Annotated in this window: 100 protein-coding genes and 1 pseudogene (1 of these 101 cut by a window edge); 42 read left to right on the top strand and 59 right to left on the bottom strand. The window is 65.2% G+C overall.

The window, feature by feature from the left end; all coding sequences use genetic code 11:
* The 6 genes in view from AB0T83_RS09330 to AB0T83_RS09305 are tightly spaced (at most 15 nt apart) and all read right to left on the bottom strand, a layout consistent with a single transcriptional unit that may run on beyond the window.
* A protein-coding gene (locus tag AB0T83_RS09330) for an acyl-CoA dehydrogenase family protein (RefSeq protein WP_366192766.1) crosses the window boundary here: on the bottom strand, positions 1–237 show its start. 936 nt of this gene lie to the left of the window's left edge; the window shows 237 of its 1,173 coding nt (coding positions 1–237); it begins with the start codon at positions 235–237; its stop codon lies off the left edge, out of view.
* Between the two features lies 1 nt (position 238).
* Complete coding sequence (locus AB0T83_RS09325) at positions 239–4,006, bottom strand: non-ribosomal peptide synthetase (protein WP_366192765.1); 3,768 nt, start codon at positions 4,004–4,006, stop codon at positions 239–241.
* Positions 4,003–8,169: a non-ribosomal peptide synthetase gene (locus tag AB0T83_RS09320; protein ID WP_366192764.1), complete on the bottom strand. Its 4,167-nt coding sequence runs from the start codon at positions 8,167–8,169 to the stop codon at positions 4,003–4,005. Before AB0T83_RS09320 ends, AB0T83_RS09325 begins: the two co-directional genes overlap by 4 nt.
* Positions 8,166–8,420, bottom strand: a complete 255-nt coding sequence (locus AB0T83_RS09315; RefSeq protein ID WP_366192763.1) for a phosphopantetheine-binding protein — start codon at positions 8,418–8,420, stop codon at positions 8,166–8,168. Before AB0T83_RS09315 ends, AB0T83_RS09320 begins: the two co-directional genes overlap by 4 nt.
* Before the next feature lie 15 nt (positions 8,421–8,435).
* Positions 8,436–9,968: an amino acid adenylation domain-containing protein gene (locus AB0T83_RS09310; RefSeq protein WP_366192762.1), complete on the bottom strand. Its 1,533-nt coding sequence runs from the start codon at positions 9,966–9,968 to the stop codon at positions 8,436–8,438.
* 9 nt (positions 9,969–9,977) lie between these two features.
* Positions 9,978–11,165, bottom strand: a complete 1,188-nt coding sequence (locus tag AB0T83_RS09305; RefSeq protein ID WP_366192761.1) for a HupE/UreJ family protein — start codon at positions 11,163–11,165, stop codon at positions 9,978–9,980.
* A gap of 161 nt (positions 11,166–11,326) precedes the next feature.
* Between AB0T83_RS09305 and AB0T83_RS09300 the strand changes: the two genes are divergently transcribed.
* Together AB0T83_RS09300 and katG are read left to right on the top strand one after the other, a co-directional pair.
* Positions 11,327–12,388, top strand: a complete 1,062-nt coding sequence (locus AB0T83_RS09300) for a class I SAM-dependent methyltransferase (protein ID WP_366192760.1) — start codon at positions 11,327–11,329, stop codon at positions 12,386–12,388.
* Positions 12,389–12,566: 178 nt separating this feature from the next.
* Complete coding sequence (gene katG / locus AB0T83_RS09295; protein WP_366192759.1) at positions 12,567–14,762, top strand: catalase/peroxidase HPI; 2,196 nt, start codon at positions 12,567–12,569, stop codon at positions 14,760–14,762.
* 56 nt (positions 14,763–14,818) lie between these two features.
* Here katG and AB0T83_RS09290 read toward each other — a convergent pair whose 3' ends face one another.
* Positions 14,819–15,991 (bottom strand): glycosyltransferase family 4 protein, encoded by a 1,173-nt coding sequence (locus AB0T83_RS09290; protein ID WP_366192758.1) that lies wholly within the window; start codon positions 15,989–15,991, stop codon positions 14,819–14,821.
* Positions 15,992–16,227: 236 nt separating this feature from the next.
* On the opposite strand from AB0T83_RS09290, the gene AB0T83_RS09285 reads away from it, so the two are divergent.
* Positions 16,228–17,358: a glycosyltransferase family 4 protein gene (locus tag AB0T83_RS09285; protein ID WP_366192757.1), complete on the top strand. Its 1,131-nt coding sequence runs from the start codon at positions 16,228–16,230 to the stop codon at positions 17,356–17,358.
* A gap of 9 nt (positions 17,359–17,367) precedes the next feature.
* On the opposite strand, the gene AB0T83_RS09280 is transcribed toward AB0T83_RS09285, so the two are convergent.
* The 4 genes from AB0T83_RS09280 to AB0T83_RS09265 form a co-directional block, all read right to left on the bottom strand.
* On the bottom strand, positions 17,368–18,423 hold the full coding sequence (locus tag AB0T83_RS09280) for a formylglycine-generating enzyme family protein (protein WP_366192756.1): 1,056 nt from the start codon (positions 18,421–18,423) through the stop codon (positions 17,368–17,370).
* Positions 18,414–20,042: a GMC oxidoreductase gene (locus AB0T83_RS09275; RefSeq protein WP_366192755.1), complete on the bottom strand. Its 1,629-nt coding sequence runs from the start codon at positions 20,040–20,042 to the stop codon at positions 18,414–18,416. The genes AB0T83_RS09280 and AB0T83_RS09275 overlap by 10 nt, the downstream gene beginning before the upstream one ends.
* The gene (locus AB0T83_RS09270; protein WP_366192754.1) at positions 20,039–20,959 is read right to left on the bottom strand and encodes a glycosyltransferase; all 921 of its coding nucleotides are present in this window, start codon (positions 20,957–20,959) and stop codon (positions 20,039–20,041) included. The genes AB0T83_RS09275 and AB0T83_RS09270 overlap by 4 nt, the downstream gene beginning before the upstream one ends.
* A 99-nt stretch (positions 20,960–21,058) precedes the next feature.
* Complete coding sequence (locus AB0T83_RS09265; RefSeq protein ID WP_366192753.1) at positions 21,059–22,111, bottom strand: Gfo/Idh/MocA family protein; 1,053 nt, start codon at positions 22,109–22,111, stop codon at positions 21,059–21,061.
* Positions 22,112–22,294: 183 nt separating this feature from the next.
* Here AB0T83_RS09265 and AB0T83_RS09260 point away from each other — a divergent pair, with 183 nt between their 5' ends.
* The 5 genes from AB0T83_RS09260 to comE all read left to right on the top strand — a co-directional run bounded on the left by AB0T83_RS09260 (position 22,295) and on the right by comE (position 27,964).
* Positions 22,295–23,356: an NAD-dependent epimerase/dehydratase family protein gene (locus tag AB0T83_RS09260; RefSeq protein WP_366192752.1), complete on the top strand. Its 1,062-nt coding sequence runs from the start codon at positions 22,295–22,297 to the stop codon at positions 23,354–23,356.
* Positions 23,357–23,420: 64 nt separating this feature from the next.
* Positions 23,421–25,352 (top strand): acyl CoA:acetate/3-ketoacid CoA transferase, encoded by a 1,932-nt coding sequence (locus AB0T83_RS09255; RefSeq protein WP_366192751.1) that lies wholly within the window; start codon positions 23,421–23,423, stop codon positions 25,350–25,352.
* A gap of 200 nt (positions 25,353–25,552) precedes the next feature.
* Complete coding sequence (hisD, locus tag AB0T83_RS09250) at positions 25,553–26,860, top strand: histidinol dehydrogenase (protein ID WP_366192750.1); 1,308 nt, start codon at positions 25,553–25,555, stop codon at positions 26,858–26,860.
* Positions 26,861–26,906: 46 nt separating this feature from the next.
* On the top strand, positions 26,907–27,413 hold the full coding sequence (locus tag AB0T83_RS09245; protein ID WP_366192795.1) for a sulfopyruvate decarboxylase subunit alpha: 507 nt from the start codon (positions 26,907–26,909) through the stop codon (positions 27,411–27,413).
* On the top strand, positions 27,410–27,964 hold the full coding sequence (gene comE / locus AB0T83_RS09240; protein ID WP_366192749.1) for a sulfopyruvate decarboxylase subunit beta: 555 nt from the start codon (positions 27,410–27,412) through the stop codon (positions 27,962–27,964). The genes AB0T83_RS09245 and comE overlap by 4 nt, the downstream gene beginning before the upstream one ends.
* Before the next feature lie 9 nt (positions 27,965–27,973).
* Here the strand turns inward: comE and AB0T83_RS09235 are convergent, their stop codons facing one another.
* Complete coding sequence (locus AB0T83_RS09235; RefSeq protein ID WP_366192748.1) at positions 27,974–28,747, bottom strand: IclR family transcriptional regulator; 774 nt, start codon at positions 28,745–28,747, stop codon at positions 27,974–27,976.
* A 599-nt stretch (positions 28,748–29,346) separates the two neighbouring features.
* Entirely contained in the window at positions 29,347–29,808 is a 462-nt protein-coding gene (locus tag AB0T83_RS09230; RefSeq protein ID WP_366192747.1) for an Lrp/AsnC family transcriptional regulator, read from the bottom strand.
* Positions 29,809–29,982: 174 nt separating this feature from the next.
* Between AB0T83_RS09230 and AB0T83_RS09225 the strand changes: the two genes are divergently transcribed.
* From AB0T83_RS09225 to lpdA, 4 genes are read left to right on the top strand one after another with little or no spacing between them, the layout of a single operon-like run.
* Complete coding sequence (locus AB0T83_RS09225; RefSeq protein ID WP_366192746.1) at positions 29,983–31,218, top strand: thiamine pyrophosphate-dependent dehydrogenase E1 component subunit alpha; 1,236 nt, start codon at positions 29,983–29,985, stop codon at positions 31,216–31,218.
* A 1-nt stretch (position 31,219) separates the two neighbouring features.
* A complete protein-coding gene (locus tag AB0T83_RS09220; RefSeq protein WP_366192745.1) occupies positions 31,220–32,233 on the top strand; it encodes an alpha-ketoacid dehydrogenase subunit beta in 1,014 nt (337 codons plus the stop codon).
* A complete protein-coding gene (locus AB0T83_RS09215) occupies positions 32,234–33,550 on the top strand; it encodes a dihydrolipoamide acetyltransferase family protein (RefSeq protein WP_366192744.1) in 1,317 nt (438 codons plus the stop codon).
* 3 nt (positions 33,551–33,553) lie between these two features.
* Positions 33,554–34,933: a dihydrolipoyl dehydrogenase gene (gene lpdA, locus AB0T83_RS09210; protein ID WP_366192743.1), complete on the top strand. Its 1,380-nt coding sequence runs from the start codon at positions 33,554–33,556 to the stop codon at positions 34,931–34,933.
* An 8-nt stretch (positions 34,934–34,941) separates the two neighbouring features.
* Here lpdA and AB0T83_RS09205 read toward each other — a convergent pair whose 3' ends face one another.
* The 15 genes from AB0T83_RS09205 to urtA all read right to left on the bottom strand — a co-directional run bounded on the left by AB0T83_RS09205 (position 34,942) and on the right by urtA (position 54,861).
* Positions 34,942–35,961: an NAD(P)-dependent oxidoreductase gene (locus tag AB0T83_RS09205; RefSeq protein ID WP_366192742.1), complete on the bottom strand. Its 1,020-nt coding sequence runs from the start codon at positions 35,959–35,961 to the stop codon at positions 34,942–34,944.
* Positions 35,962–35,999: 38 nt separating this feature from the next.
* On the bottom strand, positions 36,000–38,648 hold the full coding sequence (locus AB0T83_RS09200) for a molybdopterin-dependent oxidoreductase (protein WP_366192741.1): 2,649 nt from the start codon (positions 38,646–38,648) through the stop codon (positions 36,000–36,002).
* Positions 38,648–38,983, bottom strand: a complete 336-nt coding sequence (gene nirD / locus AB0T83_RS09195) for a nitrite reductase small subunit NirD (RefSeq protein WP_366192740.1) — start codon at positions 38,981–38,983, stop codon at positions 38,648–38,650. The genes AB0T83_RS09200 and nirD overlap by 1 nt, the downstream gene beginning before the upstream one ends.
* Positions 38,984–39,068: 85 nt before the next feature.
* Positions 39,069–41,510, bottom strand: coding sequence for a nitrite reductase large subunit NirB (nirB, locus tag AB0T83_RS09190; protein WP_366192739.1), 2,442 nt, complete (start codon positions 41,508–41,510; stop codon positions 39,069–39,071).
* A gap of 13 nt (positions 41,511–41,523) precedes the next feature.
* Entirely contained in the window at positions 41,524–42,456 is a 933-nt protein-coding gene (locus tag AB0T83_RS09185; protein ID WP_366192738.1) for a GAF domain-containing protein, read from the bottom strand.
* On the bottom strand, positions 42,456–44,153 hold the full coding sequence (locus AB0T83_RS09180; RefSeq protein ID WP_366192737.1) for an ABC transporter ATP-binding protein: 1,698 nt from the start codon (positions 44,151–44,153) through the stop codon (positions 42,456–42,458). Before AB0T83_RS09180 ends, AB0T83_RS09185 begins: the two co-directional genes overlap by 1 nt.
* Before the next feature lie 5 nt (positions 44,154–44,158).
* Positions 44,159–45,244 carry an ABC transporter permease gene (locus AB0T83_RS09175; protein ID WP_366192736.1) on the bottom strand — a complete coding sequence of 362 codons (1,086 nt, stop codon included), beginning with the start codon at positions 45,242–45,244 and terminating at the stop codon, positions 44,159–44,161.
* A 131-nt stretch (positions 45,245–45,375) separates the two neighbouring features.
* Entirely contained in the window at positions 45,376–46,740 is a 1,365-nt protein-coding gene (locus tag AB0T83_RS09170) for a CmpA/NrtA family ABC transporter substrate-binding protein (protein ID WP_366192735.1), read from the bottom strand.
* A gap of 280 nt (positions 46,741–47,020) precedes the next feature.
* Positions 47,021–48,196 carry an ABC transporter substrate-binding protein gene (locus tag AB0T83_RS09165; RefSeq protein WP_366192734.1) on the bottom strand — a complete coding sequence of 392 codons (1,176 nt, stop codon included), beginning with the start codon at positions 48,194–48,196 and terminating at the stop codon, positions 47,021–47,023.
* On the bottom strand, positions 48,193–48,777 hold the full coding sequence (locus AB0T83_RS09160) for an ANTAR domain-containing response regulator (protein ID WP_366192733.1): 585 nt from the start codon (positions 48,775–48,777) through the stop codon (positions 48,193–48,195). The genes AB0T83_RS09165 and AB0T83_RS09160 overlap by 4 nt, the downstream gene beginning before the upstream one ends.
* Positions 48,778–48,889: 112 nt before the next feature.
* Entirely contained in the window at positions 48,890–49,585 is a 696-nt protein-coding gene (gene urtE / locus AB0T83_RS09155) for an urea ABC transporter ATP-binding subunit UrtE (protein WP_366192732.1), read from the bottom strand.
* 3 nt (positions 49,586–49,588) lie between these two features.
* Positions 49,589–50,335, bottom strand: a complete 747-nt coding sequence (gene urtD / locus AB0T83_RS09150; RefSeq protein ID WP_366192731.1) for an urea ABC transporter ATP-binding protein UrtD — start codon at positions 50,333–50,335, stop codon at positions 49,589–49,591.
* Complete coding sequence (urtC, locus tag AB0T83_RS09145; RefSeq protein ID WP_366192730.1) at positions 50,332–51,564, bottom strand: urea ABC transporter permease subunit UrtC; 1,233 nt, start codon at positions 51,562–51,564, stop codon at positions 50,332–50,334. The genes urtD and urtC overlap by 4 nt, the downstream gene beginning before the upstream one ends.
* Positions 51,565–51,567: 3 nt before the next feature.
* On the bottom strand, positions 51,568–53,523 hold the full coding sequence (gene urtB / locus AB0T83_RS09140) for an urea ABC transporter permease subunit UrtB (RefSeq protein ID WP_366192729.1): 1,956 nt from the start codon (positions 53,521–53,523) through the stop codon (positions 51,568–51,570).
* Between the two features lie 57 nt (positions 53,524–53,580).
* Positions 53,581–54,861, bottom strand: a complete 1,281-nt coding sequence (urtA, locus tag AB0T83_RS09135; RefSeq protein WP_366192728.1) for an urea ABC transporter substrate-binding protein — start codon at positions 54,859–54,861, stop codon at positions 53,581–53,583.
* A 448-nt stretch (positions 54,862–55,309) separates the two neighbouring features.
* On the opposite strand from urtA, the gene AB0T83_RS09130 reads away from it, so the two are divergent.
* From AB0T83_RS09130 to crcB, 9 genes are read left to right on the top strand one after another with little or no spacing between them, the layout of a single operon-like run.
* Positions 55,310–56,077, top strand: a complete 768-nt coding sequence (locus tag AB0T83_RS09130) for an urease accessory protein UreD (protein ID WP_366192727.1) — start codon at positions 55,310–55,312, stop codon at positions 56,075–56,077.
* Position 56,078: 1 nt separating this feature from the next.
* Positions 56,079–56,381, top strand: coding sequence for an urease subunit gamma (locus AB0T83_RS09125; RefSeq protein ID WP_366192726.1), 303 nt, complete (start codon positions 56,079–56,081; stop codon positions 56,379–56,381).
* A 10-nt stretch (positions 56,382–56,391) separates the two neighbouring features.
* Positions 56,392–56,697, top strand: coding sequence for an urease subunit beta (locus tag AB0T83_RS09120; RefSeq protein ID WP_366192725.1), 306 nt, complete (start codon positions 56,392–56,394; stop codon positions 56,695–56,697).
* On the top strand, positions 56,697–58,406 hold the full coding sequence (ureC, locus tag AB0T83_RS09115) for an urease subunit alpha (protein ID WP_366192724.1): 1,710 nt from the start codon (positions 56,697–56,699) through the stop codon (positions 58,404–58,406). The genes AB0T83_RS09120 and ureC overlap by 1 nt, the downstream gene beginning before the upstream one ends.
* A gap of 8 nt (positions 58,407–58,414) precedes the next feature.
* Positions 58,415–58,858, top strand: a complete 444-nt coding sequence (locus AB0T83_RS09110) for an urease accessory protein UreE (protein ID WP_366192723.1) — start codon at positions 58,415–58,417, stop codon at positions 58,856–58,858.
* Complete coding sequence (locus AB0T83_RS09105) at positions 58,848–59,495, top strand: urease accessory protein UreF (protein ID WP_366192722.1); 648 nt, start codon at positions 58,848–58,850, stop codon at positions 59,493–59,495. The genes AB0T83_RS09110 and AB0T83_RS09105 overlap by 11 nt, the downstream gene beginning before the upstream one ends.
* A complete protein-coding gene (gene ureG, locus AB0T83_RS09100) occupies positions 59,492–60,103 on the top strand; it encodes an urease accessory protein UreG (RefSeq protein ID WP_366192721.1) in 612 nt (203 codons plus the stop codon). Before AB0T83_RS09105 ends, ureG begins: the two co-directional genes overlap by 4 nt.
* 25 nt (positions 60,104–60,128) lie before the next feature.
* Complete coding sequence (locus tag AB0T83_RS09095) at positions 60,129–60,509, top strand: fluoride efflux transporter FluC (protein ID WP_366192720.1); 381 nt, start codon at positions 60,129–60,131, stop codon at positions 60,507–60,509.
* Entirely contained in the window at positions 60,506–60,865 is a 360-nt protein-coding gene (gene crcB / locus AB0T83_RS09090) for a fluoride efflux transporter CrcB (protein ID WP_366192719.1), read from the top strand. The genes AB0T83_RS09095 and crcB overlap by 4 nt, the downstream gene beginning before the upstream one ends.
* On the opposite strand, the gene AB0T83_RS09085 is transcribed toward crcB, so the two are convergent.
* Positions 60,862–62,115: an Hsp70 family protein gene (locus tag AB0T83_RS09085; protein ID WP_366192718.1), complete on the bottom strand. Its 1,254-nt coding sequence runs from the start codon at positions 62,113–62,115 to the stop codon at positions 60,862–60,864. The two genes, crcB and AB0T83_RS09085, sit on opposite strands and share 4 nt — an antisense overlap.
* A gap of 132 nt (positions 62,116–62,247) precedes the next feature.
* Here AB0T83_RS09085 and AB0T83_RS09080 point away from each other — a divergent pair, with 132 nt between their 5' ends.
* The gene (locus tag AB0T83_RS09080) at positions 62,248–62,628 is read left to right on the top strand and encodes a nuclear transport factor 2 family protein (protein WP_366192717.1); all 381 of its coding nucleotides are present in this window, start codon (positions 62,248–62,250) and stop codon (positions 62,626–62,628) included.
* Between the two features lie 21 nt (positions 62,629–62,649).
* Here AB0T83_RS09080 and AB0T83_RS09075 read toward each other — a convergent pair whose 3' ends face one another.
* From AB0T83_RS09075 to AB0T83_RS09005, 15 genes are all read right to left on the bottom strand, one after another.
* The gene (locus AB0T83_RS09075; RefSeq protein ID WP_366192716.1) at positions 62,650–63,924 is read right to left on the bottom strand and encodes a glycosyltransferase; all 1,275 of its coding nucleotides are present in this window, start codon (positions 63,922–63,924) and stop codon (positions 62,650–62,652) included.
* A 33-nt stretch (positions 63,925–63,957) separates the two neighbouring features.
* Complete coding sequence (locus AB0T83_RS09070; RefSeq protein WP_366192715.1) at positions 63,958–64,698, bottom strand: HAD-IIB family hydrolase; 741 nt, start codon at positions 64,696–64,698, stop codon at positions 63,958–63,960.
* Positions 64,695–66,203, bottom strand: a complete 1,509-nt coding sequence (locus AB0T83_RS09065) for a glycoside hydrolase family protein (RefSeq protein WP_366192714.1) — start codon at positions 66,201–66,203, stop codon at positions 64,695–64,697. The genes AB0T83_RS09070 and AB0T83_RS09065 overlap by 4 nt, the downstream gene beginning before the upstream one ends.
* A gap of 191 nt (positions 66,204–66,394) precedes the next feature.
* Positions 66,395–67,108, bottom strand: a complete 714-nt coding sequence (locus tag AB0T83_RS09060; RefSeq protein WP_366192713.1) for a Crp/Fnr family transcriptional regulator — start codon at positions 67,106–67,108, stop codon at positions 66,395–66,397.
* Positions 67,098–67,667, bottom strand: coding sequence for a c-type cytochrome (locus tag AB0T83_RS09055; RefSeq protein WP_366192712.1), 570 nt, complete (start codon positions 67,665–67,667; stop codon positions 67,098–67,100). Before AB0T83_RS09055 ends, AB0T83_RS09060 begins: the two co-directional genes overlap by 11 nt.
* Entirely contained in the window at positions 67,654–68,082 is a 429-nt protein-coding gene (locus AB0T83_RS09050) for a copper chaperone PCu(A)C (RefSeq protein ID WP_366192711.1), read from the bottom strand. The genes AB0T83_RS09055 and AB0T83_RS09050 overlap by 14 nt, the downstream gene beginning before the upstream one ends.
* A complete protein-coding gene (locus AB0T83_RS09045; RefSeq protein WP_366192710.1) occupies positions 68,079–68,672 on the bottom strand; it encodes an SCO family protein in 594 nt (197 codons plus the stop codon). Before AB0T83_RS09045 ends, AB0T83_RS09050 begins: the two co-directional genes overlap by 4 nt.
* On the bottom strand, positions 68,669–69,508 hold the full coding sequence (locus AB0T83_RS09040) for an ABC transporter ATP-binding protein (RefSeq protein ID WP_366192709.1): 840 nt from the start codon (positions 69,506–69,508) through the stop codon (positions 68,669–68,671). Before AB0T83_RS09040 ends, AB0T83_RS09045 begins: the two co-directional genes overlap by 4 nt.
* Positions 69,501–70,157, bottom strand: a complete 657-nt coding sequence (locus AB0T83_RS09035) for a hypothetical protein (RefSeq protein ID WP_366192708.1) — start codon at positions 70,155–70,157, stop codon at positions 69,501–69,503. Before AB0T83_RS09035 ends, AB0T83_RS09040 begins: the two co-directional genes overlap by 8 nt.
* 4 nt (positions 70,158–70,161) lie before the next feature.
* Positions 70,162–71,061, bottom strand: coding sequence for an ABC transporter permease (locus tag AB0T83_RS09030; RefSeq protein WP_366192707.1), 900 nt, complete (start codon positions 71,059–71,061; stop codon positions 70,162–70,164).
* 71 nt (positions 71,062–71,132) lie between these two features.
* Positions 71,133–72,512, bottom strand: coding sequence for an ABC transporter substrate-binding protein (locus AB0T83_RS09025; RefSeq protein WP_366192706.1), 1,380 nt, complete (start codon positions 72,510–72,512; stop codon positions 71,133–71,135).
* A 301-nt stretch (positions 72,513–72,813) separates the two neighbouring features.
* Positions 72,814–73,770, bottom strand: a complete 957-nt coding sequence (locus tag AB0T83_RS09020; RefSeq protein WP_366192705.1) for a HEAT repeat domain-containing protein — start codon at positions 73,768–73,770, stop codon at positions 72,814–72,816.
* A 7-nt stretch (positions 73,771–73,777) separates the two neighbouring features.
* On the bottom strand, positions 73,778–74,020 hold the full coding sequence (locus AB0T83_RS09015) for a 4Fe-4S dicluster domain-containing protein (RefSeq protein WP_366192704.1): 243 nt from the start codon (positions 74,018–74,020) through the stop codon (positions 73,778–73,780).
* Positions 74,021–74,035: 15 nt separating this feature from the next.
* Positions 74,036–75,778, bottom strand: a complete 1,743-nt coding sequence (locus tag AB0T83_RS09010) for a fumarate reductase/succinate dehydrogenase flavoprotein subunit (protein WP_366192703.1) — start codon at positions 75,776–75,778, stop codon at positions 74,036–74,038.
* 60 nt (positions 75,779–75,838) lie between these two features.
* On the bottom strand, positions 75,839–76,129 hold the full coding sequence (locus tag AB0T83_RS09005; RefSeq protein WP_366192702.1) for a DUF971 domain-containing protein: 291 nt from the start codon (positions 76,127–76,129) through the stop codon (positions 75,839–75,841).
* Positions 76,130–76,253: 124 nt separating this feature from the next.
* Between AB0T83_RS09005 and fdxA the strand changes: the two genes are divergently transcribed.
* Together fdxA and AB0T83_RS08995 are read left to right on the top strand one after the other, a co-directional pair.
* On the top strand, positions 76,254–76,595 hold the full coding sequence (gene fdxA / locus AB0T83_RS09000) for a ferredoxin FdxA (protein ID WP_366192701.1): 342 nt from the start codon (positions 76,254–76,256) through the stop codon (positions 76,593–76,595).
* Between the two features lie 10 nt (positions 76,596–76,605).
* Complete coding sequence (locus AB0T83_RS08995; RefSeq protein WP_366192700.1) at positions 76,606–77,394, top strand: ferredoxin--NADP reductase; 789 nt, start codon at positions 76,606–76,608, stop codon at positions 77,392–77,394.
* A gap of 53 nt (positions 77,395–77,447) precedes the next feature.
* On the opposite strand, the gene AB0T83_RS08990 is transcribed toward AB0T83_RS08995, so the two are convergent.
* Genes AB0T83_RS08990 through AB0T83_RS08970 form a run of 5 tightly spaced genes read right to left on the bottom strand, consistent with a single transcriptional unit; the run spans position 77,448 to position 81,186 of the window.
* A complete protein-coding gene (locus AB0T83_RS08990) occupies positions 77,448–78,281 on the bottom strand; it encodes an amidohydrolase family protein (RefSeq protein ID WP_366192699.1) in 834 nt (277 codons plus the stop codon).
* A complete protein-coding gene (locus AB0T83_RS08985; RefSeq protein WP_366192698.1) occupies positions 78,278–78,706 on the bottom strand; it encodes an RbsD/FucU family protein in 429 nt (142 codons plus the stop codon). The genes AB0T83_RS08990 and AB0T83_RS08985 overlap by 4 nt, the downstream gene beginning before the upstream one ends.
* Positions 78,696–79,742: an aldo/keto reductase gene (locus AB0T83_RS08980; protein ID WP_366192697.1), complete on the bottom strand. Its 1,047-nt coding sequence runs from the start codon at positions 79,740–79,742 to the stop codon at positions 78,696–78,698. The genes AB0T83_RS08985 and AB0T83_RS08980 overlap by 11 nt, the downstream gene beginning before the upstream one ends.
* Before the next feature lie 8 nt (positions 79,743–79,750).
* Entirely contained in the window at positions 79,751–80,461 is a 711-nt protein-coding gene (locus tag AB0T83_RS08975) for a GntR family transcriptional regulator (RefSeq protein ID WP_366192696.1), read from the bottom strand.
* Positions 80,462–80,463: 2 nt separating this feature from the next.
* On the bottom strand, positions 80,464–81,186 hold the full coding sequence (locus AB0T83_RS08970; RefSeq protein WP_366192695.1) for a GntR family transcriptional regulator: 723 nt from the start codon (positions 81,184–81,186) through the stop codon (positions 80,464–80,466).
* A gap of 131 nt (positions 81,187–81,317) precedes the next feature.
* On the opposite strand from AB0T83_RS08970, the gene AB0T83_RS08965 reads away from it, so the two are divergent.
* The 8 genes from AB0T83_RS08965 (at position 81,318) to adh (ending at position 91,539) form a co-directional block, all read left to right on the top strand.
* Complete coding sequence (locus AB0T83_RS08965) at positions 81,318–82,841, top strand: UxaA family hydrolase (protein WP_366192694.1); 1,524 nt, start codon at positions 81,318–81,320, stop codon at positions 82,839–82,841.
* A gap of 25 nt (positions 82,842–82,866) precedes the next feature.
* The gene (locus AB0T83_RS08960) at positions 82,867–83,613 is read left to right on the top strand and encodes an SDR family oxidoreductase (protein WP_366192693.1); all 747 of its coding nucleotides are present in this window, start codon (positions 82,867–82,869) and stop codon (positions 83,611–83,613) included.
* A gap of 31 nt (positions 83,614–83,644) precedes the next feature.
* Positions 83,645–85,165 carry a sugar ABC transporter ATP-binding protein gene (locus AB0T83_RS08955; protein ID WP_366192692.1) on the top strand — a complete coding sequence of 507 codons (1,521 nt, stop codon included), beginning with the start codon at positions 83,645–83,647 and terminating at the stop codon, positions 85,163–85,165.
* A gap of 1 nt (position 85,166) precedes the next feature.
* On the top strand, positions 85,167–86,177 hold the full coding sequence (locus AB0T83_RS08950) for an ABC transporter permease (protein ID WP_366192691.1): 1,011 nt from the start codon (positions 85,167–85,169) through the stop codon (positions 86,175–86,177).
* Between the two features lie 62 nt (positions 86,178–86,239).
* Positions 86,240–87,178, top strand: a complete 939-nt coding sequence (locus tag AB0T83_RS08945) for an ABC transporter substrate-binding protein (protein ID WP_366192690.1) — start codon at positions 86,240–86,242, stop codon at positions 87,176–87,178.
* 179 nt (positions 87,179–87,357) lie between these two features.
* Positions 87,358–88,542: a M24 family metallopeptidase gene (locus AB0T83_RS08940; protein WP_366192689.1), complete on the top strand. Its 1,185-nt coding sequence runs from the start codon at positions 87,358–87,360 to the stop codon at positions 88,540–88,542.
* Positions 88,543–88,546: 4 nt separating this feature from the next.
* Positions 88,547–89,707 carry an acetylornithine deacetylase gene (argE, locus tag AB0T83_RS08935; protein ID WP_366192688.1) on the top strand — a complete coding sequence of 387 codons (1,161 nt, stop codon included), beginning with the start codon at positions 88,547–88,549 and terminating at the stop codon, positions 89,705–89,707.
* A gap of 308 nt (positions 89,708–90,015) precedes the next feature.
* Entirely contained in the window at positions 90,016–91,539 is a 1,524-nt protein-coding gene (gene adh / locus AB0T83_RS08930) for an aldehyde dehydrogenase (RefSeq protein ID WP_366192687.1), read from the top strand.
* Positions 91,540–91,644: 105 nt separating this feature from the next.
* On the opposite strand, the gene AB0T83_RS08925 is transcribed toward adh, so the two are convergent.
* From AB0T83_RS08925 to AB0T83_RS08910, 4 genes are read right to left on the bottom strand one after another with little or no spacing between them, the layout of a single operon-like run.
* Positions 91,645–93,084 (bottom strand): mannitol dehydrogenase family protein, encoded by a 1,440-nt coding sequence (locus tag AB0T83_RS08925; protein WP_366192686.1) that lies wholly within the window; start codon positions 93,082–93,084, stop codon positions 91,645–91,647.
* A complete protein-coding gene (kduD, locus tag AB0T83_RS08920; RefSeq protein WP_366192685.1) occupies positions 93,074–93,802 on the bottom strand; it encodes a 2-dehydro-3-deoxy-D-gluconate 5-dehydrogenase KduD in 729 nt (242 codons plus the stop codon). The genes AB0T83_RS08925 and kduD overlap by 11 nt, the downstream gene beginning before the upstream one ends.
* Positions 93,799–94,623, bottom strand: a complete 825-nt coding sequence (kduI, locus tag AB0T83_RS08915) for a 5-dehydro-4-deoxy-D-glucuronate isomerase (protein WP_366192684.1) — start codon at positions 94,621–94,623, stop codon at positions 93,799–93,801. Before kduI ends, kduD begins: the two co-directional genes overlap by 4 nt.
* Before the next feature lie 8 nt (positions 94,624–94,631).
* The gene (locus AB0T83_RS08910; protein WP_366192683.1) at positions 94,632–94,943 is read right to left on the bottom strand and encodes a cupin domain-containing protein; all 312 of its coding nucleotides are present in this window, start codon (positions 94,941–94,943) and stop codon (positions 94,632–94,634) included.
* Positions 94,944–95,190: 247 nt separating this feature from the next.
* Between AB0T83_RS08910 and AB0T83_RS08905 the strand changes: the two genes are divergently transcribed.
* Positions 95,191–95,895 (top strand): GntR family transcriptional regulator, encoded by a 705-nt coding sequence (locus tag AB0T83_RS08905; protein ID WP_366192682.1) that lies wholly within the window; start codon positions 95,191–95,193, stop codon positions 95,893–95,895.
* Positions 95,892–96,800: a sugar kinase gene (locus AB0T83_RS08900; protein ID WP_366192681.1), complete on the top strand. Its 909-nt coding sequence runs from the start codon at positions 95,892–95,894 to the stop codon at positions 96,798–96,800. Before AB0T83_RS08905 ends, AB0T83_RS08900 begins: the two co-directional genes overlap by 4 nt.
* Positions 96,801–96,863: 63 nt before the next feature.
* Here AB0T83_RS08900 and AB0T83_RS08895 read toward each other — a convergent pair whose 3' ends face one another.
* From AB0T83_RS08895 to AB0T83_RS08880, 4 genes are all read right to left on the bottom strand, one after another.
* On the bottom strand, positions 96,864–98,210 hold the full coding sequence (locus AB0T83_RS08895; RefSeq protein WP_366192680.1) for an acetamidase/formamidase family protein: 1,347 nt from the start codon (positions 98,208–98,210) through the stop codon (positions 96,864–96,866).
* Between the two features lie 306 nt (positions 98,211–98,516).
* Positions 98,517–100,592, bottom strand: coding sequence for a Vgb family protein (locus AB0T83_RS08890; RefSeq protein WP_366192679.1), 2,076 nt, complete (start codon positions 100,590–100,592; stop codon positions 98,517–98,519).
* A gap of 67 nt (positions 100,593–100,659) precedes the next feature.
* Positions 100,660–101,460: a transporter gene (locus AB0T83_RS08885; RefSeq protein ID WP_366192678.1), complete on the bottom strand. Its 801-nt coding sequence runs from the start codon at positions 101,458–101,460 to the stop codon at positions 100,660–100,662.
* A gap of 111 nt (positions 101,461–101,571) precedes the next feature.
* The gene (locus AB0T83_RS08880; RefSeq protein ID WP_366192677.1) at positions 101,572–103,173 is read right to left on the bottom strand and encodes a DUF1254 domain-containing protein; all 1,602 of its coding nucleotides are present in this window, start codon (positions 103,171–103,173) and stop codon (positions 101,572–101,574) included.
* Between the two features lie 381 nt (positions 103,174–103,554).
* On the opposite strand from AB0T83_RS08880, the gene AB0T83_RS08875 reads away from it, so the two are divergent.
* On the top strand, positions 103,555–104,601 hold the full coding sequence (locus AB0T83_RS08875; RefSeq protein ID WP_366192676.1) for a helix-turn-helix domain-containing protein: 1,047 nt from the start codon (positions 103,555–103,557) through the stop codon (positions 104,599–104,601).
* Positions 104,602–104,634: 33 nt separating this feature from the next.
* On the opposite strand, the gene AB0T83_RS08870 is transcribed toward AB0T83_RS08875, so the two are convergent.
* Positions 104,635–105,330, bottom strand: coding sequence for a class I SAM-dependent methyltransferase (locus tag AB0T83_RS08870; protein WP_366192675.1), 696 nt, complete (start codon positions 105,328–105,330; stop codon positions 104,635–104,637).
* A 241-nt stretch (positions 105,331–105,571) separates the two neighbouring features.
* Between AB0T83_RS08870 and AB0T83_RS08865 the strand changes: the two are divergent.
* Positions 105,572–106,701, top strand: a pseudogene (locus AB0T83_RS08865) (IS3 family transposase); the annotation flags it as partial.
* Positions 106,702–107,399: 698 nt separating this feature from the next.
* Here the strand turns inward: AB0T83_RS08865 and AB0T83_RS08860 are convergent.
* Positions 107,400–108,056, bottom strand: a complete 657-nt coding sequence (locus tag AB0T83_RS08860) for a GntR family transcriptional regulator (protein WP_366192674.1) — start codon at positions 108,054–108,056, stop codon at positions 107,400–107,402.
* A 152-nt stretch (positions 108,057–108,208) separates the two neighbouring features.
* Between AB0T83_RS08860 and AB0T83_RS08855 the strand changes: the two genes are divergently transcribed.
* The 6 genes from AB0T83_RS08855 (at position 108,209) to AB0T83_RS08830 (ending at position 114,245) form a co-directional block, all read left to right on the top strand.
* Positions 108,209–109,438 (top strand): ABC transporter substrate-binding protein, encoded by a 1,230-nt coding sequence (locus AB0T83_RS08855; RefSeq protein WP_366192673.1) that lies wholly within the window; start codon positions 108,209–108,211, stop codon positions 109,436–109,438.
* Positions 109,439–109,505: 67 nt separating this feature from the next.
* Positions 109,506–110,372 carry a carbohydrate ABC transporter permease gene (locus AB0T83_RS08850; RefSeq protein ID WP_366192672.1) on the top strand — a complete coding sequence of 289 codons (867 nt, stop codon included), beginning with the start codon at positions 109,506–109,508 and terminating at the stop codon, positions 110,370–110,372.
* Positions 110,372–111,196: a carbohydrate ABC transporter permease gene (locus tag AB0T83_RS08845; RefSeq protein WP_366192671.1), complete on the top strand. Its 825-nt coding sequence runs from the start codon at positions 110,372–110,374 to the stop codon at positions 111,194–111,196. Before AB0T83_RS08850 ends, AB0T83_RS08845 begins: the two co-directional genes overlap by 1 nt.
* Positions 111,193–111,942: an SDR family NAD(P)-dependent oxidoreductase gene (locus AB0T83_RS08840; RefSeq protein WP_366192670.1), complete on the top strand. Its 750-nt coding sequence runs from the start codon at positions 111,193–111,195 to the stop codon at positions 111,940–111,942. The genes AB0T83_RS08845 and AB0T83_RS08840 overlap by 4 nt, the downstream gene beginning before the upstream one ends.
* Before the next feature lie 32 nt (positions 111,943–111,974).
* Positions 111,975–113,036, top strand: coding sequence for an ABC transporter ATP-binding protein (locus AB0T83_RS08835; protein ID WP_366192669.1), 1,062 nt, complete (start codon positions 111,975–111,977; stop codon positions 113,034–113,036).
* Positions 113,037–113,048: 12 nt separating this feature from the next.
* The gene (locus AB0T83_RS08830; RefSeq protein ID WP_366192668.1) at positions 113,049–114,245 is read left to right on the top strand and encodes a mandelate racemase/muconate lactonizing enzyme family protein; all 1,197 of its coding nucleotides are present in this window, start codon (positions 113,049–113,051) and stop codon (positions 114,243–114,245) included.
* Positions 114,246–114,541 lie beyond the last annotated feature (296 nt).

Genomic DNA, 114,541 nt, shown 5'->3' with positions numbered 1-114,541 from the left:
CTCGTGCACCACATGGGTTGCCGTCATCAGGTCGGTGCCATCGCCGCCATGGGCTGTGTCGAGGCCCAGCCGCAGCAAGCCGTATTCGGCGGCGGCGCCCCAAAGCGTTCGCCATTCCGCGGCATCCAGCGTGCCGCGCCGGTCGCGTGCGGCCAATCCGGTGTTCAGATGGTCCTCGGCAAAGCGCCTTGCCGCAGCCCCGCGCCGTTCCATGTCATCGGTGATCGTCAAATCCATCTCAGGGCTCCGCCTCGTCCTGCAGCATTCGGGTCAACAGTGTGGTCCATGCAAACAGCGCGTCGGTGTCGTGCTGTAGGTCGAAATGGTTGACCTCCAGCCGGGTGTCGCGCCGGTTCGGGCAGGTCCCGGCCAGCCAGCCACCGGGGTCCAGCAGCGCGGTGCCGTCCCGCGACATCACCAGGTGTACAGGGCCGTCATAGCGCGCAGGATGGTAAGCCAGCAGCGCCGCGCGATAGTAGTGGCCCACCGCCGACAGCCGCAGCCGCTCGGCATCGCCAACGCCCAGCCGCGCGCCAAGATCCAACGCGCGGGACAACAGCGCCGATTTGGCCCGGTGGGCCACCCTCCGGGCGGCGGGGGCGTGGCTGCCGCCGCATTCCCAGGATGGATCCAGCAGGAAAACGAACGGCACCTTGCAGCCCTCGTCGCGCAACTGGCGGGCCAGTTCGATAGCCAGCACCGCGCCCAGCGAATAGCCGCCAAGCCGCACCGGACGTCCGTCGAACAGACGGAGGGCGAGGGGCTTCAGCGCGGCCACCATCGCCGCGATATCCTGTCCGCGCGGAACCGGCCCGCGCAGATAGCTTGAGAATTGGAACCACAGCGGCGTGTCCGGCCCCAGCGCATGACCCAGATGCGCACACATCTCGGGGCTGCCGTGGATCATCAGGAACGGATCCGAGCGCCCCTCCGGGTGCAGTCGCGCCAGAAGCCCGTCATCGGTGGTGATCTTTTGTCCGGCGGGCCGGGCCTCGACAACGGCGGCAAGCTGCGACAGCACCGGGTACGCGAAGATCTCATGGGCGGCAAGGGGCAGGCCCGCGGCTTCGGCGGCAAAGACCGCGCGCATGGCCAGCAGGGAGTCGCCGCCAAGATCGAAGAAATTGTCGTCCGGACCTATAAGGTCGGTGTTCAGAAGCCCTTCCCATATCTCGGCCAGCTGCCGGGCCACATAGCCTTCTGGTGCGGACGTCTCAGGTAATTCTGCCGGGCGGCGGTCCAACAGGCCCCGGCGGTCGATCTTGCCATTGGGCAGGCGTGGAAGATCAGGGATCACTCGGACCTCGGCGGGCACCATATGTGCGGGCAGACGGGCGGCCAGTGTCGCGCGGATCGTCGCCGGATCACCGGTTTGCACCACCGCCACCAGCCGGGTGCCGGCAGGGGCATCCTCGGCCAGCACCACGCGGTCGCCCAGATCGGGCAAGGCGCCGAGGGCCGCCTCGACCTCGGCCAGTTCCACGCGGTGGCCCCGGATCTTGACCTGCGTATCGCAGCGCCCGCGATAGAGCACGATCCCATCTGGGCGCCGCATTCCCAGATCACCGGTGCGATAGCTGCGGGCGTCCCATTGGCCGGAAAACGCCCCGCCGTCGATGTCCGGCGTGCCAAGATAGCCTGCGGCAACGCCGGGGCCGCTGACGATGATCTCTCCCAGCGTGCCATCGGGCAGCGGCGCGCCATCGGGATCGGCGATAGCGATACGGCTGCCGGGAATGGCCCGGCCGATGGGCACGTCATCGCCCCCGTCATGCTGGGCGGTGTCGAACGCGGTACACCAGACCGTCGCTTCGGTGGGGCCGTATTCGTTGAACAGCCGCGCGCCCAGCCGGTCGCGGTGCGCCGCGATCAGGGAGGGCGGCAGCGGTTCTCCGGCAACGATCACGGTGTGAAGCGCGGCCAGATCCTCCGGGGTCGCGGTGTCCAGAAGGTGTCGGTACAGCCCCGGCAGGCACAGCATGTGCGAGGGCCGGGTGCTGCGGATCAGCCGCGCAAGGGCGGTCAGGTCGCGGGTGGCCTCGGGCGGTGACAGCACCGCCTCGCCGCCACTGGCCAGCGCCCAGTACAGCCCGGCGACGGAACTGTCGAACCCCAGCGGCGACAGGATCAGGAAGGCGGACGGATCGCTGCCGTAGACTTGCCTGCGCACCCCGGTCGAATAGGCCAGGTTGGCATGGCTGACCCGCACCCCCTTGGGACGCCCCTGCGAGCCCGAGGTGAACAGCACATAGGCAATCTCCTCCCCGGTCAGGGGCACCGCCGGACCCCGGCCCGGTCCGGGATGCAGGCGCGGCAGGTCGGTCCAGGCGATGAGGTCTTCGTCTTCCGGCCGGGTCAGCACCGCCTTGGCCGCGACCGTGTCGAGGATGCCTTGCAGATGCGCGCGCGGATAGCTCAGGTCCAGAACCACATAGGCCGCGCCGCGCAGCATCACCCCCAGCATTGCGGCGACACATGTGGTCGAACGCGCCATGGCCACCGGCACGATATCGCCCGGCCCAATGCCTGCCCCGGCCAGGGTGGCGGCCACCCCTTCGGCAGCCGCCATCAGCGCGCCATAGGTCATCCGTTCATCGCCGCAGCGCAGGGCGGGGGCGCCGGGAGCGCGCGCGGCATGGGCGGCAATGGCCTGAGGCAGCGGCGGGAAGTCCACCGTCGCGGCAGGTTCGGGGGTTGGGGCCGTGGCAATGCGACGGGCAAGGGCCGCGACCGGCGTTTCGGGGTGCTTTACCGCCTCCGCTACCAGGTCCAGATAGTCGCGGGCGAAGGCTTCGGCGGCGTCCGGGTCATGCACCTGCCGGTTCACATGCAGGTCCAGCGCCGGGGCCGCGCCGGGATGATAAAGCAGCGCCATGGCATCGGGGCTGGTCACATCGGTGGAAAGGTCGCTCAGGCGCGGCTCGGCGCCTTGGGGCGGCACAGGCGGCAGACCCTGGTAGACAAACAGCGTGTGATACAACGGCACCCCCGCGCCCAGCCCGGACCAGCGCATCACGTCGCGCAGGGCAGCGGTTTCGAACGGGCGGCGGGCCTGCGCATGGGCCCCGGCCTGCCGGATCAGCTCGGCCACGGGCGCCCGAGGGTCGATGCGCAGGCGGGTCGGCAGGGTGCTGACAAACGGGCCAACCATGGTGTCCGCCCCAGCCAGATCCTGCGGCCGCCCCGAGGCCGTCTGGCCGAACACCACGTCGTCGCCCGCGCCGAAGCGGCGCAATTGCACCGCCAGAAGCGCCGAAAACACCGCCGGGGGCGTGACCCGCAAGTGCCGGGCCAGCGTGCCCACGGCGCGGTCCAGCGCCGGGTCCACCGGCAGACGCCGCACGTCGATCCTTGCGCGGGGGCCAGAGGGCACGCCTGCCGGGATCGCCACCGGCACGGGCGGAGCCAGCCCGGCAAGATAGTCGCGAAAGAACGCCTCTTCGCCGCTGTCATCGCGGCTTGCCTGCCATGCCAGAAGGTCGCGAAACGGCGGGGCGGCGAGCACCGGCTGACCGGCGAGGCGGGCCATAACCTCCTGCAACAGAATCCGGGCCGACCAGCCGTCGCAGATCAGGTGATGCAGCACCAAAAGGCAGACATGGCGGTCCGGCGCCAGCCGCAGCAGCACCGCGCGTGACAGGGGCGCGTGGCGCAGATCGCAGCCGCGGGCGCGCTCCTGTTCTGCCCTTTGGGCGATCTCGGCCTCCTGCCGCCCGGTCCAATCCTCGATGGTCACCGGAAGGTCGGCCTGCGGGTGCAGCAGTTGCACCGGCTGCTTCAAGCCTTCCCATTCGAAGGACAGGCGAAACACATCCCGCGCCGCCGCCGTCGCGCGCAGGGCGTCAGCAAAGGCCTGCGGGTCGAGCGGCCCGTCCAGCGTGAAGCGCACCACGCCCAGATAGGCGCCCTCGGGGGCATCGCCTCGGGTCAGTTCCAGCAGCATCCCGGCCTGCGCCGGGGCCAGTGGCAGGATTTCCTCAACCTCGGGGATTTCGCCTGCGATCACGGGGTGTCCGCGCGCGCCTTGCGCGTCCGTACCCGGCCCAGGGCGGCCAGATCCTCGGCCCCCAGGTCGATGAGCGGCGCGCGGTCCGGGGTCTTTTTGGGCGCCGTTGGCACCGGCGCGGCGCCGTCTACGGCCTGGGCCAGCGCCCGGATGGTCTGATGTTCGAAGACGGCGGTCGAGCCAACCGCAAGCCCCGCCTCCGCCGCGGCCAGCGCGATCTGGATGGCGGCGATGCTTTCGCCGCCGATGTCATAGAAATTGTCGGTGACGCCGAAATCCTCACGCCCGAGCATTCGCTGGTAGATCTCCAGAAGCGCCCGTTCGGTCGCGGTTTCCGCTGGTTCGCGGGCGCTGTCGGGGGTGCTGAGCACCGGGTCCGGGCGCGGCAGGGCCGCGCGGTCCACCTTGCCGTTCGTGGTCAAGGGCAGGGCCGGAAGGATCACCAGGTGCCGGGGCATCATCTCGCGCGGGAGGCGGGCCGCCAGATGCGCCCGCAATTCCGCCGGGGACACGTCGCCCGCCACATAGGCCACCAGACCGCCGCGCCGGGGAGGCAGCGCGCCCTCCTCCAGCCCGATCTGCGCCAGCATTGCTTCGGCTTTGGCCGGATCGATGTCGTCGTCCAATTCGCGCAGGGCCTCGTCGCGGGTTTTATGCCCCAGGCGCACGTCCCAGGCATAGGGCAGGGCGTAGTTGTGGTACCCCTCGCGCCGGCTATGCACGTGAATGCCCAGGTCGTTGATCAGGCAGTTGGTCGACCGGCCGGTATCGCCGGGCCGCACCCAGGGCGCATGGGCGTCGAGAAAGCGATAGATCTCGGAGACCGGCACGTCGATGTAGCGATAGAGGTCGACGAAGCGGATATCCTCTAGCACCTCTTCATCCAGAAACTCATGGGTGCCCAGCAGCCGGGCGACGCTGTCATCCATGCCGTGATAGGCCTTGCGGGCGCGCAGCACCACGGCCTCGATCTCGGCGCGGCTGGGAGTGCGGCCCCGGAACAGGTCGGGCGTCAGGCGGGTTTCGAAGAACTGCCCGCGGCTGAGCCCGGTGACGATGGCCGGAATGCCCTCGTCCCGCGCCACCTTCAGGGCCAGCGCATAGATGGTCTTGAAACAGCCCTGGCAGACGTTGGAAAACCTCTGCAACGAATCCCGGAAGATCTCGTTCATCGCCGGGGTGGTCAGGAACCGATGCTCCAGCCCCAGATCGGCGGTCATGCGGCGGATGTTGTCCTTGGCGCCCTCGGACAGAAAGCCGTTGTCCAGTGTCAGCACCAGCACGTCGCGGGTCAGATCGGCCAGACGATACAGGGCATAGGCGCTGTCCTTGCCGCCCGACAGCAGCATGATGGCATCGTATTTGCCGGTCTTGCGGGCGCGGGCGCGCATCAGTTCGGCCTGCAAACCCTCGGGCGTGTCGAAATAGGCCTGCGCCGCATCGCGGATGCCTTCGAACGCGCGGCAGATGTCACAGATGCCCTCTGGATCCAGCGTGACATTGGGAACGGTGTCGCTCAACCCGCAGCGGGTACAGCGGGCGGCCTTGCCGGTGCCGGGGGTCCAGGCCATCACATGGGCGGCGGAAACGGCGTCGTGGCTCAGCAGGGCGGCCTCGACCTCGGCGGGTTCGATGCGCACGCCGGAGAGTTTCAGCTGCTGGTCGGCCCGGCCCAGATAGTCAACGGTCCCATCGCTGCGCAGCCGCGCCAGATCGCCCGAAGCGTAGAGCATTGGCCCGGTGTCGAACGGGTCGGGCCGGAACACGGCGGCGGTCTGGTCCGGATCCCGGTAATAGCCGCGCGCCAGGCGATTGCCGCCGATGTGGATCTCGCCCACGACCCCGGCGGGTACCGGGTTGCCGCCCTTGTCGAGGATAGCGATGGTCATGCCGTCCGCAGGCTGGCCGATGGGCACATTGGCGCCGGTGTCCGTGGCCGGGTCGAACCGGTGCAGCATGCAGCCCACCACCGCCTCGGTCGGGCCGTATTCATTGGCCAGCGTCAGATGCGCCCCCAGCCGTGCCCGGGCCTTGCGGCACAGGGCGGTCGTCAGGTTCTCGCCGCCAATGATCAGCGTCGAGATGCGCGCCACCGGCGTGCCCTGCGCCACCGCCAGCGCCAGATGCGCCGGGGTCAGCTTGACCACATCCACAGCGTCCTGCGCAAACACCTCCAGAATGGCCAGATCGGTGCCGCCGGGGGTTTCCGGATAGACATGGATCGCCCCGCCGGTGACCAGCGGCACGAAGAGCGAGGTCAGCGTCAGGTCGAACCCCAGCGCCGAGCACAGCGGCATGTCGGTTGGCCCCTGCGGTCCATGGCTGCGCGCGGCCCAGTCGATGTAGCGGGCAAAGGCGTCATGCGCGACCTCGACCCCTTTGGGCGTGCCGGTGGAGCCAGAGGTGAAGATCACATAGGCCAGCGATCCCGGCCCCGGCCCGCTGGTGCCCTCGGACAGCTCTGCCTCAAGTGCCAGCAGGGGGGCGGTATCCGGCGGAAGAAGATCCCGCCCCGCCGCATCGGCGATGATGGCCGCGGGCTTCAGCCGGCCCAGGATCGCGGCAACGCGGTCGGGGGGGGTGTCCGCTGCAAGGGGCACGAAACAACCCCCGGCCTTCAGCACCCCCAGCACCGCCGCCGGAAGGCGCAGGCTGCGCCGCGCGCAAACGGCCACCGGGCGATCCGGCGACACGCCAAGGGCGGCCAGGGCGGAGGCATAGCGATCTGACAGCTTGGCCAGTTCTGCGTGGCTGAGGCTGGTGTCCCCACAGATCACCGCCGGGGCCGCGCTGCTTTCATGGGCTGCAATGGCGTCGAGCACCGATGCGGGCGAAGCGGGGCCGTCCCCACCGGTCAGGATGCTGTCGCGGCGGTCGGTCAGGGCGATCTGTTCCAACGGTCGCGCCGGATCGGCCAACGCCGCGTCGATCAGGGACAGGAATTGCGCGGCGGCGGCCTTGCGGGCAAGGGCGTCCAGCAGCGCCGTGTTGACATCCATTTCCACCGTGTAGGTGCCGGTAGCGTTGAAGTCATAGACATGCAGCCGCAGGTCATGGGCGCCGTCATGGGCGCCTGCGTGCAGCCATTGCACGTCCGTTGCCAGTCCGGGAAGCGGCGGGATCTGCACCGGCATGAAGTTCAGCACCGCGTTGAACAGCACCACGGTTTCCGGGGTGCCCGTGCCGGGCCGGGCATGGCGCAGGTAGTCGATGGCAGCGCTCAGGCAGCGGTCATACAGGGTTTCCAGCGTGTCGCCGGCCTGCACCTCGACCGACAGGGGCAGCATTTCGATGAACAGGCCGACGGTGTCCTGCTGCGCGGGCGTCAGGCGGTTGTGGAACGGTGCGCCGATGCGGATCACCGTGTCGCCGGTGATCCGGTGTAGCCATCCGGCATAAAGCGCGGCCCAGAGGGCGAAAGCGCCAAGGTCACGGCTGATCGCCGCGAAACGCGGGTTGGCAAGGCAGGCGCGCAGGCGCGCGGAGCGGTCTGCGCCGAAGTCCAGCCGCAGCCGTTGCGAGGCCGGCTGCCCGGGCTGCCGGGTGGCACCATAGGGTGACGTCATCGGGCGGCGGTGGCCCTCGGCCTGTGCGTCCCAGAAGGCGCGGATCGCAGGGTCCAGCGGCGCGGCCTCGGCCAGCGCGCGGGCGTGGTCGGCGAATTGCGGCGGGTTGGGCAGATCGGCCTGGGTATAGGCTACCCCCAACCGGCGCAGCAACACCGCCCCGGCCGCCCCGTCGGTGGCGATGTGATGCTGGTTCAGGTACCAGATCCAGTCGGTATCCCCCAGTTTCAGCAACCGGCTGCGCCAGGTCGATTGAGTCAGGTCCACCGGGGTCGCGGCATCACTGGCGATCCAGTTGTCTGCCGCCTGCCGCGGGTCTGCGTCACCGCTCAAGTCGAGAAAGGAAAGCGCGGACACTGACTGGGTGACGGTCTGTACCGGCTGGCCCTGCCGATCTTCGAACCGCGCACGCAGCATATCGGCACCAGCCACTACCTGCGCCCAGGCGGCGGCGAAACGGTCCGGGTCCAGCGCCCCGCGCAGGCCGATTCGCCAGACCATGTTGTAAAGCGGTGATTCCGGCGCCAGCGATTGGCCGGTCCAGATCAGGGCCTGGCTCTGCGTCAGGGGAATTGCAGTGGCCTCCGGTTCGGTCATGCGCTGTCCTGCCTGTCCAGATAGGCGCCAATGGCGTCCAGCGTGGCGAAGTTCTCGATCAGCACATCGGTGGGCGGCACCGGGCGGCCGGAGACACGCTCGACCTCGGCCACAAGCGCCATGACCGCCAGCGAATCCAGCAGCCCCGAGAGCAGCAGTTCCTCTCCGCCGCCTATGGCACGGCCCCTCAGAAGTGTCGTCTCGATGAAGCCTTGCACCTGAGACAGCCGCGCGGCCCTTGGGTCAGTCATCGCTTGGATCTCCGGTCATTGTGCGGTGTCCTCGGTCAACAGCCGGCGGCGGTCGATCTTGCCGGTGGCGGTACGCGGGAATTGTGGCAGGATCCGGATGCTGGCAGGCACCGCGTGCGCAGGCAACCGCCGGGCCGCGATCTCGTGCAAGTCCGCCTCCTGTGCGGCCTGACCGGGAGCCAGTCGCACGAAGGCCAGAATGCGCAGCTTGTCAGGGGACAGAAGGGCTGCGGCCTCGGATACGGCGGGATGGGCATCCAGCGCCAGTTCCACCTCGTCCAGCTCGACCCGATAACCGCGCAGCTTCACCTGACGGTCGGCGCGGCCCAGCAGCAACAGCGCGCCATCCGGGCGCCGGCTGACCAGATCGCCGGTGCGATAGTATCGGCGCATTGTCCCGTCGGTGCCGGTGCGGGTCACGAAGCAGGCGGCGTCCAGATCGGGACGACGCCAATATCCACGCATCATCGCAGGTGTGGCGACCAGAAGCTCGCCACTGTCCGGTGTTTCGCCATCGATCAGCAGATCGGCATGGGCGCAGGCATGGCCGATGGGCACCGGGGCAGACGGATCGGTGCCTTCAGGCGGATGGTCCCAATGGGTGACGCCATTGACCTCGGCCGGGCCATAGAAATTGGAAAACCGGGCGTGGGGCAGCACCGCGCGCAATTGGGCAATGGGGCGCGGCGGCATCGGCTCTCCGGCGTGGATCACCAGCCGCAGGGCGCTCAGATCGCGGGCCTCCAGCGCCCCGGCCTCGACAAGGCGGATCAGCTGGAAGGGTACGGTATAGAGCGTCGTGATGCGCTGCTCGTCCAGCAAGTGCGCCAGGCTGGCGGGCATCATGGCGTGCGCCTCGGGCACCATGACGATGCAGGCGCCGCTCAGCAGCCCCGCGAACATCTCCATGCAGGACATGTCGAAATGCAGGGCCGATGTCGCCGCCATGCGGTCGTTCGGACCCAAGTCGTACAGGGCGGTGGCCATGTCGACGAAGGCCAGCGCGCTGGCATGGGTGTGCGTCAGCCCCTTCGGCACCCCGGTCGAGCCCGAGGTGAAGATGATATAGGCAAGGTCGTCGGGGCCAAGGGGTTCGCGATGCGGCACGCCTTGCAGTGCGGCGTCGAAGGGCAGGGTGGTCAGCCCGTCCAGCGGGGCCGCGACCCCGATCACGCTGTGCAGGCCGGTGCCGGGGGCGGCGTCGGCAACCTGGGCGATGCGGGCCTCCTGCGTGATCAGGACGCCGATGCCGCAATCGCGCAGGATGTGCTGCATCCGGGGCGGCGGGGCGGCCGGGTCGATGGGCACATAGCCCGCGCCCGCAAGCATCACGCTGTAGACGGCCACCGGCATGTCCAGCCCGCGCTGCAGGCTGATGCCGACACGGTCACCGCGCCGGACCCCCAGCGCTTTCAGGGTGCCGGCCAGCCGCGCGGCACGGTCTTCCAGACCCGCGAAGGTCAGGCTTCCGCCACCGAACACCACCGCTTCGGCCTCGGCCCGGGCCTGCGCCACCAGGGCCAGCCGATCTGTCAGCGTACGCCCCATGCGAGACCCCTAGGTCCAGGCGGCCAGAAGCTGCTGATGCAGGCGCCAGAAGATGCCCGAGCTGCGCTCGACGAACCAGACCGCCGCCAGAAGGATGAACACCACCGAGGCCAGCTGCGTCGCCACCAGCGGATAGACCGCCAGCCGCCGCAGCGCGAAGAGGATCGGGAACAGCACGATGACGATGGCCACCTGGCCCAGTTCCACCCCGATGTTGAAGGCGGCCAGCCCGATGACCTTGGCCGAGGGCTGTACCCCCAGCGGCGCCAGCACATTGGCAAAGCCGAATCCGTGGAAAAGGCCGAATACCAGCACCACGGCAAGGGTGTAACGATGCATGGTCGGGAAGAAATTCATCACCGCCACCACGATGATCGACAGGGCGATGACCGCCTCGACCAGAGACACCGGCAGCGTCACAATCCCCAGCCCCGCCAGCGTCAGTGTGACCGAATGGCTGAGTGTAAACGCGGTGACAATCTTCAGGACATTGAAGAACGCGTCCCGGAAATCCTCGACCGGCAGCCACCGACGGTTGTCGGCACGCAAGACCGCCGGCAACAGCAGCGCCACAAGGAACACCACATGGTCGAAACCCAGCCAGATGTGCCAGATGCCATGGACCACAAATTCGACAAAGACGGTCCACGGCGGATCACCGACCAGCGACAACCATTGCGCCGGGGCGTCTGCCTTGAAGATCACCGCGATGTGGCCCTCGTTGTTCTCGATCCCGGTGCGGGTGTTGTTCTCGATCAGACCATAGCCCAGATGGCCGGGATCAGTGTCCTGGAACGGCGAGCGATACAGAACGGTCACCCCTTCCGGCGGTTGCGCCATGGTCGGCACGTCGAAATTCATCTGCACGAAAATGCCCTGCGGCGTCGGCAGGAAGGTGTGATCGGTGAAGACAACCGGATGATCCGTGCCTTCGTCCTGCAACGTCAGGCGATCCGCAAAGCGGGACAAAACTGCGGCGGCCTGCGCCTCGAATTCCTCTGGCGTGGCCTGTCCGTCGCCATCGGCATCCAGCCCGACCAGTCCGTCGAGATCTTCCAGCCGTGCCTCGATCCGGCCTGACAGGGAACTGTCGGTGACCGTGAAATAGACATAGGTTTCATTCAGTCGATGCGCGGAGGCCGGCAGCGATGCCGCCAGCAGTACAGCGCAAAGCGCGATCAGACCTCGAAACCCCATATCTCTTCCCCCTCAACCAAAGCCTTTCGCAATGGAACCACCAAACACGTATCTAACCAGAATATTAGACCAAATATTTCAGAAGTCCGCGATAGTTTGACAAAAAATTCCACGTGGTCAACGGTTCGGCAACCCTGCCTGTGTCCTGCCGAGGTTGCCGCGTGACCAAGACCGATCCTTCCGCCGCGCTAGTGGCCGCCATTCACGATCAAAGGGCGGCGCAGGTGGCATCCGAGCTGATGACCCTCGCGCCGTCGGACGCCACCGCGATGGCCCGCGATGTGGTCGCGGCCTGTGCTGCGATTTCCCGGCGGATGCTGTCGGTGCGCAAGGAGGTCTTGCAGGCCTGCCAGATAGCAGGGGTGGCCGTGACACCGGTGCCCGGCCCGGAAGATCGCGACGCCCTGCAGCATCACCAGACCGCCCTGCGCATCGCGGCATCTGATCTGGGATCGGCGCTGACAGCACTCGCGCCGCTGGGCTTTCACCTGCCGTTTCAACCGACGGCGGGGCAGGCGGCCGCGCTGGGGCGCTATGTGCCCAGCGTGACGCTGGTGCGCGGCGACGCGGTGACCGCGCGCGTTGTGCTGCATCTTGAGGGGGCGGGCAGCGGGTTTCCGGACAAGATGCGGCCCCGGATGGCCGATATCGCGGCGCAGCGCCTGCCGGCGGCGGCTGGCTGGGCCTATCCGGCGGTGCGTCTGGCACGGGTGGCGCGCAACCGCCTGTCGCGACACAAGGCGCCCCTGTCGGACATTGATTTCCTCGGCACGCCCGACAGCCTGATCGCCCCGCTTCTGAACGTCGTGGCCCCCGGACCACAGGACAATCTGCTGGATCTGGGGTGTGGCGACGGACGAATCGTTCTTGCCGCCGCGCGCGACTTCGGATGCCGCGCCGAAGGGGTCGAGGCCAACCCGGCGCTGGTCGCCGCCGCCGGGGCTGCCCGCGCCGCGCTGGACCCGGCCGTGCAGCAGCGCGTCGAGATCCGGGCAGGCTTTGCCGAAGAGGCCGACCTGAGCCACGCCACGATCATCTTCCTGTTTCTGCCGACCTATGTGCTGAGCACGGTACTGCCGCGCGTGCTGCGCCGCGCCCGCCCCGGCACCCGCATCCTGGTGCATGAGCAGACGCGCCTGGGCGACCTGCCCGCGCCGTCACGCACGCAGGCCGTGGTCTCGGACGAGGCGATCAGCGTGGCCCATGTCTGGGTGGTTCCTTGAAATACCGGTGGACCCTGCGGGAGATGGCCACCGACCTTCATAGGGCAAGGCTATCGAATCCATAACAACTTGCTAATTTTCGTTATCGGCAGGACTTGATACCCTCACTGCAGAACATTCGCCGACGCGACTCTGCGCGGCGCAGATTTCAAATGATCCGACGATGGGAGAGACGACAATGGACGGAAACGATAGCGGCAAATGCCCGGTCATGCATGGCACGCCGGTGATGGCGGGCAACCGGGGCACCACCAACAAGGAATGGTGGCCGAACCAGTTGAACCTGAAGATCCTGCACCAGCATTCGGCCAAGCCCGACCCGCTGCGCGGCACCTTCAACTATGCCGAGGAATTCCAGAAGCTGAACCTGGACGCGGTAAAGGCCGATCTGACCGCGCTGATGACCGACAGCAAGGACTGGTGGCCGGCGGACTACGGTCACTACGGCCCGTTCTTCATCCGCATGGCGTGGCACAGCGCCGGCACCTATCGGACTGCCGACGGGCGCGGCGGCGGCTCGACGGGCAGCCAACGCTTTGCACCGCTCAATTCATGGCCCGACAACGTGCTTCTCGACCGGGCGCGGCGCCTGCTGTGGCCGATCAAGCAGAAATACGGCAACAGCCTGTCCTGGGCAGATCTGTTCATCCTGACCGGCAACGTGGCGCTGGAATCCATGGGGCTGAAAACCTTCGGTTTCGCCGGGGGCCGCGAGGATATCTGGGAGCCCGAAGAGGACATCTACTGGGGCAAGGAAACCGAATGGCTGGCGGACAAGCGCTATTCGGGCGAGCGCGAGTTGGAGAACCCGCTGGCGGCGGTGCAGATGGGGCTGATCTATGTGAACCCGGAAGGTCCGGACGGAAACCCCGACCCGCTGGCCTCAGCCGCCGACATTCGCGACACCTTTGCACGCATGGCGATGGATGACTGGGAAACCGTGGCGCTGACCGCAGGCGGGCACACCTTCGGCAAGGCCCATGGCGCGGGGGATGTCGCGCTGGTCGGTCCCGAGCCCGAGGCCGCCGAGATCGAACAGATGGGGCTGGGCTGGGCCAGCAGCCACAAGTCCGGCAAGGGTGTGGATGCCATCGGCAGCGGCATCGAAGGCCCGTGGACATCGAACCCCACCCAATGGGACATGGGTTATCTCGATGCGCTTCTGGGCTATGATTGGGAACTGACCAAAAGCCCCGCCGGCGCGCATATCTGGCAAGCGGTCGGCCTGTCGACAGACGATCACGCGCCGCAGGTCGATGGATCGGACCAGCCGGTAAAGCTGATGATGACCACCGCCGACATGGCCATGAAGATGGACCCGGAATATGGCAAGATCTCGCGTCACTATCAGGCCAACCCCGAGGAATTCGCCGATGCTTTCGCGCGGGCGTGGTTCAAGCTGACCCACCGCGACATGGGGCCGAAATCCCGCTATCTGGGCAAGGAGGTTCCGGCCGAAGACCTGATCTGGCAGGATCCGATCCCGCCGGTGGATCACGACCTGATCGATGCCGCCGATATTGCCGACCTGAAGGCAAAGGTTCTGGCCAGCGACCTGTCCAACGCGGCGCTGGTGTCGGCGGCCTGGGCCTCGGCCTCGACCTATCGCGATTCCGACAAGCGCGGCGGCGCGAACGGGGCCCGCATCCGTCTGGCGCCGCAAAAGGACTGGGCGGTCAACCAGCCCGACCAGCTTGCGCAGGTGCTGGCGGTTCTGGAAGGCATCCAGGCCGACTTCAATGGCGCGCAATCGGGCAACAAAAAGGTCTCTTTGGCTGATCTGATCGTGCTGGCGGGCGATGCGGCGGTCGAACGGGCGGCCAAGAACGCCGGCCATGATCTGTCCTTGCCCTTCACACCGGGGCGCACCGACGCCAGCGCCGAGGAGACTGACGTGGAGGCTTTCGAGGTGCTGGAACCGCAGGCCGATGGCTTCCGGAACTACGCCAAGGCCGAGTTCACCGTCTCGCTTGAAGAACTGCTGGTGGACCGGGCGCAACTGCTGGGCCTGACCGCACCGGAAATGACCGTGCTTGTGGGCGGGCTGCGGATGCTGGGGGCCAACCATGGCGGCAGCAGACACGGGGTGCTGACCGACAAGTCCGACGCGCTGACCAACGACTTCTTCGTCAACCTTGTGGACATGGACACCGAATGGGCCCCGGCCGAGGACGGCATCTATGAAGGCCGCGTCCGTGCCAGCGGCGATCTGAAATGGACCGGCACCCGTGTCGATCTGGTGTTCGGCTCGAACTCGCAACTGCGCGCTCTGGCCGAATTCTATGCCCAGGACGACTCCAAGGCGCGGTTCGTGGCGGACTTCGCCGCCGCCTGGACCAAGGTCATGGAGGCGGACCGCTTCGACGTGAAGTGATCGCGAACCGCAGGACAAAGGGCGTGCCGGGACACCGGCGCGCCCTTTTTCATGACTCAGGCGCGGCGGGCCGCCTTGCGAAAGCTTGCCTCGGCCAGATCCGCCGCCTTGTCCCAACCGAATGTGCCCGCCTGCGCCAGCGCCTTGTTGCGCAGATCCCCGGCCAGCGCAGTGTCGCACAGCAGCCGGATCGCGGCCTTGGCCAAAGCCTCGGGATGCTCCGGGTCGAAATAGAGCCCGCCGTCGCCCACCACTTCCGGCAGGCTGCCCCGGTCCGATGACAGGACCGGCGTGCCGCAGGACATGGCCTCCAGCGCGGGCAGGCCGAAGCCTTCCCAGAGCGACGGGAATACCAGCGCCTCGGCCCCAGACAGCAGGGTCGCCAATTCGTCGTCGTCGATCTCTCCGGTGAAGGTGATGGCGTCCGAGGCGCGCGCATCGGCGCTGGCCCCGGCCTTCAGCTCGTCGACATTGTCCCAGAACCGCGCGCCGGTGGTGCGTCCGACGATGGCCAGATGCGCCTCGGGCACGGCGGCGAGAATGTCGGGCATCGCCTCGATCAGGCGCAGCACGTTCTTGTGGCGGTTGAAGCCGCCCACATAGACCAGCAAGCGAGCGGTGTCAGCGATGCCGTGGCGCGCGCGCACCTGCGACAGCACCGCAGCATCGGTGACCGGACTGAAGACCTCGGACGCGCCTTCGGTGATGACATCGATGCGGTCGGCCCGGATGTTCAGGATGGATGACAGATCCTGCGCCGAGGCCTGTGAGATCGTCATCACCCGCGTGGCCTGTTTCTTGGCCAGCCAGCATTTCGCCTGCCACAGCCGGAAGTTCTTCTTCGACGGAAAGATCAGGTCCGGGAAGCGTTCGGGAATGGTGTCGTGGAAACAGATCACGCTGGGGGTGCGCGCCAGCAACGGGAAGTAGGAATAGACCGCCGGGTAGAAGAACACATCCGCCGTCAGCCCGCGCGCCGCCCGCGCCATGGTGGCCAGCGTGGCGGAATGGCGGGCCGAGGTGCCGGTTGCGGCTTCGGACATGGTTTGCCCGGCCCCGGCGATCACCACCACGACATTCTCGGGCACCGGGCGGGTTGGCGGCTGGTCGAACAGCAGGGTATAGCGCATCCCGCTGTCGCGCGCCGCCAGCGCGGCGATCAGATCCCGCGTGAAACGCCCGAAACCGCGTTCGTTTTCCCAGGGGCTGGCATCGACGGCAATCTGCATGGGCGGTCCCTTTGTCTGCGCTTTTTCAAGTCCTAGGCGGTTTCGGGCGGGCCTCAAAGTCCTGTTCGCAAACAAGGTCTATCGGGCGCAGGTCGCCGCGTGATTGCGCGGGCCGCAGGCAAGGGCGGGTTTACCCTGTGGCGCATTTGGTCGCTGTTCCCGCTGCGGAAGCTACCGCTGCGGCGCGCTTGCGGCTAAACAGGGCGCAACAGCGGTTTAACGGTATGAGGGTGCGCATGAGCGGGGACAAGCTGCGGGTCTTGCAGATGGGCACCCAGTTCGGGGTCGGGGGGATCACCCGCCACATTCTGGCACTGCGCGACTGGATGCGCGGGCAGGGGCACGAGGTGTTTCTGGCCGGCACGCCCGATGTCTGGGCCAGCCCCGAAACCGAACCGGCCTTTCTGGACCTGCCCACCCGCTATGTCGCGGGCGAGGGCGCAAACATGCCACATCGGTTGAGCAACCTTGGCCGCGCGTCGTGGCGGTTGCGGCAATGGCTGCGGCAGAACCCGGTGGACCTGATCCACGCCCATGAAAGCGCGCCGGCGCTGGTGGCCGATCTGGCGCGCATGGGCATGAACATTCCGCTGGCGGTGACCTATCACGGCTCCGAGCCCGAGCGCATCGCCGCCTTCGGGCGGATCGCGCGGCGCTGCGATCTGGTGATCACGCCCAGCCACCGCTCGGCCGAGGATCTGGCGACCATCGGCGGGGTGCCGCAAGACCGGCTGAAGGTCATCGGTCTGGGGGTTGCCCCCGCGCCCGACGATCCCGAGGCCGAGGTTGCGGCCCTGCGCGCCGAGCTGCTGGGGGACGGCACGCATCTGTTGGTGACCATCGCCCGGCTGATGTACCAGAAGGGCGTCGATATCCTGATCGACTGCGCGGTCGAGTTGAAAAAGACCAATCCCGGCTATCGCTTCGTGGTTGCGGGCGACGGGCCGGACGAGGCCGCCCTGCACGCCTTGGCTGCCGAAAAGGGCGTGACGGACGTTCTGACCTTCGTCGGGCGCACCAGCCGCCCGCATCTGTACCTGCGCGCTGCCGATATCTTCCTGCTGACCTCACGGTGGGAGGCGCTGCCCTTTACCATCGTGGAGTCCTTCCAGTGCGGCACCCCGGCCGTGGCCTCGGCCTGTTCGGGGGTGGTCGAACTGATCGACGACAGCACCGGCAAGGTGGTGCCCATCGCCGATGTCCCCGCCATCTGCGAAGGCGTGCGCGAGGTGCTGGAGGATCCCGCGCGGCTGGCCGCCATGGGCGCCACCGCGCTGGAACGGTCGCGCGAGGACCGCTTCCGCCCCGACTGGGTGCATGAGCAGTTCGAAAAGACCTATCGGGCGCTGTCCGGAAAAGGGGCCTGAGCCGGGCCCCTACATCTCGCGCACAAGGCGGATGACCGAGCCCGGCGCGTCATTGTCCGGATGCGGACCGACGCGCATGGCCGACCGGTTCTGCCACGGCGGATCTTCGAAACTGCCGCCCCGGAAGGTGACAAACTCGCACTCCTCGAACAGATGCGCGCTGCCGTCGGTTTTCACCGGGTCGTGCCAAGGGGCGAAGCAATCCTCGACCCATTCCCAGCCATTGCCGATCATGTCGTAAAGGCCAAAGCCATTGGGCGGAAACCGGCCCACCGGGCCGATGCTCAACCCGTCCGACGCGGGGCCGCAACCGGCGCAGGCCGCCATGTCGCTGCCGATGTCCATCCCCCAGGGGCGGGCAGTGACGGTGCCGGCGCGGGCGGCGTATTCCCATTCCGCATCCGTGGCCAACCGGTAGGTCTGCCCGGTCTTGGCCGACAGCCAGCGGGCGTAGGCCTGCGCATCGTACCACATGAAGCCGGTCGCGGGCAGGGTCTCGCGGTTCTCGGCCTGAAAGGTGAGGGCACGGGGCGGCTGGCCGCTGGCGGCTTCCCAGTCCGGGTCGGCCTGTGCCGCGTCCCATTCGGCAAAGGTGATCTCATGGCTGGAAAACGCCAGCGGTGCGGGGATCCGCACCAGACGGCGCGGCCCTTCGCGGTTGATGAAGGGCAGTTGCTTGCGCCACGGACGGCGCGAGACCACATGCACATAGCGGTCGCCTTCGATCAGGGGAGAGCCCATCAGGTAGTAGCCTGCCGGGATGGCGACCATTTCGGGGCAGAGATCGGGGCAATCGCGAAACACCGCGCCCGCCTCAACCGTGGCTCCGCCAGGCTGGTGCAAGGGCAGCAGTTGCGAGGTCACGAACAGGCCCAGGCGTTGCAGCCGGGACAGATCGACCGGGGGCGCCGCGCCTTCGGCAGCGGCCAGGGCAGCGGCGGCGTCCAGCTTGCGCAGGGCCGATTTCGCCGGGAAGTACAGCGCCACAAGCACCACGACACTCAGCAGCACCAGATAGAACACCCATCGAAAGACGGTCGCCACGAAGCGGAAGATCAGGCGCATGGGGGTCTCCTGTCAGGGTCGGCAAGGTCGTCGGCGATGCGCGCCCCGGCACGGGCGGACAGGGCCATGATGGTCAGGCCGGGGTTCTGGAACGGGTTGGTGGGGAAGGCCGCGCTGTCGGTGACAAAGACGTTGGGCGCGTCGTGCAACCGGTTGTCGGCATCGGTCACATGGCGCGCCGGGTCGGTGCCCATGCAGGCGCCGCCGGTTTCGTGGATCGACGATCCCGGCACCAGCGCGCCCTCGGGCGTGTAGACCAGCGGCCCGGCGAACTTGTAGGCGATCTTCGAGATCAGGCTTTCCTTGCCCAGCAGATCATCGGGCAAACCATAGGTGGCGCAGATGTCCTTCAGGGTCTTGTCCATGTCGCGCGCCATGGCGCGTTCGTTGTCGGAATGGGTCAGCGTGACCTTCGCGGCGGGAATGCCCCAGGCGTCGCGCTTTGACGGGTCGATTTCGACCCGGTTGTCGGCGCGCGGCAGCACCTCGCCGATGGCCATGAAGAACCAGCCCGGTTCCAGCCGCCCGACCGAGCCCAGCAGCGCATAGCCGCGCAGGAAGCCCGGATCGTCGCCGGGGTCGCGGTTGCGGAACGAGGGGATATAGATCCCCGATTGCTGGCCAAAGTCGTAGGGGTCATGGCCGCTGCCCATGCCTTCGATCTCGGGCAGAGTACCGGCGCGGAACATCATCAGGTGGTCCGAAAGGTAACGGCCAAGATTGCCCGAGGAATTGCCCAACCCCGCCGAATGCCGCCCGCCTTTCGAGTTCAGCAGCAACCGCACGCTTTCGATGGTCGAGGCCGCGACGGCGACAGTGCGGGCGGTCACCGTGGTCTCTTCGCGGGTGTCCGCATCGATATAGGTCACGCCGGTGGCCAAGCCGGTTTCGGGATCGGTCTCGATCCGTGACACCACCGCGCCGGAGCGCAATTCGAACCGCCCGGTCGCTTGCGCTGCGGCCAGCGGAGGCGGTGTGCGGTCGGGCATGTGATGAATGATGCGGCAGGTGGTGGCGGGGCGGTCGGGCCATTTTTCGGCCATCTCGGCCATCAGGTCGCGTTCCGCGCGGGTCAGCGGGTGCGGGCCGGAATAGTGGCCGTCTGGCAGGTTCGCGATCCCCGCTGCTTCGCCAGTGACGCCCAGAAACGCCTCGACGCGGGCATACCAGGGGTCCATCTCGGCGTGGGTCACGGGCCAGGTGTCGCCGAACCCGTCGCGGTCGGCGGCCTTGAATTCCTGATCCGACAGGCGCAGCGCATTGCGGCCCCACAGGTGCAGCCGTCCGCCCACCTGCCGCGAGCGATACCAGTTGAACCGCGCCTTCGCGCCGGTGGTATAGGGGTTTTCGCGATCGTTGACGAACAGATGCGCCGTGGTCGGGGTGAAGGACATGCAGCGCGCCTGCACATGCTGGCCGCGCAGGATCGAGCTTACGCGCGAGACGATGGACACGCGCGAGCCGCCTTCGTGATCGGGCTGGGGGAAATCGGCGGGCGACAGCTTGCGCCCGGCCTCCAGCATCAGCGTCTTCAGCCCGCGCTCGGCCGCTTCCTTGGCAACCCAGCCGCCGGCCGCGCCCGAGCCGATGACGACGATATCCCAATCCGGCGTGGTCATGGCCGCTTGGTGATCGTGCCCCAGGCCTCGCCCAGGGTCCAGAAGATGGTCAGGATCATGACGTAGGGCAGGGCGGTGAGATAGCGCAGCCCCTTGCCCTTGGACGCCTGCGTCAGCCCGTGGCGCACCCACAGCAACGGCGGGATCAGCGGGCTGGTCAGGATATAGCCCAGCCGCTTCCACGCCGGCAGATGCACGGCCCGGATGTGGCCGAACAGGCGGCCCCAATGGAACCGCTCTGGCAGCAGGTCGCCCAGCGTGGCGGGGGGGCGGACATGCTCGACGACCAGTTCGTTGGACAATAGCAGCTGATCGCCGCGATCTATCAGGAACCAGTGGACAACGGGTTCGCGAAACCGCTCTTGCCACAGGTGGCGGGTGTCTTCCAGAACCTTGCGGGAATAGGTGACATTCACATCCGACACCCATTCCGCCGGGCCGCTGTCGAAGGGCAGGCCATAGCGCCCGAAATCGGTGACATAGAAGGCCCAGTTCAGCAGGCTCACCGGTTCCTTGCAGTCGATGGCGCCGCCGATGACGCCATAGTCGGTCTTGGCATGCAGGCGGACCACGGTGCGCGCCCAGTCGGGTCGCGGATGGCCACGATCTTCCAAAATGGCGATGATGTCGCCGGTGGCGGCGGCCAGACCGGCGGCACGCCGGCGGTCGAACAATTCGTGCTGGCCCGCTTCGGTGGTGATCGGCCGGGCCGGGGTGATCTGGCCGAGGTCCAGGAACCGCACCTGCGGGAAGGCGTCCTGGTATTGCAGCACATCGGCGACCGAGGCGTCATAGGGCACGATCAGTTCCAGCGGCGGGGTATCCTCCATCCGCTCGCAGGCGGCCAGGAAATCGCGCAGGTAGGTGCCGCCGTCAACGATGGTTACCACGATGGAAAGCTTGGGATCGGTACTCATGAAACTGGGTCTCGCTTTGAAAAATGGACCGACGGGCGGGTGATTCCCTCAGGCCAGCCTAGCCCCTTGCGGGCCGCCGTGGAAAAGAGAACGCCCGCGTTACGGGAACATCGGCCCGAGGTTCTCCAGATGCACCTCTTGGCCGGTGCGGGAGCTTTCGGGCACCGCCGCCGCGATCTCGACCGCGCGCAGGGCAGCATGACCGTCGGCAATGGCCAGCCCGGTCTCGCCCCGTGTCAGGCGAATGAACTCGTCCATCTCCTGCTGGAACGAGGCCAGCGCCGTGGTTTTCCAGCTTTTCAGCTTTTCGCGCACCATGATCTCGGGAAAGCGGTTGCGGGTGCGGGTCACCGGCCCGCCGGGCTTGGCCATGGTCAGCAACAGGGTTTCCATCGGCGCATAGGCGCCGCGCACCATCCCGTGCGAGCCGTAGACCTCGACCAGCGACTTGTAGCCCTTCCAGTCGGTCCATGTGGCCTGGTAGATCGCATTCACCCCGGAGGGTGCCTTGAAGATCGCCATGGCATTGTCTTCCGAGCCGGGTTCCTTCCACACATTTTCCGTGGCGACGCCGTAGACCGAGGTAATCTCGCCCATCACGAAGCGCGCCATGTCGGTCATGTGGATGCCCACGTCCCACAGTGCGCCGCCGCCGGACACTTCGGCCTTGTATTCCCAGTCATAGGCAAATTTCGGCAGCCCCTCGTGGCCGCCATAGATGCGGATGTGATCGACCTCGCCGATCTTGCCGCTGTCGATGATGTCCTTCACATACGAAAAGGCCGGGTAAAAGCGCATGTTGAACCCCGCCCCCAGATGGCAACGCGCCGCTTTGGCCGCCGCCACGATGCGCCGGGCGGCCTCGACCGTATGGGCCAGCGGCTTTTCCGACAGCACGTTCAGGCCAAGGTCGAAGGCGCGCAGGCACAGCGGTTCGCGCACATGGGCCGGGGTCGAGATCACCACCGCATCCATCGGGGTCTCGAAAAAGCGGTCCAGATCGGTGAAGGCCGGGGCGCCATTGGCGAAGGCCTGCGCCTTTTCCTCGGTCATGTCCATGACCGCCACCAGTTCGGCATCCGGATGCGCCACGATGGTCTCCACCCGCATCTGGCCAATTTTGCCCGCAGATCCGATAACGCCGAATTTCATGAGGTTACACTCGCTCTGGCCAAAAACCGCTCCGGGGTCGCTTGACCCGGTACTCATCAGAAAAAACCTACAAAATCGGTAACACGTGGGGTTACAGTCGGGCTATCTGTCAGGCTGACGCATGGTTATGGCGCGCCTGAGGTGATCTAGTCGAGGAAGATCAACAGGTCAGGGACGCTAGGCATGGGCGAGCAAAACGGGTTGGCCGGAACGAAGGTGTTCATCAGCGGCGGCAACGGGTTCATTGGACGGCGGCTGGTAGCGGCCCTGGCGGCGGCAGGGGCCGAGGTGACGGCCCTGTCGCGCGGTGGCTCCGTGGCCGGGGCCGCCCAGACGATCACCGGCGGGCTGACCGATCGCGCCGCCCTGACGAAGGGGCTGGCCGGTCAGGCGGTGCTGTTCCACCTGGCCTATGACGTGCGCGCTTCAGCGGCTGACAACCTGGCCGGGTTCGAAACCCTGCTGGCGGCGGCGACCGAAGCGGGCGTCGGCCGCATCGTGCACACCAGCTCCATCGTCGTCTACGACGGCTGGCCCGACAGTGACCTGACCGAGGACAGCCCGATGGAGCGTCCCGGCGGCAGCCCCTACCGGCAGGCCAAGATCGGCATGGAACGCCAGTTGCTGGCGGGCAACCTGCCCGCCGCGATCCTGCAACCGACCATCGTCTGGGGGCCGGGATCGGCGCTGTGGACCGATGCGCTGGCTGAGGCATTGACCGGTGGCGACGTGGTGTTGCCCGAGCCGGAAGGCGTGCTGAACGGCGTTTTCGTGGACGATCTGGTTCAAGCCCTGCTGAAGGCCGCGCAGGTGCCCGATCTGACGCAGGAACGGTTCATTATTTCCGGCCTCGAGGGGCAGACATGGCGCGGGCTGATCGAGGGCTATGCCGCCGCGATTGGGCAGGGAAAGGTGCGGCTGGAACCCCATCACGCGCTGGCCGCGCAGTTGGGTCCGAAACCGCCCGAAGGCGAAGATGCCGGCCCCTCGGCGGCGGCGCGGGTCAGTGCCATTGCCCGCCGCCTGCTGGGGCGGGACCGGTTCGAGGCTTTGGTACGGCAGGCCAAGCGCCGCCTGTCCAAGGGTGGCGACTTTACCCCCGACCACCATCTGCTGGAAGTGTTCTCGGGCACCGGGCGCTGCGCCATCGACCGGGCGCAGGCGCGGCTGGATTATGCCCCGCAATACGGTCTGGCCGAGGGGCTGGCCGCCACCGCCCCCTATCTGAAGGATCGCCTGACCTGAGCGGGCAAAGGCGCGCCCGTAAGGGCGCACCCTCAGGATAACGCAAGTCTGACGGGAGGGAGACATGCGCAACAAGGTTGTCACCGCCGCCGATGCGGCCGCCTTGATCAAGGATGGCGATACCATCACCACCTCGGGCTTCGTCGGGATCGGCGTGCCGGACGAACTGCTCTGCGCGGTCGAGGACCGTTTTCTGGCCAGCGGATCGCCCCGCGACCTGACGCTGATCTTCGCGGCGGGCCAGGGCGACGGCAAGGACCGCGGGCTGAACCGTCTGGGCCACGAAGGGCTGCTGAAGCGCGTGGTTGGTGGCCACTGGGGGCTGATCCCCAAGGTGGCCGCGCTGGCGGTCGAGGGCAAGATCGAGGGCTGGAACCTGCCGCAGGGCTGCCTCAGCCAGTTGTTCCGCGACATCGCTGCTGGCAAGCCGGGGATGCTGTCGCGCGTCGGGCTGGAAACCTTCGTCGATCCGCGCCACGGCGGCGGCGCGATCAACGACATCAGTACCGAACCGCAGGTGGAACTGATGCAGATCGGCGGCGAGGACATGCTGTTCTACCCCGCGCAGAAGCTGACCGTCGCCCTGCTGCGCGGCACCACGGCCGACCAGATGGGCAACATCACCATGGAGCGCGAGGCGCTGGTGCTGGACAATCTCGCGCAGGCCATGGCGGTCAAGGCCGCGGGCGGCGTGGTGATCGTGCAGGTCGAACGCATTGCCCGCAACAAGTCGCTGCCCCCGCGCGAGGTGCAGATCCCCGGCATCCTTGTGGACGCCGTGGTTGTGGCCCGTCCCGAACACCACGTTCAAACCTATGGCACCGCCTTCAGCCAGGCCTTCACCAACCGCATCCGCCCGCCCGATGGCGAAATCCCGGCAATGGCTCTGGACGCCCGCAAGATCATCGCCCGGCGCTGTGCCTTCGAGCTGCCGATCAACGGGGTGGTGAACCTTGGGATCGGGATGCCCGAGGGCGTGGCCGCCGTGGCCGCCGAAGAGGGGCTTCTGGATCACCTGACCCTGACCGCCGAACCCGGCGTGATCGGCGGCCAGCCTGCCTCGGGGCTGGATTTCGGCGCGGCGGTGAACACCGATGCGGTGATCCCGCAGAACAGCCAGTTCGATTTCTACGATGGCGGCGGGCTGGACATGGCCTGTCTGGGGCTGGCGCAGGCCGACGGTCAGGGCAACGTCAACGTCTCGCGCTTTGGCCCGCGTCTGGCCGGGGCCGGGGGGTTCATCAACATCTCGCAAAACGCCCGCGCCCTGGTCTTTGCCGGTACCTTTACTGCCGCAGGGCTGGACGTGGCGATCGAGGATGGGGCGCTGCGCATTGCCCGGGAAGGCCGGTTTCCCAAATTCCTGCGCGCGGTGGAACAGGTCACATTTTCCGGCGCCCGCGCCGCGCGGCTGGGCCAGCCGGTGCTCTATGTGACCGAACGCTGCGTCTTCGAACTGACCACCGAAGGGCTGAAACTGGTCGAGATCGCGCCGGGTGTCGATCTGGAGGCCGATATTCTGGCCCATATGGAAACCGCGCCGCTGATCGACGAGATCCGGTCTATGGACCCGCGCATCTTCCGACCGGCGGCGATGGATCTGCGGGTCGATCTGCTGCATCTGGACCTGCCCATGCGTGTGGCGCTGGATGCAGAGACCGACCGGCTGTTCCTGAACTTCGAGAAAATGCGCATCCGCAGCGCCGATGATGTAGCCATGGTGCGCGCTGCCGTCGAACGCGTCTGCGCACCGCATCCGCGCAAGGTGGATGTGATCGTGAACTACGACGATTGCCGCATCGACGACGATCTGGTCAATCTCTGGGCCCGGATGGTCGATGACCTGCACCAGCAGTATTACACCAGCGTGTCGCGCTATGCCGGGTCCGCCTTCATGCGGATGAAGCTGAGCGAGGCCTTCCCCAAGGCGCGCCCGCACATCTATGAAACCCGCGAACAGGCCAGCCGCTATCTGGAGGACAAATCCCCAGGCTGAAGCCAGCCACCGGGCAGCACACCAGAATTTGCGGAAAATCCGAAGCCTGTTTTTCGCTTTTCAAAACCTTTCAAGTCCTTGTTATTAAATAAATAATACGACCTCATTCCTCTTGCGTGCAGGGGCCTGTGCGGCGTAGATTTTCCCGGTTCCCACCGGCGGGGGTGCCGCCCCCGTCCCACACCTGCCGGAGAGCCGCCATGGCGCGCCACTACCTCAAGAAGGCCACGCGAACCGCCGCCTCCGACGAAAGCGATGTCCGCGACACCGTCGCCCGCATTCTGGACGAGATCGAGGCCGGAGGCGACGCTGCGGCACTGGCCTATGCGCAAAAATTCGACGGCCCGACCGGCAGCATCCTGCTGACCGAGGCCGAGATCGCCGCAGCCACCGCCCAAGTACCAGCACAGTTGCAGGCCGATATCCGCTTTGCCCATGACAACGTGCGCCGATTTGCCGAACAGCAAAGGGCCACGCTGCGGGATGTGACCTATGAGGTGGTGCCGGGGGTGTTTGCGGGGCAGAAGACGATCCCGGTGAATGCCGCCGGCTGCTATATTCCCGGCGGGCGGTACTGCCATATCGCCAGCGCCATCATGACCGTGACCACCGCCAAGGTGGCGGGCTGTGCCCATATCACCGCCTGTTCGCCGCCGCGCGGCGGGCAGGGCGTGGCCCCGGCGGTGATCTTTGCCGCCAACCTTTGCGGCGCCGACCGGATATTGGCGATGGGCGGGGTGCAGGGGATCGCGGCCATGGCCTTTGGCCTGTTCGGCCTGCCGCGCGCCGACATTCTGGTGGGACCGGGCAATCAGTATGTGGCCGAGGCCAAGCGCAAGCTGTTCGGCCGGGTCGGCATCGACATGATCGCCGGGCCCACCGACAGCCTGGTGCTGGCCGATGCCAGCGCCGATCCGCATATCGTCGCCACCGATCTGGTGAGCCAGGCCGAGCATGGCTACAACTCTCCAGTCTGGCTGGTTACCGACAGCCGCGAACTGGCCGAACAGGTGATGGCCCGCGTGCCCGCCCTGATCGCCGATCTGCCCGAGCTGAACCGTACCAACGCCGAAGCCGCGTGGCGCGACTATGCCGAGGTGATCCTGTGTTCGGACCGCGAGGAAATGGCCGCCACCTCGGACAGCTATGCGCCCGAACATCTGACCGTGCAGGCGCAGGATCTGGATTGGTGGCTGGAGCGGCTGACCTGCTATGGCGCACTGTTTCTGGGCGAAGAGACCACCGTTTCCTTTGGCGACAAGGCCACCGGCACCAACCATGTGCTGCCAACCTCCGGAGCGGCCAATTACACCGGCGGCTTGTCGGTGCACAAATACATGAAGATCGTCACCTGGCAGCGCGCCACCCGCGAAGGCGCCCGCCCGGTGGCCGAGGCCACGGCGCGGATCTCCCGGCTGGAAGGCATGGAAGGCCATGCCCGTGCCGCCGATGTGCGGCTGGCCAAGTATTTCCCCGACGAAAGCTTCGACTTGCGGGCCCACCAGTGACCCCGTCTCATTCTTGCCAGCCACAGGAACCGCCATGCCGCCTGACCTGACCATCGACCAGAAGATTGCCGAGGATCTGATCGCCAACGACATTTCCTTCGTGACCACGGTGCCCTGCAAGCAACTGGCCGGGGTGATTGCCGAGATCGACCGCCGCCCCGAGATCCGCCATGTGCCCGCCAACAAGGAAGACGAGGGCATGGGCCTGTGCGCCGGGGCCTGGATGGGCGGCCAGCGTTCCGCGATCATCATGCAGAACACCGCCCTTGGCGTGACATTGAACACGCTGGCCACGCTGATCCAGTTCTACCGGATGCCGCTGCCCATGCTGATTTCCTATCGTGGCGAGTTGCGCGAACCGGTGGCCTGCCAGGTCGAGATGGCGCTGCACACCAAGGCGCTGCTGGCGCAGTTGCACATCCCGACCTATCACTTCCACACGCAGGCCGATGCGGCCGAGCTGGATACGATTCTGAAATACAGCTTCATGTGCAACAAGCCCGTGGCGGTGCTGACCGACGCGTCCTTCTGGGGAGGCTATGGCGACCAATGATCCGTTCCGAAATCCTGCGTGAGATCGCCCCCATCCTTCGCGATCACCTTGTCATCTGCAACATCGGCATTCCCAGTCAGGAACTGCACGCCATCGACGACCAACCCAGCAATTTCTACATGCTGGGCACCATGGGGCTGGCCTCTTCCATCGGTCTGGGGCTGGCGCTGGCGCAATCCAAGCCGGTGATCGTGATCGACGGCGACGGCTCGGTCCTGACCAACCTCGGCACCCTGCCGACCATCGCCAACAATCCCGCCGACAATTACATCCTGATGATCATCGACAACGGCTCTTACGGCTCCACCGGCGACCAGCCGACCTATACCAGCGGCAAGACTTCGCTGGCGGGCATGGCGCGGGCGGCGGGGTGTGAGCGCGTGGTGGAATGCAGCGGGGAGGAGACCGGCCCGGCGCTGCAAGAGGCGCTGGACAGCGGCCAGATGACGGTGATCGTGGTGCGCTGTGACAGCGGCAACGCCAGGATGCCGGTGATCACCATGGATCCGGTGGTGATCCGCGACCGTTTCATGGCAGTCGTGCGGGCCTAGGGCGGCGCCTCAAGCCTCGTCGATCAGCGCACCCAGCCGCGCGGCGGTGGCGTGCAGTTGAGGCACCAGATGCACCGCGTCCTTTAGCGCCAGCCGCTGTTCGGGGGCGTGGAAGGACAGCGTAGACAGCAACCGGCCCGACCCGTCAAGCACCGGCACCGCAAGCGACACCATCCCGTTCAGAAATTCGCCGTTGTCGATCCCGAAACCGCGATCCCGCGTGCGCCGCACCGCCTCGGCAAGCCTGTCGGGATCGGTAATGGTTCGCGGCGTCCGGTCGGCCAGTGCGGTGGTCGTGATATAGGTTTCCAGCGGCGTGTCGTCGAATGTGCTGAGAAACATCTTGCCGCTGGCCGTGCAATACAGTGGCATCCGCGCGCGCAGCGGCAGCTGGATGCGCAGGGCGTGGCGGGTTTCGGCCTGCTCCAGCCCGATCATCGCGTCGCGATCCGGCACCGCGAGCACGCAGGTTTCGTGGATCTCGGCGGCCAGCCGTTTCAGGATCGCCACCCGCGCGGTGCGCATCCTCAGCGACGACAGAACTCCGGCGGAAAGCTGCCGCAGCCTTGGGGCCGGGGCATAGCCGCGCCCGTTGAATTCACGCTGGATGAAGCCTTCGTCCTCAAGCGTGTTGAACAGCCGGTGAATGGTCGGCTTGGGCAGGCCCAACTGGCGATTGACTTCGGTCGGGGTGACCGGCACGCCGGCCTCGGCCATGGCTTCCAGCACCAGCAGCAGCCGCAGGTTGGTGGGGATCGTCCCGTCCTTGTCCGTCTCGTCCATCTGGGATGCCCCGCTTTCCCGCACCCCCGTGATCTAGCCCGAAGGCCACGCAGGCGTCGAGAGGGCAGGGCCGCGCGGCCCTTGTCATGTTTCGTTTTCCAGGGCCCGGCGCGCCCTGTAACCACCCCCAATGATGGCAGCGAGGTCGCGCGCCTGCACAGGCAGTTCTCGGTGGAGGCCCGCCGCGCCGCAATCGCCCGATCTTGGTGCAGCTGATCGCCTTTCTGGTGCAGTTCGAGCCGGCGAGGCTTCCCACGATCTCAGACGGCTGGCGCGACGGTCACCATACGGCCCGGTTCGGCGAGCTCGGCCAGCACGGCGCGGGACACGGTTCAGCCGGTCTTGAACCGGCAGCGGTTCGAAGCGGTCTGTGGCATGCTTGTGGCCGATGAATCCGCTCTCTACGAAGCCCTGCAAGCGGGCTCTCTGGCGGCATCCTAAGACACGGCAACGGGGTGATATCGCCGCAATGGAAGCCGGCGCCGCAATCGGCTTTATACATAAGTCAGATTACGGCGTGACTCCTTGACGACCACCGTCTGCAAAACTGGACGGCAGATTCGATTTGAAGCTGTCGCTATCCCGGCCTGCCCCGAAGGTCACAGCGGCAACGCTGTGGTGTTCTTCACCACCTCCAGAATGACCGAGCTTTGCATTTCCCGCACGCCGGGCAAGCTTACGAGGCGATCCTGCATCAGCGTCTGGTAGTGATCGATGTCCCGCACCACCAGCCGCATGTGGAAGTCGAATTCGCCCAGCAGCAGCACCGCAGACTGGATTTCGGGGATGGCGCGGATCTCGCGCTTGAAGGCCTCCAGCGCCTTGCGGTCGTGGCGTTTCAGTTTCACCCGCGTCACCACCACCGCGTTGAAGCCCAGCTTGCGGCGATCCAGTTCCACATGGCGGCGCAGGATCACCCCGGCCTCCTGCATCTGGTTGATGCGGCGGGAGCAAGGCGATTGCGAGATCCCGGCGATCTCGGCGATCTGGGTGACGGTCAGACTGCCGTCGCGCTGCATCGCCCGCAGGATTCTCAGATCGGTTTCGTCGAGATTGAGCATGATTCCCCCAATATTCCGTATTTTTTGGCTGAAGTATGCGCGCACCCTAGGGATCCCGGCCCAATCCAGCAAGAACACGTCGAAAAATCGGCTATCATGGAACCTGGGCGGCGATTCTCGTGGGAGGAGACATGGGATCCCGCACCCCGGCCGTCGTTCAGGGAGGACGCAACCATGACCGAAACCCCCAAGCTGACCTTCCCGCACCCCCCGGCACGCCCGGATCAAAGCCCCGATTTCTCGGCCATCGAGGTCCCGGAGGCCGGGATCCTGGACGTGCCGCCGCTGGATCTGACCGCCATCGACGCCCGGCCCTATGCCAACGGCATGGTGCGGGTGCTGAACGATGCGGGCAAGGCTGTGGGCCCCTGGGCTGATTACATCGCCGACATCGACGCCGAAGCGCTGTTGCAGGGTTTGCGCGACATGATGACCATGCGGGTGATCGACCAGCGGCTTCTGAACGCGCAGCGGCAGGGCAAAACCTCTTTCTACCTGCAATGCACCGGGGAAGAGGCCATCGGCTGCGGCTTCCAGCGCCAGCTTTCCAAGGGCGACATGAATTTCCCCACCTACCGCCAGCAAAGCCTGCTGATCGCGGCGGGCTACCCGCTGGAAGAGCTGATGGGGCAGGTCTATTCCAACCAGCTTGACCCGCTGGAGGGGCGGCAATTGCCGGTGCTGCATTCGTCGCGCGATTATGGCTATTTCAGCATCTCGGGCAACCTGGGCACCCAGTATATTCAGGCGGTGGGCTGGGCGATGGCCAATGCGCTGTCCGGCGATGGCACCATCGCGGCGGCCTGGATCGGCGACGGGGCGACCGCGTCGAACGATTTTCACTCGGCGCTGCTCTGTGCCTCGGTCTACCAGCCGCCGGTGATCTTGAACATCGTCAACAATCAGTGGGCGATTTCCACCTATACCGGTGTCGCCTCGGGCAAGGCGCGCACCTATGCCGCCCGCGCGCGAGGCTATGGGGTGCCGGCGCTGCGGGTCGATGGCAATGATTACTTGGCGGTGGCCGCGGTGTCGCGATGGGCGGTGGCCCGCACGCGGGCCGGTCACGGGCCAGTGGCCATCGAATGGTTCACCTACAGGGTGGCGGCGCATTCCACCTCGGACGATCCGTCGGCCTACCGGCCCAAGGACGAGGCGCTGGCCTGGCCGCTGGGCGATCCGATCACCCGCCTGAAGGATCACCTGGTGCTGACCGGCCAATGGTCCGAGGAACGTCACACACAGGCCGAGGCCCAGATCCGCGACGAGATCGTCACCTTGCAACGCAAGGTCGAGGCCGAGGGCACCTTCGTGAACCCCAAGCCCATCTCGCCCGCGACCATCTTCAAGGGGGTCTATGCCGAGATGCCCCCGCATCTGCGCCGCCAGCGGCAGGAAATGGGGTACTGACATGGCCCGGATGTCGATGATCGAGGCGCTGCGCGACGCCATGGACGTGATGCTGGACCGCGACCCCAAGGTTCTGATCTTTGGCGAGGACGTGGGCTATTTCGGCGGCGTGTTCCGCTGCACCGCCGGATTGCAGACGAAATACGGCGAAGAACGGGTGTTCGACACGCCGATCAACGAAAGCGCCATCGTCGGCATGGCGGTGGGCATGGCAGCACAAGGGATGCGCCCCTGCGTTGAAGTGCAATTCGCCGATTACGTCTTTCCCGCCTACGACCAGATCACCCAGGAAGCCGCGCGTATCCGCCATCGGTCGAACCAGATGTTCTCCTGCCCGCTGGTGGTGCGGATGCCCACCGGCGGCGGCATCTTCGGCGGCCAGACCCACAGCCAGAGCCCCGAGGCCCTGTTCACCCATGTGGCGGGTCTGAAGGTGGTGCTGCCCTCGACCCCCTATGACGCCAAGGGCCTGCTGATCGCCGCCATCGAGGATCCGGATCCGGTGATCTTCCTGGAACCCAAGCGCATCTACAACGGCCCGTTCTACGGCAACCACACCGGCAAATCGGTGACCTGGGCCAGCCATCCCGGCGGCGAGGTGCCCGAGGGGCATTATTCGATCCCCATCGGCAAGGCCGACATCCGCCGCGAGGGCACCGCCGTCACCGTGCTGGCCTATGGCACCATGGTCTATGTGGCCGAGGCGGCGGTGGAGCAGACCGGCATCGACGCCGAGATCATCGACCTGCGCAGCCTTCTGCCGCTGGACGTGGACACCATCTGCGCCTCGGTCCAGAAAACCGGGCGTTGCCTGGTCGTGCATGAAGCCACCCGCACCAGCGGGCTGGGCGCGGAACTGATCGCCGAGGTGCAGGAGGCCTGCTTCTGGCATCTGCACGCACCGATCTTGCGGGTGACCGGCTGGGACGCGCCCTATCCGCATGCCGCCGAATGGGATTATTTCCCAAGTCCCGCGCGGATCGCGCGTGCGCTGACCCAAGTGATGGAGGCTTGAATGAAGGTTCTCCCGGTAAAACTTCCTGATGTGGGCGAAGGCGTGACCGAGGCCGAGCTGGTCGAATGGCACGTCAAGGTTGGCGACATCGTGCGCGAGGATGACGTGATCGCGGCGGTGATGACCGACAAGGCGACGGTCGAGATCCCCTCGCTCTATTCCGGCAAGATCACCGAACTGGCGGGCGAGATCGGGCAGGTTCTGCCCATTGGCACCGATCTGGTAATGATCGAAACCGAGGCCGAGGAGGTCGAGGATCAGCCCCTGGCCCCCGCCCCAGCCGAAACACCGGCGGACAACGGCGCGAAAAAACCCGAGACCACGAAATCAGCCGAACCGAAATCCTCCGCGCAGGCCGACAAGACGGCGGAACCCGCCCAAAAAGCCCGCCCCCGCCCGGCAGTAAGTACAAGCGCCAACGCCCCACGCATCGAAGGTGCGTTGCCCATGGCGGCTCCGTCCGTCCGCGCACGGGCGCGGGATGGCGGCATCGACCTGCGGCAGGTACCCGGCACCGGACCGGCGGGGCGCATCACCCATCAGGATCTGGACGCGGTGTTCAGCCGTGCCGATCACCCGGCGGCCAGCCGCGGGCCCGGCCTGCCGCGCAGCCCCCGCATCGGCAGCGAGGAGATCCCGGTGGTCGGGATGCGCCGCAGGATCGCCGAGCGCATGGCGCTGGCCAACGCCCGCATCCCCCATATCACCGTGGTTGAAGAGGTGGATGTCACCGCCCTGGAAGACCTGCGCGCCAAACTGAACGACAGCCGGGGCGCGCGGCCCAAGCTGACCCTCCTGCCCTTCCTGGCCGCCGTATTGGCCCGCGCCCTGCCCGATCACCCCGAGATGAACGCCCATTACGATGACGAGGCCGGGGTCATTACCCGGCACGCGGGCGTCAATCTGGGCATGGCCACCATGACCGATGCCGGGCTGGTGGTGCCGGTCTTGCGCCATGTGGAGGCCCTGGGCCTGTACGACATCGCCACCGAGATCGCGCGGCTGTCCGAAGCGGCCCGCACCTCGAAAGCGCGGCGCGAGGAACTGAGCGGCTCGACCATCACCGTCACCTCGCTGGGGCCGCTGGGGGCCTTGGCCACAACGCCCATCATCAACCCGCCCGAAGTGGCCATTCTGGGCGTCAACAAGATCGCCATGCGACCCATGTGGGATGGAAGCCAATTCGTGCCCCGCAAGATGATGAACATCTCGGCCAGCTTCGACCACCGGGTCATCGACGGCTGGAACGCGGCGGTCTTCGTGCAGAAGATCAAGTCCCTGCTGGAAACCCCGGCCCTGATTTTCGTGGAGGTGTGAGGCATGAGACAGGACAGTTGCAAACTGCTGATCCTTGGCGCCGGTCCCGGCGGCTATGTCTGCGGTATCCGCGCGGGCCAGTTGGGCGTGGACACCATCGTTGTCGAGGCCGCCAAGCCCGGCGGCACCTGTCTGAACGTGGGCTGCATCCCCTCCAAGGCACTGATCCACGCGGCGGATGAATTCCACGCTGTCCGCAGCCTTGTGGGCGGCAATGCCCTTGGCATCTCGGCCAGTGCGCCCAGCATCGATCTTTCCCGCACCATGGCGTGGAAGGACGGGATCGTGCGCCGGTTGACCGGCGGTGTCTCAGGCCTGCTGAAAAAGGCCGGCACGCGCTATGTGCAGGGCTACGCCCGCGTACTGGACGGCAAATCGGTCGAGGTCACGACCCCCGAAGGCCCCCTGCGCATCGACGCCGAGAACATCGTCATCGCCACCGGCGCGCGGCCCTTCGAGCTGCCGTTCCTGCCCTTCGGCGGGCCGGTGATCTCGTCGACCGAGGCGCTGGCGCTGCCGGAACTTCCGAAACGGCTGTCGGTGGTCGGCGCGGGCTATATCGGATTGGAGATCGGCACGGCCATGGCCAAGCTGGGGGTGCGGGTCACCCTTGTGGAAGCCGCCAAGAGCATCCTGCCGCAATACGATGCCGAGTTGAGCAAACCGGTTCTGGCCCGGCTTCAGGCGCTGGACGTGGGTCTGCATCTGGATGCCAAGGCGCAAGGGCTGACCGAGGACGGCACCGCGCTGCGGGTGGAAACGCTGGGCGGGCCGCAGGAAATACCATCGGACAAGATCCTGGTGACCGTGGGCCGCGCGCCCGTGACCACCGGCTTCGGGCTGGAAGATCTGGGGTTGTCGATGACCGGGCCCTATATCGCCGTCGATCGCTTCTGCGCCACGTCGATGCGCGGGGTGTTTGCCATCGGCGATGTGACCGGAGAGCCGATGCTGGCCCATCGTGCCATGGCGCAAGGGGTGGTGGTGGCCGAGCATCTGGCCGGCCTGCCCACCCTCTGGGACAAGCGCGCCATCCCGGCGGTCTGCTTCACCGATCCCGAGATCGTCACCGTCGGCGCCCTGCCCGGTGCGCAGGAGGGGTTGGCCGTCACGACGTTCCCGCTGGCCGGCAACGGAAGGTCGATGACACTGGGCCGCAGCGATGGGTTCGTGCGCATTGTGCACGATCCCGACAGCGGGCTGATCGCGGGCATTCAGGCGGTGGGCGCGGGCATCGCGGAAATGGCGGGCGAATTCTCGCTGGCCATCGAGATGGGCGCGACCCTGACCGACATCGCCGCCACCATCCACGCCCATCCAACGCTGGGCGAAACCACGCAGGAGGCCGCACTGAAGGGCCTCGGTCAGGCGCTCCACATCTGAGGCAGGGCTCAGGCGGTTTGGCTGCGGTCCGAGGTGTCCGGGTCCGCCGGTACACCCGGTACCACCTCAACGGACAAGCCCATTGTTCGGGCAGTCTCGGCCAGCCCGTCGGCCGTCGGTGCGCCGGTCAGCCAGACAACGTGCTGGCCTTGCTGGGCTTCGGACAGGATCACGTCGGCGATGCGCGCCATGGGCCAGGCAACGGCACCGGGGCGCGGGCCGACGCAAACCCGCTCGGCATCGCGGCGGGCCAGTTCCAGCACCGCATCCAGCCCCGCATCATGGAAGATCACGTCGCATTCCTGCAGCTTGCGCACCGCGCGCAGGGTCATCAGGTCGGCGTCCCCACCGCTGGCCGCGACGACGGCAATACTGCCCAGCCCGGTGTCATCCGGCGCCTGTCCCCGTGCGATGGCCTCTTTCAACGCCTGCGCCGCCTCGCGTTCGTTGCCGATGGCGTGCAATTTGCGCGGCGGGCCGTCGAACACCCATCGCCAGAAGGCGCGTCGCCGGGTGCGATCGACCCCGCGCGCCACCGCCGGGCGCATGCGGCCCGCGAGGCTGGCCAGATGGCCAAGGCGCGGCTCCAGCATCTGCTCGATAGCGGTCTTGACCTGCCGGCCCAGCACCGGCGCGGTGCCTTCGGTGCCGATGGCCACGACCAGCGGGTCGCGATCCACGATTGACGGCGTGAAGGCGTCGCAAAGATCGGGCTGATCGACCACGTTGGCGGGCACCCGCGCGACGCGCACCAGATCGGCAAGCGCCGCATCCATGCCCGGACAGCCCGTCGCCACGAACGCCAGTGCGGCACCTTCGATCAGATCGGGGGTGATCGGCCCGTCATGGTGCCGGACCCGGCCTTCGCGCACCAGTTCGACCAGTTCGTCGTCCAGCTGCGGCGCGCAGAGCACCACCTCGGCCTCGGACTTCAGGATCAGGCGCGATTTCTGGGCCGCCTGTTCGCCGCCGCCCAGAACCATGACGCGGCGCCCGGCCACCTTCAGAAACATCGGAAAAGTCTTCATGGCGGTCGCCTCCCTGCTGGGCTCAACCTAGCGCAAGACTATTCCGCCGCAAGATCATGCCGCCGCGCATCCAGAAGCGCCTGGATCTCGGGCCGGCACGAACCGCAACTGCTGCCCGCGCCCAACCGGTCCGAGATGGCGTTTACATCCGCCAGCCCCTCGGTCTCGATGGCGGTCAGGATGGTGTTCATCCCGACGTTCAGGCAACTGCACACGATGGCGCCGGGATCGGGCTGGGCGGCACTGGCACGTCCGCTCAGCAGGTTCGGCACCACTGGTTCCCCAAGGGCCGCGATCACATGGGCGCGCTGCACGGCCACCGGCTCGGGACCGGTGAACAGGCTGGCCACAAGGATGCCGTCGCGGGCGAAGCCCAGGCGGGTCAGGTTGCGGGCGCGATCCTCGATCACCAACAGTTCCTCGGCCTCGGTCAGGCCGAACAGGGCACGGGCATAGGCGGCCCAGTCCACGGGACGGGTCTGCCCCGCCAGTTCCACCTGCCAGCCGGTGGCGGTGCGCCCCTTGGCCCAGTAGTCGCAGCGCGGGTCGGGCGCGTCCAGGGTGGCGGCAAAGCCGAACCACGCCGCCTTGAACGGGGTCACCCGCACCGGCGAGGCCTTGCTTTCGGGCTGGCCAGACACCGGATCCACCACCGGGGCGACCAGCGCGTCGATGCGGGCGCGGGCGGCGGTTTCATCGGACCAGTGCATCGGGGCAAATACCTGCCCCTTGCCGATCCGATCCGAGATCAGCACCCGCAACAATGCGCTGCCGCTTGGGCTGTCCACCTGCGCCAGACCTGCGGGCTGCAAGCCCAGACGGTCGGCATCCTCGGGGTGCACTTCCAGATAGGGTTCGGCCATGTGCCGGCTCAGGCGCGGTGACAGGGCGGTGCGGGTCATTGTGTGCCAATGGTCACGCACCCGGCCGGTGTTCAGGCGGAAGGGGTAGTCCTCGGACAGTTCGGTGCCGGGGCCGCGCGGGTGCAGCGGCAGCATCCGCGCCTTGCGGTCCGGGGTGAAAAACTGCCCGTCGGCGAAGAAACGGCCGCCGGTTCGGGCTGCCGAGACCGGCCAGCGCGTCGGCGCGAGATCGCGATAGGCGGTGTCGCTCAGATCGGCCAGACCCGAGATGTCGAAATCCCGGCCCAGCCGCGCCGCGATCCCCGACAGGGCCGCGTATTCGCGGAAGATGTCCACCGGCGCGCGATAGTCGAATTGCGCCCCCCAGCCCAGACGCGCCGCCACGTCCGAGATGATCTGCCAATCGGGCCGCGCCCACCCCGGTGCCGGCAGAAACTTGCGCTGGCGGCTGATGGTGCGGTCGGAATTGGTGACGGTGCCGTCTTTCTCGCCCCAGCCTGTGGCGGGCAGCAGCACATCGGCCAGACGCGCCGTGTCGGTTTCGGCGGTGATGTCCGACACAACCACGAAGGGACAGGCGGCGATGGCATCGCGCACCCGGTCGGCATCGGGCATAGACACCGCCGGGTTCGAGCACATCACCCACAGCGCCTTGATCCGCCCGTCTTCCACCGCGTCGAACATGTCCACGGCCTTCAGTCCGGCCGTTTCCGGCACTGCCGGCGAGTCCCAGAAGCCCCGCACCGCCGCGCGATGTTCGGCGTTCTCGATGTCCAGGTGACAGGCCAGCATGTTGGCCAGCCCGCCAACCTCGCGCCCGCCCATGGCGTTGGGCTGGCCGGTGACGCTGAACGGCCCCATGCCGGGTTTGCCGATGCGGCCGGTGGCCAGGTGGCAGTTCAGGATGGCATTGACCTTGTCGGTGCCGGAGCTGGACTGGTTCACCCCCTGGCTGAAGATCGTGACGACCTTCTCGGTGCCGATCCACAGGTTGAAGAAGGCGCGCAGATCTTCGCCCGACAGGCCGGTGGCCGACAGATCGGTGGTGCTGACCGCCTCGCGGGTTTCATGGAAGCCCGAAACATGCTGACCGATGAATTCGGCGTCCAGCGCGCCGCGCGAGATCACCTCTTCCAGCAGGCCGTTGAACAGCGCCACATCCGAGCCCGGCGTCAGCCCCAGATGCAGATCCGCCAGCCCCGAAGTGGCGGTGCGGCGCGGATCGATGGTGACGACCTTCAGGTTCGGACGTTCGGCCTTGGCCGCGGCCAGACGCTGGTACAGAACCGGGTGGCACCAGGCCAGGTTGGAGCCGACCAGCACCACCAGATCGGCCTCTTCGATATCCTCGTAGGAGCCGGGCACGGTGTCGGTGCCGAAGGCGCGCTTGTGGCCCGCCACCGTCGAGGCCATGCACAGCCGCGAGTTGGTGTCGATATTGGCGGTGCCCATGAAGCCCTTGATGAGCTTGTTGGCAACGTAATAGTCCTCGGTCAGCAACTGGCCCGAGACATAGAAGGCGACGCTGTCCGGCCCGTGTTCGGCAATGGTGTCGCGGAAAGTGTCCGCCACCCGGTCCAGCGCCGTGTCCCAGCTGGTCTCGGCGCCCTCCATCTGCGGCGCCAGAAGCCGCGCCCCCAGCCCGGTGGTTTCGGCCAGCGCCGAGCCCTTGGAACACAGCCGGCCCTTGTTGGCCGGGTGATCGGGATCGCCGCGCAAGCTGACCCCACCGTCTCCGTCCGGCTCGGCGATCACGCCGCAGCCGACCCCGCAATAGGGGCAGGTGGAGCGCAGGGCGGAAGGGGTTTGCGCGGCGGTGGTCATCAGGCGGCGCTCCGCGCTTGCAACACGGCTTCATCCATCAGGATGCGCCCGTCCTCGACCCTGGTGGCGATGGTGCCGGTCTGGCCCTGATCAGCCCCCTGCGCGGCACCGGTTTCCAGAGAAATCACCCAGTTGTGCAGCGGGCAGGTCACCGACTTGCCGTGGACAATGCCCTCGGACAGCGGGCCTTTCTTGTGCGGGCAGCTGTCTTCCAGCGCGAAAACCTCGTCATCCGAGGTGCGGAAGACGGCGATGCAGCCCCAGTCGGTGCGCACCACACGGGCGCCGCGCGGGGCAATGCCGTCAAGCGGGCCGATGTCGATCCAGTTGGTCATGGGGTTGTCTCCGTGGCTGTGGCCGGAGGCGGGGCGAACCCGCGCATCCGGGAAGATTGCGAACTGAAGACGCGTGCGGGCCGGATCACTCGGCGGCCCGAAGCGTCAGATTGGCGATCGGCTGATAGGTCTCGGCGCGTTCCTGCGCGTGTTCGGCCCAGGGGTCCTTGCGGTAGATCGACTGCGAGATCTCGAACCGCTCGGCCAGCGCCTTGCGGTTGTCCAGATCGTCGATCACCTGTTCCTTGACCCACTCAAGACCAACCTTCTTGATCCACTTGTAGGGACGGTCCAGATATTTGGCGTTCTCGCGGTAAAGCTGCATGAAGGCGCTGGCGATCTCCATCACCTCCTCCTCGCTGGTGACATCGGCCAGACGTTCGGTTTCCTTCACGTCCATGCCCGCCGCGCCGCCGACACCGATCTGGTAGCCGCTGTCGACACAGACCACGCCGATGTCCTTGCAGGTGGCCTCGGCGCAGTTGCGCGGACAGCCCGAGACCGCCAGCTTGACCTTGTGCGGCGTCCACGAGCCCCAAAGGTGCTTTTCCAGCTTGATCCCAAGACCGGTGCTGTCCTGGGTGCCAAAGCGGCAATGTTCCTTGCCCACACAGGTCTTCACCGTGCGCAGACCCTTGGAATAGGCGTGCCCGGACACCAGCCCGGCCTTGTTCAGATCGGCCCAGATCGCCGGCAGATCCTCGCCCTTGACGCCCAGAAGGTCGATGCGCTGACCGCCGGTGACATGCACGGTGGGCACGTCGTATTTCTCGGCGGCATCGGCGATGGCGCGCAATTCGTCCGGGGTGGTCATGCCGCCCCACATGCGCGGCACCACCGAATAGGTGCCGTCCTTCTGGATGTTCGCGTGCTTGCGTTCGTTGATGAACCGGCTTTGCGGATCGTCCTGATACTCAAGCGGCCAGTCGGCCAGCAGGTAGAAATTGATCGCCGGGCGGCAGACGTGGCAGCCATCGCGGGATTTCCAGCCCAGTTCCTGCCAGACCGCGGGCTGGCTTTTCAGCTCCTTGGTCTTGATCAGCACCCGCACGTCTTCATGGCTGAGATCGGTACAGCCGCAGACCGATTGTGCGGCGGGCAGGACGAAATCATCGCCCAGGGTGGACGACAGCACTTGCTCCACCAGACCGGTACAGGTCCCGCAAGACGCGCTGGCCTTGGTCGATGCGCGGATCGCGCCCAGATCGGTCGCGCCGGCTTCGATCGCCGCCACGATGTCGCCCTTGCACACGCCGTTGCAGCCGCAGATTTCTGCGTCAGCCGGTAAGGCTGCAACGGCCGCCATAGGGTCCACGTGGGCGCCCCCCTGGAAGGCCGGTCCGAAGATCAGGGTTTCACGCATCTCGGCGATGTCGGTGCGATCCTTGATCAGCCCGAAGAACCAGTTGCCGTCGGCGGTGTCGCCGTACATGACCGCGCCGACCAGGGTGTTGCCCTCGATCACCAGACGCTTATAGACGCCGCGCGCCGGGTCGCGGAACACGATGTCCTCGCGGCCCTCGCCCTCGGCAAAGTCGCCGGCGCTGAACAGGTCGCAGCCGGTGACCTTGAGCTTGGTGGACACCTCTTTCTGAACGAAGGTCGCGTCTTCGCCCAGCAGGGTCTTGGCGACCACCTTGGCCTGGTCATACAGCGGGGCGACAAGCCCGAAGATCGCGCCGTTGTGTTCAACGCATTCGCCCACCGCCAACACATCGGGGTGCGAGGTGACCATCTGGTCATCGACGTGGATCGCCTTGCCGACGGCCAGACCAGAGTCCTTTGCAAGGGCCACGTTGGGGCGGATGCCCACGGCCATGACCAACAGATCGCAGGGCAGTTCCGAACCATCGTCCAGCACCAGCGCCTTGACCTGGCCATCTTCGCCGCGAATTTCCTTCGAGTTGGTCGAGCAGCGGATATGGATGCCCCGGTCGGTCAGTGCCTTGCGCAGCAGATAGCCCGCGGCCTCGTCCAGCTGGCGGTCCATCAGGTGGCCCATCAGGTGCACGACGGTTACATCCATGCCGCGCATCCGCAAGCCGGCCGCCGCTTCCAGACCCAGCAGGCCGCCGCCGATGACCACGGCCTTGGCGCCCGGTGTTCCGGCAGCGTCCATCATCGCATAGGTGTCTTCCAGATCGCGGTAGGCAATGACGCCCTTCAGGTCATGTCCCGGCAGCGGGATGATGAAGGGGTTCGAGCCGGTGCCGAACAGCAGCTTGTCGAACGCCACCTCGTCACCGTTCTCGGCCACCACCACTTTGCGGTCCAGATCCACCTTGGCGATCTTTTCGCCGAAGCGGCAGGTCACACCATGTTGTGCATACCAGTCGTCGCCATGGGTGACGATTTCCTCATAGGTCTTTTCGCCCGACAGCACCGGCGACAGCATGATGCGGTTGTAGTTTCCGCGCGGCTCGGCGTTGAACAGCGTGACCTCATAGGCGTCGGGATCCGCGTCGAACAGATGCTCCAGCGCGCGACCGGTGGCCATGCCTGCGCCAATGACAACAAGTTTCTTCATCTCAAATCCCCTCTCAACAATACCAGGCGACGATGTGCGCCAGTTCGGAGCCATGGAAGATCGGCAAAGCGACCATCGAGTCGTAGCCCGCCGCCAGACCCGGCGCGCCGCTTTCCAGCACCGGCAGACCGCTGCCCAGAACCTTACCGATCAGCCCCTTCCAGGCGCTGACGCGGCGCTCGGTCTCGTCGCTCCACAACGGGCCTTCGCGGGCGCAGATCCCGTCCACCAGAACCGCCTCGTTGGCATGGCCGACCTTGGCCTTGCGGGCGTCCCAGATCTCGAAGCGGCGGGCGATGGGGGTGCCACGGGCCGACAGCAGGGTCAGCACGAAGCTCTTGCCGCCGGGCACCGGGATCGGCAGGCCAAGGCCAGTGGTCAGACCGGCGGCCCCGGCGCTTTCGGCGCGGATGAAGCGGTAGCCCGAGCCGAGGTCGCGCATCAGCATCGGCGTGTTGGCCGACCAGACCCCGCCGGGGAGCCCCTGCCCTTTCGGGAAATGCGTGTGTTGCGACACCCATTCGAAATGCTTGGCGGCGCCGTAATAGCCGTCGTCCAGCATCAACAGGCCGTCCTTTTCTTCCCAGACCTCGACAGCGCCGGTGCGATTGGCGTCATCACCGCACAGCACCACCAGAACCGCGCGCAGCTCGTCGCCGGCAAAGACCGGCACCGCGACGGCGCTGGTCAGGCCGGCGGCGGCAGCGGCTTCGGTACGCTTGAAATACGACCCTTCAAAGCCCTTCAGAACCACCGGGCGCGCCTCGGCCCAGGCCTTGCCGGGCAGGCCCTCGCCCAGGGCAAAGCTTTCCTCGCCCGAGGCGGCGGCGAAACCGTCAAGGGTGCCGTAGCTGCCGGAGTCCAGCACCAGCCGGCCGTCTTTCGGCACCCAGATTTCGGTAACTTCGATGAAGGTGCGGGTGGGATTGTCGAGAACCGTGTCCATCACGCGGCCTCCTGCTGCTTCGTGTCTTTGGCGGGCGCGGTTTTGGCCGGGGTCGGTTTGGCCCCGTGTTCGTATTCCTCAAGGAAGCTCAGAACCTGCTCGCGGTAGAGGTAGTAGTCCGGATGCTCCAGCAGCGCCTTGCGGGTGCGCGGGCGCGGCAGTTTCACATCGGTGATTTTGCCGATGGTGGCCTGCGGGCCGTTGGTCATCATCACCACGCGGTCGGCCAGAAGGATGGCTTCATCCACGTCGTGGGTGACGCAGATGGCGGTCACCTTGGTGCGCGACCAGACCTCCATCAGCACTTCCTGAAGTTCCCAGCGGGTCAGGCTGTCGAGCATCCCAAAGGGCTCATCCAGCAGCAGCAGCTTCGGTGACAAGGCGAAGGCGCGGGCAATGCCCACCCGCTGTTTCATGCCGTTCGACATGTCCGAGGCAGATTTGTCCATGCTGTCGCCCAGCCCGACGCGCTCCAGATAGTAGTCGACCACATCCTGACGCTCGGCGGTGCTGGCCCTGGGATAAACCTTGTCCACGCCGATCGCGACGTTCTCGCGCGCACTCAGCCAGGGGAACAGGTTGGGCGACTGGAACACCACGGCACGCTCGGGATCGGCGCCTTCAACGTGGCGGCCATCCAGCTTGATGGCGCCCTTGGAGATGTCGTTCAGACCGGCGGCCATGGTCAGCACCGTGGACTTGCCGCAGCCGGAATGGCCGATCAGGCTGATGAATTCACCCCGGTTGACCTTCAGGTTGAAGTCCTCGACCACGGTCAGCGGGCCCTTGGGCGTCGGATAGATCTTGTGCAGTTGCGAGAAGTCGAGGAAGCGTTCCTCGATCATGCCTTCCTGCGCCTTGGCCACCGCCGCCGGCACGCCGTGGATCGGGGTCACATCAGGCAGGGCACGCGAGCCTTCGGTCTTGGCCTCGATGCCCACGTCCATCAGGTACTTGGTGACCTCGGCGCGGAGGCGCTTGAATTCCTCGTCATGGTTCATCGCCATGCGGTCGCGCGGGCGCGGGATGTTGACCTTGAACGGCTCGGCCAGCGTGCCGTCGGGGTTCAGCGGAATGATGCGGTCGGCCAGGATGATCGCCTCGTCCACATCGTTGGTGATCAGCACGCAGGTCTTCTTGTCGTGCTCCCAGATGCCTTCGATCTCATCGGCCAGATTGGCCCGCGTCAGAGCGTCCAGCGCCGACAGCGGCTCGTCCAGCAGCAGGACTTCCGGGTTCATGGCCAGCGCGCGGGCGACATTGACCCGCTGGCGCATCCCGCCCGACAGTTCCGCGGGACGGCGGCTGGCAGCATGGGACAGGCCCACCATCTTGACGTAATGGGCGACCCTTTCGGCCTTCTCGGCCTTGGGCATCTTCGGAAAGACGCTGTCCATGGCCAGCCGCACGTTGCCGGCCACGGTCAGCCAGGGCATCAGCGAATAGTTCTGGAAGATCACGCCGCGTTCCGGGCCCGGCCCGGTGATCGGCTTGTCCTTGAAGGTGACCTTGCCGGTGGTGGGGCTGTCGAGACCCGCCATCAGGTTGATCAGCGTGGTCTTGCCGGTGCCCGAGAAGCCCAGCAGGACCAGAAATTCGCCCTCTTCGACCTCCAGGTCGATGCCTTTCAGCACCTCGGTCTTGTGGGTGCCGTTGCCGAAGGACTTGGTGACATTGTCGAACTTGAGAATGCTCATGCCGATCACCGGTTGTTCGAGAAGGTAAAGAGCGACTGGATGGCGAACATCAGGCGATCCAGCATGAAGCCGATGATGCCGATGGTCAGAACCGCGACCATGATCTTGGCCAGCGACTGGCTGGAGCCGTTCTGGAATTCATCCCAGACGAATTTGCCAAGGCCGGGGTTCTGGGCCAACATCTCGGCGGCGATCAGAACCATCCAGCCGACACCCAGGCTCAGGCGCAGGCCGGTAAAGATCAGCGGCAGGGCCGAGGGCAGCACCAGCTTGGTCACCTTGGTCCAGGTGTTCATTTTCAGAACCTTCGAGACGTTGACCAGATCCTTGTCGATGGACGCCACGCCCAGCGAGGTGTTGATCAGCGTTGGCCAGAGCGAACACAGGGTCACAGTGATGGCCGAGATCAGGAAGGACTTGCTGAACATGCCGTCGCCGGTGGCCACGGTGGCCGAGACGATCATCGTCACGATGGGCAGCCAGGCCAGCGGCGAGACCGGCTTGAAGATCTGCACGATCGGGTTCAGCGCGGCGTTGGCGGTGACCGACAGACCGGCCATGATGCCCAGTGGCACGGCCACGGCGGTGGCGATCAGGAAGCCGAAGAACACGGTTTTGATCGAGGTCCAGATCTGCTGGTAATAGCTGGGCGCGCCGGTATAGGAGATGTCCTTGACCTCGTCGGCCTTGCCGGCAGCGATCAGCTTCTCGTTGCGCTTTTCGACCATCGCCTCGAATTTTTCCCTCTTGGCGGCCTTGGCCTGGGCATCGGCGTTCAGTTGCACCGCCTGCTCCCAGACCTGCGCCGGACCGGGCACGGCCCCCAGCGAGGTCTGCACCTGCGGCGCAAGGAAGGCCCAGAGGCTGAGGAAACAGACGATCGACACCAGCGGCACACCCGCCAGCCGCCAGACCTCGCCCATCTGGGCTTTCGGGTTGTCCCCGGCGGCAGCGCGCAGCATCGGCGTGATCCAGCCCAGTCCCAGCACTTTCAGATAGTTGTCGGCGGTGTTGATGCGGGTGAACAGCCGGGCGCGCCGGGCTTCGCGCGCGGCGTCAGGGGCGGAGAAATCGGGATCGATGGTGGTCATTCTTCGGGTCCTTTCGGGCCAGGACGGCCCCAGCGGGAAAACAGGAGGTCAGGAAGTTTCGGGATGGCGGGCGGGGCGATGCTCCGACGGAGCGAGCGGCCCACCATCCCGAAGGAGGACGAAAGGCCGGATCAGCCTTGCACCTCGGTGCCGACGACGGTCTGTTCGCCTTTCAGGCCGATGGGCAGGCTGTCCAGATAGGCGTTGGGGGCGCGACCGTCATAGGCGATGCCGTCGATGATATCCTCGGCCGGGGTCGGTGCCTTGTAGCCATCGCTGTCCCAGGGGAAATCGGCCGCGTTGGCCAGGCCTTCCTCGACCAGCAGTTTCGCGGCCTCCAGGTAGATCTCGGGCTTGTAAACCGATTTGGCGACCTCGTCGAACCAGCTGTCCGACTTCGGCTCGGCGATCTGGCCCCAGCGTCGCATCTGGGTCAGGTACCAGACCGCGTCCGAGTAGAACGGGTAGGTGGCGTTGTAGCGGAAGAACACGTTGAAATCGGGCACCTCGCGCTTGTCACCCTTCTCGTATTCGAAGGTGCCGGTCATCGAGTTGGCGATGACGTCATAATCGGCGCCCACGTATTCCGGCTGGCTCAGGATCTCGACCGCCTCGGGACGGTTAGCGTTGTCGTTCTCGTCCAGCCACATGGCCGCCCGGATCAGCGCCTTGGTGACCGCGAGCGTGGTGTTCGGGTTGGCTTCGGCGAATTCCGCCGAGATGCCGAAGACCTTCTCGGGGTTGTTCTTCCACAGCTCGTAGTCGGTGATCACCGGCACGCCGATGCCCTTGAACACCGCCTGCTGGTTCCACGGCTCGCCCACGCAATAGCCATAGATGGTGCCGGCCTCCAGCGTGGCGGGCATCTGCGGCGGCGGCGTCACCGACAGCAGCACGTCGGCGCCGATCTGGCCGGTGATGTTCTCGGACGAATAATAGCCCGGATGCAGACCGCCGGCGGCCAGCCAGTAGCGCAGTTCATAGTTGTGCGTGGAGACCGGGAACACCATGCCCATGTTGAAGGGCTTGCCTTCGGACTGGTATTTCTCGACCACCGGCTTCAGGGCCGACGCGCTGATCGGGTGCTGCGGGCGGCCGTCGTCCATGGTCGGGATGTTGGGCTTCATCTGCTCCCAGATCTCGTTCGACACGGTGATGCCGTTGCCGTTCAGATCCATCGAGAAGGGGGTGATGATATGCGCCTCGGTGCCGAAACCGATGGTGGCGGCCAGCGGCTGCCCGGCCAGCATGTGGGCGCCGTCCAGCACCCCGTCGATCACGCCGTCCAGAAGCACTTTCCAGTTGGCCTGCGCTTCCAGCGTCACGAACAGCCCTTCGTCCAGAAAGTAGCCGTTCTCATAGGCGACGGCGAGCGGTGCCATGTCGGTCAGCTTGATGAAGCCGAAGGTCAGTTCGTCCTTCTCCAGGTCGAGTGCGGCGGCAGCACCGGCGAGGCTGGTGGAGGCGAGCAGCGTGGCGAGGAAGGTCTTGCGCATGTGTCATGTCCTTTCGGGCATCCCCGGAGACCCGGGGTCTTGAAACGAAAAAAGCCGCTCGAACGACGCGCCAGACGGGACTGGCACGATCGGTCAAGCGGCGTTGCTTGGCTGGAGACCCGCATCATCGGGGTCGAAACTTGGGGGCGGAACTTCGTCGCTCCGCATCTGCACCCCCATAAGCGCAGGCCGATGCGCCGGGGTCAAAGCTGTATGAGGGAAAAACCTTGCCGATTTTGCAAGTGCAGCATTTTTAGGCGCCGCACTGCGGAGAATTGCGTCATTTGCCCGGTTGTGGATCGAAAATGGAACCGTCGAAGAACGCATCGCGAGTCAGGGTCAGCGTGCCGCGGGCCGAGGCCACCGGGGTCGGCGTCAGAATCGCCCCCTCGACCTTCTCGTTGGCACCGGGCAGATCGACCCCCAGCGGTGCCAGCGCGCGGCGGTAGATGTCGGTGCGGAAGGTCTGGCGGGCGGCTTCCATCGCGGCGGTCCTGTCCAGCCCGGTGCGCGCGGCCAGACGCTCGCCGATCCAGGCGGCTTTCGACCGCCAGGGAAACCCCGCAGCCCCAGCATGAAATTCCACGAACCCCGGCACCCGGCTCGGCGCGCCCATGGGCGAGGTGGACAGATGGCCGGTCAGGGCGCGGTCGATGATCTCGGCGCTGATCCCCAGCGCGTCCGAGCGCGCCAGCAGATCCGAGGCCGTCGGCAGGTTTTCGGGCCGGGACAGCCAGCGCCCGGCCCGCCACAGGGCCCGCACCAACCGGTCGGTCAGTTGCGGCTCCCGCTCGGCCCAGTCGTGGCGCACCGCCAGGATCTTCTCGGGGGCCGCGCTCCAGATCGCGCTGCCGGGCAGCAGCAGTTCGCCCAGCCCGGTTTCCACCGCGTGCGAGCCCCAGGGCTCGCCGACGCAGAAGGCGTCGATCTCGTCGTCGGCAATGGCCTGTGCCATCAGCGACGGCGGCACCGAGCGGATATCCAGATCCTGCGGCACCTGCATCCCAAGCGCGGCCAGCCAGAAATAGGTCAGTTCCGCGTGCATCGAAAAGGGAAACGGCACCCCCAGCCGCAGCCGACGGCCCAGCCCGACCAGCGCCCGGCCGGCCGCATGGGCATCTTCGAAGTCGAAGCCGTACCCGGCAGCGCGCAGGTCCTGCGCCAGCGCGTTGGACACGCCGATGACGTTGCCGTTCAGCGACAGCACCGATAGTGCATCCAGCCGCACGCCCAATCCGCCCAGCCCCAAGGCCGCGGCCACCGGAACCGGCGACAGCATATGCGCGGCCTCGATCCGGCCAAGCGCCACGTGGTCTCGCAGGGTCGACCAGGACGGCGCGGCGGTCAGCTTCAGCGCCAGCCCCTCTTCCTCGGCAAAGCCCAGGTCGCGGGCCACCAGCAGGGGGGCGGCGTCCACCAGCGGAATATACCCCGCAGAGAGCGTGACCGTGCTCATCCCAGAAGCCCCGCCGCCGTTACCAGCGCCTCAGCCACCTCGGCGACACGCTTGCCCTGATCCATCGCGGTGCGGCGCAGCAGGGCATAGGCTTTTTCCTCGTCCAGCCCGCGCGCCTTCATCAGCAACCCCTTGGCGCGGTCGATGATCTTGCGTTCTTCCAGTGCCTGCTTGGTGGCGGCCAGTTCCTTGCGCATCTGGGTGAACATGTGGAAGCGCGCGATGGCGGCCTCCATGATCGGGCGCAGGCGGGCCGGGCGCAGCCCGTCGACCACATAGGCCGACACCCCGGCCTCGATGGCGGCCCCGGCCAGCCCTTCGTCATCCTTGTCCACGAAAATGGCCACCGGACGGTCCATGGGCGCCGAGGCCAGCGTCAGCTCTTCCAGCATGTCGCGTGACGGGCTGGACATGTCCACCAGCACGATATCGGGATTTCGGGCCGAAATGGCGCGCGACAGACCGGATTCGCTGCCGATGACCTGAATGTCGTGATCCCCGGCGGCACGCAGCGATTCCATGATGAGAAGGGCCCGTTCCCGGTCCTTCTCCACAACAACGATGGTCAGACGATCTTTCATGTTTCGACCTTAGACCCTGATGCGCCCGAACAGGGCGCGATGATTGGGCCAACCGCAGCCGCAACCTGCGGCCTCTGCCCGGTTCCGCAGCACGTGCAGGGCGCCCGTCCGGTCAGACCGACACCAGCGCTTGCACTTCGTCGCGGGGGGATGCGGCCTTGGTGCCGGAATGCACGACCTCGCCCCGGCGCAGAACGACGATACGATCGGCCAGTTCATAGGCGAAGTCGAAATACTGCTCGACCAGCACGATCGCCATGTCACCGCGCGTGCGCAGCTGCTTCAGCACCTCGCCGATCTGCTTGATGATGTTGGGCTGGATGCCCTCGGTCGGCTCGTCCAACAGCAGCAGCTTGGGCCGGGTGATCAGCGCCCGCGCGATAGCAAGCTGCTGTTGTTGCCCGCCCGACAGGTCGCCGCCGCGCCGGTGCTTCATCTGGTCCAGCACCGGGAACATCTCGTAGGTTTCGGGCGGGATCTTGTGTTCGGACCGCGGCAGGCAGGAGAACCCGGTTTCCAGGTTCTCGCGCACCGTCAGAAGCGGGAAGATCTCGCGCCCCTGCGACACCAGCCCGACGCCCTTGTGCGCCATGCCATGCGCCGGCAGCACGCCCAGATCCTCGCCGTCCAGCGCGACCTTGCCGCCCGATCTTGCGTGCCGTCCGGCGATGGCGCGGATCAGGCTGGTCTTGCCGACGCCGTTGGTGCCCATGACACAGGTGATCTCGCCCTTCTCGGCGGCCATAGAGACATCGTAAAGGATCTGCGAATGCCCGTAGTGCAGGGTCAGGTTTTCGACGTTCAGCATGGTCTAGCGCCCCAGATAGACGTCGATGACCTGCTGGTTCGACGTGACGTGATCGAGGCTGCCTTCGGCCAGGACCGAGCCTTCGTGAAGGACCGTGACGCGGCAGTTCAGCCTGCGCACGAAATCCATATCGTGTTCCACCACCACCACGGCGCGGGTCTTGGCGGCCTCGACCAGCAGCGCGGTGGTGCGTTCGCGTTCGGCCAGGGTCATCCCGGCGGCGGGCTCATCCACCAGCAGCAGACGCGGTTCCTGCGCCAGCAACATGCCGATCTCCAGCCATTGCTTCTGGCCGTGCGACAACTCTCCCGACTTGCGGGCCAGTTCGTCGGTCAGGCCGATGGTGGCGGCCAGTTCGTTCACCCGGTCCAGATCCTTGCGGTTGGGCCGGTAGAACAGCACCGCCAGCGGCCCGCGCTTGTTGCGCAGGGCCATCAGAAGGTTCTGGTGCACGGTCTGGTCTTCGAACACCGTGGGCTTCTGGAACTTGCGGCCGATGCCTTCGCGGGCGATGCGCGCCTCGGACATGCCCCGCAGAGAGATGTTCTTCTCGCCCCAGGTGATGCGGCCCTCGTCCGGCTTGGTCTTGCCGGTGACGATATCCATGAAGGTGGTCTTGCCCGCGCCATTGGGCCCGATGATCGCCCGCAGCCCGTGGCTGGGCATGGTGAAGGACAGGTTGTTGATGGCCCGGAAGCCGTCAAACGAAACCGAGACGCCGGAGACCTCAAGGAGGCGGGTGCTGCTCATTCCTGCGCCTCCTTCTCCTGAAGCGAGCCCATGTCAGGCCCAAGCGGGGCCCCATGACGATCCGGGTGGGTGCGATGGGCGATCAGGTCGAACAGCCCGCCGATGCCCTTGGGTGCAAACAGCGTGACCAGAACAAAGCTCAGGCCGAGAACGATCAACCACCAGTCGACCCATTTCACGGTGTAGAAGCCCAGGTTCACATCGGGCACCTGCCCGCCGGTGAACAGCGACGAGAACAGCGTCACGAAGATCGCGCCGATCACCGCGCCATACAGCCGCCCGCGTCCGCCGATGGCGACCCAGACCGCGAGATAGATCGAGGCGATGGGCGCGATCTCGGCCGGGTTGATGATGCCGGCTTGCGGATAATACAGCGCCCCTGCAATGCCCGAGATCATCGCCGTTCCGGAAAAGATCACCAGCTTGTAGACCTCGACCTGGTAACCCAGGAACCGCACGCGGGCCTCGTTGTCGCGAATGCCGCGAATGACGGAGCCAAATTTGCCCGACACCACCCATGCGGCCAGCAGATAGCCCAAGCCAAGCGCCGCCGCCGAAGCCCAGAAGAACCACATGGACACCAGCGCCTGCGGCACGTCATCAAGGCCCGGCAGGTTCTGCAGGCCCGACAGCCCGTTGTTGCCACGCAACCCACTGTCGTTCTGGAACAGGTACAGAGCCAGCGCCAGCGTCATCGCCTGGGTCAGGATCGACAGGTAGACGCCCGTCACCCGCGCCCGGAACGCCAGCCAGCCAAAGACCAGCGCCAGCAGGCCCGGCACCGCGATCACGAGGATCAGCTGGATCACCAGACTGTCGGCGAAGCTCCAGACCAGCGGGAACTGGTTGGACCCGACGACGCCGAAGATCTGGGTGGCGATGGCCTCCTGTATCTCGGTGGCCGTGGCCGGGATCGGCGCTTCGGCCAGCGAGGTGGCAACGATGTCACGGGTCCGCTCATACATCAGCCACATGCCGATCATGTAGCCGCCCAGCCCGAAGAAGGCGAAATGCCCAAGGCTGAGGATGCCGGTATAGCCCCAGACCAGATCCATCGCGACGGCGATCAGCGCCAGGCACAGTGTCTTTCCCAATGTCTTGACGAAGCTGGTGGACAGGAACCCGTTGCCGACCGCCTCGGACAGGACGGTGACGCCCAGAACGAACAGGCCAAGGCAAGCAAGGAAGATCAGGATCGATGGATTTCTGGCGATGAAACTGCGTTGCATGGCTCAATCCCCCGCTGCGCGGCCCTTGAGGGCAATGATGCCCCGCGGCCGGAACTGGATGAAGATGATGATGAAGACGATCATGTAGGTCTGCGCCGCCAGCGTGTTCGAGGGGTTCATCCATTCGATGCCCTTCTGCAGCCCGCCGATCATCGCGGCCCCCGCGAGGGTGCCCCAGATGTTGCCGACGCCGCCCACGACCACGGTCATGAAGCTTTGCACGATGTAGTCTGAGCCGAGTTCCGAGGTCACCTTGGCAAAGAGACCGATGGCCACGCCCGCCACACCGGCGATGCCCGAACCCAGCCCGAAGGTCAGCATGTTAACCCGGTCGGGGTTGATCCCCATCGAGGCCGCCATGGCCCGGTTCTGGGTGACGGTGCGCGTTTCCAGCCCCAGCCTTGTGCGGCGCATGATGAACAGGAACAGGCACAGGAACAGCAGCGCCAGCACGAAGATCGCGATCCGGATGTAGGAAATCGACACCACGTCATTGAACACCAGCGCGCCGTCCAGCCACCCCGGAGAGGTCAGCGGCCGCGCCTGCGTGCCGAAAATGTTCTTGGCCAGCTGCTGCAGCGCGATCGAGATGCCGAAGGTCGCCAGCAGGGTTTCCAGCGGACGGTTATAGAGCCAGCGGATAACCAGCCGCTCCATCAGCACGCCGGCCCCGAAGGTCACGGCGAAGGCCAGTGGCAGCGCCACGAGGATCGAGATCGTGTGATCGGGGATGAACTGCTGCACCACGTATCCGGTGTAGGCGCCCATCATGATGAATTCGCCATGGGCCATGTTGATGACCCCCATGACGCCAAAGGTGATGGCCAGCCCGATGGCGGCCAGGAAGTAGATCGACGCCAGCGACAGCGCGTCCAGCCCCAGGTCGATGGCCTGGTTCACACCGACCTTCAACTCGATCTTGGTCAGCGAATCCTGCGCGGCGGTGGTCACGGCAGGATCATCCACCTGATAGATCTCGGCGAAGCGGTACCCGGCCAGGCTGGCCTCCACATCGCTTTCGGTCACCAGCGGCGGCACAAGGCCCGCCTCGGACAGGGCCACATAGGCGCGGGCGCGCTGGTAGTCGTCCGACAGGGTGTGCACCGAGATGCCGCCGACCTTGCCATCGACGATATTGGCGGCCAGCGCGTTGCGGATGTCCTCGCCGGACACGCGTGGCGGCGCCAGATCGCCGTCAACCAGCTGCGCATAGGCGTCGTCGATGCTGAGGGCATCATCACCCGGCTTCAGTTCCGCGCGCACATTCACGCCCTCGGGAATGTCACCGGGAAAGGCCGCGAGATCGGTCACCAGCAGCGGGTTCAGCGTCGCCCGCACATCGACGCCCAGATCACCGGCCATGTCTTCGATGGCGGCAACGCGGGTCGGGGTGTCGGCGTCATAGGCAATGGTCAGAAGCCGCTCGATCCGGGTCTTGCGGGCGGCAATTTCCGGGTCCGTCTCGTCCTCGATCGACAGGCGCAGCGGTGCCAGAAGAGAGGCCTCGGGGGCGCGTTCGATGGCGATCAGCGCCTCCATCCGGCGCGTGGGGTCGGGGTCGGTCAACTGGAAGCGCACCAGCGCGGTCGAGATCATCGCCCGCACGCCACTGTTGGGCTTGATCTGCTTGATATCCGATTTCTCCGCCGTGCCCATGTCGGCGCCGGTGTCGAAATCGATCAGACGATAGGTCTTGGAGTCCACCTTCTCGGCGCGGAAGAACAGCCCGTCTTCCTCGCGATACCACATGTCCTTTGTCACCCAGGCCTGCAGCACATCTTGCGCAGCCGGCGCCTTGCTGGCCACCACCGCGTCGATGGCGGGCCCGATGGTCTTGCGGGAGCTTTTCACGATCGTCTCGCGCTGCTCTTGCAGAACGGGTTGGATCAGGACGTCATCGGCCCAGGCAACGCTGACCTGAGCTAGGACGCACAGGCCCAGCAGGAGAAGTGATTTCATGATGGTATCTGTCCCCGATGCCGGAGGGGCGCGACCGCCCCTCCGTCGTGGTTGGGATTAGTAGTTCGACTTGGTCTGAACGCAGGTCTCGGTCTCGGTGTTGTACATACCGCAGCCGAGATCTTTCCAATCCGACACCAGAACCGCGCTTTCCGGCAGGAAGTCGGTCCAGGCGTCGCCCGGCACCACGTCGGTTTCGCTGATGATATCGAACTGGCCGTCGTCCAGGATCTCGCCGATCAGCACCGGCTTGGCCAGGTGGTGGTTCGGCAGCATCACCGCGGTGCCGCCGGTCAGGTTCGGGAATTCCTGGCCGTACATGGCGCTGCGCACCGCATCCACATCGGTGGTACCGGCGGCTTCGGCGGCGTTCACCCACATGTTGAAGCCGATGTAATGGGCTTCCATCGGATCGTTGGTCACGCGCTCTTCACCCATGCGGGCTTTCCATGCGGCAACCCATTCGGCGTTGGCTTCGGTGTCGGCCGACTGGAAATAGTTCCAGGCCGCCAGGTGACCGACCAGGTTCGAGGTGTCCAGACCCGACAGTTCCTCTTCACCGACCGAGAAGGCCACGACGGGAATATCATCGGCCGAGATGCCGGCGGCAGCCAGTTCCTTGTAGAAGCCGATGTTGGCGTCGCCATTGATGGTCGAGATGACGCCGACCTTCTTGCCGTCGGCGGCCAGCGCCACAACGTCGGCCACGATCTTGGACCAGTCGGAGTGACCGAAGGGGGTGTAGTTGACGAAGATATCGTCCTCGGACACGCCCTTGGACTTCAGGTAGCTCTCAAGGATGTTGTTCGTGGTGCGCGGGTAGACATAGTCGGTGCCCAGCAGCGCGAATTTCTCGACGCCCAGTTCTTCCAGGAAGTAATCGGTGGCCGGGATTGCCTGCTGGTTCGGCGCGGCACCGGTGTAGAACACGTTCTTCGAGCTTTCCTCGCCCTCGTACTGAACCGGATAGAACAGCAGGCCGTTGAGTTCCTCGATTACCGGCAGAACCGACTTGCGCGACACGCTGGTCCAGTTGCCGAAGATCACGTCCACATCGTGCACGGTCAGAAGCTCGCGCGCCTTTTCGGCGAACAGCGGCCAGTCAGAGGCGGGGTCGACGACCACGGCTTCCAGTTCGCAGCCCAGGACGCCGCCTTTTTCGTTCTGCTGTTCAATCAGCATCAGCATGGTGTCTTTCAGAGTGGTCTCTGAAATCGCCATGGTGCCCGACAGCGAGTGCAGAACGCCGACCTTGATCGGGCAGTCCTCGGCGATGGCAGCGGTGGCCATGGCGGCCAGTGCGGTGGTCGTGCAAAGCGCAGTTTTCAGGATGGTCATCTATGTCTCCCCAGGGAAGGTCTGGTCCCGGTTGCGCGCGCGCCCCCGAAGCCCTACCGAGGCCCCGCAATTGTATTGCATCCGTGTGGCGGTCGGTCCGTTTCCAGTCGTCTGGCCGTCACACACCTGTTCACTCGGCCCCTCAGCCGCAGGCAGGCACACCGTTTTGACAGAGCCGCATTGAAGGCAACGAAACGGGGAGAGATTCCGGCAAGCTTGAGGTCGTTTGCCCAAATATTCATCCTTTGCGGTCAGTGTTGGCTCTTTTTTGGGCATCTGGCGATTTGCTCATCACACAACTGCGGAACCTTTTGGCACTCGGGCGTCAAACTGCCATCAAACCACCACATCAGGACACGGACGAACGGAGCGGCCTATCACTCGGATCAACACCATAACCAAGGGTTACCCGGTCAGCCCGGCGCCCCGCGCCCGCGGCACCGTGGTGGTGGCGACCAAGCCCACCGCGCGCGGCTCCGGACTGGACGCGCTGCGGCAGGCGGGATCGCTGAAATGCGTGTTCCCGCGCCCGGTGGCCGATGGCATCGACGCGGTTCTGGTGAACACCGCAGGCGGCATCACCGGCGGCGACCGGTTCGATGTGACCGCTACCGCCGGACCCGGCACCACGCTGACCCTGACCACCCAGGCCGCCGAGCGCGCCTATCAGGCCAGCCCCGGCCAACAGGGCCAATTGCAGACCCGCCTGACCGTCAAAGCCGGGGCCCGCCTGCATTGGCTGCCGCAGGAAACCCTGCTGTTTCAAGGCTGTGACCTGAACCGCCGCCTGACCGCCGATCTGGCCCCCGACGCCCGCCTGCTGCTGTGCGAACCGGTGATCTTCGGCCGCGCCGCAATGGGCGAGGTGCTGACCGCCGCCCGGTTTTGCGACCGCATCGAGGTGCGGCAGGATGGAACGCCGCTCTATCTGGACGCGATGACCCTGTCGGGCGACATCGCCGGGCATCTGTCCCGCGCCGCCATCGCGGGCGGGGCCGGGGCGATGGCCAGCCTGGTCTATGTCGCCCCCGATGCCGAGGCCCGCCTGACCGCCCTGCGCAAGCTGTTGCCGTCCTCGGGCGGCGTCAGCCAGCCCGGCCCCAACCACCTGGTGATGCGCCTGCTGGCCCCGGACGGCTATGCTCTGCGCAAGCACCTGATCCCGATTCTGACCACCCTGAGCCGATCCGCGCTCCCGCGATGCTGGATGATCTGACATGAACCTGACACCCCGAGAAAAAGACAAGCTGCTGATTGCCATGTGCGCCGAGGTCGCCCGCAAGCGTCTGGCGCGCGGCGTGAAGCTGAACCACCCCGAAGCGATCTCGCTGATTGCCGACGCGGTGGTCGAAGGCGCGCGCGACGGAAAATCCGTGGCCGACATGATGGAACTGGGCGCGCAGGTCGTGACCCGCGACCAATGCATGGAAGGCATCCCCGAGATGATCCACGAAGTGCAGGTCGAAGCCACCTTTCCCGACGGCACCAAGCTCGTCACCGTACACAACCCGATCCGCTGAGGTGCCCCCGATGATCCCAGGAGAAATTTTCCCCGCCGAGGGCGTGCTGGTCCAGAACGCAGGCCGCGAGGCGATCACCCTTTTGGTCGCCAACACCGGTGACCGCCCGGTGCAGGTGGGCAGCCATTATCATTTTGCAGAAGCCAACAGCGCGCTGGACTTCGACCGCGCCGCCGCCCGCGGCTATCGGCTCGACATCACCGCCGGCACCGCCGTGCGCTTTGAGCCGGGCCAGAAACGCGATGTGCAACTGATCCCGATCAGCGGCGCCCGCCGGGTGTTCGGCTTCAACCAAGACGTGATGGGAGACCTCTGATGCCCGTTGAAATCAACCGCGCCGATTATGCGGCGATGTTCGGCCCCACCACCGGCGACAAGCTGCGTCTGGCCGATACCGATCTGATCATCGAGGTCGAGCGCGACCTGACCACCTATGGCGAAGAGGTCAAGTTCGGCGGCGGCAAGGTCATCCGTGACGGCATGGGGCAGGCCCAGACCACCCGCGCCGAGGGGGCCGTTGACACGCTGATCACCAATGCGCTGATCGTCGATCACAGCGGCATCTACAAGGCCGACGTCGGGCTGAAGGACGGCGTGATCGCGAAGATCGGCAAGGCCGGCAACCCCGACACCCAGCCCGGCGTGGATATCATCGCCGGTCCGGGGACCGAGGTCATCGCCGGCGAGGGCCGCATCCTGACCGCCGGCGGCTTTGACAGCCACATCCATTTCATCTGCCCGCAGCAGATCGACGACGCGCTGCATTCGGGCCTGACCACCATGCTGGGCGGCGGCACCGGCCCGGCCCATGGCACGCTGGCCACCACCTGCACGCCGGGGCCCTGGCACATCGGGCGCATGCTGCAATCGGCCGATGCATTCGCCATGAACCTGGCCTTTGCGGGCAAGGGCAATGCCTCGCTGCCCGCCGCGCTGGAAGAACAGGTTCTGGGCGGGGCTTGCGCGCTGAAGCTGCACGAGGACTGGGGCACCACCCCCGGTGCCATTGACTGCTGCCTGACCGTGGCCGACGCCATGGATGTGCAGGTGATGATCCACACCGACACGCTGAACGAAAGCGGCTTTGTCGAGAACACCATCAAGGCGTTGAAGGGCCGCACCATCCACGCCTTCCACACCGAAGGCGCGGGCGGCGGCCATGCCCCCGACATCATCAAGATCTGCGGCGAGCAGCATGTGCTGCCGTCCTCGACCAACCCCACGCGCCCGTTCACGGTGAACACGCTGGAAGAGCATCTGGACATGCTCATGGTCTGCCACCACCTCGACAAGTCGATCCCCGAGGATGTGGCCTTTGCCGAAAGCCGCATCCGGCGCGAGACCATCGCGGCGGAAGACATCCTGCACGACATGGGGGCGTTTTCGATCATCGCCTCGGACAGCCAGGCCATGGGCCGCGTGGGCGAGGTGATCATCCGCACCTGGCAGACCGCCGACAAGATGAAGAAGCAGCGCGGGCGTCTGGCCGAGGAAACCGGCGAGAACGACAACATGCGGGTGCGCCGCTACGTGGCGAAATACACCATCAACCCGGCGATCGCCCATGGTCTGGGCCACGCCATCGGCTCGATCGAGGAAGGCAAGCGCGCCGACCTGGTGCTGTGGTCGCCCGCGTTTTTCGGGGTAAAGCCGGAAATGGTGCTGATCGGCGGCTCCATCGCCTGTGCGCAAATGGGCGATCCCAATGCCTCGATCCCGACGCCGCAGCCGGTCTATTCGCGCCCGATGTTCGGCGCCTATGGCCGGTCGGTCGAGAACTCGGCGGTGACCTTCGTGTCGGCGGCGGCGCAGGCGGATGGCCTTGGCGCGCGGCTCGGGCTGGCCAAACAGACCATGGCCGTGGAGAATACCCGCAATATCGGAAAATCGGACATGATCCTGAACGCCGCCACCCCGGTGGTCGAGGTCAATCCCGAAACCTATGAGGTTCGCGCCGATGGCGAGCTTTTAACCTGCGAACCGGCCAGCGAATTGCCCATGGCCCAACGCTATTTCATGTTCTGAGGCGCGCCATGACCTTTCCCGTCTGCCACGACATTCGCCGCAAGGGCCATTGGACCGATGCCTCGGCCCAGGTGGTGCTGAGCTATGAAGACCGCTTCCTGCGCCGCAAGATGCTGGAGGCCGGCAGCCTGAGCTTCCTCGTCGATCTGGCGCAGACCACCTCGCTGAACCAGGGCGACGCCTTCGCGCTGGACAGCGGCGCGCTGATCGAGGTCATTGCCGCGCCCGAGGCGCTGCTGGAGGTGAAGGGCGATCTGTTGCGGCTGGCCTGGCACATCGGCAACCGCCACATGCCCTGCCAGATCGAGGATGACCGGCTGTTGATCCAGCGCGACCATGTCATCACCGAGATGCTGCGCCTGCTGGGGGCCGAATTGCGCGAGGTGACCGAGCCCTTCACCCCCGAAGGCGGCGCCTATGGCCATGGCCGCACCCATTCCCATGCCCATTGATCAGGGCGTTTTGACGCTGACGCAATGGCTGTCGCCCGCCTATCCGGTGGGCGCCTTTGCCTACAGCTGCGGGCTGGAAGGCGCCGTGGATCTTGGGCAGGTCTCGGATGAGGCCAGCCTTGAGGCGTGGCTTCGGGACCTGCTGCACCACGGCGCGAGCCATGGTGACGCGCTGTTTCTGGCGGCGACCTATCGCGCCGACACGCCCGAGGCCGTGGCCGGGATAGATGCCACCGCCCGCGCCTTCGCCCCGTCGCGCGAACGCCTGCAGGAGGCCGATCACCTGGGCGCGGCCTTCGCCAAGATCACCGGCGCGGTCTGGGCGCAGGATCTGGACGGGCTGACCTATCCAGTGGCCGTGGGCCGCGCCGCCCGCCTGGCCGGACTGCCGCAGGATCTGACGGCGGCCATGTATCTGCAAGCGATGCTGAGCAACCTGCTGGCCGCCGCACAGCGCCTGATGCCGCTGGGCCAAAGCGCGGCGCAGGCCATGCTGCACCGGCTGACGCCCCTGTGCAGCGAGATTGCGGCGCAAACGGCACAGGGCGATCTGGACACCTTGTCCTCGACCAGCTTTCTGGCCGATATCGCCTCAATGCACCACGAAACCCAATACGCGAGGATCTTTCGCACATGAGCAGCCCCAACGGCCCGCTAAGGGTCGGCATCGGCGGTCCCGTGGGCGCCGGCAAGACCACCCTGACAGCTGCCCTCAGCGCGCGTCTGAAGGATGCCCATTCGCTGGCCGTCATCACCAATGACATCTACACCCGTGAAGATGCCGAAGCCCTGATGCGGATGCAGATCCTGCCTGAAAACCGGGTGATGGGGGTGGAAACCGGCGGCTGCCCGCATACGGCGATCCGCGAGGATGCCTCGATCAACCTGGCCGCCGTGGCCGAACTGTCGGCCCGCCACGCGGACCTTGAACTGGTGCTGATCGAATCCGGCGGCGACAACCTGTCGGCGACCTTCAGCCCGGAACTGGCCGACCTGACGATCTATGTCATCGACGTGGCGGCGGGCGAGGAAATCCCGCGCAAGGGCGGACCGGCCATCACCCGCTCGGACCTGCTGGTCATCAACAAGACCGATCTGGCGCCGCATGTGGGCGCCAATCTTGACGTGATGGACCGCGATGCCCGACGGATGCGCGGCGACCGTCCGTTCGTCTTTACAAACCTCAAGACCGGCGAAGGGCTGGAGGTGGTGGCCGATTTCATCCGCACCGCCGGCGGTCTCTGACCCCCACCCCAGCAATGGCGCGCCCATGAATACCACCCTCATGTATGCCGCCGTTTTCATCGGCGGCGCTGCCGGATCGCTCCTGCGCGAGGTTTTCGGGCTGGAGATCCCCGGTCTGCCGTTCCTGACGGCCACCTTCGGGATCAACGTCGCAGCCTCTCTGGTGCTGGGGTTTCTCTACGCCATCCGCCACCGGGTGCACGCCCATGTGCTGCACATGGGGGCGGTGGGCTTCTGCGGCGGGCTGTCCACCTTTTCCGCCTTCATGGCTGAAATCGCGCGGTTTGCCGAGGCCGGGAGCATTCACGTGCTGACCGCGCCCGCGCTGGAAATCGTCTTCGGCCTTGGCGCGGCGGTTCTGGGCGAGGCGGTGGGCCGGCATTTCTACGGCGGGGCACGGGCATGAGCGAGATCTACCTGCACGCGGCCTTTGCCCTGGGCGGCGGATTAGGCGCGGTGCTGCGCCATGCGGTGTCGCGCATGGTCACGCACGAGTTGCCGCTGGCAACCCTGATCGTCAACGTGCTGGGCAGCTTCCTGCTGGGGCTGTGGATCGCCTATCTGGGCGAACTGCCCGCCGTCGGCGAGGACCAGCGCCGGATGGTCTTTGGCTTCTGCGGCGGCTTCACCACCTTTTCCAGCTTCGCCTACCAGACCCTGAGCCTGCATCGCGAGCGCACGCTGATCCTGGCAGCCGGAAACATCCTGCTCAGCCTGCTGTTGTGCGGGATCGGCTTCTGGCTCGGGCTGGTGCTGGGCTAGACTTGTGCCGCTTCGCCGGTGGCCAGTGCCAGACCGTCGACCACGGCGGTGAAGGCCTCGCTGCGTTCCATCCGGGCCTGTGGGCAGACCGCCTGGGCTTCTTCCGTCACAAGACCCATCAGGCTGGAACCGCCCACCAGCACCACCGCGTCCACCTGCCCGGCGTCCACCCCGGCCTGAAACAGGGTCTGGCGCATGGCCGTCTGAAGATCGGCACGGTAGCCCTGCAAGGCGGCGTTCAGCGAGGCGGGGGACACCGGCGCGGCCAGCCCGCGTTCGATAACCCCCATGTCGATGCTGGCAGCCCGGTCCCCGGCATTGGCCGCGATCTTGCCGCGTTCCACCGCGAAGGCCAGATCATGGCCCAGGTGATCCTCGATCACCGATTGCAGCCGCGCCATGGGCACGGGATCGACCGCATGAGCGTGCATGTCCTTGACCAGTTTCAGCGTGTCGCGGGTGTAGAGGAAGGGGATCTTGGCCCAGGTCGCCAGATCGGAATAGATCGCGTTGGGCACCGGCAGCAGGCCTTCGCCAAACGTGCGCCGCAACTGGCCGCCATGGCCCAGCAGCGGCATGGCATGGGACATCGACACCGCGTGATCGAAATCGGTCCCGCCCAGCCGGATGCCGTGGCTGGCCAGGATCCGCACCCCTGTCCCGGTCACGCGGAACACCGAGAAATCCGAGGTGCCGCCGCCGATGTCGACGATCAGCCCGGTCTCGCCGTCACGCCCCTGCCCGTGGCTGGCCCGCGCGGCGGCCTCGGGTTCGAACAGGAATTCGACCGTCTCGAACCCTGCCGCATGCCAGCAGCCGCGCAGATCGGCCTCGGCCTGCGCATCGCGCGCCGGGTCGGCAGAGTGGAAATGCACGGGCCGCCCGGACAGCACACGGTCGAACACCTGCCCACATTCGGCCTCGGCCCGCGCCTTCAGCCGTGCCAGAAAGGCTGTGACGATATCGGCCAGGGTCTGCCGCCGCCCACCGACCAGCCGGGATTCGTGGAACAGCGCGGTGCCCAGGATGCTCTTCAGCGCCCGCATATAGCGCCCCTCGTCCCCGTCGATCAGGGCCGCGCCCGCCGCCCGCCCGATGCGCATGGCGCCGCCATCCGCCGGAAAGAACACCGCTGTTGGCAAGGTCTCGCCCCCCGCCTCGATCGCCAGACGGCGCGGGCGGCCGCCGTCAAGGATCGCGGCGGCGGTGTTCGAGGTTCCGAAATCGACGGCAAGCACGGGGGCGGCCATGGCGCATCTCCTGTCGCGGGGAAGGCGTGGCTGCTACCGCATCGGGCGGGGGAAAGGCAAGGGCGACGATCGACAGCGCTGACCCGGCGCATATTTCGCGCTAGGCTGGCATGGCAGACTGCAGGAGCCGCCATGACCCCCGACCAGAAGAAACAGGCCGTCATCGCCTTCTACGAGATGATGTTCAACGACAACCGCCCGCGCGAGGCCATCGCGCGCTATGCCGGGGCCGAGTACATCCAGCACAACCCGCATGTGGCCAGCGGCAAACAGGGGTTCATCGACTATTTCGATCGCATGGCCGCCGAGTACCCGGGCAAGCGCGTCGAGATAAAACGCGCCTTCTGCGACGGCGATCACGTCATCCTGCATTGCCACCAGATCTGGCCCGGCGGGCTGGAATACGCAGGCATCGACATTTTCCGGCTGGATGCACAAGGCAAGGTCGTCGAACACTGGGACGTGTTGCAGGAGATGCCCGCCCACAGCGCCCACGACAACGGCATGTTCTGACCGCGCCGGGGGCGTCCGGGCCTAGTAGGTGTTCTGGTAGCGGCCCCGGAAGCTTTCGAAAATATCCAGCGTGCGCTTGGCGATGCCGGTCCAGCCGAAGCTGCGCCGGGCAAAGCGGGCGCCCTCGACCGACAGCTTGTCCCGCAGCCACGGGTGCTGCATCGGCATGTTCAGCATGGCCGCGTATTCCTGCGGGCGGGTCGGATCGGCCACCAGCGCGTGACGGCCAAACTCCACCTGTTCGTGCAGGCCGCCACGGGTGGTCAGCACCGTGGGCGTGCCGCAGGACATGGCCTCGACCGCCGTCATGCCGAAGGGTTCATAGCGCGAGGGCAGCGCGAAGACCGCCGGTGCGCGATAGTAATCGGCCAGATCATCGTCCTCGATATAGCCGCGCCAGTCGATCAGGTCGGCCACCCCCATCTCGGCGGCCTGCTTCTTCCAGGTCTCCAGAAGCTTCTTGTCGTCGGCGGAATTGGCCCCTGCCGCCAGCACCAGCCGCGCGTCGGGTTGCATCTCTCTCAGATGGGGCAGCGCCTCGATGATCAGGTCATAACCCTTGTTGGTGGCAGCGCGGCCCACGACGTAGATGTCCTTGGCGCTCATCTTCAGACGCTTGCGGATGTCGGCCAGCTGGCCCGGCGTCACGGCGGTGAACCGATCCTCGTCGATGCCCGGCGGGATCATGGTCATATGCTCGCTGGGCAGGTCGTATTCATCCTCGATCAACTGCACCTGCTGTTCGCTGGTGGTGATGATGTGATCGCAGCTGCGGTAGAGGACGAATTCGCGCTGGATGCGTTCCTCGAACCGGTAATTCGCGGCCTTGCCCTCGCCCAACGACTTCATGTCCTTGGCCTTCCACCAGCCCAGCGAATGCGGCGTGTGGATGTGCGGGATCTGCAGTTCCTCGGCGATCTTCTGGCCCGAAACGCCGGCGTCCCAATAGTGGCTGTTGACCACGTCATAGTTCAGCCCGTGCTTTCGGATGGCGGCCAGGGCATTGGTGACAAAATCGCCGTACCAGTCGTGCATGTCCTCCTTGCGGATGAAGTCCTTGCCGCCGAAGGGAATGCGCCAGACGCGCAGGTTCTCGTTGATGCGATCCTCGGCGGGCTGATCCTCGAACTGCCGGGTCAGCACATCGACATTGTAGCCCAGGGTGGCAAACCGCTTGGCCAACTCCATCACGAAGACGACCTGCCCCCCGGTGTCGGGCTTGCCCAGCTCCGGCGACCCTGCCACGTAGCCGTGCAGGGAAATCATCATGATCGATCCGTTGTAGTTTCCAGCCATTTTCCTACCGTTCAATTGCGTTGTCTGCTCGGGTCACACCGTGTCGGGTATGGCGCCATAGCGTTTGAGACCTTCCAGCACGCCGCCCGCGTGGGGGGCGCTGGCATGGAAGAATGTACCGGGCGTCAGCGCCCGGAGAAGTTCCTGCCGGGCGTTGGCCACGGCGATGCCCTGCCCCACCGCCTGAAACATGGCCACGTCATTGCCGCTGTCGCCTGCGACGATCACCCGGTCGGGGTCGCAGCCAAGGGCCTGGGCCAGATGCAGGGTCGCAGCCCCTTTGCCCGCGCCCTCGGGCAGCACGTCGAAATCATCGCGGCCCGAGGCGATGATCTGGCAGGGCAACCCTTCCAGCGCTTCCTGGGCGGCGTCCTGTGCCGCGACCGGCACGGCGAAGCTGACCTTCAGCGGGGTCTGGAATTCGGGCGCGTGCGGGCGATGGCCCAGTCCGGCCAGGATCTCGAACACCCGAGCCTGCGGCCAGCCCTCGAACCGGGCCGACCAACTGGCCAGCGGCGCCCCCGCGACGGTGATCTCGGTGCCCATGGCGGTGATCGTGGCATCCGGGATCATGGACGAAGGAAACACCTCCGCCAAGGTTTGCCGCACGCTGGCCAACGGGCGGCTGGAGTTCACTGCGAATTTCACTCGGTCGCGATACGCCGCCAGAACCTGGCCCAGCCGTTCCAGCGCCGCGTCATCGCCGGTCAGCGTGTCGTCGATGTCGCTGATCAGGCACCAGGGCCGATCCATCTGTTCGGCCCCCTGGGTCATGCCGGCCCCGGCATGTCCAGACCCAAGGGCATGTCGCCGGTCCGCGTGGCGGTATAGACCGCCTCCTCTTCCGAGATCGGGCGGTCCAGCCAATCCATGGTGATCCGGTCCAGCTGGACGGTGGCGGATTCGGTGTAGAAGCCCACATGGCCCTCGCCGTAGGTGTCATCCACCACACATAGGGTGACCTGCCCGTTGATCGAGAACTCGATATAGGTGCCGTGGGCGACCACCTCGATGTCCAGCCCGTCGCCGGGTTCGTGCCACAGGAAGTTGCCGCCCTGAAGGGTTTCATACAGGAACGCGTGTTCGAACTCGGGCCGCGGATTGGCGCCCCAGCGGCGCAACTGGGCATAGCCCTTTTCCAGATCCAGCGAGAGGAAATAGCCGTCGCCCTCTTCCGACGCCCGCAGCACCAGCCCGCATTTGCCAGCCCCTTTCAGGCGCATCCGGGCGCGCAGGCGGAAATCCTGATGCTCGCCGGGGATGAGGAAGGCTTCGAACCCGCTGAGGCAGGATATCTGAACCCAATTATCCACGGGGGTGATCCGGGCGGCGGGGTTACCCAGCAGCGGTGTGAACTCGGCGGCGTTGGTCACTTCGAAGGGGTTCTTGACGATGGCGTCATACCCGCCGAAGGACTTCAGGATCAGCCGCCCGTCGCGCCCCGGCACAAGCTCCTTGGGCGGCGGCAGCAGGCGCGCCACGATTTCGCGACCATAGAGGATCTCGGTCCGCTGGAAGAAGTTGAAGATCAGGATGCGGTCGCCGACCTTGCAGATGCGGCCCGCGTAATTTCCTTCGGGCAGCAGCACGTTGTCGGTGAAATTCATGAACGGGCCGGCGATGTCGTCGGCGTACCAGTAGTGGATCTTGGTGTCCTCGCGGATCGAGCCGATCAGGTAGTACCGGTCGTTCAGGCGGAACAGGTTGGGCACTTCCACGTCGTCGTAGATGCCCGGCATATACAGCGGCGGGCCAAACTCGAACCGGTCAGGCGCGACCTCTCGCGCCATGCCCACGCAGCCGCGCCGCACCACCGGCCCCTGCTTGACCCGTGCCGAGGCCAGCAGCATCCGTTCGCCGGTTTCGGGATCATGGTAATAGAACGGGTCGCGGAAACTGACCCATTTGCGGCCCTCGTCGACCGTGGATTCGTACCAGTCGCCGGGGATTTCCAGCGGATAGCCTTCGCCTTCCTCGCAGCGGGTCCAGTTATACAGATCGTCGGATCGCGCCACTCCGACGCGCTGCACGCGCCCGAACTCGGACCGCGACAGGCCGGTGTAGAACATCCGCCAGCCGCCGGGCTTGGCCGGATCGGGCGAGACATGCATGGTCCACAGCATGTCGTCATCCCAACTGCCGGGATCGCCGACGAACAGCGCGTTCTTGACCCGCCGCCATGACATGCCGTCGCTGCTGACCGCATGGGCGATGAAGTCGTGATTGGGCAGGACGAGGTGGAAGAGATGATACAGCCCTTCATGATAAAGGACGTCCACATCTCCGATATCGGAACGAAGGAACCCGTGTGATGCGTACATGCCGCCAATATGGGCAGCGCCGGTCAGAGTCGCAACGCGATAGCCGGGTCAGGGGCACCGAGGGTGTTCTTGCCCCCGCTGCGCCTGATGTTTAATCGTTAATGCCTGCTTTTCAGGCAGTAAGGCATCCGTATCGCCCGGAGCCACGCTCACATTTTCAGCGCTTCCAGATCGTAGATACGGATTTCCCGGCGGGTGACGCTGAGCACGCCTTCATCGTTCAGCTTGTCCAGCGACTGGGTGACCCACTGCCGCGTGGCCCCGACCATGGTTGCCAATTGTTCATAGGTGATGGACCGGTCGATGATGGTGACGTCCTTTTCCTGCCGGCCATAGGTATCGGCAAGGATCACCAGAAGCTGGCGCAGACGTTCGGCCACCGACCGGGTGCCCAGCATCTGGATCAGCGCGGAATAGCATTTGCCCTTGGCGATCAGCCCGTCGATCACCGCCAGCGCCACCTCGGGAATCTCGGTCACCAGCGTGCGCAGGCTCATGCCCGACAGGAACAGAAGCTCGCAATCCTCCAGCGCGTCCGCCGACCAGACGTGGCGGCCCCGGCCAAAGACCTCGGGACCCCCGACGAAATGGCCCGGCGTCCAATAGGCCAGCGTGATCTCGCGCCCAGAAGGACCGGTGTAATAGGTGCGGATGCGACCGCTTTCGATCACCCAGACCCCGATATGCGGGTCGCCCTGAAAGAAGACGCCTTCGCCCTTCTTAACCGTTACCCGCGAACCCTGTCGACGCACCGCGCGGCGGCCGTCATCCCTGAGGCTGCCCAGAAACCCCGCGCCCTCGTTGATCTCCAGCAGGTATTCCGAGAGATACAGGGCGCCGGGGCCGTCGTCGTCATCCGTCATGAGGCTCTCGCGGTTGGGCGCCCAGCCAGGCGGCCAGCGTGTCGATCTCGGCCTCGGACAGCGCCATCATGGCGGCGGTCTTGGCGCGGGTGGAAACGGGACGAAGCCCGGCGCGGAAGTCCCGCATCTGCTTGGCAAGATAGGCGGGATGCTGGGCGGTCAGCAAGGGCACGCCGGTACGGCTGTCGTGACAACTGCCGCATTCGCCCAGAATGTACAGCAGCGCGCCTTCCTCCCCCTGCGGCGGCGGCGCTGGCGTGGGCGGGTCCTGCGTGGCGAACCAGTCGACAACCACGGGAATATCCGCGGCATCCAGTTCGGTCACCACCGCCACCATCTGGCCGCCGTCATTGCGGCGCTGACCCGACAGGAAGGCCAGGATCTGCGCTTCCAGATACACCGGATCCTGCCCCGCAAGCTTGGGAAACTTCGCGCGTCGGGAATCCCCGAACAGCCCGTGGCACAGGGCGCAAGCCTCATAGGCGTTTTCATAGTCGAGCACGCCGTCCGCTGTCACTGGCGCGGCCATCAGCATCAGCGCAAGGCTACATGCCCGCATGAAGCTTCTTCACCGGCGCCTGTACCGGAACTTCCTGCCCATCGGCGAAGATCAGGGTCAGATCAACCGTATCGCCTTCCGCTTTCGGGGTCTTGGGCATCATCAGCATGATGTGGAAACTGCCATGTTCCAGCGCCACCGCCTGCCCCGGTTCCAGCGTCAGTTGCTCGACCGCGCGCATCGTTGCGACACCATCCGTTTCGGCGCTTTCATGCAGATGCGCCATGCCATAGCCGGGGGCCGAAACCCCCACCAGATGACGCGGATCGGCGCCGGTGTTTTCCAGCACCATGAACGCGGCGTGCGCGCGGGCCGAAGGCGGGGCCAGCGGCACCCAGGCGTCGCGAACGGCAATCTCGCCGGCGCTTGCAACTGCAGGAAGGATCATGGACAGGGCGAGGACGGCGGATCTCATTGCAGGGCATCCCTTCGGTACTGGATTTGCAGGCGGGCCAGAAACTCGGCCGTCAGGCCGGCGTCGAACGGCGGTTGCAACTTGGCGCGCAGGGTCCCGTCAGGTGCGATGACGGACACCGCCGAGGTGTGCTGAACCTCGTAATAGCCGGTGTCATCGGGCGGCATCAGGCGATAGCTGCTGTCGGTGGCCTCGACCAGAAGGTCGATCTGGTCGCGCGCGCCGGTCACGCCGCGAAACTGGGGATGAAAGAACAGCGCGTAGTCGGTGACGGTGTCATGATCGCGCGCCGGATCGACCGACACGAACACCACCTTGGGCACATTGTCCGGGCGCACCCGCAGCGCGGTTTCGCTGATCGCGTGTTCCAGATTGCCCAGCGTGTAGGGGCACACATCGGGGCAGGAGTTGAACCCGAACATGATCAGCGTCCAGCGATCCTGCAGGTCGTCGTCAGTGAAAGTTGCGCCCAACTGATCCGACAGCACGAACTCCGGGATCGCAACGGCCTTTTCCAGCATCACGCCCTGCACCTGCGCGCCGGCGGGCGCGGCCAGTGCCAGTGCTGCGGCAACCACCCATGCCCTCATGCGTTCTGATCCTCGAAGGCGCGGCGGCTTTCGGCGCGGATGGTCTCCAGGCAGTGGCGCCGGGCCTCGATATAGGCCGGCAGGGCCGCCATGTCAGTGGTGCGCGGGCGTGGCAGGCCGACCTTGAAATCCTCGATGATGCGGCCCGGTGCGGCGCTCATGATCAGCACGCGGTCGGCCAGGAAGACCGCCTCGTCGACATCATGGGTGACGAACAGCACGGTGGTGCCGAACTTGCGCCAGATATCCAGCAGGCTTTCCTGCATCATCAGGCGGGTCTGGGCATCCAGCGCCCCGAAGGGTTCGTCCATCAGCAGCACCGACGGGTTGTTGGCCAGCGCCCTTGCGATGCCCACGCGCTGTTGCATGCCGCCGGACAGTTCCGCCGGGAAGCGGGTGCCGAACTTCTTCAGGCCAACCATTTCCAGAAAGCTGTCGGCAATCGCGTTGGCCTCGGCGCGGCTTTTGCCGGCCATGCGCGGGCCGAAGGCCACATTGTCATGCACGGTCTTCCACGGCAGCAGCGAATACTGCTGGAACACCATCCCCCGGTCCGGCCCCGGCTTTTCCACCACGATGCCGTCAACCATGACCCCGCCCGTGGACGGCGTGACATAGCCCGCCACGGCATTGAGCAGGGTCGATTTTCCGCATCCCGAGGGGCCAAGGATGCAGACGAATTCGCCGGGTTGAATGCGCAGGTTGGTGTGTTCGACCGCGTGATGCGCCTCGGGGCCCTGCCCGAAGGTGATGGACACGCCCGAGACATGGATTTCCCCCTTGCCGGTGGTGGGCACCGGTGCCGGGCCGCGGTTCAGTTTCAGGACATCAAGCATGTGTCGGTTCCCCGTGAAAATCGGTGTTGCGGGATTTGCGCCAGGCCAGGGCCAGCACGGCCAGCGCCAGCAGGCCAAAGCCCGAGATCGCCAGCACCGTGCCATAGGGTTCCAGCGCCAGCGAGGTCGAGACGCCCAGCCCCATCATCGCCAGCCCCACGACCCAGTTCGGGGTGGCGCAGCAGACCACCCAGCTCATGGTGGCATTGGTCAGCGCGACAAGGCCGACGCCAAGACCGGTGGCGACCCCGGCCCCGTTGCGCAATGTGCCGGGGCAACTGTCCTGCCGCAGCAATCGGCGGCACAGGCAGACCAGCGCGCCCACGGCGAACAGCAGCAGCAGCTTGGCCGGTACCACGTTCAGCGCCCAGACCGAGATGCCATTGCCCCAGCTGTAGTTCATCTGGCCGATCTCGATCAGCCATTCGCCGGCGATGATTGGCAGCATGTCGGACACCGAAGGCGTGCTGTCGATGATAGTCGCCACATTGCCGGGCCAGTCGTAGAACACCACGTAGTTCGGCACGGCCAGGAAGCGGATGCAGAGCGCGGCCAGCATCATCCCCTGGGTCAGCAGCGCAAAGCCGATGCCCCAGGCCAGCATCTGTTTCCAGCCGTCGCGCAGCTCGGATCGCAGGGTCGTCAGCATCCGCTCACCTCACCCGCTTTTGCCATTTCAGCAGCGGCTTGGTCATCTGCTTGATCGCCGCCGTGGACATGGTGCCGAGAAAGCCGATGACCAGCATCCCCACCACGATGTCCTGATAGTTGATCAGGCTGTAGGCATCCCAGGTGAAGTAGCCGATGCCGTATTGGCCTGAGATGATCTCTCCGGCCAGCAGCGAGAACCACGACACCCCCATGCCGATGGCCAGCCCGGCCGAGATCGACGGCAGCGCGGCAGGCAGCACCACATGGGCGAAGATCGCCAGCCGCGACGCGCCCAGACTTTGCGCGGCACGAACCAGAACCTCGGGCGTCTGTTCGACCCCGTGCAGGGTGTTCAGCACGATGGGAAACAGGGCGCCCAGAAAGGTGATGTAGATGATCGAGGATTCCTCGGTCGGCCACATCAGGATCGCCAGCGGGATCCAGGCAACCGCCGGGATCGGGCGCACGACCTCGATATAGGGCATGATGAACGACCGGGCGAAACGCGACCGGCCCATCACCAGCCCGATGCCGATGCCCAGCACCACCGCGATGGAATAGCTGATCAGGATCCGGCGCATCGAGACGCCGATATGCACATAGAAGATCTCGGTCCCCAGATGACCGAAAAAGGCGGTGAAGACCTTGGCCGGGGACGGCACGTTTGCGAAATTTATGAACCAGTTGAAGTTCGAGGCCGAGGCCCAGTGCCACAGCAGCAGCCCCAGCAGCAACGACAGGGCGCCGGTGACAATGGTGCGCAGCAGGTCCGGGTTCATCCGCCGCCGTTGCGGCTTGGCGGAGGGGGCTGGCCTGGCCGTCGCCGTGTCGGACGGCGGCTCTACCGCCGGGGTCGTCTCGGGCAAGTCATCGTCAAGAAGGTGCGCTGTCTGGGTCATCATTCGCTCGATTCCTGGTCTCCGGCAGGCCGGGAACGGCCTGCCGGTGGATTTGGGGTCTGGGGCGCGGGGCCTCAGCCTTCGGTGGGCATGAAGTCCGCGATGGCCTCGTCGAAGCTGACCACGGTGCCGCCGCTGGCGGTGGCGAACTCCTCGGCCTCGCCCTTGCGCAGGAAGGTGGCGTAGTCGTCGCCCGAGCGGACCCAGAAGGCGGTCTTGCCGAACAGTTTCAGCCCGGTTTCGACGTCATAGACATAGGTGGCGTTCAGCTTGGCGCCGGTGCCGGTCATCTCGGCCATGGCGGCCAGGAACTCGGGCATGCCGGGATAGGTCGAAACCCCGTCGCGGGCATGCCAGATCTCCATCGGCAGACCGGCGTTGGCCGTGGCCGGGTCCACGACCACGGCCTTGTCGGCCTCATAGTCGACACCCAGATCGGCAAAGGCGGCCTTGGCGTAGTCCTCGGTGATCCAGGCGTCGAAATCCAGCGGCGGAATGGCCTTTTCGGCCACTAGAACCCCGTGGTTGAACTTCAGCGCGTCCACCCAGGCCGGCTTGATGGTCGGGTCCAGGGTCAGATGGCCGCCTTGCGAGAAATACAGGTACAGCACCTCTTTCTCGACGCCGGTCCAGCCTTCCATCAGCGACACGGCGGTCATCGGATCTTCGCGGATCCAGACACCGGCCTCGTAGACGGCCTTGATGAAGGCTTCGACGACTTCCGGGTATTCGGTGGCGAAATCCTCGCGGACGACGACACCGTGCAGATACGGCACGCCGGTTTCAGAACCGTCATAGATCTTGCGACCGGTGCCGCGGAATTCCATGATTTCGGACCAGGGGCAGAAATCGCTGTGCGCGTCGATCTTGCCCGCAGCGATATTGGCGGCCCCCACAGCCGGGCTCTGGTTCTTCAGCGAATAGGCAGCACTGGAGATGTTGTTGTCCTGCATCGCCTTCAGCAGCATGCCCCAGGCGGCCGAGCCCACCGGCGTCGACACGGCTTTGCCTTCCAGCTGGTCGATCGAATAGATGTCGCTGTCCACCGGCACCACAATGGCGTTGCCCGAGCCTTTCAGGTTATAGCCGGTGCCCGCCACATACAGCGTGCGCAGGCTGTCGGTTTCCTGGAACTTGGCGCCGTTCACGATCAGCGGGTAATCCCCCATGACCCCGAAGTTTAGCTTGCCGGCCATCATCTGGTTCGTGATCGGCCCGCCCGAGCTGTAATCGGCCCAGCTGACGTCATATTCGGCGTCGGCGTATTTGCCGTCGGTGGGCAGGTATTTCTCCAGCAGGCCAAGTTCCTTCACCACGATCCCGGCGGTGTAGGTGTCGGTGCACATGGACTGGTGGCCGATGGCAATCTTGATCTTTTCCGCCAGGGCGGGATTGGCGATGGACAGAAGGCCTGCGGCCAGCAATGTCCCCTTGAGAACCGGTTGTACGGTCATGGCTGTTTCCCCTTGAGTGATACTCCTGCCCCAGTATTCGCGCTGCACCTGCGAAACGCGAAGGCCGGAAGCAGAGGTCTGGCAAGGAAACACGCTGTTGCCTGAAATTTAGACCGGGATTTTGGGGATTGCGGGTTTCGGGGTCACAAAATTGACCCATTTTTCCGAAACTGGCGCGAATCACCGAGCCGTTTTAATGATTGTAATTCAATGACTTATACAATTACCGCGGGGCAGAAAAGCCCTCCGGCGCCAAGGACGCGAGGGGGCAAAATCTGTTTAATTTTAGGGCGCTGACAGCTTAGGCGGCTGCCATTTTTTCCAGCGCCCAGCGGACATTCTTGCGCACGTCGGGGTCCGCGTCATCGACATAGGGCAGCAGGAACTGCCGGGTGTCCGGCACCGCCAGCTCGCCCAGAACCGCCGCGCATTCCTTGCGCAGGTTCGGGATCGGCAGCGACATCATCGGGCCGATTTCCACGGCGGTTTCCTTGGCATCGAGACGTCCCAGCGAGCGCACGGCCTTCAGCCGCACCTGCCAGAAGTCATCCTCCAGCACCCGGCGCAGCGCCGGAATGCAGGCCGGGCCACCGGATTTGGACAGGGTCTCGGCGGCGGCCTCGCGCACCTGCCAGTCGGGATCGGTCAACGCCGCCATCAGCGTGCATTGTGCCGTCTCGGCCTTCGAGAACCCCAGCGCCAGTACCGCGGCCTTGCGCACTGCGGTTTCAGGATCGGCGGTGGCCGATTTCAGGTCGGTCAGCGAGTCCTCGTTCTGCAACCAGCCGATGACCCCCACCGCCTGCACCCGCACGGAAGGATTGGCATGGGTCAGGGCCTGGGTGGCGGGCACCCGCGCCTCGGGACGGCGCAGCTCCTTGATGCCCGCCAGGCAGGCCATCAGCGTATAGTCGTCGGAACTGTCCAGCAGCGGCAGGATAGAATCTCCGGCCGCAGGATCCTTCAACTCGGTCAGGCTGATCGCCGCCGCGTCGCGGACAGCGGCCTCGACATCGCCAAGTGCGCCGACCAGCGCCGCCGCCGTGTCCGGCCCGTCGAAATCGGTCAGGGCCTGCGCGGCCTGCTTGCGCACCCCCGCATCGTCATCCTTGATGGCACGGGCCAGATAGGGAATGGCGGCGGGATCGGCGCTGTCGGCCAGTTCGATCACCGCCATGATGCGGCCACCCGGAGACGGATCGTCCAGCCCCTCCGCCAGATCGGCGATATCGTCAAATTCTTCGAAAATCAGCGACATGACGGCCTCACTTCAACAGGAACGGGATGGTGACGGTGACCGCGCCGGTGGGGCAATCGGACTCGCAGGGCATGCAGTACCAGCATTCGTCGTACTTCATGAAGGCGGTCTTCTTGCCGCCTGGTGTTTCAGTGATGCGCAGCACGTCCAGCGGGCAGACATCCACGCAGACGGTACAGCCCTTGTCGGCGATACACTTGTCGTCGTCGATGGTGACGGGAACATTGGTTGCGGTTTGAGCCAGGGGCATACTTTGTCCTTCTCGTTACTCTGCGGCCACGGAGGCGCCGACGCGCTGCTTGTAATAGGCGTCCTTCTCGTCCTCGCCGATTTCGACCACATAGGGTTTCACATCCTGCTTGCGGTGCGCGGGCCTGCCGTCGTCGCCCTTGGTCAGGATCGTGTGGCAATTCCAGTTCTCGTCATCGCGGTCGTATTCGACGCGGTTGTGATACAGGCCCCAGCGGCTTTCGGTGCGGTACAGCGAGGCGGCGGCGGCCATATCAGCGCAATCCATGATCGACGCAGCTTCCAGACCCCGCATCAATTCGTGGGCATCGCGGACGTACATGGCGGTTTCCATGTCCTCGCGCACCTCGGCAAACCGTTGCTGGGCCAGTTCCATCTTGGCAGTGACTTTCGGCGGTTGCAGATAGTCGTTCACCAGACGGCGGGTCTTGTATTCGATCTGGTTGGGCGGGATGCCGTCGTCGCGCTTGGTGGGCGCCAGCACGCGGGTGCGCTCGGCCTCCACCTCGCCCTCGTCGAAAGCGGCGTAATCCACGTCGGCGATGTAGTCCGCCGCATCCTCGCCCGCGAAGGCACCATGGGTGAAGGCGCCCAGCATGTAGTTATGCGGCACGTTCGCCATGTCGCCGGCGGCATAGAGGCCGGGAATGGTGGTGCGGGCGTGTTCATCGACGAAAACGCCCGAGGCCGAATGGCCCGAGCAGAAGCCAATCTCCGAGATGTGCATCTCGATCATCTGCTTGCGGTAGTCGGTGCCGCGATTCTTGTGGAAATGGCCGCGCGTCGGGCGTTCGACGATGTGCAGCACGCGCTCGATCTCGGCAATGGTTTCCTCGGCCAGATGGTTCAGCTTCAGGAACACAGGGCCCTTGCCGCCCTGCAATTCGTCGAAGAACTCCTGCATCATCTGCCCCGACCAGTAGTCGCATTCGATGAAACGCTCGCCCGCCGCGTTCGACGTGAAGCCCCCCAGCGGACCCGCCACATAGGCACAGGCCGGGCCGTTGTAATCCTTGATCAGAGGGTTGATCTGGTAGCATTCGAGGTTCGCCAGCCCCGCCCCCGCGTGATAGGCCATGGAATAGCCCTCGCCCGAGTTCGAGGCGTTCTCATAGGTGCCGTACAGATAGCCGCTGGTCGGCAGGCCAAGACGCCCCGCAGCGCCGAGACCCATGATCACCGACTTGGCGCGGATCACCAGGAACTCGGCACTGCGGGTGTTGACACAGATCGCGCCGGCGATCCGCCCCTCTCCTGTCAACAATCGCGTAGCCATGTAGCGGTTCACGACATTGATGCGCGCCTTGCGCAATTGCCGGTACAGCGCCTTTTTCACCGTGTCGCCATTGGGCATCGGCAGCACATAGGTGCCGATATGGTGCACCTTCTTGACGTCGTATTCGCCGTTCTGATCCTTCTGGAAGCGGATGCCGAAGCTGTCCAGCTCCTGAATGATTCCATAGCATTCCTGCGCATAGCGATAGACCGCGGCCTGGTCGCAGATGCCGTCATTGGCGATGGTGATTTCCTTGGTGTACTGCTCGGGCGTGGCGAAACCGGGAATGACGGTGTTGTTCAGCCCGTCCATCCCCATCGAGATCGCGCCGGACCGCTTCACGTTGGCCTTGTCCAGCAGCACCACATTGGCCTTGGGGTTCTTGCGCTTGGCCTTCAGGGCCGCCATCGGGCCTGCGGTGCCGCCGCCGATGATCAGGATGTCACAATCGATCTGCGTCAGTCCGTCGAGAATCTCGTCCATGGTTCGGTCCTTGTTCACTTTCCCCCAGCCTGCGCCGCGGCGCAGCGAGGGTTCTGTCAATTACTTGTCAAACTGCGCCGCGAGTTCCCGAAGATAGGAAAACGGATAGATCGCGCGCTCGTGCCCGTCCGAGAAATGCACGTTCACGCCATAGCCGCCGATCTCGGCCAGGGTGGTGATGGTCAGCCCGTCATCGACCCGGATCTCGCCGTGATCGATCACCTCGCGCCGCGACCAGGCATCCATGGCCGAGCGGCGCAAATCCTTGGCGGACAACATGTTTTCCTGACCATCTTCCCATTTCAGGCGCAGGGCCTGGCAATCGTCCGTGGCGGCGAGTTCGCTGAGCATTCCGATCCTCCGGTTTCGCTTCGGATCCAGCTTGCCGGCAATCAGAACGGCCAAATAGCAATTTGTTGACGGACTGTGCTGCACTGCGGCGGCAAATTGGCCTCAAACAGCAGAGGACCACCCCATGACCTATGTCGTCACCGACAATTGCATCGGCTGCAAATACACCGACTGCGTCGATGTCTGCCCCGTCGATTGCTTCTATGAAGGCGAGAACATGCTCGTCATCCGCCCCGATGAATGCATCGACTGCGGCGTTTGCGAACCCGAATGCCCCGCCGACGCGATCCGCGCCGATACCGAGCCGGACATGGAAAAATGGGTCGCCTTCAACCAGAAGTACTCAGAAGTCTGGCCCGTCATCTACGAGGCCAAGGAACCCCTGCCCGATGCCGACGCCCAGGACGGCAAGGATGACAAGCTGACCACGATCTTTTCCGAGAACCCCGCCCAACAGGCGGCATGAGGACACCTGCATGAATATGGAAGCCCGCCGCCTGCCCGATGCGCAGACCGTCACCTCGGTCCAGCATTGGACCGACACCCTGTTTTCCTTCCGCGTGACGCGGCCCCGGTCGCTGAGGTTCAGATCCGGCGAATTCGTGATGATCGGCCTGATGAAGGACGATGGCCGCCCGCTGCTGCGCGCCTATTCCATCGCGTCGCCGTCCTGGGATGACGAGTTGGAGTTCTATTCGATTAAGGTGCCGGACGGGCCGCTGACCTCACGGCTGCAGAAAATCCAGCCGGGGGACGAGATCATCCTGCGGCCCAAGCCGGTGGGTACGCTGATCCATGACGCGCTGCTGCCGGGCAAGCATCTGTGGCTGGTCTGTACCGGCACCGGCGTCGCGCCTTTCGCCGCCATCCTGCGCGATCCAGAAACATGGGAGCGCTATGACAAGGTGATCCTCGCCCATACCTGCCGCACTCTGCCGGAACTGGATTATGGTCGGGAGTTGGTCGAGGCCCTGCCCGAAGATCCGCTGATCGGGGAACTGGTGGGTGACAAGTTGCATTATTACCCGACCACAACCCGCGAGGCGTCGCCCATCGAAGGGCGGATCAGCGATCACATCCGCTCGGGCCAGGTGTTCGCGCATTTCGGCCTGCCCGGATGGGCGCCCGACACCGACCGGGTCATGGTGTGCGGAAATCTTGCGCTGAACAAGGACATCATGGGGCTGTGCGAAGCGGCAGGCCTGCGCGAAGGCACCCAGAACGATCCGGCCGAATTCGTGGTGGAAAAGGCCTTCGTGGATTGATCTGACTGCCGGATGTTTGATCGGGGCGCCGCACGGGTGCCCCCATTTCTTGCTCAGACCCGCAAGCGCGGATAGGCTCGCCGGGCCGTGTTTTCCCAGACCGCGCGGCGCTGGTCCGGGGTCAGCTCCCCCAGAAGCGCCTCGGTCGCCGCCACCCAGTCGCCATAGCTGCCGGCCAGCGTGCACACCGGCCAGTCACTGCCCCAGATCAGGCGCTCGGGGCCGAACACCTTCAGAAGATGCCCGACATAGGGCGTCAGGCTGCGGGTGGTCCAATCCGGCCCGGCCTCGGTGATCAGGCCCGACAGTTTGCAGAAGGCGCCGGTGTCCGCGGCCAGCCGCGCCATGTGGTCGGACCAATCCTCGATCCGGCCCGTAGCGATCTCGGGCTTCGCACCGTGGTCGATCACCACGCGCAGGCCCGGATGGCGCACCAGAAGCGTCAGCAGCGCGTCAAGGTGCCGTGGCAGAACCAGCGCATCGAAGGTCAGCCCGGCGGCGATCATCGCCTCGAAGGCCGGGGCCAGTGTGTCGCGCAACATCCATGTGTCGTCGGGCAGATCCTGGATCATCGGGCGCAGGCCCAGCAGCCACGGGCTTTCCGCCAGCCGCGCGATCTGTTGCGCGGCGTCCGGGGCTTCGAAATCGGCCCAGCCGACGACGCCCGCCACCAGATCCGAGGATTCGGCGATGCCCAGCAGATATTCGGTTTCCGCCAGCGTCGGCGCGGCCTGCACCAGCACCGTCGCCCGCACCCGGGCCTGCGCGGCCAGCGGCTGCAGGTCTTCCGGCCCGAAATCACGGTAGAGCGGCGCAAGATCCGGCGTCAGCCAGCCATAGTCGCCGCGATCCAGACGCCAGAAGTGCTGATGCGCGTCGATCCTCATCCGATCACGCCCTTGGTCAGGATGATGTTGCCGTACAGGCGCCTTTCGCCGGTCTGCACCACGGCGAATGCCGCGCGGGCGCGGTCGTAGAAGGCGAACCGCTCGACCGAGCCCAGCCGGACCGGCTTGTCGGCGCAGTCGCTTACCACCTGCTGGAAGGCGGCCACGGCCTCGGGCACGGCGGTCGGATCGCCTACCACCTGCATGGTCACTGCCGGTTCCGGCACATACGGGTCGAGCGGCAACAGGCTGAGCACCGCGCGCAGCATGTCAGTGGCATTGCTGGCCTCAGCCCGGATCACGCGTTGGCCCATGCTGGCGGCGGGGAAATTGGCGTCGGCAATGACGATCTCGTCGCCATGGCCCATTTCGGCCAGGGTAAACAGCAGATCGGGCGACAGGATCGGGTCGATGTTACGCAGCATGGATGGTCTCCTCGGGAAGGGGCGCGTCGGGACGGATCAGCCCCGCGCCGCGCAAATCGGTCCACAGCGCGGGCGGGATCGCGCGCTCAAGCAACGCCACATTCTGCGCCACTTCTGCCGCCGAAGTCGCACCGGGCACCACGGTGCGCACAGCGGGATGGCCCAGCACGAATTGTAGTGCTGCAGCGATCAGGGGCGTGTCATGGGCCGCGCAGACGGCCTCGATGCGCGCCACGCGATCAAGGATCTCGGGCGGGGCTTCGGCGTAGTTGTACTTGGCGCCCGGCACTGCGCCGGTGGCGAGGATGCCCGAGTTATACGGTCCGCCCAGAATGATCCCCACGTCGCGATCCACGCAAAGCGGCAGGAAACTGTCGAGCGCCTCCTGCTCCAGCAGGGTGTATCGGCCTGCCAGCAGGAAGCAGTCGAAATCGCCCAGCCCCAACAGCCGTTCGCAGACCTGCCATTCGTTGACCCCCGCGCCGATGGCCTTGACCTGCCCCGCCTCGCGCAATTCGATCAGCGCGCGGTAGCCGCCTTGGTCGAACAACTCGCGCACCCGCGCATCGCTGGCCGCTTGCGAGCCCTGCGAAAAGGCGCAGACGTCATGCACCAGCAGAATGTCGATGCGGTCGGTGCGCAGCCGCGCCAGGCTTTCCGCGTGCGAGCGCATGACCCCGTCATAGGAATAGTCGAACTGGATCCGTTTCTGCGGCACATCAACGAAGGCCTCTGGGGTGACCTCCTCCGGGGCACAGTCCAGCAGCAGCCGCCCCACTTTAGACGACAGCACGATGTTGTCGCGGCCGTGGCGCGCCAGCCCCTCGGCAAAGCGCATCTCGGACCGGCCCAGCCCGTATTGCGGCGCGGTATCGAACAGGCGGATGCCCGCATCGAAGGCTGCCGAGAAGGCGCCCTGCGCATCCGCGTCGGACAAGGCCCGGTAGAGATTGCCCAGCGGCGCGCCGCCGAACCCCATGCGGGTGACAGCCAGACCGGTGCGGTCTGTCAGGGAAACGGGGTCGGATACACGCATGGGCTACCTCAGGGTTTGAACAATCCGGGATGGCTTTCGGACAGGGCGTCGATCAGCCTGGTCACTTCGTCCAGATGCACCGCCATGGCCTTGCGCGCGGCCTCGCCGTCCTGCGCCTTGATCGCATCGAAGATCGCCTGATGCTCGGTGATCGTGTCCTCGACCCGGCGCTGGCCGGGCAGCAGCAGGCGGCGGGCGCGGGTCATGTGCAGGCCGACGATCTCGGTCTGGGCCGACAGGCGGGCAAATCCGGTGGCGGCATGGATCAACTCGTGAAAGGCCTCGTCGGTATGGAAGAACTCTTCCCGCGCGCCGTCGGCGGCCAGCAGCTTCTGCCGATGCATCGAACGGGCCAGCGCGCCCAGATCGGCCTCGCTGCGGGTTTCCGCCACCCGTTCCACCGCCGCCTGTTCCAGCGCCTTGCGCATGAAGGCGGCTTCGTGGAAATCGGCCAGCGACAGGTAGCACACCCGCGACCCCGATTGCGGCGTGATCTCGACCAGCCCTTCCGCCGACAGCCGCGCGATGGCCTCGGCCACCGGCGAGCGCGATACGTCGAACCGCGCGCATAATTCGGGTTTGCGCAGGGCCACGCCCGGCGGCGCGTCCAGCGACAGGATTGCCTGCTTCAGCGACTGATAGACCCGCGCGGCCAGAGAGCCTTCGAAGTTGGACAGATCGCCCAGCTTCTCGACGTTGAATTCGGTGGAAATGTCCATGGCTAGCCCTCCCTGAAGTACCGGGGATATGTCTGCTCCAGCGGCTTCAGATACGGCACCAGCTGCCCTAGATGAAAGCGCATGGCTTTGACGGCAGCGGGCGCATCCTGGCGGCGGATCCCCTCGAACACCTCCCTGTGCTCGACAATCGTTTCGGCAGGACGTCCGGCTTCAGGAAGCAGGAGTTGCCTTGCGCGATGCAATTGCAATGACACCTGTGCCGCAAAGTCCGAGACCCGGTCAAGGCCGGTAAATCCCTGCAACAAGGCGTGAAACTCCATATCGGCCTCGAAAAAGCCGCGGGTATCACCATCCTCGACCAGCAATTCCTGCAAACGCAGGTTGCGCCCCAGCTGCGCCAGTTGCGCCTCGGTGCGTGTCTGCGCCACCTGTTCTACCACAGCGCCCTCGATGGCGCTACGCAGGAAGGTCTCCTCGCGCAGCGCCGCCACCGACAGGGGCGCGACACGGGCAGTCACCTGCGGCATGGCGACGACCAGCCCTTCGGCGGCAAGAATGGCGATGGCTTCGGTCACCGGCGCGCGCGAGACGCCGAACCGCTGCGCCAGTTCCGCCTTGCGCAGCGGTGCACCGGGCGGGAAGGTCAGATCGAGGATCGCCCCGCGCAGCACATGATGGATGCGCTGCGCCAGCGAGCCCGCGGAACTGCGCAGGTCGGGCAGATCATTCATCCCAGACGGCTCGGCCACCGGCGTCATCCTCATGCGCAGTCTTCCCTTGCAACCGTGCAGCGACCCTGCCACAGGAATCTGCACCTGTCAACTAACATGCCAGTTGACAGGTGCGGCGGAATTCGTCTACGACTCGTCGGACTGCTGCACGAAAGGAAGCCGCCATGTCTGCACGATCCAGCGTGATCCGCCTGAGTCCGCAAGACAATCTTGTGGTGGCATTGGCGGACCTGCCGCAGGGGGTCCTGATCGACGGCTTGGACATCGGCTTGCCGCAGCCTGTCGCGCGTGGGCACAAGATCTGCACCCAGGCCATCGCCGCCGGGGAAAACGTGCTGCGCTATGGCCAGATCATCGGGCAGGCCAAGGCCGCGATCGCGCCGGGCGACCACATCCATACCCACAATCTGGGCATGGGCGACCATCATCAGGATTATGCCTTCTGTGCCGACACCCGCGCGCTGCCCGAGGCCGGGAATTCGGATACCTTCCAAGGCTACGCCCGCGCCGACGGCCGCGTCGGAACCCGCAATTACCTTGGCATCCTGACCTCGGTGAACTGTTCGGGATCGGTGGCGCGCTTTGTCGCCGAAGCCGCCGAGAAATCGGGCCTGCTGGACGAATTCCCCAACATCGATGGCATCGTGCCGATCACGCATGGCACCGGCTGTGGCATGTCCGCGACGGGCGAAGGCTATGCCACGCTGTTCCGCACCCTTCAGGGCTATGCCCGGCATCCGAATTTCGGCGGTATCCTGCTGATCGGGTTGGGCTGCGAGGTCATGCAGATCGCCGATCTGGTGGGCAACCGGCCGATCCGGGCCGATGGCGCGCTGCGCTACATGACCATACAGCACCAGGGCGGCACCCGTGCCACCATCAACAAGGGGCTGGAGGAGTTGCGCGGCATCGGCGAGATCGCCAATCGCGCCACCCGCAGCACCGCGCCCGCCTCGGCCCTGACGCTGGGCATGCAATGCGGCGGCTCGGACGGCTATTCCGGCATCACCGCGAACCCGGCGCTTGGGGCGGCCTCGGATCTGTTGGTGCGCCAGGGCGGCACCACGATCCTGTCGGAAACCTCTGAGATTTATGGCGCCGAACATCTTTTGACGCGCCGCGCCGTCAGCCCCGAGGTCGGCGAGAAACTGATTGCCCGCGTGCGCTGGTGGGAAGACTACTGCGCCCGCAACGGTGGCGAGATGGACAACAACCCCTCCCCCGGCAACAAGCGCGGCGGGCTGACGACCATCCTTGAGAAATCCCTGGGCGCGGTCGCCAAAAGCGGCACCGCACCGCTGAGCGGCGTCTATCTGTTCGCCGAGGCCATCGACACCCCCGGCTTCGTCTTCATGGACAGCCCCGGCTTCGACCCCTGTTCGGTCACCGGCCAGATCGCCTCCGGCGCCAATCTGATCGCCTTCACCACCGGGCGCGGCTCGGTCTCGGGCTACCAGCCGGTGCCGGGCATCAAGATCGCCACCAACAGCGAGATGTACGCCCGCCTGAAAGACGACATGGACGTCAACTGCGGCGACATCGTGACCGACGGGATCTCGATCGAGGACAAGGGCCGCGAGATCTACGACCTGTTCCTGCGCATCGCTTCGGGCGAGAAAACGAAAAGCGAAGAGCTGGGCTTTGGCGGGGTGGAATTCGTCCCCTGGCAAATCGGCGCGGTGATGTGAGCGCAAAGGACGAGAGACAGACACAATGACTTTTGCCGGAAAAACCATCCTGATGACCGCCTGCGGGCAGGGTATTGGACGGGCCTCGTCCCTGGCCGCCGCTGCGCAGGGCGCGCGGGTGATTGCCACCGACATCAACCAAGCCGCGCTGGACAGCCTCGCGGGGACCGAGGGCATCGAGACCCGCCTGCTGGATGTGACCGACGCCGCCGCCATCACGGCGCTGGCCGCCGAGCTGCCGGATCTGGACGGGCTGTTCAACTGTGCGGGCTTCGTGCACCACGGCACGATCCTGGACGTGTCGGACGAGGATTGGGCCTTTTCCAACGAGATCAACGTCACCTCGATGGTGCGCACCTGCCGCGCTTTCCTACCCGGAATGTTGCGCCGGGCCGAGACCACCGGCACCGCCGCGATCCTGAACGTGGCCTCGATGGCGTCCTCGGTAAAGGGGTTTCCCAACCGCACCGCATATGGCGCGACCAAGGCTGCCGTGATCGGGCTGACCAAGGCCATCGCTGCCGATTTCGTGACCAAAGGTGTGCGCTGCAACGCGCTGTGTCCGGGCACCGTGGATACGCCATCGCTGCGCGGCCGGATTGCCGCTGCCGCCAATCCGGAGCAGGCCGAGAAAGATTTCATCGCCCGCCAGCCCATGGGCCGGCTGGCCACGGTGGACGACATGACACCCACCGTCCTGCATCTGCTTGGCGACGGCAGCCGTTTCGTCACCGGGCAAGCCATTCTGGTTGATGGAGGCGTCACAATATAGGCGCGGGTTCGAGCAAGGGAGGGCTTGAACGATGACACCACTGGTTGAAATGACAGGGATCGAAAAGCGCTTTCCGGGCGTTCACGCCCTGCGCAACGTGCAATTCGATCTGTATCCGGGTGAGGTTCACGCCCTGATGGGCGAAAACGGCGCGGGCAAATCCACGCTGATGAAGATCCTGTCGGGCATCTACCCGCGCGACGGCGGCCAGATCCGGGTGGCTGGCAAACCCGCCGCCCCGTCCTCGCCCCGCGAGGCACAGGATCTGGGCATCGGCATCATCCATCAGGAGTTGAGCTTGATGAACGATCTGACCGCCGCGCAGAACGTGCTGATCGGGCGCGAACCCCGGCGCAGTTTCGGCCGTCTGGACGAAGCCGCGCTGAACCGGCAGACCGCCGAGATCTTCGCCGCGATGAACCTGAAGATCGATCCCAAGTCCCATGTCGGCGGCCAGACCATCGCCCGCCAGCAGTTGATCGAGATTGCCAAGGCACTGTCCTATCGCCCCCGCGTCCTGATCATGGACGAACCCACCGCCGCCCTGAACGACGCCGAGATCGCCGAGTTGTTCGAGGTCATCGCACAACTGAAGGCCGATGGCGTCGGCATCGTCTACATCAGCCACCGCATGGACGAGATCAAGCGCATCGCCGACCGGGTGACCGTCATGCGCGACGGCGCCTGGATCGACACCGTGCCCGCTGCCGAAACACCGCTGTCGCAGATCATCGCGCTGATGGTGGGGCGCGAGGTCTCGGAACAGCCGCCCGCTGTGCCCGACCTGTCCGGTGCAGAAGTGGCGCTGAAGGTCGAGGGCCTGCGCCGGGGCCACGAGATCAAGGACGTCAGCTTCGAGGTGCGGCGCGGCGAGATCCTGGGCTTTGCCGGGCTGATGGGCGCGGGCCGGACCGAGGTCGCGCGCGCCATCTTCGGCGCCGATCTCAAGGACGCGGGCACCATCACCGTGCACGGGCGCGAGGTCCGCATCCGCGCTCCGCATGACGCGGTGGCCGCCGGCATTGGCTATCTGTCCGAGGATCGCAAGCATTTCGGGCTGGCGCTGGACATGTCGGTGCGCGCCAATATCGCCATGGCCAGCCTTCAGCGGTTCACCTCGCGCATGGGCGTGCTGGACGAGGCCGGGATGGAAGCCACCGCCAAGGACTACATCCAGCGGCTGGGCATCCGCACACCCTCGGACCAGCAACCGGCGCGGCTGTTGTCGGGGGGCAACCAGCAGAAGGTCGTCATTGCCAAATGGCTGGAGCGTGACTGCGATATCCTGATTTTCGACGAACCCACGCGCGGCATCGACGTCGGCGCGAAATCCGAAATCTACCGCCTGCTGGAACAACTTGCCGCCGAGGGCAAGACGATCATCGTGATCTCGTCGGAACTGCCCGAGGTGCTGCGGCTGAGCCACCGCATCGCGGTGATGTGCGAGGGCCGGCTGACCGGTATACTTCCCGGCGGTGCTGGCACGTCTCAGGAACAGATCATGGAGCTGGCGACACGGCGTGAAGCCGTCATGGCGCCGACAGGAGACTGAAATGACCGCAACCACAAATGCCCCGACCTCCCCAACCGTCTTGGGCCGCATCGGGGCCGCCGTGGCGCACCAACGGGTGCTGGCCTTTGCCTCGCTGATCGTGCTGCTGGCGGTGTTCTCGCTGGCCTCGCCCAACTTCATGCAGATGTCGAACATGATCGCCATTCTGCAGGCCACCAGCGTCAATGGCGTGCTGGCGGTGGCGGCCACGCTGATCATCATCACCGGCGGCATCGACCTGTCGCTGGGCACGATGATGACCTTCACCGCCGTGATCGCGGGCGTCGTGCTGACCTATGCCGGGCTGCCCCTGCCGCTGGGCGTGCTGGCGGCCATCGGCGCGGGCGCGGCCTGCGGCTTCTGCTCGGGCAGCTTCATCGCGCGGATGAAGATCCCGCCCTTCATTGCAACGCTGGGCATGATGCTGATCCTCAAGGGCATGTCGCTGATCATCTCGGGCACCCGGCCGATCTATTTCAACGACACGCCGGGATTTTCCGACATTTCGCGCGGCTCCCTGATCGGCGAGATCCTGCCCTTCGCCCCGATCCCTAACGGCGTGCTGATCCTGTTCCTCGTGGCGGGTGCCGCGGCCTATGTGCTGCAACGCACCGCCCTTGGCCGCTATACCTTCGCGCTTGGGTCCAACGAAGAGGCCGTGCGCCTGTCCGGCGTCAACACCATTCGCTGGAAGATCGCCATCTATTCGCTGGCGGGCGCCATCGTCGGCATTGCGGGCCTGCTGATCGCCTCGCGCCTCAACTCGGCGCAACCGGCGCTGGGGCTGGGCTATGAACTGGAAGCCATCGCCGCGGTGGTCATCGGCGGCACCTCGCTGTCGGGCGGGCGCGGCTCCATCATGGGCTCGCTCATCGGCGCGCTGATCATGGCGGTGCTGACCAACGGGCTGCGGGTGCTGTCGGTGGCCCAGGAATGGCAGACCGTCGTCACCGGCGCGATCATCATCCTGGCGGTCTATGCCGATATGCTGCGCCGCCGCAGATCCAATTGAATTCATCACATGACGGGGGACCCAACCCCCGCGCCCCAGACACGCAACCGGAGGAAAAACATATGTTGTCCCGTCGTACCCTACTTGGCGCTCTCGCCATTTCCGGCCTCGTCGCCAGCCCGCTGGCCGCCCAGGAGGTCTATATTCCACTGATTTCGAAAGGCTTCCAGCACCAGTTCTGGCAGGCGGTGAAGGCCGGCGCCGATCAGGCCGCCTCCGAGGCCGGTGTGCGCATCACCTTTGAAGGCCCCGACAATGAAACCATGGTCGACCGCCAGATCGACATGCTGTCGGCCGCGCTGGCCAATTCGCCCAAGGCCATCGGCTTTGCCGCGCTCGACAGCCAGGCGGCGATCCCGATCCTGCGCGACGCCCATGAAAGCGGCATTCCGATCGTGGCCTTCGACAGCGGTGTCGACAGTGACATCCCGGTGACCACCGCCACCACCGACAACGTTGCCGCCGCGGCCCTGGCCGCCGACAAGATGGCCGAGATGATCGGCGGCGCGGGCAAGGTGGCCGTGGTCGCCCATGACCAGACCTCGCGTACCGGGATCGACCGTCGGGACGGCTTTCTCAACCGCATGGAAGAAGCCTATCCCGACGTCGAAGTCGTGACCGTTCAATACGGTGCCGGCGACCAGTTGCAATCAACCGAGGTGGCCAAGGCCATCCTGGTGGCCAACCCCGACCTGAAGGGCATGTTCGGCACCAACGAGGGCTCGGCCATCGGCGTGGTCAACGCGGTGCGCGAACTGGGCACCGAGGGTCTGGTGGTGATCGGCTATGACAGCGGCAAGGCGCAGAAGGATGCCATCCGCGAAGGCCTCATGTCCGGCGCAATCACCCAGAACCCGGTGGGCATCGGCTATGAAACCGTGATGGCGGCGGTCAAGGCGATCAACGGCGAAACCCTGCCGCCGATCATCGACACCGGCTTCTACTACTACGATGCCACCAACATCGACGATCCCAAGATCCAGGCGGTTCTGTACGACTGATCTGGCCCTGGCTGGCGGTCGCTTTGTCCCCGCCGGCCACAATTAACTAACCGGACGGGTCCGCTCCAAAGGCGGACCCGTTTTCCGTTTCGCCCCGGCGCACCGCCCGCGAATCCGGTTGACGCGCTTTCGCCGGGCCTTCCACTGTGGGCGGGCAGATGCCGCAACCGGAGGTCGCAATGCCGATTGAAAACGCTCCCTTTTCACAGGCCGAATACGACCGGCGGATCGCGCTGACCCGCGCCGCCATGCAGGACGCCGGCATCGATGTGCTGTTCCTGACCAACCCGTCGAACATGCATTGGCTGACCGGCTATGACGGCTGGTCCTTCTATGTGCATCAGGGGGTGATCCTGACAATGGAGGGCGCGCCTTTCTGGTGGGGCCGCCTGATGGACGGCAACGGCGCGCGCCGCACGGTCTGGATGGAAGATGGGCAGATCCTGCATTACGCCGACCGCTACGTGCAGGCGCCGGACATTCACCCGATGGACGATCTGGCCTCGCACCTGCGGATCATGGGCTTTGGTGACAAGCGCATCGGTGTCGAGATGGAGACCTATTTCTTCACCGCCCGCGCCTTTGCCGCGCTGGCCGAAGGTCTGCCCAAGGCGCAGTTCATCGACGCCTCGACGCTGGTGAACTGGCAACGGCTGGTGAAATCCCCCGACGAGCTTGACTTCATGCGCCGCGCCGCGCGGATTTCGGAACTGGTGATCGGGCGGGCGATGGAACTGGCCGAGCCGGGGATGCGCAAGCATGAACTGGTGGGAGAACTGTTCAAGACCGCCGTGCAGGGCGAGGATGACAGCTGGGGCGACTACCCGGCCATCGTGCCGTTGCTGCCATCCGGCAAAGACGCCTCGGCCCCGCATCTGACCTGGAACGGCGAGGCCCTGAAACAGGGCGAGGCCACCTTCATCGAGCAATCGGGCTGCTACCGCCGCTATCACGCGCCGCTGTGCAGGTCGATCTTCTTCGGCAAACCGCCGCAGTTCATGCTGGACGCCGCAGAGGCGCTGACCGAAGGGTTGAACGCCGGGATCGAGGTGGCCCGCGCCGGCAACCGCGCCTGCGACATCGCCCGCGCCCTGGACGCGGAACTGGTGAAGGTCGGCATCGACCGACCCAACCGCTGCGGCTATGCCGTGGGGCTGAGCTATCCGCCGGACTGGGGCGAGCACACGGTGTCGCTGCGCGCCTTTGATGAGACCGTTCTGGAACCCGGCATGACCTTCCATTTCATGCCCGGCCTGTGGATGGACACCTGGGGGCTGGAGACCACCGAGACCATCCTGATCCGCGACGGTGGCCCGGCCGAGCCGCTGTGCAATGTGCCCCGCAAGCTGTTCGTGAAGGATTGAGCAGATGGACGATCTGGAGCACTGCCGGCAGATCCTGGGCGACCTGGTGGGGTTCAACACGGTCTCGTCGCGCTCCAACATGGAGGCCATCCACTATATCGCGACGCTGCTGGAAGCTGCCGGCGCGCGGGTCGAGGTGATGGTGGATGCCAGCGGCACCAAGGCCAACCTCTTTGCCACGCTCGGGCCGGAGGCGCCGGGTGGGCTGGTGTTGTCGGGCCATAGCGACGTTGTGCCGGTGGCGGACCAGCCCTGGACCACCGATCCCTTCACCCTGACCGAAGGCGACGGGCGTCTCTACGGGCGCGGCACCTGCGACATGAAGGGCTTCATCGCCGCCTGCCTGACCAAGCTGGACGTGCTGCGCGACGCCGCCCGAACCCGTCCCATCCATTTCGCCTTCACCCATGACGAGGAGGTCGGCTGCCTTGGTGCCCGCCATCTGGTCGAGGTTCTGGCCGCCCGCGAGATCCGCCCCGGCCTGGCCCTGATCGGCGAGCCGACCTCGATGCAGGTGATCGACGGCCACAAGGGCTGCTGCGAATACACCGTGACCTTCACCGGGACCGAAGGCCATGGCTCGGCCCCGCACCGGGGCGTCAACGCGGTGGAATACGCGGCACGCTACATCGCCCATCTGCTGGAGTTGCGCGAGACCCTGAAGACCCGCGCCGCCGGGGCCACGCAGTTCGATCCGCCCTACACCACAATCAACGTCGGACGGCTGTCAGGCGGCCACGCTCACAATGTCATCGCCGGTCATGCGGAACTGGAGTGGGAAATGCGCCCCACCCTGCCCGGCGACATGGAATTCGTGAACGACGCGGTTGCCGCCCATGTGCGCGACGTGCTTTTGCCCGCGATGCGCCGGGTCTCTCCGCTGGCGCAGATCCGCACCGAGGTGGTGGGCGAAGTGGCCGGCCTGACCCCGATGGAAGTCAACGCTGCCCGCGATCTGGTGTTCCGGCTGACCGGTGCCAATCGCGCCGGCACCGTCCCCTTCGGAACCGAAGCCGGATTGTTCCAGCAGATCGGCATGGACGCGGTGATTTGCGGGCCCGGTTCCATCGATCAGGCGCACAAGCCCGACGAGTTCGTGACGCTGGATCAATTGGCCCAATGCCTGTCCATGCTGGACCGTCTGCGCCACAGTTTCCGCGCGTAGCACCCCCAACAGACTGAGAATAAGGCCAGACTTCTGTTCAGCGGTGTATACGACCGGTGTTCGACCTTTGGCCAATATCGCCGCGTCTTCCGGCGCTCTACCATCCTTGGCAGAGCAACCCTGCGGAGCACACCGCCCTGCCCACCGACTCTGCGTATCCCCGCCGGGCGATGTCCATCGCCCGATCCTTCCCGGCTGCGCACCGGTCGTCTTTCGGGCTTTGGCCGGATGCCCCGCAGCGGTGCCGCCAAGACAAGACGAACTTTACATCCGGGATTTTTAGACCCGGGAACTTCAGGAGGAACCCCATGAACGAAATGACCCATACCGAAACCGGCACTTATCAGTCGCCGTTCAAGCTGCGCTATGACAACTACATCGGCGGCAAGTTTGTGCCCCCGGTCAATGGCCGCTATTTCGAGAACGTCACCCCGATCACCGGCGCGATGATCAACGAAGTGGCCCGTTCGGATGCCGCTGACATCGAACTGGCACTGGATGCGGCCCATGCGGCCAAGGGCGGCTGGGGCAGCACCTCGGCGGCGGAACGCTCCAACGTGCTTCTGAAGATCGCCGACCGTATCGAAGCCAACATCGAACTTCTGGCACAGGCCGAAACCTGGGACAACGGCAAGCCGATCCGCGAAACCATGGCCGCCGACATCCCGCTTTCGGCGGATCACTTCCGCTATTTCGCCGGGGTTCTGCGGGCGCAGGAAGGCAACATGTCGGAGATCGACGCCGACACCGTGGCCTATCACTTCCACGAGCCGCTGGGCGTCGTCGGCCAGATCATCCCGTGGAACTTCTCGATCCTGATGGCCGCGTGGAAACTGGCACCCGCGCTGGCGGCCGGCAACTGCATCGTGATGAAGCCCGCCGAACAGACCCCGGCTGCGATCATGGTTCTGGCCGAGCTGATCAACGACCTGCTGCCCGGCGGCGTGCTGAACATCGTCAACGGCTTTGGCGGCGAATGCGGGGCGGCGCTGGCGACCTCCAAGCGCATTGCCAAGATCGCCTTCACCGGCTCCACTGCCACCGGTCGCAAGATCATGGAAGCGGCCACCGTCAACCTGATCCCGGTTACGCTGGAACTGGGCGGCAAGTCGCCGAACATCTTCTTCTCGGACGTGATGGCCAAGGATGACGCCTTCCTCGACAAGGCCGTCGAAGGCTTCGTGCTGTTCGCCTTCAACCAGGGCGAGGTTTGCACCTGCCCCAGCCGCGCGCTGATCCAGGAAGACATCTATGACGAGTTCATCGCCCGCGCCATCGAACGGGTGAAGGCCATCAAGCACGGTGACCCGCGCCATCCCGACACCATGGTCGGCGCACAGGCTTCGAAAGAGCAGCAGGACAAGATCCTGTCCTATCTGACCATCGGCCGCGAAGAAGGCGCCGAGGTTCTGGTGGGCGGTGATGCAGCCCGCTTCAACGGCGAACTTGCCGGCGGCAACTACATCCAGCCGACCATCCTGAAGGGCCACAACAAGATGCGGGTCTTCCAGGAAGAGATCTTTGGCCCGGTCGTGTCCGTGACCACCTTCAAGGACGAAGAAGAGGCGCTCGCCATCGCCAATGACACCATGTACGGCCTGGGCGCCGGCGTGTGGTCGCGCGATGCCAACACCTGCTACCGCTTTGGCCGCGCCATCGAGGCCGGTCGCGTCTGGGTGAACAACTACCACGCCTACCCGGCCCATGCGGCCTTCGGCGGCTACAAGCAGTCCGGCATCGGGCGCGAGAACCACAAGATGATGCTGGACCACTACCAGCAGACCAAAAACATCCTGATGAGCTACAACCCCAACAAGCTGGGCTTCTTCTAGGCTCCTCCCCGGCGGTGGCCCTTGCGGGGCCGCCGCCAAAATATCACCCCCTATCCCCTTCACCGTCGTCCCCTTCGGGGCGGCGGTGTTGGTTTCAGGGGGCGGTCAGGCCAGCGCGGCGATGGCCTTGCGGGCACCCAGCCGGATCAGGCCGTCATAGACCTGGGTCAACTCCGGGGCGATGGATGCGGCCAGACCGGGGTTGAAAACCTCGCGCAGCGCCAGAAGGCCCGCCACCGTTTCCGCAGGGCTGGTCGCGGCCCCGGAAATCGCGGCAAACTGTGCGGCCAGCGGGTCGCGCACGTCGATGGGCTGGCCCGCCTCGTCAACCCCGCCGACATAGCGCATCCAGCCCGCCACGGCGAGGATCAGCCCCGGACAGGCCCTGCCCGCTGTGCGATTCTCGGCAAGGGTCGCCAATATCCGCTGCGGTAGCTTCTGGCTGCCATCCATCGCGATCTGCCACGTGCGATGCCGGATCGCCGGGTTGGTATAGCGGGCTTGCAGGGCGCGGGCATAGGCGGTCAGATCCTGCCCCGGCGGCGGGGAGAGCGCGGGCTGGATCTCGTCCTGCCACAGAGCCTGCACATAGGTCCGGAACACCGGGTCGCCCATGGTGTCGGCAATTGTCTGATGCCCGGCCAGATAGCCCAGATAGGCCAGCGCGGAATGGGTGCCGTTCAGCATCCGCAGCTTCATGTGCTCGAAAGGCGTCACATCGGCGACCATCTGTACGCCGACGGCGGCCAGATCGGGGCGGGCGTCCTCGACGAAATCATCCTCGATCACCCATTGGCGGAACGGCTCGCGAATCACCGGTGCGGCGTCGTGGCGGCCGGTGGCCTTGGCCAGCGCCGCTATGTCCTCGGGCCTTGTGGCCGGCACGATGCGATCGACCATGCTGGACGGGAACCGCCCCTCGTCGGCTATCCAATCGGCCAGATCCGGGTCAATCGCCCGCGCGAGATCCAGCACCACGCCGCGCACGATGCGGCCGTTTTCGGGAAGGTTGTCGCAACTGAGTACGGTGAACGGGGCCAGCCCGGCCTGCCACCGCCGTTCCAACGCGCGCACCAGCACGCCCGGGGCGGATATCGGAAGGCGGGATCCAAGATCGTACCGAATGTCGGGATGGTCGAGGTTCAGCCGCCCGGTGGACGGCGCGTGGCAATAGCCCTTTTCGGTGACTGTCAGGGTCACGATGCGGATCGCCGGATCGGACATCACGGCCAGCACCGCTTCGGGATCTTCGGGCGCAACGCGCACATCCACAACGCTGTTGACCAAACGCGGGATCGCGCCCTCCGGGTGCCGCGCCACCGCCGTATAGACCCCGCCCTGCGGCAGCAGCGCATCACGGGTACCGGGCGAACGCAGCGAGATCCCGATGATCCCCCAGTCGCCGCCTGATACGCTCAGCGCGTCATCCAAATAGACCGCGCCATGGGCCCGAAAGAACGCCCCCAGCCCCAGATGCACAATGCCCGGTCTGGGCGCGGGCCCGGACCGGGTCAGCCGTGGCAGAGCCTCCGGGTCAGCGGGCAAGCCAGCCGCCATCCACGTTCAGAACCGTGCCGTGGATATAGCGCGCGGCGGGCGAGGACAGGAACACCGCCGCCTCGCCGATGTCCGACGGTGCGCCCCAGCGCCCGGCCGGGATTCTTTCCAGGATCTGGCGGGAGCGTTCGGGATCGTTGCGCAGGGCTTCGGTGTTATTGGTCTCGATGTAACCCGGCGCGATGGCATTCACATTGATGCCCTTCGCGGCCCATTCATTGGCCAGCAGCTTGGTCAGCCCCGCCACCCCATGTTTCGACGCGGTGTAGGAGGGCACCCGGATGCCGCCCTGAAACGACAGAAGCGAGGCGATGTTGACGATTGCTGCGCTGCCCTGACGCGCCAGAACCGCCTTGGCGAAACTCTGGCAAGTGAAGAACAGCGCCTTGAGGTTCACATCCATCACGTCGTCCCAGTCGGCCTCGCTGAAATCGACGCTGTCGTCGCGACGGATGATCCCGGCGTTGTTGACCAGAATGTCGATCTCGCGGCCTGCAAACACCTCGCGCGCTGCCATCGGGTCGGTGAAATCCAGCAGCATCTCTTCGCCGGACGCGATCTGCCCGACCGTTTCGGCGCAACTGCGGCGGCCGGCACAGATCACATGCGCCCCCGCCCGCCCCAGCGACACGGCGATGGCCTGCCCGATGCCGGTGTTGGCCCCGGTCACCAGCGCGGTGCGCCCCTCCAGCGAAAAGGGCGTCAACGCAGATCCTCCATCGCCACCATGTCCATGTCGGTGAAATCGGCGTTGTCCCCGGCCATCGCCCAGCAGAAGGTGTAGGATCCGGTGCCCGCGCCCGAGTGGATCGACCACGGCGGCGAGATCACCGCCTCTTCATTGGCCATGACCAGATGCCGGGTTTCCTCGGGGCGGCCCATGAAGTGGAACACACGTGCATCGGCACCCAGATCGAAATACAGATAGGCCTCCATCCGGCGATCATGGACGTGGCAGGGCATGGTGTTCCAGACCGATCCCGGCAGGAACTGGGTATAGCCCATGGTCAGTTGGCAGGTTTCCTGAACGTCGGGATGCAGAAACTGGATGATGACCCTCTCGTTCGCGGTCTCCTTGCTGCCCAGTTCCAGACGCTTGGCCTCGGACGGCTTGATCAGCCGCGACGGGCACACCCGATGCGCCGGGGTCGAGACCAGATAGAACCGGCCTTCACCCGCGAATTCCACCGCGCCCGAGCCCATGCCCAGATACAGGACGTCGCCGGCTTCCATCGCGTAGGATTGGCCCGCCGCCGAAACGGTGCCCGCACCGCCGATGTTCAGAACCCCAATCTCGCGCCGCTCCAGGAGGCTTTCGGTGCCGGTGTTGTCGACCTTGTCCAGGGTCAGCGGCGCGCCATCTGGCACGACAGACCCCAGGATCATCCGGTCATAATGGCTGTAGACCAGCTTGATCTCGCCCGGCTGGAACAAGTCCCCGACGTGGAAGTGATCGCGCAGAGCCTGAGTGTCCAGGGTCTTACCGGTGGCGGGATCGATGGCGTGGCGGATGGCAACAGGTGTCATGGTGGACCTCACAGGAAATCGTCGCGGCGGGGGGTGAAACAGTCGATCAACTCGCCGCCTTCAAGGCATCGGCAGCCATGTTCGGCGCCCGAGGGGATGACAAGGCTGTCGCCCGCGCCCACCTCGATGGTTTCGCCGTCGACCCGGAACGCGAAACGGCCGGCTTTGACATAGGTCGCCTGCACATGCGGATGGCTGTGCAGCGCCCCTTCGCGTCCGGCCTCGAACTTGACGGACACGACCATCATGTCGGGGGCATCGGCCAGAACCTGGCGCATCACGCCTTCATCGGCTTGAACTACTGGGTAGGCGGTTGTCATCGGGGCACCTCTATTGGCGGCAAAGGCCAGGAACGGAAAGAGCGGGTCTGCGTCGTGGCAGGGTCCGGCGCGGAGAGTGTCGGGCGAAATCGGCCTCTGGCCCGGCAAGCCTCGGTCACGAGCCCGAACAGGCAAGATTGTCCTCCCCTTTCGGCACGGGCACCCCTTTGGTAGAGTGATATCCGGCCCGCCGGTATGGACTAATATTCTAGTATGCGCTACCTGTCAATGCAAACGGAGGGCATCCATGGCCAACAGCGATCCCGGCGGACAGCCGACCGAACCCCGCCGACCGTCGGTGGCGGACCGGATCTTTGACGACATGCAGCAGCGAATCCTCAAACTGGATCTTCCGCCCAATACCAAAGTGTCCGAGATCGAGATCGCCCGGCAAGCAAATGTGTCTCGCCAACCCGTGCGGGATGCCTTCTATCGCCTGTCCGAGCAAGGGTTTCTGAATATACGGCCACAGCGCGCCACCCTCGTCACCCAGATCTCGGCCCGCGCCATCCGCGAGGCGCGCTTCGTGCGCACCGCGCTGGAGCTGGAAACCGCACGCATCGCCTGCGAAACCTTCGGGCCCGACGACATCGCCGCGCTGGATCTGATCCTCGACCAGCAGGAAGAGGCCGCCGCGCAGAACGACATGGACCTATTCCATGAACTGGACGACGCCCTGCATGCCACCATCTGCGACCGGGGTGGCCAGGGGTTCGCGTGGAAGCTTATCCAGATGCAGAAGGCCCACACGGATCGCGTCCGCTACCTGTCCCTCGCCTTCGCGGCCAGGGAAGTCATCGACGATCACAAGGCCATCGTCGACGGCATCCGCACCCACGACACCGTGGCCTGCCACGCCGCCTTGCGCCGCCATCTTGGCCGCATCCAGGGCCAGATCGCACAGTTCCGCAAGGAACACAGTGCCTATTTCGAACCGGAGGACACCCCATGACCCATCGATTTGTCAGCCTTGGCGAATGCATGGTCGAACTTGCCCCGGCGGGTGAGGCCAACCTGCTGCTGCAAGGATTTGCTGGCGACACGCTGAACACCGCGTGGTACATGCGCAAGCTTCTGCGCCCGGATTGGCAGGTCGACTATGTGACCTGCGTCGGCAGCGATGCCATCTCGGGCAAGATGCTGGCGTTCTTCCGCGATGCCGGGCTGGCCACCGATCACGTGCAAAGCCGCCGGGACAGCACCGTCGGCCTGTACCTGATCACCCTGGACAACGGCGAACGCAGTTTCTCGTACTGGCGCAGCGACAGCGCCGCCAAACGGCTGTGTCAGGATCCGGCCCTGGTGCCGGGGGCGTTGCAGGGCGCCGCGACCGCCTATTTCTCGGGGATCACCCTGGGGATCCTGTCCGAGGATGACCGCACAAAGCTGCTGGATCATCTGCGCACCGCCCGCGCCGCCGGGGTCGAGATCGTCTTCGATCCCAACCTGCGCCCGGCGCTGTGGGACAGCCCGCAGACCATGTGCGCCGCCACCATGCAGGCCGCCGAGGTGGCCGACGTGGTCCTGCCTTCCTATGACGACGAAGCGCAATATTTTGGCGATGCCGACCTGAAGGCCACCGCCGAACGCTACGCGCAGCGGGGATCCGGGCTGGTTGTGGTCAAGAACGGCGGTGCGGAGATGCTGACGCTGGATCAGGGGGCCTTCGCCACCCATGCCGCTACCGCGCCCGAGGCCATCGTCGACACCACCGCTGCCGGTGACAGCTTCAACGCGGGCTTCCTGGCCACCCGCGCCCAGGGCGCCACATTGGCCGAGGCCATGCGCGGCGGGGCCGACCTTGCCGCGAAGGTCATCGCGCATCGCGGGGCGCTGGTGCCGGGGATCGCGCTCTAGCCGACGCGCGCCCATCGTTGCACAGAATGCCCTGGCGACCGGCCTCCGGCCGCCAGGGCACGATCAGTTCGCGGCCGGGAAAATCCCTTTCGAGATCACCCCGTGGACACCCCAGTTGCCGTCGACAACCTGTGTCACCCCGAAATCCGCAGCGACGGACATAAGCGACACCGCTTCATCTTCGTTCAGACCCTTCACGGTCATCAAAAACGTCCGCATCTTGCGGAACGCATCGCGCATCGCGTTGTCGATGGAGGATTTCGAGTAGATGTCGCTTTGCGCGGCCTCGCCAAGCTCGGCCAGATAGTTGGCGTAGCTGAAGCCATGGACCACCCATTCGCTGTCGGTCTCCAGCAACGGATAGTCCAGCCCCTCGACGATGGTGCCTTCCTGTTCGCTGGCCTTGTGAAGGATGACCTGAACAAGCCCGGTCAGCGAGGTTTCGATGGCCGTGCCCGCAAGCTCGGAATCCCCCTGCGCGGCATGCGGGTCGCCGGCGCTCAGCAGCGCGCCAGGCACCGCGACGGGATAGTACATCGTGCCGCCCTTGCCGATCCGCCAATTGTCGATGTTGCCGCCAAAATAGGACGGCGGCACGGAATCGACGAAATCCGCCTCGGCGGGCGCGACACCCATGGTACCGAAATGCATCCGGATCGGGATCCGCACGCCGTCCAGCGCGGGCAGTTCCTCGACCGTTGCATGGTCGACCGGAACACCGGGGTAGTCGATGGTTTCATGCAGCACGCCATAGGGGTCGGTCTGCGGCGTCCACTGGAACTTGTAGACCGCACTGGCCCAGTTGCGTTCGCCGGTGGGGTCGATCTCGTAGATCGTGATGACCTCGCGGCCCTTCGGTTCTTCGACCTGATCGTTGTAGTGGAACCCCCACCAGGCCGCCGCGTTGGAGCCGAAGGTCTTGCCTGCGTGTTCCGGGTTGCCCGAGGGTCGCGGGGCCATATCCAGAATGCGCACTTCAAGAACATCGCCCGGTTCCGCGCCACAGACATGCACCGGTCCGGTCAGGATGTGCACGCCGAAGCCCTCACCCGCGCCGCGCCCAAGGACAGAGGCGTCCATCGGACCCGCGCCGCGCCGATCCACGCCCTTGCTGAGGGGATCCCAGGCAAAGACGCTTTCCGCGCCCGGATCGCCGGTCACCATCCGCGCGGCATCGTCGTTTGCGTGATGGGTCAGGGTCTCCAGCGTGACGTAGTCGCCCGAATGGGCATAAACCTGCGGCGCGCGATCCTTGCTGAAATAGCCCCAGTGGACGGTGTCGGCGTTGGCAGGAATATAGTGATGCACCGGCGCGCCAGGGGCCTCGCCGCAGTGATCCTGTGCCGTCGCCGCCCCTGCCGCAAAAGCCATGGCGAGGGCGGCGCTGATCCCGAAATTCATAGTCTGCATGTCGTGATGTTCCTGAATGTCATGAGAATTCTGGAACTGTCAGCGCGCAGATGGATCTTGTCATACCCAAAACCCGCCTGTGTCCCAAGTCGAGACGCCTATCGGCCGGGACGTCTGTTTTTTGGTCGCTAACATGGCAGTTGCGAGAAAATGGCGCGAGTCCTGCATAGCCCGGGAGTTAAACGGCGCTGCGCTGGTCGCCCCTCGCAGGGGGCGGGCAGGTCTCAGGGTCCGCGCGGACGCCTTTGCGCGGTATCCATTGCGGCCCGAAAGGACAGGCTGTGCAGTTCCCGCCGCCGCGCCGCGCTATTGCGCCTGGACCGGCCCGATCAGCGGGGTTTTCACCGGCTTGGCCACGCCGAAGAAGACCACGATGGTATGGGCTGAGAACCGGGTCGATTGTGCCTCGGGCGGGTCTTCGCTGAAGCCCGCGTCGGTGTCGCTCCAGCCGTTGCCGACCCAGGCATTGCCGGCGGGATCGATGGCGATGGGGGCCACCGTTTCCAGCCCGCCGATGAACCCCGCCGCCGGGGTGATCGGATCGCCGGTTTTCAGCCCCGGCGGGCAGGTCTCGGTGCGCACGCCGCAAAGCTGTGTGACGGAATGGCTGGTGGAACTTGCCACCCAGATGTTGTCGTTGCCGTCGATGGCAACGCCCCAGGGGCCGGTGATGGCGCCGTTTGCGTTGAACGGCCCGTGCACCGTACCGTCAGGCGTGATCATCGAGATGTCGCCGCCGGGATACTCGCTGATGATGTCCCACAGGTCGATCCACATGTGCGCGGCAATGTCATCCGCCGACATCGTCCCTTTCCGCGCTTCCAGCTTGGCCTTGATCGTCTGCTGAACCAGATCCAGCTTTTCCTTGGTGCCCGGATGCCCGACGAGGTTGCCGACCCAGGCGTTGCCCTTGCTGTCGATGGCAATGGCGTGGGGGCTGAAACCGACCTTGATCTCCTCGGCCTTGCCGGGGTCGCTGGCCGGAAAGCGGGTCACGGTGTCCGCGCCACTGTTGGTGATCCAGATCCGATCCTGCTGGTCGATTGCGATGCCGAAGGGCGATTTCACCTTCAGCGTGCCATCCACGGGCTTTCCGTCGACGGTCTGGCCAAGGATACGGCCCTTGGATGGATCGCCGCCGGGAATGTGGACGATCTGGCTGTTGCCGTTGTCGACGGTCCAGATATCGCCGTTGGGCGCGACCAGAATGCCCTGCATCTGCCCCAGCTTGCCGTCGAAGTCATAGCCGCCTTCCGGCGACAGCGGCTGTCCGGTCTTGCGATCCAGTACCGAGATCGTGCTGCCGATCAGGTTGGTCAGCCAGACCTTGTCATCGGCCGAAAAAGCCACCCCCCAGCCGGGACTGTCGAGCCCGCCGCCGCGAAAACCGGTGATTGCGGGGGACAAGGGCTTGCCGTTCGGGGCGAACTTGCCGCTGCCGGCGCCGAACTGGTGGAAGATGGTGGTTTGCGAGCCGACCAGCCAGTTGTTGTTGGTCCAGAAGTTGCCCTCGACATCGATGGCGGCCCCGCCCACCGCGAAGAAACCGCCGCCGGAATAGACCAGTGACAGGGTCCAGGAACTGGGCGGATAGAACAGATAGGGGATCAGCGCCACGTCGCGATACCGCTTGCCCTCGGGGACCGGGTAGAACTGGTCGAGAAGTCCAAACAGCTTGGCGGCGTTATGCGCCGGGTGACGGGCGATGTTCTGCGCCGCCTGCAGCGTGTCGGTCGGGGCGGCCCCGCCCGGCGGGGTGGCGGCCTCGAACAGCTTGGTGCAGGCGTCGGGGATCTGCGTGACGCAGGCCGACAGCAGCAATCCCAGCGTGTTGAACTTGGCCAGGGAGGTGGTCTGCGGCGCGTTCAGTGGATCCACGATCACCGGCCCCAGACCGCCGGTTTCCAGATCCACAAGGTTCGGCACATTCCCGGCCGCGATCCCCAGGCCGGTGGCGTTGCCGCGCAGGGTGCTGCCGTCCAGGAATTGCGCCGCTGTCCATGCCGAGGCCACGGTGGTCAACGCGTTGATTGTCACCAGCGCGGGCGGCTCTGCCCCAAGGGTGGCCATCAGGACCGAGGCGCTGTTTGGCCCCTTCCCGGCGGCATTCTGCGCCGCACCGCCTTCGGCGATCAGGTAGACCACACCGGTCTCGTCCCGCCCCTCGGCAAGGGTCAGGGCATAGGTGCCATCCTCTGCCGTGGTGGCCGTGGCCAGCTTTTCCGGGGCTTCGGGACTGGCCAGCCAGGCAGTCACTTCGGCCCCGGAAATCGGCAAGCCGCCGACATTGACCTGCCCGTCAATGCGCTGCTGTGCAGAGGCGGACAGGGCTGTCAGAGCGACCGTGGCGGCGAGGGCAACAACTTGTAAGCGTGGCAACACGGAGGTGCTCCTTGTTCTGCGATTGGCAACGGGTGTGATCCCGTGAAAAAGGGTCATGGGCAGTTCACTATTTCGGGAACAGGAAGGTCATCTGAAAGCGTGCGCCCCAGCCGTCGGGACCATTGTCGGGGGACTCAGCCCAGTAGCGGGCGCCGAGGCTGAACTGAACCGGCTGGGCGCCCAGTTCCACCACCTGCCCGATCAGGGCATTCACCGGCACCGACCATTGCTTGTCTTCCCAGTCGTAGGTCGACTCGGTGTTCAGGGTGAAAGAGGTGGCCTTGGGCGTGGTATAGCTGACGAACGGCTGGAGGAAAGACGCAGAAATCTTGCCGTCCTTGTCATTGCCGGTCACCGACCAGATGTGGTTGGCAAGCCCCCCCACGGTCCACGGCCCGCGCTGAGTCAGCGCGACCCCGGTCAGGCCCGCTCCCCATTGGTTGGTGGCGATCCCATCGGTGGCGGTCGGGATCAGAAGGACCGGACCCACCCCCCAGATCAGCCCGCCCCGCGTCGGCGCCTTGGGCGAGAAGAAGAAGCTTTGGGTGGTGGCGCCGAAGCCGAACTGGTCCCCCTCCCCCGGAATGACCCCGTCCTGGCTGATGACCGGAAGAATGGTGCGCGAGATGAGGTTCCAGTCGTGGCTGATCGAGATCGGGATCACCGGCTGGATATTCAGCTGCCACTGTTCCCCGTCGCCAGAGGCATAGCCCTCGTTGTAATTCAACTGGAACGGCACGCTGATCAGATCCGCCACCGGATTAGAGAGCTTCTTGGCAAGATCGGCGTCCTTGTCCGATTGCGCCACCGCCAACGGCGTGATGGCAAAAGCGATGATCAGGGCTGCAAAAAGTCGAAAGAGGATCATTGCGCTGGTCCTGCTTGAAAGCGACGTCTTGTCAGTAGAACACTGCGGGGCGGTGGGCCCGCCAGCAAACTGCACCGCGCGGGCACGATGTTTGGCTGGCGGGTCATCTGATCATTCCACAGGCGTGATGTCGGTCGGTTGCCAGCTCTTGTCGAAGAAGGACGGCATCGGGCTGTAGAGCCGCAACAGGGTGACCCAACCCTTCTTCGGATCGGTCTGGATCCAGTTGCCGCGGGCAACGCCTTCGGGTTGTTCGGGCGCGAACCAGACAGTGGTAGAGCCATCCTCGGCCACTTCCGCCGCAGGGGAAGGATAGTTCTGCGACCCCGCACGCGGATACTTCTGCGGCGTCTTCAGCATCGACCGGGTCTGGTTGTCGTAAAGGGTGAAGGACCAGAAGGCCTCGGCCGGGATGCCCTTGGGCAAGGTCACCTTGTAGGTCTTTGCCCCGTCGAACCAGTTGGCGTTCGCATCCTTGGTGGCAAACAGATACTGCGATCCGACGCCGGTCAGCCGCATGGCCATCGCCGGGGTGATCCCGGTGGCGTTGTAGAAGAACGAGGTGCGCGCGTCGTTGTGCTTGTAGCCCGTCGGGGGATAGGGCTTGGCGCCATCCTTGGTGATCTCGGGCAGCGGGGCCTCGAAATTGTAGCCGCCCTGGAACAGGGGGTTCCACCACTGCAAGCCCTCGTACCAGAACCAGTCCGGATCGCGCGGTGCGAAGCCCAGCGTGCGACCCGTGGCATTGGCCAGTTTCACGGCCTCTTCCAGGATGCCCTTCATCCGGTCGTCCGGGGCAAACGTCTGTCCCTTTCGGATCCCGATCGCCGCGACCGGCCCCATCAGTTCGGGATCGATCACCGTCGCGGGGTTGTCCTGCACCAGCCGGTTCAGCATCTCGAAATAGCTGTAGTCGCTGGGCGGGATGGTGTTGATCGCAAGTCCCGTGCCCTCGTGGAAGACCGGGGTCTTGGGCTCGGCATTGCGGCCCAGTTCGACTCCGCCCTCAAGGAAACGGGCAATGGACATGCCGACGCCGCCGGGTGCATAGGGATAGATCTTCAGGTTGTCCTTGATGACCTTGACCGTTGGCGCCGGGTCATCCTTGGTCAGGAAGGAGCGGCCAAGCACCAGCACGCGGTTGGTCTGGGAACGGCCGATGTAGAATCCGTCCTCGGGCAGGTAGCCGTCGTAGTCCGGCCCCACCAGAAGATATTTGCCGCCCTCGCCGCGATCTGGGCCCGGACGGCCAAAGTCAGTGACCCAGCGGAACCACATGTCATCGATGGTGCCAAGCGCGCCGGGCGGTGTCTCGATCACCATCGGCCCGTCCGAAAGGTTGACGAAGCCAAGGTAATACACCGTGTCGGCGTTGGCGGTCAGGAACAGCGATTCCGAATCCATCAGTTTCGAGAACAGCAGCATCTCGTTGTCCTTGATGCCGGCCGCCTGAAAGCCTTCCAGCGCCGCCTGCACACTGACGCCCTTGAAGGTGTCGGTGAAGGCGCGGAAGGCATAGACCATGTCGAGATTGTCATAGACCGCCGAAACGGTATCGGCACTGGGCGCGCCGTCCTTGTAGTTGAGCGTTCCGATTTTCGACTCGACGCTGTCCGGGGTCGAGATCGCGGCCAGAGACTGCTCTGACACCTGCGCAATTGCCGTCGAAGCGGCCAGAAGCGAAACGGCTGCAAGCGGTGAAATCAGATTCATGGATGAAGGTCCTCGTAGGGTGTTCAAATCAATTGCGCCACGTTAGCGCCACAATCGCGCACGATGCACTTGTTCTCCTTCCAACAGGGCCAATGCCGGAGCGAAATTTTCCGAGGAATTGTTAACAGAGGCCACGCGATCTCCCTTACCATTTCCCGCCAGATTTCCGGCCTTGGCATCATCTCGGCCGGTTCCGTCCCGACTTGCGCCAGGCTTCAGGATCGGGCGCATTTCCCCCCGTCCAGCCCCTTGACTGCGCGGCGCAATCGGGGACAATCCTGTCGCCTTCGATCCGGGGCGGCCCCTATGGTTCCCCAGCGTCGGGGGTGCCGGTTTCGTCAAGCCCTGTCCTGCCGCGCAGCGACTGTCTCGGAGACCACCATGCGCAAAGTGCCGCTCGTCCGGGCCGCCCATCTGAACGTCTACCTAGAGGTCTTGCGCGAACAGGGTGTGCCCGTCCACAAGGGCCTCGACCGCGCCGGGCTTCCGACGACGGTTGACGAGACCCCGAACTATTATCTCAGCGTGCCCAAGGTGCTGGATTTCGTTTCCGCCAACGGCGGCGCCGGCGCGGCCATGGAACTTGGCTTTGCCGCGGCACGGTCGATGGGCCTTGACGGTCTTAGACCCCAAACCCGGACGGCAATCCTGTCGGCGCCCAGCGGGCTCGCGCGCCTGCAGGCGGCGGCATCCCGCGCGACGCGGGAAAACGGCGCGCTGATCGCCAGCATGGTCACACGCGGCGATGACCTGCGCGTGGTGTGCGATATTGTCGGCTACAGGGACAGCCCCGCGCTGGCCTATGCCGAGTGGTTGCAGCTGCAGGCTTTCATTTCGATCGTTCGCAGTGTCGCCGGCCCGTCCTGGTGCCCCGCGGAAATGACGTTCATTTCCAAACGCGCGCCGCCCGCCGCGGCGTTGGAGACCTTTCCGAACACCCGCATTCTGATGGGCCGCACGCATACCTCCATCGTGGTTCCGCGCGTGCTGCTGGGCCGCCCCTGCCCGGTCGATCCGGCCGCTGTTGCTTCGGCTCTTGATCCGCCGCAGGACCGGGCCTGTCTGGCAACGGCCGAGATGATCCGGGAAATCCTGAAAACCTATCTGCGCGACCGCCCTCTCCGGATCGGCGAGCTGGCCGAAATCCTGGGCACCAGCGAACGCTCCCTTCAGCGCCACCTGGGCGCGGAAAACCTGAAATTCTCGACCCTTGTCGCGGAAGCCCGCTATCAGGTGGCTTGCGAGATGCTCTCGCGGGGCGACATGAGCGTCACCGACGTCGCGTATTCCACCGGCTACGAGAACCCATCCCATTTCTCCCGGGCGTTTCGAAGGTTTACGGGGCTGTCACCCAGACAGTACCAGTGTTCGATCCATCCCCAGCCCATGGAACCTTGCAATATCGACGCGTCGTCCAACGGCCGCTGACAGCCTGTCGTGCAGGCAGATCGAAGGCGGTCCCTAAACCGGCGCCTCACCGTTTCTGACATCGTAGATAAAGGCGGGCGGCAAGTTTCGAAGTTCGAAATCAATCTCCGGTTCAGAGCCAAAGAGATCCCGGAGATCGTTCCGCGACACGAGGGAATACTGAAACTGAAGCAATTTTCCGTTCGTTGCCAGATGCGCACGGATCTGGGAAAACACGTTCAGCGACACCTGCCTCGGGAGCGACGCGAAGGGCAAGGTTGAAACGATATTGTCAAACCTCTTGCCCGGAAAATGTTCTGAAATCGTTTCGGCCGAGGCCTCGACATAGGTCACTCTGAGATCGTCAACCACGTGGGCACGGCATCTTTCGTCAACCTCGAACACCGTAACGGTACTGCGTGGCGTCATTCGCCTGACGATTTCTTCGGTGAAGACGCCTGTGCCGAACCCCAGTTGCAACAGATCCATGTCCCGGGAGAAGTCCAGCCTTCCCAGCATCCGGCGAACCAGAAACCTTGAGCTCGGAGCGATGGTACCGCGCCTTCTCAACCAGTCGAAGCGGTTTGCAACATCGTTCAACACGGGCGCGCCTCCTTGTGCCAGTGGCTTATCCCCTTTGCCTCTCTCGTTCAAAACGAAAATATGCAGGTCGAATTCTGCCAGACGGTCTTGTCGTCCGGCGGAATTGTCCTGTTTGTTGGATTTCTGGATGCGGGGGCTCGCAGCCAACTTTGTAGACTTTGGGGCGTCGGGCCGTTGCTCCCGGCAGCCCCGTAGGTGATTTGGCGTTACGGATCAGGGAGTTCTCGATCCAGCAAGGCGACGATCTCCGGCGGTGGATAGCTGCGCGGACAATCGTATCCGAAGCTGATATCCGGAAAATTGAGGCGGCTCGGGAAATCTGAACGGTTGAGTTATGTGGATTTTCCGCTTCCGATCCGGCAGCGATGCCGGAAAGAAGGCGCGAAAGATGGCAAGGCGTCCGAGAAGGAACCACAGCGCTGCGTTCAAGGCGAAGGTCGCATTGGCGGCGCTGAAGGGCGACGAGACGATGAGCGAGCTGGCCACCCAGTTCGATCTGCACCCGAACCAGATCAAGCAGTGGAAAAACCAGCTGCTCGATGGCGTGACGGATGTGTTCGAGGACAGGCCGAAGAGCAAGGAACCAGAGATCGTCATCACCTCCCTGCATGCCAGGATCGGTCACCTCACCTGGAAAACGATTTTTCAGAGGGAGCGCTCGCTAAGGCCGGTCTGTTGCCGAGCGCAAAGAGATGACGGATCGAGACCACACGCTGAGCCTCACGCGGCAGGCCGAGCTGCTCGGGATCAGCCGGGGCAGTCTCTACTACGAGCCGCGCCCGACCAGCGAAGACGATCTGCGCCTGATGCGCCGGATCGACGAATTGCACATGGAATTTCCCTTCGCGGGCAGCCGCATGATGAAAGGTCTGCTTCGACAGGAAGGCTTCACCGCCGGCCGACGCCATGTCGCCACGCTGATGGGCATCGAAGCCTTGTACCGGAAGCCGAACACCCCACAACCGGCACCCGGCACCCGGCCACAATATCTACCCATATCTTTTTCGCAAGCTCGCGGTGACCCGGCCCAATCAGGTCTGGGCCATGGACATCAGCTACATCCCAATGGCGCGCGGGTTCGTCTCCCTGACGGCGGTTGTGGACTGGTTCAGCCGCAAGGTGTTGGCTTGGCGGCGATCGGTCAAGCTGGAAACGGAGGCGTGCCTGGAGGCTCTGAAAGAAGCGATGGCCAGACATGGAAAGCCGGAGATCATGAACACGGACCAGGGAAGCCAATTCACATCCATTGACTTCATCAAGGCGCTGAAAGCCGCTGAGATCCAGATCAGCATGGATGGAAAGGGGGCCTGGCGCGACAACGTCTTTGTCGAGCGGCTATGGCGAACGATCAAATACGAAGAGGTCTACCTGTACGCCTACGACAGCGTCTCGGAGGCCCGTACAGGGATCACCCGTCACCTGGCCTTCTATAACAGGCGGAGACCGCATTCATCGCTGGACGGGCAAACGCCCGATCAGGAATATCACTACCCGCCCCGGCCAGTCCCGGTCGCGGCAGAATTGAGCGGAAGATCCACTTGGAAAACGGCTCCAAACTGTTCAGACAAACCGAGCCACCTCTATGAATGGCAGGGTATCAAGATGGGGCGAGCGGTCCCTGCGGACATATCAGTTCGAGGCGGCGGCCGTCCTGCTGCACCGCACCAAGCGACGGTGCTCCTTGAAAGCGTAGGGGCTCCGCCTGGCAAAACGGGTCGGCACCAAGAAGGCGCACGTCGCCGTGGCGTGGAAGCTCGCTGTCATCCCGCATTGCATCTGGGTCGATGGAACCGTCTTTAAATGGGGGAGTGCAAAGATGTCCCGAACGACAAGGCCGACACCACGTTATCGCAGGACTGACGCCGGATCCGTGTTGTCCTGCCGGGACGGTGGTTGCGGTGGCCTCGGTCAATCGCCTGCAGACCTTGCGGACTGCGATCCATACGTTGAGGCGCTCGAACCGAACATCACCATGGGGTTCCAACCTCGGAAAGGACCACGACCCCGGCAAGGTACAGATCAATGGCTGGACAGAAATCCGCAATTAAAGGGCCGATTGACATTCTTGCGGATCGCGGAGACGCGCGTCAGACCGAACCTGCCCCGCCGCAAGCGAAGTTGCTCTGACATTACCCACCTAAGCGTAGGGTTTTTGCTACGTACGGCGGGAGCGCATCCGAATCAGCATCGGACGTCTTGGACCACATTTCTCGACACTACGCTTCACGGTCGAGCTGTTTGAGCTGCACATACATCTGATCGCCGGCTCCCTGGACGTGCTGGTTGATGCACGCGAGCGCATCCGCCTCGTCGCTGCGCTTGAACGCATCAATCAGGGACTCGTGTTCTTTCAATATCGCCTGGTGACGTGCGGTGGAAATCGGGACGGGCAGCGCCAGGGCGTTCAGAATGCGGCGTTGCAATTCCCAGATGTCATAGGCGCGGCGGTTGTAGTGGCGACGGGCGATGATCTCGTGAAACTGCTTGTCAAGGGCGGTGAACGCGGCCTTGTCGGCAACGGGCGTGGTGCGGATCTTGTCCTGAACGTCTTGAAGCCGCGCGATGTCCTCTGCGGTGCATGACTTGACGAAGGCCTTTACGAAATAGGGTTCCATCAATTGCAGGATCTCGAAAATCTCGAGGATCATTTCAGCGTTCAGTTCAGATACAGCCGCCCCCTTGTTTCGAGCGATTGTGACCAGCCCCTCGCCCTGCAGGAGCCGCAAGGCCTCTCGGACGGGTATGATCGACGTGCCGTAGCGGTCGGCAAGCGCCTGCACCTTCAGTCGTGTGCCGCTGGGAAATGTACCGCTGCCGATGTCATCGAGGATACGGGTGTAGACATTGCCGCTGGAGGATGACTTTGTTTTCATTGGTTTACGCGTTCGCTTTCAGATTTTCCCGCCGGCTAGCGGCTAGCTACCGAGGTATAGTATATTATTTTCCAAATTGCCAGTTGACCGACGCCAGTTTAATATATTATCTGCTCCATCATATCATACGAAAGGCTGCAAGGAGGAGCGTCATGACTATACTTAGAAGTTCAGTAGCCCCGGCGGCGGTTGCCGCGATGATCGCCGGCACGGCCCTGGCGGATACTGTCACGCTGGATGTCACCGCCTGGAAGGGCAATGAATCCGAACCCGCCGGCCTGCCCCAGCTGATCGAAGCCTTCGAGGCGGCCAACCCCGACATCGATGTCGAATTCAGCTATATCAGCCGCCTGGACACCAATGTGGTGCTGCCCCCGCGCCTGCAGGGCAACAACGCCCCGGACGTGATGATGACCGACATGCCGCTGGTCAAGGTCTGGTCCGACGCCGGACTTCTGGCCGATCTTGGCACCGACAGCGACTGGTATGGCCGCATCGAAGATTCACTGAAACCGTCGATCACCAGTGGCGACGCCACCCATATCATGCCGCTGGAAGTGATCGGCATGGGCAATTTCGTCAACATGGGGCTTCTGAAACAGGCTGGCGTGGACAAGGCCCCGACGACCATTGCCGAGCTGAAGGACGCCTGTGGCAAGCTCGACGCCGCGGGCATCAAGCCGATGATCTTCACCGGCGGCTTTTCGGCCCCGCTGTTCGTCATCGCCAACGGCATCGAAGCCATGGACGCCCCGGCCTCGACACTGGGCGGGGAAGAGGCCGGCTTTGCCGACTCGGCCGCCTTCAACGGGGTGCTGGACACCGTGCGCGAGCTGATTGATGCAAAATGCGTCGATCCCAAGGCTCAGGCCGGTCTGGACCCGTGGTCAACCGCGCTGACCGAGTTCAAGGCCGGCAATTTTGCCATGATGCCGCAAGGCGCCTGGAACATTGTCGATTTTTCCTCGGTTGACGGCCTGGACTATGTCTTTGCCCCGGTCCCGTCCGCCAAGAACAGCGGCGTTGCGCTGGACCTGTTTGGCATCGGCTGGTCGATGAGTGAACAGTCGCAGCACAAGGAGGCCGCCAAGACCTTTATCGAGTACTTCGCGGACCCTGAAAACCTTCAGGTCATGCTGGACGCCGAAGCGGCCTATAGCCCCTTCAAGGGCGGTGCCAGCGGCACGCCGGATCTGGCCGCGCCCTACGACCAGTCTCGCATCGATGGGGGCGTCATCATGTATCCCTTTGCGGTTCTGGATTGGCCCAAGCCGCTTGAGAACGAAATCTGGGACAGCCTGACCGGCTTCCTGCTGGATACCGAAAAATCCAACGAAGACGTTCTGGAACGTTGGGACGAAGCCGTCGAAGACAGCTTCTGAGCCATCAACGACACCGGACCTGCCTGACTCTCCTTCGGGCAGGCCCGAAACACACGAGGATCAGACCGTGACCCGTTCCCGCAGCATGTATCTGTTTGCCTTGCCCGCCCTGCTGGTGATCGGAGGGTTCTTCGTCTACCCGATCGTCCTATCGGTGAAGATGAGCTTTACCGATTTCACCGGGGTCGGCACGGCCGAATGGGTGGGGTGGAAGAATTACGACAGGTTCATTTCACGCTCGCGCTATCTCGACTCTGTCTGGATCACGCTGAAGTTCACCTTTCTCGTCGTCACCATACAGACGCTTGTCGGGCTGGTCTTCGCGGTGTTCCTGCATCGCCTGCCGGCGATCCGCAACTTCTGCCGCGCCGTTCTGTTCACTCCGGCGATGATGTCCTTCGTCATTGTCGGATATGTCTGGCAGTTCATCTATGCGCCTTATTCGGGCGGGTTGAATGCCGTGCTCACCGCCGTCGGACTCGAGGGGCTGACGCGCGGCTGGCTTGGCGACCCTGCGACGGCGCTCTACGCCATTGCCATCACCCATGTCTGGATGTTCGTCGGCTATACCACCGCGATCTTCCTTGTCGGGTTTGCAAATATCCCCAGCGAGATCGAAGAGGCCGGGCGGCTGGATGGCGCCTCGTCCTGGCAGCGGTTCCGGCATCTTGAGCTGCCGCTGCTGGCGCCGTCCTTCACGGTGAACATCATCCTGTCCACCGTCGGCACGCTCAAGACGTTCGAGCTGCCATTCATCATGACACGCGGCGGTCCCGACCGGGCGACCAACACGCTCAGCCTGGAAATCGTCAACAACCTGTTCGGCTCCTACAAGTTCGGCTTCGCCTCGGCGCTGTCGATCGTGATGCTGCTGATCGTGGTCATCGTCGCGGTACTCCAGAACACCTATCTACGCCGCCGGGAGGAAATGTGATGCCCCGCCTGCCCCTTATGCGCTGGTTGGCCCAGACGGCCGTTGTGGTTGCCGTCCTCGCCATGCTGGCTCCTGTCTTCTACATGATCGCAATGAGCTTTCGCACCTCGGCTGAGATCGCCGAAGCCCCGCTGGGCCTGCCGCAGACGCTCTATCTTGGCAACTATGCCAATGCTCTCGAACAGATGAGCTATTTCCGCAGCGTGATCAACTCGGTCGGCATCACCTTGTCGGTCACCTTTCTGGTCGCGTTCCTGGGGTCAATGGCGGCCTATCCGCTGTCGCGGATCCAGAACCGCCTGACGCGCGGCTTCCTGATGCTGGTGGCCCTGGGGCTGGCGACACCGCCTTTTGTCACCATCACCCCGATCTACGTGATTTTCCGCAACCTCGGCCTCCTGGACAGTTATCCCGGCATCATCCTGGCCTTTACCGCGTTGAACCTGCCGCTGGCGGTCTTCTTCTATACCAGTTTCATCGGCTCGATCCCGCGCGAGCTGGAAGAAGCCGCACGTCTGGACAACTGCAACAACTGGCAGATCTACTGGCACGTGATCCGTCCCCTGCTGGGCCCGGCAAGCGCCACCCTGTCGCTGTTCGTGACACTGATGGTGTGGAACGACTTCACCTATCCGCTTCTGCTGCTGACCAGCCCTGAGAAATTCACCGTGATGATCAGCGTCTATCGGTTTGTCGGCAACCTGAACATCCAGCCTGACATGCTGTTCCCGGCGGCGGTGCTGGGGTCGCTGCCGCTGTTGATCCTGTTTGTCATTTTCCAGCGCCGGATCGTGTCCGGCGTGACGGCAGGGGCGGTAAAATGAGCGCACGACTGGACGGAATGAATATCATCCTCACCGGCGGCGGCGCCGGGATCGGCCGGGGCATCCTGCGCCAGTGCGTCGCCGTCGGGGCGCAGGTTTCGGTGCTGGAAATCGATCCGGCCGCACGCGCCCGCGTCGAAGCCGAAGGCGGTGCGTTTCACATCTGCGATGTTGGTGATCCCGCCGCGCTGCAAGAGGCGATCCAGGCCATTGCGCGGGAAACGGGGCCGATCGACGGGCTGGTGAACAATGCCGGCATCACCATTCAGGTGCCGTTTGAAGAAATGACCATCGCCGACATGGACCTGTTGTGGCGCGTCAACCAGCGTGCAGTCCTGGTGGCCAGCCAGGCCGTCGCGCCCCTGATGCGCGACACCGGAGGGGCCATCGTCAACATCGCCTCGAACCATGCCCGCGCCTCGGATAGCGGCTACGAAGCCTATGCTGGCACCAAAGGCGCGATTGTCGCCATGACCCGCGCCATGACCTGGAGTTTCGGTCGCCGCAACGTGCGCGTCAATGCGCTGGCGCCGGGCCTGACGCTGACCGAGGCCGTGCAGGCCGTTGCTGAAGAAAGCACGGCACGCATGGACCAGTTCCGCGCTTGGCATGCCACCAACACCGTCAACAGCGTTGATGACATCGGCCGGATCGCCGCCTGGCTTTTATCGCCGGACAGCGCCGCCCTGAACGGTGCCGAAATCATCGCCGACCAGGGAATGACTGCCCGGCTCGGCGCGATTTAACCCCGCTCGACAGATCAGGAAAGCGAATACACATGACTGATGTCACCCTGTCCAACGTGGTCAAGAAATATGGCCCGGTCCAAGTCGTTCACGGCGTTGACCTGTCGGTCGCGCCCGGCGAGTTTTGCGTTTTCGTCGGCCCGTCGGGCTGTGGCAAGTCGACCTTGCTGCGAATGATCGCCGGGCTGGAAGAGACCACCGGCGGCACCATTCGGATCGCGGGCCGCGACGTGACCCATACCGACCCCGCCAAGCGCGGCGTGGCGATGGTGTTCCAGACCTACGCGCTCTATCCGCATATGACGGTGGCCGAGAACATGAGCTTCGGCCTGCGCATGTCGGGCACACCCAAGGCCGAGGCCGCCGAGAAGATCGCAGACGCCGCCCGGATTCTCAAATTGGATCCTTATCTGGACCGTAAACCGAAGGCGCTTTCCGGCGGCCAGCGCCAGCGCGTCGCCATTGGCCGCGCCATCGTGCGCGGGCCGGATGTGTTCCTGTTCGACGAACCGCTTTCCAACCTCGATGCCGAATTGCGTGTCGAGATGAGGATCGAGCTGGCCCGGCTGCACAAGGAGATCGGTGCGACCATGATCTACGTGACTCATGATCAGGTCGAGGCAATGACGCTGGCCGACAAGATCGTGGTGCTGCGCGATGGCCGGATCGAGCAGGTCGGCGCCCCGATGGATCTGTATCGCGACCCCGACACGCGGTTCGTGGCCGGGTTCATCGGCTCTCCGGCGATGAACTTCATGACCGCTTCGGTGGTGTCGCCGACCAGCATGTCGGTGCCGGCGCTGGGAACCACTCTGTCACCGGGCTTCGCCCTGCCGGGCAATGCCGGAACCGTGACCGTCGGGCTCCGCCCGGAAGCCATCACGCTCGATCCCGCCGGCGACAGCCACCGCATCGAGCTGGTCGAGGCCCTTGGGGGCGTGTCCTATGCCTATATCTCCGCGCCTGACGGAACCCAGATGACGGTCGAGGACCGTGGGGAGATGCGGGCCGAGGCCGGACAGCGGGTCGGCCTGCGCTTCGATCCGCAGCACCTGATGGGCTTTGACGCCGAAACCGAGACGCGCTTGCGTTAAAGGGACATGACCATGACAATGCCTGCCCCCGCATCCTTCCCTTCAGGCACCGCAGCCCACCCGATCAGCGCCATTCGCGCCTTCGTTCCCTGGGTCGGCGGCCGCAACCAGTTGATCGTCAAGGTCGAAACCGAAACCGGCCTGTATGGTTGGGGCGAAAGCGGCCTGTCCGGCCGGGAAAAGGCGGTACTAGGGGCGCTGGAACATTTCGAACATGACCTGATCGGCAGCGATGCCATGGCCATCGGCCGAATCTGGCAGCAGCTTTACCGCGGCCAGTATTTCGAAGGCGGACGCGTTCTCTTGGCCGCGATGTCGGCCATCGATATCGCGTTGCACGACCTCAAGGGCAAGGCATTGGGCGTGCCGGTGCATGACCTTCTGGGCGGCAAACAACGCGACCGTGTGCCGACGTTCGCCAGTACCCAGGCCGGCGATTTTGCCAATGCCCGCGCCCATGCACGGGCACTGAAGGACCTTGGATGGAACTGCATCCGGTTGTTCCCCGACATGTCCCACCAGGGGACGTTCGAACCACAGGAACATCTCGCGCGCTCCGCGGAACTGTGCCGCGACGTGCGTGCCGACCTTGGCGACAATGTCATTCTGGGCATCGACTGGCACCACCGCCTGTCCGTCGCCGAAGCGGCCGCTTTCTGCCAGAAACTTCCTTCGGGCACACTTAACTTCATCGAGGAACCGATCCGCGACGAGGCCCCCTCGGCCTATGAGGCGCTGCGCCGCTTGACAGACATCCCATTTGCAGTGGGCGAGGAATTCGCCAGCAAATGGCAGTTCTTGCCTTTTATCGAGCGCGACATCCATCAGTTCAACCGGATTGACATTTGCAATGTCGGCGGCCTGACCGAGGCGATGAAGGTCGCAGCCATGTCCGAAGCGCATTACGTGGATATGATGCCCCACAACCCGCTGGGTCCGATCTGCACCGCCGCCAGCATCCATTTCGCCGCCGCAGTGCCGAATTTCGCCTGGCTGGAAACCAACGCATGGGGCGATGCGATTTACGGCGGCGACACGGGCGTCGATCCGTTCATTCGCAAACCCGTGCTGAATGGCACCAGCTTCGACGTTCCGTCCGGCCCGGGGCTTGGCATCGAAGTGGATGAAACCAAACTGGATACAGGCGAGCTGCGACTGTGGCATCCGCCGCAACTGCGCCGCCGCGACGGGTCGGTGACCAACTGGTAGCGGGGCGCCGATCAGCACCCCATCCAGCCCCCGTTTACCACCAGAATCTCGCCCCTGACATATTCCGAGGCCGACGTAACCAGGAACACCGCCGGGCCACCGAAACCGGCGCGGTTAGCCCGGATGCTCACGAACGGCATCATGCAAAGCGCCGCTAAACCGTAAGCAGTGGTTACGGGCCAGGCAACGACGAGTGGCCTGCTGCCGGTTTCGTGGACGCCGAGATAAGGTGTTTATGAAACTGGAGAATCTACATGACAAGAAGGATGTTCAGCCGCGAGTTCAAGCAGGAGGCG

The sequence above is a fragment of the Meridianimarinicoccus marinus genome, from assembly GCF_040689105.1.
GTDB lineage: Bacteria > Pseudomonadota > Alphaproteobacteria > Rhodobacterales > Rhodobacteraceae > Meridianimarinicoccus > Meridianimarinicoccus marinus.
The sequence above is the reverse complement of the archived record's forward strand: the minus strand, read 5'-3'. Positions and strand labels throughout refer to the sequence as shown.

Excerpts from the sequence above, each read along its gene's own strand:
- AB0T83_RS09320 (WP_366192764.1), bottom strand. The coding sequence starts at position 8,169 with ATGACCGAACCGGAGGCCACTGCAATTCCCCTGACGCAGAGCCAGGCC.
- AB0T83_RS09315 (WP_366192763.1), bottom strand. The coding sequence starts at position 8,420 with ATGACTGACCCAAGGGCCGCGCGGCTGTCTCAGGTGCAAGGCTTCATC.
- AB0T83_RS09310 (WP_366192762.1), bottom strand. The coding sequence starts at position 9,968 with ATGGGGCGTACGCTGACAGATCGGCTGGCCCTGGTGGCGCAGGCCCGG.
- AB0T83_RS09305 (WP_366192761.1), bottom strand. The coding sequence starts at position 11,165 with ATGGGGTTTCGAGGTCTGATCGCGCTTTGCGCTGTACTGCTGGCGGCA.
- katG (WP_366192759.1), top strand. The coding sequence starts at position 12,567 with ATGGACGGAAACGATAGCGGCAAATGCCCGGTCATGCATGGCACGCCG.
- AB0T83_RS09290 (WP_366192758.1), bottom strand. The coding sequence starts at position 15,991 with ATGCAGATTGCCGTCGATGCCAGCCCCTGGGAAAACGAACGCGGTTTC.
- AB0T83_RS09285 (WP_366192757.1), top strand. The coding sequence starts at position 16,228 with ATGAGCGGGGACAAGCTGCGGGTCTTGCAGATGGGCACCCAGTTCGGG.
- AB0T83_RS09280 (WP_366192756.1), bottom strand. The coding sequence starts at position 18,423 with ATGCGCCTGATCTTCCGCTTCGTGGCGACCGTCTTTCGATGGGTGTTC.
- AB0T83_RS09275 (WP_366192755.1), bottom strand. The coding sequence starts at position 20,042 with ATGACCACGCCGGATTGGGATATCGTCGTCATCGGCTCGGGCGCGGCC.
- AB0T83_RS09270 (WP_366192754.1), bottom strand. The coding sequence starts at position 20,959 with ATGAGTACCGATCCCAAGCTTTCCATCGTGGTAACCATCGTTGACGGC.
- AB0T83_RS09265 (WP_366192753.1), bottom strand. The coding sequence starts at position 22,111 with ATGAAATTCGGCGTTATCGGATCTGCGGGCAAAATTGGCCAGATGCGG.
- AB0T83_RS09260 (WP_366192752.1), top strand. The coding sequence starts at position 22,295 with ATGGGCGAGCAAAACGGGTTGGCCGGAACGAAGGTGTTCATCAGCGGC.
- AB0T83_RS09255 (WP_366192751.1), top strand. The coding sequence starts at position 23,421 with ATGCGCAACAAGGTTGTCACCGCCGCCGATGCGGCCGCCTTGATCAAG.
- hisD (WP_366192750.1), top strand. The coding sequence starts at position 25,553 with ATGGCGCGCCACTACCTCAAGAAGGCCACGCGAACCGCCGCCTCCGAC.
- comE (WP_366192749.1), top strand. The coding sequence starts at position 27,410 with ATGATCCGTTCCGAAATCCTGCGTGAGATCGCCCCCATCCTTCGCGAT.
- AB0T83_RS09235 (WP_366192748.1), bottom strand. The coding sequence starts at position 28,747 with ATGGACGAGACGGACAAGGACGGGACGATCCCCACCAACCTGCGGCTG.
- AB0T83_RS09230 (WP_366192747.1), bottom strand. The coding sequence starts at position 29,808 with ATGCTCAATCTCGACGAAACCGATCTGAGAATCCTGCGGGCGATGCAG.
- AB0T83_RS09225 (WP_366192746.1), top strand. The coding sequence starts at position 29,983 with ATGACCGAAACCCCCAAGCTGACCTTCCCGCACCCCCCGGCACGCCCG.
- AB0T83_RS09220 (WP_366192745.1), top strand. The coding sequence starts at position 31,220 with ATGGCCCGGATGTCGATGATCGAGGCGCTGCGCGACGCCATGGACGTG.
- AB0T83_RS09215 (WP_366192744.1), top strand. The coding sequence starts at position 32,234 with ATGAAGGTTCTCCCGGTAAAACTTCCTGATGTGGGCGAAGGCGTGACC.
- lpdA (WP_366192743.1), top strand. The coding sequence starts at position 33,554 with ATGAGACAGGACAGTTGCAAACTGCTGATCCTTGGCGCCGGTCCCGGC.
- AB0T83_RS09205 (WP_366192742.1), bottom strand. The coding sequence starts at position 35,961 with ATGAAGACTTTTCCGATGTTTCTGAAGGTGGCCGGGCGCCGCGTCATG.
- AB0T83_RS09200 (WP_366192741.1), bottom strand. The coding sequence starts at position 38,648 with ATGACCACCGCCGCGCAAACCCCTTCCGCCCTGCGCTCCACCTGCCCC.
- nirD (WP_366192740.1), bottom strand. The coding sequence starts at position 38,983 with ATGACCAACTGGATCGACATCGGCCCGCTTGACGGCATTGCCCCGCGC.
- nirB (WP_366192739.1), bottom strand. The coding sequence starts at position 41,510 with ATGAAGAAACTTGTTGTCATTGGCGCAGGCATGGCCACCGGTCGCGCG.
- AB0T83_RS09185 (WP_366192738.1), bottom strand. The coding sequence starts at position 42,456 with ATGGACACGGTTCTCGACAATCCCACCCGCACCTTCATCGAAGTTACC.
- AB0T83_RS09180 (WP_366192737.1), bottom strand. The coding sequence starts at position 44,153 with ATGAGCATTCTCAAGTTCGACAATGTCACCAAGTCCTTCGGCAACGGC.
- AB0T83_RS09175 (WP_366192736.1), bottom strand. The coding sequence starts at position 45,244 with ATGACCACCATCGATCCCGATTTCTCCGCCCCTGACGCCGCGCGCGAA.
- AB0T83_RS09170 (WP_366192735.1), bottom strand. The coding sequence starts at position 46,740 with ATGCGCAAGACCTTCCTCGCCACGCTGCTCGCCTCCACCAGCCTCGCC.
- AB0T83_RS09165 (WP_366192734.1), bottom strand. The coding sequence starts at position 48,196 with ATGAGCACGGTCACGCTCTCTGCGGGGTATATTCCGCTGGTGGACGCC.
- AB0T83_RS09160 (WP_366192733.1), bottom strand. The coding sequence starts at position 48,777 with ATGAAAGATCGTCTGACCATCGTTGTTGTGGAGAAGGACCGGGAACGG.
- urtE (WP_366192732.1), bottom strand. The coding sequence starts at position 49,585 with ATGCTGAACGTCGAAAACCTGACCCTGCACTACGGGCATTCGCAGATC.
- urtD (WP_366192731.1), bottom strand. The coding sequence starts at position 50,335 with ATGAGCAGCACCCGCCTCCTTGAGGTCTCCGGCGTCTCGGTTTCGTTT.
- urtC (WP_366192730.1), bottom strand. The coding sequence starts at position 51,564 with ATGCAACGCAGTTTCATCGCCAGAAATCCATCGATCCTGATCTTCCTT.
- urtB (WP_366192729.1), bottom strand. The coding sequence starts at position 53,523 with ATGAAATCACTTCTCCTGCTGGGCCTGTGCGTCCTAGCTCAGGTCAGC.
- urtA (WP_366192728.1), bottom strand. The coding sequence starts at position 54,861 with ATGACCATCCTGAAAACTGCGCTTTGCACGACCACCGCACTGGCCGCC.
- AB0T83_RS09125 (WP_366192726.1), top strand. The coding sequence starts at position 56,079 with ATGAACCTGACACCCCGAGAAAAAGACAAGCTGCTGATTGCCATGTGC.
- AB0T83_RS09120 (WP_366192725.1), top strand. The coding sequence starts at position 56,392 with ATGATCCCAGGAGAAATTTTCCCCGCCGAGGGCGTGCTGGTCCAGAAC.
- ureC (WP_366192724.1), top strand. The coding sequence starts at position 56,697 with ATGCCCGTTGAAATCAACCGCGCCGATTATGCGGCGATGTTCGGCCCC.
- AB0T83_RS09110 (WP_366192723.1), top strand. The coding sequence starts at position 58,415 with ATGACCTTTCCCGTCTGCCACGACATTCGCCGCAAGGGCCATTGGACC.
- AB0T83_RS09105 (WP_366192722.1), top strand. The coding sequence starts at position 58,848 with ATGCCCATTGATCAGGGCGTTTTGACGCTGACGCAATGGCTGTCGCCC.
- ureG (WP_366192721.1), top strand. The coding sequence starts at position 59,492 with ATGAGCAGCCCCAACGGCCCGCTAAGGGTCGGCATCGGCGGTCCCGTG.
- AB0T83_RS09095 (WP_366192720.1), top strand. The coding sequence starts at position 60,129 with ATGAATACCACCCTCATGTATGCCGCCGTTTTCATCGGCGGCGCTGCC.
- crcB (WP_366192719.1), top strand. The coding sequence starts at position 60,506 with ATGAGCGAGATCTACCTGCACGCGGCCTTTGCCCTGGGCGGCGGATTA.
- AB0T83_RS09085 (WP_366192718.1), bottom strand. The coding sequence starts at position 62,115 with ATGGCCGCCCCCGTGCTTGCCGTCGATTTCGGAACCTCGAACACCGCC.
- AB0T83_RS09080 (WP_366192717.1), top strand. The coding sequence starts at position 62,248 with ATGACCCCCGACCAGAAGAAACAGGCCGTCATCGCCTTCTACGAGATG.
- AB0T83_RS09075 (WP_366192716.1), bottom strand. The coding sequence starts at position 63,924 with ATGGCTGGAAACTACAACGGATCGATCATGATGATTTCCCTGCACGGC.
- AB0T83_RS09070 (WP_366192715.1), bottom strand. The coding sequence starts at position 64,698 with ATGACCCAGGGGGCCGAACAGATGGATCGGCCCTGGTGCCTGATCAGC.
- AB0T83_RS09060 (WP_366192713.1), bottom strand. The coding sequence starts at position 67,108 with ATGACGGATGACGACGACGGCCCCGGCGCCCTGTATCTCTCGGAATAC.
- AB0T83_RS09055 (WP_366192712.1), bottom strand. The coding sequence starts at position 67,667 with ATGCGGGCATGTAGCCTTGCGCTGATGCTGATGGCCGCGCCAGTGACA.
- AB0T83_RS09050 (WP_366192711.1), bottom strand. The coding sequence starts at position 68,082 with ATGAGATCCGCCGTCCTCGCCCTGTCCATGATCCTTCCTGCAGTTGCA.
- AB0T83_RS09045 (WP_366192710.1), bottom strand. The coding sequence starts at position 68,672 with ATGAGGGCATGGGTGGTTGCCGCAGCACTGGCACTGGCCGCGCCCGCC.
- AB0T83_RS09040 (WP_366192709.1), bottom strand. The coding sequence starts at position 69,508 with ATGCTTGATGTCCTGAAACTGAACCGCGGCCCGGCACCGGTGCCCACC.
- AB0T83_RS09035 (WP_366192708.1), bottom strand. The coding sequence starts at position 70,157 with ATGCTGACGACCCTGCGATCCGAGCTGCGCGACGGCTGGAAACAGATG.
- AB0T83_RS09030 (WP_366192707.1), bottom strand. The coding sequence starts at position 71,061 with ATGATGACCCAGACAGCGCACCTTCTTGACGATGACTTGCCCGAGACG.
- AB0T83_RS09025 (WP_366192706.1), bottom strand. The coding sequence starts at position 72,512 with ATGACCGTACAACCGGTTCTCAAGGGGACATTGCTGGCCGCAGGCCTT.
- AB0T83_RS09020 (WP_366192705.1), bottom strand. The coding sequence starts at position 73,770 with ATGTCGCTGATTTTCGAAGAATTTGACGATATCGCCGATCTGGCGGAG.
- AB0T83_RS09015 (WP_366192704.1), bottom strand. The coding sequence starts at position 74,020 with ATGCCCCTGGCTCAAACCGCAACCAATGTTCCCGTCACCATCGACGAC.
- AB0T83_RS09010 (WP_366192703.1), bottom strand. The coding sequence starts at position 75,778 with ATGGACGAGATTCTCGACGGACTGACGCAGATCGATTGTGACATCCTG.
- AB0T83_RS09005 (WP_366192702.1), bottom strand. The coding sequence starts at position 76,129 with ATGCTCAGCGAACTCGCCGCCACGGACGATTGCCAGGCCCTGCGCCTG.
- fdxA (WP_366192701.1), top strand. The coding sequence starts at position 76,254 with ATGACCTATGTCGTCACCGACAATTGCATCGGCTGCAAATACACCGAC.
- AB0T83_RS08995 (WP_366192700.1), top strand. The coding sequence starts at position 76,606 with ATGAATATGGAAGCCCGCCGCCTGCCCGATGCGCAGACCGTCACCTCG.
- AB0T83_RS08990 (WP_366192699.1), bottom strand. The coding sequence starts at position 78,281 with ATGAGGATCGACGCGCATCAGCACTTCTGGCGTCTGGATCGCGGCGAC.
- AB0T83_RS08985 (WP_366192698.1), bottom strand. The coding sequence starts at position 78,706 with ATGCTGCGTAACATCGACCCGATCCTGTCGCCCGATCTGCTGTTTACC.
- AB0T83_RS08980 (WP_366192697.1), bottom strand. The coding sequence starts at position 79,742 with ATGCGTGTATCCGACCCCGTTTCCCTGACAGACCGCACCGGTCTGGCT.
- AB0T83_RS08975 (WP_366192696.1), bottom strand. The coding sequence starts at position 80,461 with ATGGACATTTCCACCGAATTCAACGTCGAGAAGCTGGGCGATCTGTCC.
- AB0T83_RS08970 (WP_366192695.1), bottom strand. The coding sequence starts at position 81,186 with ATGAGGATGACGCCGGTGGCCGAGCCGTCTGGGATGAATGATCTGCCC.
- AB0T83_RS08965 (WP_366192694.1), top strand. The coding sequence starts at position 81,318 with ATGTCTGCACGATCCAGCGTGATCCGCCTGAGTCCGCAAGACAATCTT.
- AB0T83_RS08960 (WP_366192693.1), top strand. The coding sequence starts at position 82,867 with ATGACTTTTGCCGGAAAAACCATCCTGATGACCGCCTGCGGGCAGGGT.
- AB0T83_RS08955 (WP_366192692.1), top strand. The coding sequence starts at position 83,645 with ATGACACCACTGGTTGAAATGACAGGGATCGAAAAGCGCTTTCCGGGC.
- AB0T83_RS08950 (WP_366192691.1), top strand. The coding sequence starts at position 85,167 with ATGACCGCAACCACAAATGCCCCGACCTCCCCAACCGTCTTGGGCCGC.
- AB0T83_RS08945 (WP_366192690.1), top strand. The coding sequence starts at position 86,240 with ATGTTGTCCCGTCGTACCCTACTTGGCGCTCTCGCCATTTCCGGCCTC.
- AB0T83_RS08940 (WP_366192689.1), top strand. The coding sequence starts at position 87,358 with ATGCCGATTGAAAACGCTCCCTTTTCACAGGCCGAATACGACCGGCGG.
- argE (WP_366192688.1), top strand. The coding sequence starts at position 88,547 with ATGGACGATCTGGAGCACTGCCGGCAGATCCTGGGCGACCTGGTGGGG.
- adh (WP_366192687.1), top strand. The coding sequence starts at position 90,016 with ATGAACGAAATGACCCATACCGAAACCGGCACTTATCAGTCGCCGTTC.
- kduI (WP_366192684.1), bottom strand. The coding sequence starts at position 94,623 with ATGACACCTGTTGCCATCCGCCACGCCATCGATCCCGCCACCGGTAAG.
- AB0T83_RS08910 (WP_366192683.1), bottom strand. The coding sequence starts at position 94,943 with ATGACAACCGCCTACCCAGTAGTTCAAGCCGATGAAGGCGTGATGCGC.
- AB0T83_RS08905 (WP_366192682.1), top strand. The coding sequence starts at position 95,191 with ATGGCCAACAGCGATCCCGGCGGACAGCCGACCGAACCCCGCCGACCG.
- AB0T83_RS08900 (WP_366192681.1), top strand. The coding sequence starts at position 95,892 with ATGACCCATCGATTTGTCAGCCTTGGCGAATGCATGGTCGAACTTGCC.
- AB0T83_RS08895 (WP_366192680.1), bottom strand. The coding sequence starts at position 98,210 with ATGCAGACTATGAATTTCGGGATCAGCGCCGCCCTCGCCATGGCTTTT.
- AB0T83_RS08885 (WP_366192678.1), bottom strand. The coding sequence starts at position 101,460 with ATGATCCTCTTTCGACTTTTTGCAGCCCTGATCATCGCTTTTGCCATC.
- AB0T83_RS08880 (WP_366192677.1), bottom strand. The coding sequence starts at position 103,173 with ATGAATCTGATTTCACCGCTTGCAGCCGTTTCGCTTCTGGCCGCTTCG.
- AB0T83_RS08875 (WP_366192676.1), top strand. The coding sequence starts at position 103,555 with ATGCGCAAAGTGCCGCTCGTCCGGGCCGCCCATCTGAACGTCTACCTA.
- AB0T83_RS08860 (WP_366192674.1), bottom strand. The coding sequence starts at position 108,056 with ATGAAAACAAAGTCATCCTCCAGCGGCAATGTCTACACCCGTATCCTC.
- AB0T83_RS08855 (WP_366192673.1), top strand. The coding sequence starts at position 108,209 with ATGACTATACTTAGAAGTTCAGTAGCCCCGGCGGCGGTTGCCGCGATG.
- AB0T83_RS08845 (WP_366192671.1), top strand. The coding sequence starts at position 110,372 with ATGCCCCGCCTGCCCCTTATGCGCTGGTTGGCCCAGACGGCCGTTGTG.
- AB0T83_RS08840 (WP_366192670.1), top strand. The coding sequence starts at position 111,193 with ATGAGCGCACGACTGGACGGAATGAATATCATCCTCACCGGCGGCGGC.
- AB0T83_RS08835 (WP_366192669.1), top strand. The coding sequence starts at position 111,975 with ATGACTGATGTCACCCTGTCCAACGTGGTCAAGAAATATGGCCCGGTC.
- AB0T83_RS08830 (WP_366192668.1), top strand. The coding sequence starts at position 113,049 with ATGACAATGCCTGCCCCCGCATCCTTCCCTTCAGGCACCGCAGCCCAC.